Here is an 82,200-nt window from a genome sequence, read left to right as displayed (position 1 = left end):
CCACCCGCCCCCCGGGGGTGGGCGGGGGGTCGGGTGGTCTTGGGGGGGTGGTGTCCCGGCCCGCTTTTTTCCGCCAAACCCCTCCGCCGGGGGCCGCCCGGGGCTCCCCCCGCGCCCGGCGGGAAAGTACGAATTCGAAGCGGTCCAGGTCGGCGGGCGTGGTGACCTTGAAGTTGTCCTCGCTGCCTTCAACCAGCAGCGGGCGCTGGCCCTGGCGTTCCATGGCCATGGCTTCGTCGGTGACGTCCACGCCGGACGCAGCGGCGTCGGTCAGCGCACGGATCAACTGATGGCGGCGGAACAGCTGCGGGGTCAGCGCGCGCCACAGGCGCTCGCGGGGCTCGGTGCCGTCGATGCCACCATCGTCACCGGCCCGCTTCAGGGTGTCGCGTACCGGCGCGGCAAGAATGGCCCCGACCGGATCGGTACGGCCAACCTCCAGCAGGCGACCCAGGTCGGCCAGCGACAGATTGGGCCGCGCGGCATCGTGCACCAGCACGAACTCATCGGCGCGGACGCTCTCCGGCAGCGCAAGCAGGCCGGCCAGCACGGAGGCGGCGCGGGTCGCCCCCCCCGTGCAGGTCAGCACCGGCTTGCCGGCCCATTCGCTCCAGCCCGGCCAATCCGCGTCATCCTCGCCGATCACCACCATCGCGCCGGCAACGGCCGGGTGGGCCAGCAGTGCCTGCAGGGTGTGGGCCAGCAGCATCTGCCCGCCCGCCTGCAGATACTGCTTGGGCAGTGGCGCACCGAAGCGGGCGCCACGACCGGCAGCGGGAACGACCACCCAGATCGCCGCGCTCATGGCACGTCCGCCGGGTGGTCGCCCGCCTGTTCGGGCATCGGCACCGGCGGCTGCGCCGGACGAACCGGCGCGTCGTCGACCACCCGGTAGAACTTCTCGCCGGGCTTGATCATGCCCAGCTCACTGCGTGCGCGCTCTTCGATGGCGGACTGGCCTTCCTTGAGGTCCTTCACTTCCGCAGCCAGCGCATCATTACGCTGCTGCAGACCTTCGTTGTCCCGTTCCTGGCCGGCAACCTGGGCTTCGAGCATCATCACTTCCCCCGAATTGCCCGGGCCGAACCAGAAACGGTACTGCAGCCATGCCAGCAGCAGGGCCAGCACCAGCAGCAGCCAGCGCCAATCGCGCATGGCCTCAGCGCTTCAGCGAAACGAACGCGTCACGACCGGCGTAACGCGCGCCGGCACCGAGGGCTTCCTCGATGCGCAGCAGCTGGTTGTACTTGGCCACGCGATCGCTGCGGCACAGCGAGCCGGTCTTGATCTGGGTGGCAGTGGTCGCCACGGCGATGTCGGCGATGGTGGTGTCTTCGGTTTCACCCGAACGGTGCGAGACGACAGCGGCATAACCGGCACGGTCAGCCATGGCAATCGCTTCCAGGGTTTCACTCAGGGTGCCGATCTGGTTGACCTTGATCAGGATGGCATTGGCAGTACCGGAGTCGATGCCCTCCTGGAAGATCTTCGGATTGGTCACGAACAGGTCATCGCCCACCAGCTGCACCTTCTTGCCGATGCGATCGGTCAGCAGCTTCCAGCCCGCCCAGTCGTTCTCGGCCAGGCCGTCCTCGATGGTGATGATCGGGTACTGCGCGGCCCAGTCGGCAAGGAAGTCGACGAACTGCTCGGAGGTCAGGCGCTTGTTCTCGCCGACCAGGTTGTACTTGCCGTTCTCGAAGAACTCGCTGGAGGCCACGTCCAGACCCAGCAGCACGTCCTCGCCCGCGGTGTAGCCGGCCTTGCCGATCGCTTCGAGAATGGTGTCCAGCGCCTCGACGTTGCTGCGGAAGTCAGGCGCGAAGCCGCCTTCGTCACCGACCGCGGTGCTCAGGCCATGCCCCTTCAGCACCGACTTCAGCGAGTGGAAGATCTCGGTGCCGGCGCGCAGCGCTTCGGAGAACGAGGTGAAGCCGACCGGCAGCACCATGAACTCCTGGAAATCGACGTTGTTGTCGGCATGCGCGCCGCCGTTGATGATGTTCATCATCGGCACCGGCAGCGACGGGGTCACGCCGGTCCTGCCGGCCAGGTACTGCCACAGCGCCTGCTTGCTGGATGCTGCGGCGGCGTGCGCGGCCGCCATCGAGACACCGAGCAGCGCGTTGGCGCCCAGACGGCCCTTGTTCTCGGTGCCATCAAGGTCGATCAGGCGGCGGTCCAGGCCGGACTGGTCGGTGGCCTCGAAGCCCTTCAGCGCGGCAGCGATGGTCGTGTTGACGTTGTCGACAGCCTTGCGCACGCCCTTGCCCAGGTAGCGGGTCTTGTCGCCGTCACGCAGCTCGACCGCTTCCTTTGTGCCGGTCGAGGCGCCGGAGGGAACCGCGGCACGACCGAACGAACCGTCCTCCAGGGTGACTTCGGCTTCCAGCGTGGGGTTGCCACGGCTGTCGAGGATTTCACGGGCGTGGATGCTGCGGATCGTACTCATGGTCGGGCCGGTTACCTGTATGGAGAGGGGGCGACAAAACGAATGCCGCGTGATTATCCCCGGCTGCCCGCCCGTTGCCAAATGGCGCGAACGGCGTCAGCCCCGGCTGGCCCCCGCCCCGGCAGCAGCAGCGATACCAGGAGCACCCGCAAAGCAGCGGCCATGGCCGGACAGACGGTGCCATGCCTGCGCCGCCAGCCTGAGCGCGATCAGGCCCCAGGGCCAATCGCGTGCAGACGTGCTCACATTCATCAGAGCACCCCGTAGGACAGCGCACCGAGCCACAGCGAAAGCAGGACAACCGCCAGCCCGGCGGCCACCTTGCCGCGATTCAGGCGCCAAGCCAGCACGGCGGCAGCGATGCAGCCGCCGGCAGTCAACAGTTCGCCAGCCAGCAGCGCCATGAAGTACGCCCGCAGATTGAGCACGCTGCTGCCATCACCCGGGGACCGCACGGACGCTGCGCCGATCAGCACCAGACCGAACACGCCCGCCGTGAACAACCCCGCCAGGCCCAGTGCGATCAGGCCCCACGGCCACTGTTTCCAGTGCCGGCGGCGACGCTGGGTTTCCAGCGCCGTCCATGGGTCAGACTTCACGCGAAGCGTGAGAAACCGTGCTTCTTGGTCACCGCATCGAGCTCCATCAGCGTTTCGAGCAGTGCTTCCATCTGGTCCAGCGGCCATGCGTTGGGACCGTCGGAGAGGGCCTTGGACGGGTCAGGATGGGTCTCGGCGAACAGACCGGAGATACCCACCGCCACCGCGGCCCGGGCCAATACCGGCACATGTTCGCGCTGGCCGCCGGAGCTGGTGCCCTGCCCACCCGGCAGCTGCACCGAATGGGTGGCGTCGAACACCACCGGGCACCCGGTCTCGCGCATCACCGCCAGCGAACGCATGTCGCTCACCAGATTGTTGTAGCCGAAGCTGGCACCGCGTTCGCAGACCATGATCTGATCGTTACCGGTCGCCTTGGCCTTCTCCACGACCGGCTTCATGTCCCAGGGCGCCAGGAACTGGCCCTTCTTGATGTTGACCGGCTTCCCGGCCGAGCACACCTTGCGGATGAAGTCGGTCTGGCGAACAAGGAATGCCGGGGTCTGCAGCACATCCACGACCGAAGCCACTTCGTCCATCGGGGTGTACTCATGGACGTCGGTCAGCACCGGCACGCCGATCTGCTTCTTGACCTCGGCCAGGACTTTCAGCCCCTCCTCCATGCCCGGGCCGCGGAAAGCGGTACCAGACGTGCGGTTGGCCTTGTCGAAGCTGGACTTGAAGATGAAGTTCACACCGAGCTTGCCGGTGATCTCCTTCAGCTTGCCAGCGGTATCGAGCTGCAACTGCATCGACTCGATCACGCAGGGGCCGGCGATCAGGAACAGGGGCTGGTCCAGCCCCACTTCGAATCCACACAGTTTCATGGCGTTTCCTTAGAGTTGTCCGCTACATCGAACGGGCCGATGCACTTGGTTCAAGCGAGCAAGATGGGGCCTGGCGGGCCCCATCGCAAGTCAGGCGCGCGCTTCCTGCAACAACTGGCCACCGGCCTTGCGCTCGCGTGCCGCGCGGATGAAGCCGATGAACAGCGGGTGGCCGTCACGCGGCGTGGACAGGAACTCCGGATGCGCCTGGCAGGCCAGGAACCAGGGATGCGCATCGCGCGGCAGCTCGACCACTTCCACCAGGGTGTCGTCCATCGACTTGCCGGCGATCACCAGGCCGGCGTCTTCCAGCTGGGTGCGGTAACGGTTGTTGAACTCATACCGGTGGCGGTGGCGCTCGGCCACCACGTCCTTGCCGTACAGCTCACGCGCCAGCGTGCCCGGCTTCAGGCGCTGCTCCTGCAGGCCCAGACGCATGGTGCCGCCCAGGTCACTCTTGTCGTCGCGCTTCTCGACGTCACCGGCAGCGGTGCGCCACTCGGTGATCAGGCCGATCACCGGATTTGGCGACTGGCGATCATTCTCGGTGCTGTTGGCACCTTCGAGGCCGACCACGTTGCGCGCGTAATCGACCACGGCCGCCTGCATGCCGTAGCAGATGCCGAAGTACGGCACCTGGTTCTCGCGGGCGAACTTCGAGGTCAGCACCTTGCCTTCGAAACCACGGTCGCCGAATCCGCCCGGCACCAGGATGCCATCGACATCGGCCAGCGCGGCCATGTCCGTGCCTTCCAGGTCCTGCGCTTCCAGCCACTTCAGATTGACCCGGGTGCGCTGGCGCAGGCCACCATGCTTGAGTGCTTCGCCGACCGACTTGTATGCATCCTGGTGGTCGACGTACTTGCCGACCACGGCGATGGTCACCTCGTCGAGCGGATGCAGCGTGGCGTCGACCGCGTCCTCCCACACCGACAGATCGACAGGACCGGCCTTGTCGGCGAGCTTCAGCTGGTTGACGACAATCTCATCCAGGCCCTGCGCATGCAGTCCCGAAGGGATGCGATACAGCACATCCACGTCCGGCACGCTGATCACGGCGCGTTCGGAAACATTGGTGAACTGGGCGATCTTGCGACGCTCCGAATCGGGCACGGCCTGCTCCGAACGGCACAACAGCACATCCGGCTGGATGCCGATCGAACGCAGCTCCTTCACCGAGTGCTGGGTCGGCTTGGTCTTCAGTTCGCCGGCCGCGCCGATGTACGGCACCAGGGTGAGGTGCATGAACAGCGCCTTCTCCGGACCACGCTCGGTACGCACCTGGCGGATCGCCTCCAGGAACGGCAGCGATTCGATGTCGCCGACGGTGCCGCCGATCTCGACCAGGGCGACGTCATAGCCTTCGGTGGCTTCGTCGATGCAACGACGGATCTCGTCGGTAATGTGCGGAATGACCTGCACGGTCGCGCCAAGGTAATCGCCGCGACGCTCCTTGCGGATCACGTTCTCGTAGATGCGACCGGTGGTGACCGAATTCTTGCGGCTCAGGCGCGTCCGCACGAACCGCTCGTAGTGGCCCAGATCGAGATCGGTCTCGGCACCGTCATCGGTGACATAGACCTCGCCGTGCTGGAACGGGCTCATGGTGCCCGGATCAACGTTGATGTAGGGGTCGAGCTTCATCATCGTGACCTTCAGGCCACGGGCTTCGAGAATGGCGGCCAGCGACGCAGCGGCAATGCCTTTGCCGAGCGAGGACACCACGCCGCCGGTTACGAAAATCAAGGGAGTCATGGCTGCAAGCATCCTGTCTGGAAATGGAAAACGACAGCGCCACGCACGCCCTGGGGGCGGACATGGCGCTTGAAGGGGGTTTTCCGGTTCGCTGGGGCAGCGAGGGAGGTGCCGATCCGTGCGGCGGCTGGCGCCAGACGGTAACCATCGCGCGAGGTCGGGGCAACCGCGCCGGTCACATCGACCGTCACCTGCGACCCGCATTGCTGGAGGCCACGCATGGCCGTGCCAGCCCATTCGCAAATGGTGGACACGCACTACTCCCGGAAAGCCATAGTTTACAGATAGATGGCCGCCAACCCAAGAGGCTTGTGCAGGCCGACCGAACGAAAAACGCCCCCTTGCGGGGGCGTGGCGTCTCCAGAAGCCCGCTTCTACAGGGCTTCCGTGGGAAAGAGAGGGTGCGCGTGCGCTCAGCGCTTCTTGCGCGCCTCTTCCTCTTCTTCCTGCTGCGGAACCGGCTGGCCCTTGGCCTTCAGCTCCGCATTGGCCTGCGCGCGGCGCTTGGCCTTGGCGTCGGCTTCGGCCTGTGCCTTGTCGGCCTGGTCACCCTGCTGCGGGGCCGGCTGGCCGGCGTTCTGCGCCATCACCAGCGGCACCGCAACGGCGGCAGCGGCCAGGATCGCAACGGTCAGCAACTTCTTCATGGAGTCCTCCTCGCGGTATGGCTGGGACATGGGGACGCTGGCGTCCGGATTCCAGCGGCTGCCATTTTACCCCCTCCCCGGTGGCGAGGCTGAACCGCAGGCGTGCAAATTCGCCGCCCAGACCGCACACTTGCGCGTCGCTCCGCGCTTTAGAACATAGATGAACGCCCGCTATAACGCCGCCGATATTGAAGTCCTGTCCGGCCTTGACCCGGTCAAGCGCCGTCCCGGCATGTATACCGACACCGCGCGCCCCAACCACCTGGCGCAGGAAGTGATCGACAACTCGGTGGACGAGGCCCTCGCCGGCCACGCCCGCTCGATCGAGATCACCCTGTACAAGGACGGCAGCGTGGAGGTCAGCGATGACGGCCGTGGCATGCCGGTGGACATCCATCCGGAAGAGAAGATCCCGGGTGTCGAGCTGATCCTGACCCGCCTGCACGCGGGCGGCAAGTTCAGCAACAACAACTACACCTTCTCCGGCGGCCTGCACGGCGTCGGCGTCAGCGTGGTCAACGCGCTGTCGACCCTGGTGGAGGTGCACATCAAGCGCGAAGGTGCCGAACACCGCATCACCTTCCGTAACGGTGACCGCGCCACGCCGCTGGAAGTGGTGGGCACGGTCGGCAAGAAGAACACGGGTACCCGCGTGCGCTTCTGGCCCGACCCGAAGTACTTCGATACGCCGAAGTTCGCGGTGCGCGCGCTCAAGCATCTGCTCCGCGCCAAAGCGGTGTTGTGCCCGGGCCTGACCGTGAAGCTGACCGACGAAGCCACCGGCGAAGTCGACACCTGGTACTACGAGGACGGCCTGCGCGACTACCTGAAGCTGGAGCTGGGCGAGCGCGAAATGCTGCCGGCCGACCTGTTCGTCGGCAACCTGAAGAAGGACACCGAAGTGGTGGACTGGGCCGTGGCCTGGCTGCCGGAAGGAGAGCTGGTCCAGGAAAGCTACGTCAACCTGATCCCGACTGCCCAGCACGGTACCCACGTCAACGGCCTGCGCACCGGCTTGACCGAGGCGCTCCGCGAGTTCTGCGACTTCCGCAACCTGCTGCCGCGTGGCGTGAAGCTGGCGCCGGAAGACGTGTGGGACCGCGTGTCGTTCGTGCTGTCGCTGAAAATGACCGATCCGCAGTTCAGCGGGCAGACCAAGGAACGCCTGTCCTCGCGGCAGGCCGCCGGTTTCGTGGAAGGTGCCGCGCACGATGCATTCAGCCTGCTGCTGAACCAGAACGTGGAACTGGGCGAGAAGATCGCGCAGATCGCCATCGAGCGCGCCAGCGCACGCCTGAAGACCGAAAAGCTGGTGGTCCGCAAGAAGGTCACCCAGGGCCCTGCCCTGCCGGGCAAGCTGGCCGACTGCATCAGCCAGGACCTGTCGCGTACCGAACTGTTCCTGGTGGAAGGTGATTCGGCAGGCGGCAGCGCCAAGCAGGCACGCGACAAGGATTTCCAGGCGATCATGCCGCTGCGCGGCAAGATCCTGAACACCTGGGAAGTCTCCTCCAACAGCGTGCTGGCCTCGGAAGAAGTGCACAACCTGGCCATCGCCATCGGCTGCGATCCGGGCAAGGATGACATCAGCGGCCTGCGCTACGGCAAGGTGGTGATCCTGGCCGACGCCGACTCGGACGGCCTGCACATCGCCACCCTGTTGACGGCGCTGTTCCTGAAGCACTTCCCGGCGCTGGTCGACGCCGGCCACGTGTTCGTGGCAATGCCGCCGCTGTTCCGCATCGACGTGGGCAAGCAGGTCTTCTACGCGCTGGACGAGGAAGAAAAGCGCTCCATGCTGGACAAGATCGAGCGCGAGAAGATCAAGGGCGCGGTCAATGTGACCCGGTTCAAGGGCCTGGGCGAGATGAACCCGTCGCAGCTGCGTGAGTCCACCATCCACCCGGACACCCGTCGCCTGGTGCAGCTGACCGTGGACGATCGCGAGCAGACCCGTTCGCTGATGGACATGCTGCTGGCCAAGAAGCGGGCGTCTGACCGCAAGGGCTGGCTGGAGACCAAGGGCGATCTGGCGTCGCTGGAAGTCTGACCCCAGCGCGGGCCGGGGCCGTTTCCTGTCGGGAAACGGCTCTGGCTGCATGGCCTGGCAGTACCGGTTCAGGCCGCCCACCGGGGCATTACACCCCCATCGGCAAACCCTGCGGGTCCATAATGCGCGCTCATCCGCGTGGACCACCGCATTGCCCAGCCACTCGCTGCTGTTCCCCGGCCTGCCGCTGCACAGCACGCGGCTGGTCCTGAGCCCGATCCGTCGTGATGACGCTGCTGCGTTGTTCACGCTGCAATCCAACCCGGCGGTGATGCGCTGGTGGAACCATCCTGCCTGGACACGGCCGGGCGAAGCCCGCGAACAGATCGACGACGACCTCGCCGCACACGCCATCGGCACCCAGCTCAAGCTGGCCGTGCGCGAATCGCTGGAAGGGCCGTTGCTGGGCATCTGCGTGGTGTTTGCCGTCGATCGCGATGCTGCGCGTGCCGAGATCGGCTATCTGCTGGCACCTGAGGTCCAGGGCCGGGGCTACATGCATGAGGCGTTGCGGCAGGTGCTGGCCTACCTGTCCCGGACGCTGCGCCTGCATCGCGTCGAAGCCGAGATCGATCCGCGCAATGCGGCCTCCGCGCACGTGCTTGAACGCCTCGGCTTCCATCGTGAGGGCCTCCTGCGCCAACGCTGGCGCATCCAGGGCGAGTTGGCGGACTCGGCTGTGTACGGGCTGCTGGCCGATGACGAAGCCGCGAGCGCCCTGCCCACTTGACCCAATCTGGCCGCAACCGACGACAACGCCCGGCCATGGCTTTGGACACATACGGCGCGGCACCCTGGAGGCCTAGCATCGAAACCCCCTTCCGCTGCCGATCCGGTGCCATGAAGTCCCTGCTGCACACTGCCGCGCTCTGCGTCGGCCTGCTCATTGCTCCTGCCAGCGTGCTGGCCGCGCCCGCCGCCGAATCCAAGCCCGACGCCAGGGACGACAAGACCGAAGCACCTGCGCTGCCGGCCGACGCCTCCACCCGCCAGAGCATCCGCCTGGCGGGCCGCACGCTCGACTACACCGCCACCGTGGGGACCCTGCCGGTACGTGACGAGAAGGGCAAGGTGATCGCCGATGTGGTGTTCACCGCCTACACGATGCCCGGCAAGGACCGGCCGGTGACCTTCGCGCTCAACGGCGGGCCCGGCGCGTCCTCGGTGTATCTCAATCTGGGCGCCATCGGCCCGAAGGTCGTGACCTTCGGCTCGGAGGGCGACAGCGCGTCGGCGCCGGCCACGCTGCACGACAATCCGGGAACGTGGCTGGACTTCACCGACCTGGTCTTCATCGACCCGGTCGGCACCGGCTTCAGCCGTGCCCGCATCGGCGATGACGAAGCCAAGAAGGCGCTGTACAACCCCAGTGCCGACATCGAGTACCTGTCGCGATCGATCTACGACTGGTTGCTGCGCAACCAGCGCATGGCGTCGCGCAAGTATCTCACCGGTGAGAGCTACGGTGGCTACCGCGGCCCACGCATCACCCACTACCTGCAGACGCGGCTGGGCGTTGCGATGAACGGCCTGGTGCTGGTCTCGCCGTACCTGAGCCCGACCCTGGAAGACAACGCCGACGTCTCGCCGATGGCGTGGATGCAGACGCTGCCGTCGATCGCAGCGGCGCACCTGGAGCGCCAGGGCCGCCTGACCGACGCGGCGATGCGTGAGGTGATCGAGTACACCCGCGGCGATTACGCCACCGCCCTGATGAAGGGCCGCAGCGATCCGCAGGCCACCGAAGCGATGCTGCGCCGGGTCACCGAGCTGACCGGGCTGGACCCGCAGTTCGTGCGTCGTGCCGGCGGCCGCCTGGAAACCCAGGCCTATCTGCGCGAAGTGTTCCGCGACAAGGGCACGCTGGGCAGCCGCTACGACTCGAACGTGACGGCGTTTGATCCGTTCCCGAACGATCCGGAACAGCGCGCCAACGATCCCCTGCTCGACAGCATCATCGCGCCGACCACCACCGCGATGGTCGACTTCGTCACCCGCGTGGTGGGCTGGAAGGTCGATGCGCGCTACCAGGCATTGAACTACGAGGTGAACCGGCTGTGGGACCGCAACGGCGACCTGCGCCAGGGTGCGGTGACCCAGCTGCGCCAGGCGGTGGCGATCGATCCGAATCTGCAGGTGCTGATCGCGCACGGCTGGAATGACCTGTCATGCCCGTTCATGGGCTCGATCCTGACCGTGGACCAGATGCCGGCGATGGGCAGCAACCCGGACCGCGTGCAGGTGCGCAGCTACCCGGGCGGGCACATGTTCTACAGCCGTGCCGACAGCCAGGCGGCATTCCGCAAGGATGTGCAGGCACTGTTCCAGCGCAACTGAGGGGTTCGGCCGCGCCTGCGGCCCGGCGCCCGCTGACGGCAACGGCAACGGCAAAAGCCGGGTTTCCGTGGGCTGGCGAGGTTCCTGCTGCTGTTGGTGGGTGTCGACCTTGGTCGACACGCTGGATACGGAAAAACGATCTGACCATGAAAAAAGCCCGCCGGAATCCGGCGGGCTTCTTCATTTCCGGGGTCAGATCCCTATCTGCAGGGAAAGGGCTCTGACCCCAGGGTTGCTGGCATCAGGTCCAGCCGAACAGCTCGAACAGCTTCAGGATCAGGTACGCACAGCCGCCTGCCGCCGGGATGGTCAGGATCCAGGCCCAGACGATGCGCTCGATCACGCCGAACTTCAGCGAACGCGGATTCTTGGCAAAGCCCACGCCCATGATCGCGGTGGAGATGCTGTGCGTGGTCGAGACCGGCATGCCGAAATGGGCGGCCAGGGTCAGGATGGTGGCCGAGCTGGTCTCCGCCGCGAAGCCGTGGATCGGATGCAGTTTGACCATCTTGTGGCCCAGCGTCTTGATGATCTTCCAGCCACCCGAAGCGGTACCGGCGGCCATCACCACCGCACAGGTCAGCACGATCCACATCGCGATGCCGTCACCGGCCTGCGCATCCGGGTGCATGAAGGCCAGCCAGGACGGCAGGTTATCCAGTGCACCGGTGGCTTCGGCACCGATCAGGGTCATGGCGATGATGCCCATGGTCTTCTGTGCGTCGTTGTGCCCGTGTGCGAAGCCCATGTAGGCGGCCGAGACGATCTGCGCCTTGCCGAAGAAGGCATTGACCCAGCGCGGACGGGCCAGGCGGCCAATCGCACCACCGATCCTGGCCAGACCGGCAATCAGGCCCCACAGCAGCACCATCACCACGATGCCCAGCAGGAAGCCGGCAATCGGCGAGGTGATCATCGGCACGAACACCTTCCACAGCAGGCCCTTGTTCTGCGCCCAGCTGCCGAGCCGTTCGGACCAGATCAGCGCATCCCAGTTGTTGTGGGCGGCCGCCAGGCCGGCGCCGCACAGGCCGCCGATCAGCGCGTGCGAGGACGAGGACGGCAGCCCCTTCCACCAGGTGATCAGGTTCCAGATGATGCCGCCCAGCAGGGCGCACAGGATCACCTGCGGGGTGACATCGACCACGTTGGTGTTGAGCAGGCCCGACGCAATGGTCAGCGCGACCGCGGTACCGGTCAGGGCACCGATCAGGTTCATGAAGGCGGCGAGCATCACCGCCCAGCCGGGCGAGAGCACCTTGGTCGCCACCACGGTGGCGATGGAGTTGGCGGTGTCGTGGAAGCCGTTGATGAACTCGAAGACGAGCGCAGCCAGGATCACCACCAGGACGAGGGTCAACATGCGGCGGCGTCCGTCAGCTGTTCTTCAGCACGATCTGGTACGCCACCACGCCGGCCTCGCGGCAGCGGTCGATGGCTTTTTCCAGGATCTCGAAGAATTCCTTGAGCAGGAACATCTGCAGGTTGTCCAGGCGCCCGGAATAGATGTCACGGTACAGCTCCAGCATCAGCCGGTCGGCCTCGTTCTCCAGCGAGCGCAGCTTCTCGTTGAGCGCGGTCATCCGGTCCAGGTTCATGTGGCGCAGGTCGGCCACCATCTCCACCACCACGCCGGCGGCCTGCTCCAGCATCGCCGCGCGCGGCGCGAAGTCGATGTGCTCCAGGTGGGTCGTGGCCAGCGAATAGCGATCGGCGAACTTCTCGATCTGCTTGGGGATCTTGTACAGCGCCGACCCCAGCGCTTCGATGTCTTCACGCTCGATCGGCGTCATGAAGCTGTCCACCAGCGCCTGGCTGATCTTGTCCGACGCCGCACGCTCGCGCAGGCGGGCCAGCTTGAAGGCGTCCAGCGCGGGCTGGCGGTCGGCCTCGCGCAGCATGGAATGCAGCGCCTTGGCGGCGTCGGAGGCCGCGACGGCAGCCTCATCGAGCAGGGTGTAGAACTGTTTGCCGGAACCGAAAATGGTCTGCAGAGAGAACATTGAGAAACCTGTCAGCCGTCGCGGGAAGGACGGCACCGGACGGAATTATGACGGCTAGATGACCATCTCGGGTATCCCCGCCCCCTTTCCGGGGGTGGAACCCGCCAACCTGAACAGGCAGTTGCCACCTTGCCACGGCCCTTTGCTAAGATGCCAGCGCGCCCTCGGGCGCACCTTATGGACGACGACCCTTATCCCCCAGCGCCGCGCCAGACTCTGCTCCTGAGCGCCTGCCGCCATCGCAAGCACCCGCCCTCCCTGCCACCAACCGGGGACGACGCCCGTGTTTGAAATGATCCTGATTGTCTTCGCGCTGGTTCTGTTGAACGGCTTCTTCGCCATGTCCGAGATGTCGGTCATGACCTCGCGCAAGAGCCGTCTCAAGCAGATGGCCGGCAGCTCCAAGCGCGCCGCCAAGGCCCTGGAGCTGTCCGAAAAGCCCGAGAGCTTCCTGTCCACGGTCCAGATCGGCATCACCGTCATCGGCGTGCTGACCGGCTACCTGGGCGGCGATGCCATCGGCGACGCCATTGCCGGCTGGCTGCAGGGCCTGATGCCCGGCTTCACCTACGCCTCCCAGGTCGGCACCACGCTGGCCGTGACCCTCATCACCTTCGTGACCCTGATCTTTGGTGAGCTGGTGCCCAAGCGGCTGGCCCTGACCCGCTCCGAGGCCATTGCCAGCCTGGTGGCCATGCCGATGAGCTGGCTGGCCAAACTGGCCCTGCCCTTCGTCTGGCTGCTGTCCAGGACGACCCAGCTGGTGCTGAAGGCACTTGGCCTGGGCAAGGACGAAGCCGCCTCGGTGACCGAAGAGGAGATCCGCATGCTGGTGGCCGAAAGCCACGAGGCAGGTGTGATCGACACCCATGAGCGCGACATGATGAACCGCGTGATGCGGCTGGGCGATCGCACCGCCGACAGCCTGATGACGCCGCGCAACCGGATCGCCTGGCTGGACACGCAGGCCGGCCTGGACCGCAACCTGGAAATCATGGCCGAGCATGAGTTCTCGCGCTATCCGGTCTATCGCGACAACGACATGGATGTGGTTGGTGTGCTTGAACTGAAATCGCTGGCGACCCGCATGGCACGCGGCGACAACGCGCTGTTCCAGACCCTGCGCGAGCCGTTGTACGTTTCCGAGTCCACCCATGCGATGAAGCTGCTGGAGATCTTCCGGGAAGAACAGCAGTCGATGGCGCTGGTCGTCGACGAATACGGCGAGATCCAGGGACTGGTCACCATCAGCGACCTGATGGGCGCAGTGGTGGGCCGCCTGCAGGCGGTGGAGAATGCCGACGAGGACGCACTGGTGGTGACCCGTGAGGACGGCTCGCTGCTGGTGGACGGCTCGCTGCCGGTGGACGACCTCCGCGAGCTGATCGGCAGCAACGAGCTTCCCGACGCCGAAGAGGGCGACTACTACACCCTGGCCGGCATGTGCATCCACTACTTCGGCCGCATCCCGCACGCGGGCGAGTACTTCGACTGGGCCGGCTGGCGCTTCGAGATCGTCGACCTGGACGGTGCACGTGTGGACAAGCTGCTGCTGCGCACGCTGTCGGACGAGCAGGCCGATGAGCTCACCGCCTGAGTCCGGCCCGCGCGACGCAGCACCTGCCTATCGCAACGAAGGCATCCGCACGCTGCTGGAAATGTTCGCCTGGGGTGATCCGGCCCAGCACATGAAGCTGGGCCAGATCCTGCAGGATCTGCAGCAGAGCGCCTTCGGCGTTTTCCTGTTCGTGGCGATCCTGCCGTCGTTCATCCCGATTCCGGGGCTGGGCGGTGCGGTCAGTGGCCCCCTGGTGATCCTGATCGGCCTGCAGATGCTGTGCTGCATGCGGCGCCCCTGGCTGCCGGGCTTCATTGCCCGCCGCGGGCCGAAGCGCGGCACCATGCACCGGTTCCTGGACCGCATCGACCGCCCGCTGCGGCGCTTGGACCGCATGCTCAGGCCACGCCTGCCGCAGCTGCTCAAGCCGCTGCCGGCCCACGCGTTCACCGGCGCACTGCTGGTCCTGCTGGGCATCCTGCTGTCGCTGCCGATCCCGTTCACCAACTATCTGTTCGGCTTCCAGCTGCTGCTGTTCTCCCTGGCCCTGCTCGAGCGCGACGGCGCGCTGATGCTGGTCAACTGGATCGGAGCATTGGCGGCAATCGCGTTCTTTGGTTTCAGTTCCGGCCAACTGGTGAGCTACACCGTCGAACTGTTCCAGCGCTGGTTCTGAACCGGGCCCATCAACGCAGGTCGACGAAACCGTTGTCGGCAAGCTGGCCTGGCTCATCCTGTACCGCAGACAGCACGAACGTCAGCGCCCTGCCCAGCAGCGTGCCCGGTCCATCCCAGTACTCGGCCGATTCAGCCTGCACGTGGATGAGCCGAAGGTTCGGATCGTCCTTGCCGCCGGGGAAGAACAGCTTCATCGCTGGCGACCACAGCGCTTCCACCTTGGCTCGATCGTCGACGATGCGCGCATTGCCCGCCACCGACACATAGGTGTTCTTCGACGTCGAGGCGTAGGCCACGTTGACCCGCGGATTGAGTGCGATCTCCGCCACCTTCGGGCTGTCGGCTGCGGTAGCGAACCAGAGGTCACCATCGAAGGCGACCTGCTGGGTACCAAGCGGACGGCTGTACAGGCGACCATCGACACCGACCGTGGTGAACATCGCCACCTCCACGTCCTTGATCAGTTCGGCCAGTTGGGCGATGTGTTCTGCGCGGGAATCCGACATGGGGAGCTCCAGGGGTAGGGAGCCCCCATCAGACGCGGAAGGTCTGCAATGCGCCGTGATGCAATCGTTCAGCCCGCGTGGCGATCGTGCCACGCCCGCATGGTCAGCTCGAACGAGCGCAGCCTCGCGCGATGGTCATACAGATTGGCGGTGAGCATCAGTTCGTCAGGTCGATGGCGTTCGACGAACGCGGCGATACCCTCGGCCACCTGCTGCGGATCACCCAGCACCGTGCACGCCAATGCCCGCTCGACACCCAGTTTCTCGTGCGGCTCCCAGAACGATTCGATGTCGTCGATCGGTGCCGGGATCTTGCCGGGACGCCCCCGGCGCAGATTGACGAAGCTCTGCTGCTGGCTGGTGAACAGGCGGCGCGATTCGGCTTCGCTGTCGCTGGCCACCACGTTCAATGCCAGCATCGCGTGCGGTTGCTTCAACGTGGCCGAAGGACGGAATTCGCGGCGGTAGACTGCCAGCGCCTCATCCATCGCGTCCGGGGCGAAGTGCGAGGCGAAGGCGTACGGCAGCCCCATCGATGCCGCCATGCGCGCACCGAACAGGCTGGAACCCAGGATCCACGTCGGCACCCGCAGGCCGCCGCCAGGCACGGCCTGCACCGCCTGACCGGGCTGGACCGGCTCGAAGTAATGCAGCAGCTCACGCACATCCTGCGGGAACTGGTCAGCGCTGTCGAAATAGCGCCGCAGCGCGCGGGCGGTCGGCTGGTCGGTGCCGGGCGCCCGCCCCAGCCCCAGATCGATGCGGTCCGGATAGAGCGAGGCCAGCGTGCCGAACTGCTCGGCCACCTGCAGCGGCGCATGGTTGGGCAGCATGATGCCGCCTGCACCGACACGGATGCGCTGCGTGCCACCGGCAACGTGCCCGATCAGCACGGCGGTGGCCGCGCTGGCGATACCGGGCATGTTGTGGTGTTCGGCCAGCCAGTAGCGGCGGTAGCCCAGCGCATCGGCATGCTGGGCCAGTTCCAGCATGTTGGAGAAGGCGGCGGTGGTATCGCTGCCCTCGCAGACCGGGGCCAGGTCGAGGATCGACAACGGGATCATCAGGCGGTTTCCGTCAAAAGATCCCCTCTGCATGGGGTCGGCCCGGCACGGCGGCCAGTGCCGGTGGCGGGACGCTGATTCCTGCCGGGCGGGTCAGCTCCCCAGGTGGACCGGACAGCCGTGCACGACCGGCGCCCGGGACAGCCGCTCAGAAGGCGCTGGGGCGTGGTTCCGGCAGCGGCTCATCCACCAGCGGCCTGAGCTCCGCATCCAGCGCCACCCGTTCATCGAACACGAAACAGCGCCCGTCGTAGCCCTCGCCGCCCACCTCTTCGAAGTAGCCGAGAATGCCGCCATCGAGCTGCAGCACGTTGTCCATGCCGTCATTGAGCATCCACAGTGCGGCCTTCTCGCAGCGGATGCCACCCGTGCAGAAGCTGACCACGGTGCTGTCCTTCAATGCGTCGCGGTGCGGCGCCAGGGCCTCCGGCAGATCGGTGAACTTGTGGATCGGCAGCACCAGCGCGTCCTTGAACGTGCCGTACTCCACCTCCTGCAGATTGCGGGTATCGAGCATCACCACCGGCTTTCCCGCATCGTCGTGGCCCTGCCGCAGCCAACGTTGCACGGTGGCCGGATCGACCGCCGGCGCGCGTGGATAGGCCAGCGGCTGGCCGTCATCGCGGCGGAAACTGATGATCTCCGGCTTCACTCTGGCCTTGAGCCGCGCGAAGGGCTGATGCTCGCTGAAGCTGGTCTTGACCCGCATTCCGGCCAGACGCGGATCCTCACGCAGTGCCGCGTAGAAGCCCTCGATGGCGGCCGGGGCGCCCGCCAGGAACAGATTCAGGCCCTCGCCCGCCACCAGGATCGTGCCGCGCAGCCCAGCCGCTTCGGCACGCGCCAGCAGCTGGTCGCACAGAACCTCGGGGGCGTCGATGGCGGTGAAATGATAGGCGGCGGTATTGGCGATCATCCGCGCATTTTAGCGCCTGGCCGCCATCGGGTCAGGCCCCCGGGGTCAATGATCGGCGGCTGGAGCGCCCTACCCCCGCAGCAGCATGAACGGCAGCAGCACCAGGGCAGCAGCGCCCAGCATCGCCAGCAGTACCAGCACGACATACAGCGGCCGGCGCCGCAGCAGGCTGCCGAAGGTCTCGGCCGTGCCATCACGCAGGGCCTGCTCACGCTCGGCCCGGATGCGTGGCGCGCGCTCGGCCTGGTACTCGGCCATCAATGCCTTGGCGCGCGCATGATCACCGTCCTCGCGCAGCCACAGCCCGCCATTGGAAATGCCCCAGGGGCTGGGCTCGGTGCGGTACCAGGCGATGCCGTGGCGATCCAGGAGGGTGCAGACGTCGGCATATTCGTCATCGCCGACATTGCGCAGATTGAGCAGGAGTTTGGCCATGGCGCCATGATACCCGGCGCCGATGCGCTACCCTTGCCGCCCTCGCCCTGCGCCCGACGGAGATGCCCGATGCGCCGACTGCTGCTTCCCCTGTTGCTGTCCCTTGCTGCTGCCGGCTGCTCGATGGAGCCGTCCGGCCCACCACCGGGAGGCACGCTGACCACCTTCGAGCGCATCGACACCCAGCCCGGTACCGGGGCCGAAGCGGTGGCGGGCCGGAAGGTCACCGTGCACTACACCGGCTGGATCTACGACAACCGCACCGAGAGCAAGCATGGCAAGACATTCGACAGCTCGGTCGGACGCGGCCAGCCGTTCACCTTCGTGCTCGGTGCCGGCCAGGTCATCCGCGGCTGGGATGAAGGCGTGGCCGGCATGAAGGTCGGCGGCAAGCGCACCCTGATGATCCCCCCGGACCTGGGCTACGGCAGCCGTCGCGCCGGCCCGATCCCGCCGGGCTCCTCGCTGGTGTTCGATGTCGAGCTGCTCGATGTCCAACCCTGATCCGCATGCACCGCGCCGCGTGGCTGTCGTCGGTGGCGGCCCGGCGGGGCTGTTCGCCGCGGAGCGCCTGCGCGCTGCCGGCCTGGACGTGGATCTCTATGAAGCCAAGGGTTCCCCCGGTCGCAAGTTCCTGATCGCCGGCAAGGGCGGGCTCAACCTGACCCACTCCGATGCGCGCCCGCTGTTCGACAGCCGCTACCGCGAGCAGGCCGGTGAAGTCGGCCGCTGGCTGGACGGGTTCGACGCGCAGGCACTGCGCGACTGGGCCGCCGATCTCGGCGTGGAGACCTATGTCGGCAGTTCCGGCCGCGTGTTCCCGGTCGATCGCAAGGCTGCGCCCCTGCTGCGCGGCTGGGTGCGCCGCTTGAAGGAGCAGGGCGTACGCCTGCACGTGAATCACCGCTGGTGCGGATGGGCCAGCGACGGCGCGCTGCGCTTCAACACCGAAGACGGCCACCTCGACGTGCACGCTGATGCCACCGTGCTGGCGCTGGGCGGCGGCAGTTGGCCGCACCTCGGCAGCGACGGTGCCTGGGTGGCACCGCTGCAGGCACGCGGCGTGGACATCGCACCGTTGCAGGCCGCCAACTGCGGATTCGACGTTGACTGGACGCCCCTGTTCGCCCAGCGCAATGCCGGTGCCCCCTTGAAGCCAGTGGTGGCGCACTGGATCGACCTGACAGGCCAACCACGGTCACTGCAGGGCGAATGCGTCGCCAGCGACTATGGCATCGAAGGCAGCCTGATCTACGCGCTGTCGGCCGACCTGCGCGAAACCATCAACCGCGAGGGGTGTGCGCCATTGTGGCTGGACCTGGCACCGGGCCGCGATGAAGCACGCCTGCTGGCCGATCTGTCGCGTCCACGCAAGGGCCGCAGCTTCGGTGAACACCTGCGCCGCCAGGCCGGGGTGGACGCAGTGAAAGCGGCACTCGTGTTCGAGCACCTCGGCAAGGACGCGGGCAACGATCTTGCTGCAGTCGCAGCGACGCTCAAGCGCCTGCCGCTGAAACTGCTGCGCCCGCGGCCGATGGCCGAGGTGATCAGCACAGCCGGAGGGGTAAGGCTGGACGCGCTCGATGCAGGGCTGATGCTGCGTGCCCTGCCCGGCGTGTTCTGCGCCGGTGAAATGCTGGACTGGGAAGCGCCGACCGGCGGCTACCTGCTGACGGCCTGCTATGCCAGTGGCCTGCGCGCCGCCGAAGGCGTGATCCAGTGGTTGGCCACACGCTGAATCGCCTGCGGTAGCAGCGGGCGTGGCCCGGCGCTACCGGAAGCAGCGCCTCACCACGGCCTTCGCATGCGTACAGAGGCGAGTGGTACCCCGCTGGGATGGGGATAGCTTTCCTCGCGTTCGCGGATGAAACCCTGCCGCTGATAGAAGGACACGGCATTGAGCGAGGCCGACAGCACCGCCTCGCGCCCCGGATCGGCCAGCGCCAGCAGACGCTGCATCAGCGCCTGGCCGATACCCTGTCCGCCACGATCCGGATCGACGAACAGCGCATCCACCTCATTTCCATCGATATCAAGTACGCCAAAACCGAGCAGCTCGCCCTGCCCGCCTTCGGCCACCACGCATCCGCCCTGCGACAACAGCCGCGGATACTGCGCCGGCGGCGGCGACGCCGCCCAGGGTGCGATCACCTCCGGCGGATAGTGACTGCTGCAGGTCTCGCGCACGCACCTCGTGCGCAGGGCCCACAGCGGCGAGACATCGTCGATCGTCCCGGTCCTGAACTGCATGCAACCTCCGTGTGGAACCCCATCACCGCGACTTGCTGGCTCTCAGCGCCTGGATCCGCGCCGGCGGCTGGAATGAATCACTGCGCGCATCTGCCCAGAACGCATGGAATACCGCGTGATCCGGCACCCGCCGCAGCAGTTCTCCCGGCTCCAGATAGCGATACAGCGTCGCCAGCGAGCGGATCTCCACCGGCGACACGCGGCGCAGGATGTGCTCCGGCCCCAGTTCGGCCGGATCATTCAGGCCGGCCGCGCACAACAGCTCCTTCAGGGCATGCAGCGTGTGCTCGTGGTAGCTGTGCACGCGCGTGGCCTTGTCAGGCGCGTCGAGGTGCTTCCAGCGCGCCGGGTCCTGCGTGGCGATGCCGGTCGGGCACTTGTCGGTGTGGCAGCTCAACGACTGGATGCACCCCAGTGCGAACATGAAGCCACGACCGGCATTGCACCAGTCCGCGCCGAGCGCGATGGTCCGGGCAATGTCGAATGCGCTGGTGATCTTGCCGGCCGCACCGATGCGGATGCGCTCGCGCAGGTCCAGCCCGACCAGGGTGTTGTGGACCAGCAGCAGCGCCTCGTGCATCGGCACGCCCACATGATCAACGAACTCGGCCGGTGCCGCGCCCGTGCCGCCCTCGGCGCCATCGACAACGATGAAGTCCGGCAACAGGCCGGTCTCCTGCATCGCCTTGGCGATGCCGAACCACTCCCAGGGATGGCCGATGGCCAGCTTGAAGCCGACCGGTTTGCCACCGGACAGTTCGCGCAGGCGGGCGACGAACTGCAGCAGTTCGACCGGCGTGGAAAACGCCGAGTGCCGCGACGGAGATACACAGTCCACCCCCATCGGCACGCCACGGGTCACGGAGATCTCGGCCGTCACCTTCGGCGCGGGCAATACGCCGCCATGACCGGGCTTGGCCCCCTGGGACAGCTTGATCTCGATCATCTTCACCTGGTCATGGGTGGCGTTGGCGACGAACCGCTCTTCGCTGAAACCGCCCTTCTCGTCGCGGCAACCGAAGTAGCCCGAGCCGATCTCCCAGACCAGATCGCCGCCCATCTCACGGTGGTACGGCGAGATCGAGCCTTCGCCCGTATCGTGATAGAAGCCGCCACGGCGTGCGCCTTCGTTGAGCGCGCGGATCGCGTTGGCCGACAGCGAGCCGAAGCTCATCGCCGAGATGTTGAACACACTGGCCGAATAGGGCTTGGCGCAGCCTGCGCCGATCAGCACACGGAAATCGTGCCGGGCGATGGTGGTCGGTGCCAGCGAATGGTTGATCCATTCGTAGTCCACCGCATATGCACTACGCAGCGTGCCGAACGGCACCGTATCCATCTCGTTCTTGGCACGCTGGTAGATCAGTGCACGCTGCTGGCGCGAGAAGGGCACGTCTTCCAGATCACTCTGCACGAAATACTGGCGGATCTCCGGGCCGATCGATTCCAGCCCGTATCTGAAGTGCGCCATCACCGGATAGTTGCGGCGCAGGGTGCTGCGCTTCTGCAGCAGATCCCAGGTCCCCAGCGCCACCATCGCGGCGGTCAGACCGACGCCCCAGTACCAGGCAGGCCATATCGCGGCCAGCCACAGGCAGACGGGGAACATCAGGATGGCGAGCAGGTAGACGATATACCGGTGCATGGCGTTCCTTGGTTGCAACTGCAGCCGAGTCTACCGCGCCCGCCATCATCAACGCCTACAGGCGATCGTCGACCACGCTGCGCGGCCAGGCCGATTTCACGTCATACACCAGGCCGCCGGGCGCCAGCAGGCCGCGGATGCGGGCTTCATCCATCGCCTTGAAACTGGCATGCGCCACTGCCAATACGACCGCGTCGTAACAGCCGGCCTTCGGCTCGGCCAGCCACCGCACACCGGCATCGGCCAAGGCCGCCGGGCCCACCCATGGATCGCTGACATCGACCTGGGCGCCTGCGTGTGCCAGGCGCTGCGCCAGCTCCAGCGCACGACTGTTGCGCAGATCGGGGCAGTCTTCCTTGAAGGTGACGCCCAGCACCAGCACGCGCGCCTGGGCCGCGGTCCGCCCGCGCTCGGCCAACATGGCCAGGACGCGCATGGCCACGTGCTCGCCGACACGGTTGTTGACCTGCCGCGCGGTGTGGATGAGGTCCGGGTGGTAACCCACACTTTCCGACTTGTGCAGCAGGTAGTAGGGATCCACGCCGATGCAGTGGCCACCGACCAGACCGGGACGGAACGGCAGGAAATTCCACTTGCTGCCCGCGGCGTCCAGCACGTCCTGGGTATCGATGCCGAGACGGTCGAAAATCAGCGCCAGCTCGTTGACCAGGGCGATGTTGACGTCGCGCTGGATGTTCTCGACCACCTTGGCCGCTTCGGCCACGCGCATCGATGGCGCCGGGAAGGTGCCTGCGTCGATGATGCGGCGGTACAGCCCATCGACCACCGACGCCACCTCCGGTGTCGAACCCGAGGTGATCTTGCGGATGTCCGCCAGACGGCGCTGGCGGTCCCCCGGGCTGACCCGCTCCGGACTGTAGCCGCAGTAGAAATCTTCGTTGAATCGCAGGCCCGAACCCTGCTCCAGCAAGGGCACGCAGACTTCCTCGGTCGTGCCGGGATAGACCGTGGACTCGTAGATCACCAGATCGCCGGCGCGCAGATGGCTGGCGATCAACCGCGTCGCCGAGCGCAGGGGTTCCAGATCGGGCTGCTCGTAGGCATCGATGGGCGTCGGCACGGTGACGATGTACACGTTGCACTCGTCCAGCCGCGCAGGGTCGCTGCTGTACTCCAGCTGGCGTGCAGCGGCGAGTTCCCCGGCCTCCACCTCCAGCGTGTGGTCCTGGCCCGCGCGCAGCTCGGCGATGCGTTCGGGGTCGATGTCGAAGCCGAGCGTCGGCTGTTCCCGGCCGAATGCCACCGCCAGTGGCAGGCCCACGTAACCCAGGCCGATCACCGCGAACCGGGGCGCTTCCGCCGCCGACACCGCCACGCTCATCAATGTACCCGCCATGCAGGCAGCGGCGGATCGCCCACTGCCGCCGCTTCGGCCATCACGCTCATTCGCTGCCCACTCCGGGAAGTCTTCGCAAGAGGGCTACAGCGTAACGGTGTCAGGACCTTGTCGCCAAGGTCAGGAGCCCAGTGCGACCGCGGCAGGCTCCAGCTCGCCATCGGCCCCGGTCCAGGCCTGCAGCAGGTGCTCGAACCCCACGCTGCCCAGCGTCAACCCCGGCCACGCCTCACCGACGATCTGTGCCAGCAGCTCCGCCTCGATGCGTCGCGTCCCCATGTTCCAGCGGGGGAACGCCCGCTGCGGCACGGGCGCCCGGCACAGCACCTTCAGCTGGGTATGGCTGCGGGCATTGAGGATGCGCGGGAACACCGAATCGATACCATCCTGCGGACCTTCGAGATACTGCAGGAAGCGTGTACCGTCGAACATCAGCACCCCGGTGACGCCAGCCACGCGATTGAACGCCGTGGCATCGGCCAGCAGGCGGTCAAGATCGGATGTCCGCAGATCGGCGCGGGCATCGCTGACGTAGGCGATCGCGTAGAGCGACATCAGGTGGCTCCCCCCCTGGGAACGATGGTCGGGACTATGGCATGAATGGGCGCTACAGTTAAGCGCGCCGTGCGATGCCCGGCCGCCGGTGCTGGAGCCCCCGCTGGGCTACAATCGGCGCCGCACTGCAGGCCCGGATGGCGAAACTGGTAGACGCATCGGACTTAAAATCCGCCGACCGCAAGGTCATGCCGGTTCGATTCCGGCTCCGGGCACCAGGGCTTTCGGGCTGTTTGCGACACGCAGTGGCGTGAACCTCCCAACCACTTCAGATCGCGCGCGAATAGCGCGGCTGCTCGTGCTCTGCACGCAGATGGGGATCGAAGCACATCGCCAGCAGGCGCAGAAGCGGCCGGCCGCGTTCGCTGGCACGGACCACGCCATCGCGATACTCGACCAGGCCATCGTCCTGAAGCCGTTGCACGGCGCACAGGTCCTCGGCGAAGTAGTCGTCGAACACGATGCCGTGGCGATCGCCGAGCGCGCGTCCGTCGACCTCTCCCTGGCACATCAGCTGCTGGATCAGGTCTGCGCGCAGCTGATCGTCGGCGCTGAGCGCCACGCCACGCCAGACCGGCAGCTGGCCCTGATCGACCGCACTCTCCCAGGACGGCAGGTCGCGTGGGTTCTGGCTGTAGGTCGCACCGATATGACTGATCGCGCTGACGCCGAGGCCCAGCAGGTCGGTATCGGCATGGGTGGTGTAGCCCATGAAGTTGCGATGCAGCTGGCCAGCGCGCTGGGCGCGCGAAAGATCCTCTTCCGGCAGCGCGAAATGATCCATGCCGATGTACTGGTAGCCCGCTGCGGACAGCTGCTGCACGGCAAGTCCCAGCAGCGCAAGCTTGTCCTCCGGCGAGGGCAGCGCGCGCTCGTCTATCTGCCGCTGCGCGCGGAACAGATGCGGAAGGTGCGCGTAGCCATACACCGCCAGTCGGTCCGGTCGCAGTGCAAGCACCTGCTCGAGAGTGCGGCCGAATCCTTCCTGGCTTTGTCCCGGCAGCCCGTAGATGAGATCCACGTTGACCGATCGCATGCCGCTGTCACGACAGGCATGCAGGATGTCCAAGGTCTGCTGCACACCCTGCACACGGTTGATCGACGCCTGGACCGAGGGATCGAAGTCCTGCACGCCCAGGCTGGCGCGATTGAAGCCCAGCCGTGCCAGCATCGCCACGTCACGCGTTTCGATGAAGCGTGGATCAAGCTCGATCGAGAAATCGCGCTCGGCCGAGCAGCTGAAGTCAAAACGCCGGCGAAGGCCGTCGATCAGCGTGGTCATTGCCTCGGCATCCAGGAAATTCGGCGTTCCGCCCCCCAGGTGCAGCTGGATCACCTCACGGCCCTTCTGGAACTGCGGCGCCAGCAGATCGGCCTCGGCCAGGACCCGTGAGACGTAGCTGTGGCCACGGCTTCGATCACGGGTGATCACCCGGTTGCAGCCGCAGTAGAAGCACGGGCTGGAGCAGAACGGGACATGCACGTACAGCGACAGCGCGCGCGCCAGCAGGTCGCTGTCCGCGATCGCCTGGCGCAGTGCGGGCGCGCCGAAACCATCGTGGAAGTGCGGAGCGGTCGGATACGAGGTGTATCGCGGTCCGGGCCGGTCATGCCGGCGCAGCAGATCGGGGTCGAAGGTCCAGGCCAGGCCGCCGGCAGCGGGAGAGAACGTGTCCATGCCGCCAGCATCGCGCCGGACAGTCAGTGCCGCCTTGACCCAGATCAATCCCGCGCAGGAACGCCCAGCACCGGCAGCGCCACCTGCGGCCAGCGCAGCATCTGGTACCGGCGCCAGAACGTTTCCGCAATGCGCGCGGCCACATCATCGGCCAACGCCTGCATCGGTGGATTGCCGCATTCGGCGGTGGTGCGCCGGAACAGCGCGAGCCAGCGGTCGAACAGGTCCTTGTCCAGGGCGATGGCCATGTGCTTGGACATGGGCGATCCCTTGAAGCGACGCGTTCCCCTGAGCATTGCGGACCAGAAATCCACCAGTTGCGCCAGATGCCCGGGCCAATCGTGCACATGCGCGTCGAACACGGGGCCCAGACGCTCCTCCTCACGCACGCGTGCATAGAAGTCGTGGACCAGACGGGTCACGTCCTCTTCGGTACACAGCGCGGGCGAGGCGACAGGCGGGACGAGCGATGGCGTTGCGTTCATCTGAGGCACCAGGCGATTGCCGGCAGGGTGCGCCAACCGGCCGGCACCGCCGTTGATCCAGATCAATGTCGGCGCGCGTGGGCGCGCCTAGGCTGACATGCCTGCAGGAAACATGCCCTGCGGATGCTGCGCCAGCCATGGCGGAGTATACGCGCCGCCCCCTTCCCGACCCGCGACCGCATGAATACACCCACTTCGTCCCCGCGTCAGCGCCTGATCCAGCATTGGGGCGCCATCCTCTGGCCCAGTTTCATCGCCGCCGGGCTGGCCAGCGTGGTGTTCTTCGCTTTCGTCGACCCGTTGCGCCTTCAGGCCATCAGTTTTCCGGGCACGGCGATCAGTCGCGAACTCGGCTACACGGTCGGCTTCTTCATGTTCTGGGCGGTGACGGCGCTGTCCAGCGCGATCACCGGATATCTGCTGCGGCCGATGCCGGCAGACGCAGATGATGAGCTGCCTCTGGGATGAACGCACCAAGGCCCCCTTCCCCACCGTGGCGATGGCGTGGCGCACTGCGGCTCGGTGTGCTGGTTGGCTTCCTTGGGCTGCCCTGGTTGCGCTGGGACGGCCGCCAGGCGCTGCTGCTGGACCTGGACGCACGTCGCTTCGACCTGTTCGGCTGGACCCTGTGGCCCGACGACGTTGGCCTGCTGCTGGGCCTGCTGCTGGCGCTGGCGATGGCACTGGCGCTGTTGACCCACCTCGCCGGCCGCATCTGGTGTGGCCATGCCTGCCCGCAGACGGTGTGGAGCTACGCCTTCAGCCTGATCGACAGCTTTCTTGCCCAACGCCTGCCACGCGCCCAGGCGCGTCCTGCCACGCAGGCCGCATGGTTACTGCTGTCGCTATGGACCGGCATCACCTTCGTGGGATTGTTCAGCCCGATCACCGGCCTCGTCACCGCCAGTGTCCAGGGCGGCTGGAGTGGCTGGGAAACCTTCTGGGTGCTGTTCTACACGGCAGCCACATGGGGCAACGCCGGCTTCCTGCGGGAGCAGGTCTGCCGTTCGCTGTGCCCCTTCGCGCGCGCACAGCCGTTGCTGGTCGACCCGCAGACCCCCCGGATGCTGTATGACGCGCGCCGCGGCGAACCCCGCGGGCCCCGGCCTGCTGGCCTTGGCGGCGTGATCGGCCGCGGTCGCGGGCTGCTCGATCCGACCTCCGCGCAGGACTACGTGTTCCGCGCCGCGCACCCATGGCTGGCCGGCCCCATGCCCACCTTCAGCGCCGACCGCCTCGGCGACTGCACCGATTGCGCGGCCTGTCTCCACGCCTGCCCGATGCAGCTCGACATCCGCCAGGGCCCGCAGGCCGACTGCCTGGCCTGCGGCGCCTGCCTGGATGCCTGCGAGCAGCAACAGTCCCGGGCCGGTTTCGGTCCGGGACTGATCCGCTACTGCAGCCCGCAGACGATGGCAGGGCAGCCGCGGCGCGGGTGGCGACCGCGGACCGTGGTCCTGGCATCGTTGCTGCTGGTGCTGCTGAGCGCTGGCGCCTGGCACCTGCTCTGAATCAGCGCGACCCGTTGGCGTGCGGAGGCACCAGCTGGGCACGCCGTACGATTCCGAGCTGCTCGATGATCAGCGCCATTTCATTGGTCACTTCCGTGCGCTCGGTCCCCTGCGGGACAAGCCGGTCCAGCACCTGCTGGTACGTGTCCCAGAAGGCAGGGCCGCATCCGTGTTTGTGATAGCTGGCTTCCAGTTCGCGGCGTACCCGTTCAGCCAAGCCATGCATGCCGTATTCCATACGACCTCCGTTGGACTTGTCCTGCATCGTTGACGGTCTACCGACTCACTTGCGTGCTGAAAGACTCCCGGGCTTCACGACCGGTTGACCTCAATTAGTCACAGATTTCACGACAGGTCAATTACATGCGGCGACTTTTTCGATTGAAATTATTAATCGTTCACATAACGGTCTGTGATCGGCACAGGCAAAAGAAGGGGCCGATCCCGACGCCGTGGTGCCTCCGTCGCCAAGGCAGCTTCGTGGCGCGATCAATCGCAACGCGGGTTTCGATCAATTTTCCCTATATTGATAAGCATGCTTAACACATACCGCAAAGCGTGCTAAATACGACATTTGCAGACGCAACCTAGCTTGATTCGTCTTCAGAGGCCTCAGCCCAAGGGAACAGGTCGGGATGGCGCTGGTGGAGGATGAACTGTCGCAATGGAGGAATGGGCGCTTCCTGGGGCCATTGCGACACAGCGGATCGCGTTATGCCAAAGAACTGCGCCAGCTCGGCGTCGGTCTGGAATCCCAGGCGCGTGCGCACCTGCCGTTTGCTCCAGAAATCGGTCATGGTCGGTCCTGTCGTTAACCAGACTTATTCTTGCGGCAAGGATTCTTTCGCTTCCACGCGTTAAGCTGGCTTGCATAGATGAATACTCTCGGCCAACGACTCGCCATTGCCATGAAGAAAGCCGGGCACCCACGCCCGGCCGATCTGGCCCGCGCCGCCGCTTCAACGACGGCGACCATCAGCAACTGGCTCAACGACCACGTCAGCCCCTCACATGTGAAGGCCGAACAGCTGTTCCGGATCGCCGACGCAGCCAAGCTGGATGCACGCGAACTGCTGTACGGCATCCATGGGCGGGGCGTCGGCGAACGCACCAGCTATTACATGCCCAGCGAAGCGCACCTGGATGTCTGGCAGGATGCCTATGAACTGGTGAGCGTGCTGGTCGCCGAGAAGGGCCTGGAGATCGACCACCGGCGCCACGCGGCACTGGATCTGCTGGCATTCGAACTGTTGATGGATGGCGTCAGCCGCAGCAGGGTGGCCCGCGTGGTGATGACCTCCCTGCCCTGACCGGGTCGGCGCTGGTAGCATGGTCACCGATGGGGATGGGGCTCCCCCGATAACCGCCAGGCATGGCTGATGGCTCCTGCTGTGACGAACCGGGCGTTCGTCGATGGCAGGCCGTGCCCGCCATCGCGTTCGCCTCCGCATCTGCGAACACGTACTCGAGGCCCGCCATGCAAGCACTGAACAATTACGTCCTGGTCTTCCTGGGAGGCGGCGCCGGCGCCTGCCTGCGCCATGCCTGCAACCTGATCGGCACGCGGGTCGCCGTCGGCAGTCCATGGCCCTGGTCCACCTTCCTGGTCAACATCAGCGGCGCCCTGCTGATGGGGGCGGTCGTCGAGGCCTTCGCCCTGCGCAACGGCGCATCGCCGCAGCTGCGGCTGCTGCTGACCACGGGCATCCTCGGCGGCTACACCACCTTCTCCACCTATTCGCTGGAGATCGGCCTGCTGCTGCAACGGGGGCAGCACGGACTGGCCGCGCTGTATGCAGGGGGATCGATCGCGCTGGGACTGGCCGGCCTGTTCGTGGGCATGAAGCTGGCCCGCCTCGCGCTGGGCTGAACGCTCAGGCCGCGGAGGTCCGCACCTGCCCCCGCCACTGCCGGGGCGATTGCCCGGTGTGCGCCTTGAACGCACGCGAAAGCGCCGCTTCACTGCCGTAGCCCACCTCGTCGGCAATCCGCTTCAGCGGTCGGCCCTGGCGCAGGGCCTGCTGCGCCAGGCCTACGCGCCAGCCCTGCAGGTACTGGCCGGGGGTGGTGCCCATCGCCTCACGGAAGCTCGCCGCGAATACGCTGCGCGACATTCCTGCGACGTCGGCAAGGTCTTCCAGCGTCCATGCCTGCGACGGCGCCTCGTGCATCGCGACCAATGCCAGACGCAGGCGCGGATGACCGAGGCCAGCAAACAGACCGCCGCGCATCTCACCGCCTTCCATCAGCTGCCGCAGCACCTGGATCATCACCACCTCGAACAGACGATTGACCATTGCCGCACGGCCACAACGCTGCTCGAACGCCTCCTCGAACAGCAATTCCAGCACCGCATCGCTGCCGTGCAGGTCCGCCAGTGGCAGGCAGATGAAATCAGGCAATGCGGCACTGATCGGATTGAGCCGGCCGCCTTCGAAATGCAGGTTGGCGCAGGCCATGTCGGCACCGAGGTGCGGGTCGGTCTGGAAACGGTGGGGCATCGGCCTCGGGTACAGCAGCAGGCTGGGCACCTCGACCTGCACGGTCTGTTGTCCATGGCTGACCTGCACCGGTCCACGCCGTACCAGATGCAGCTGGCCGGCTTCGTCCTCCCCCTCCAGGCTGTTGATGCCGCACAGTGCACCGGCGTGGAAGACCGACGCAGTGACCGCGAAACGCTCAAGCAGGACGGCGAGGCGATCCACCATGTCGGACTCCAGGGCAAGCAGAAGGGGGAGGAACCCGCAGATCGTATCGAATTCGGCGTCATTGTGTGCGGCGCTGGCCGCCGGCGCTGCGCGGCGCTATACAGGGGCCACCGTCCCGCGCATGGAGCCCACGATGTCGAACCGGATCGCCCGCGCCGTGTTGCCTCTGCTGCTTTTCGCCACCCATGCGCAGGCCGCTGCAACCGCAGACATTGAACAGCTCGGCTGGCTCTCCGGCTGCTGGCAGCTGGACGGGCAGCCACCTGGAGCCGGTGAGCAGTGGTCCACCGTGGCCGGCGGAACGATGTTCGGCAGCAGCCGCAGCCTGCGCGACGGGCGCACCGTGGGTTTCGAGTTCATGCAGCTGCGCCAGCACGACGATGGGCGGCTGGTGTTCACCGCGCTGCCCTCCGGCCGCAACGCTACTGATTTCAGTGCCGTCCGGGTGGAGGCCGACGAGGTCGTCTTCGAGAATCCGGCCAATGATTTCCCGCAACGGATCACCTATCGCCGCATCGCTGGGCAGCGCCTGCACGCACGTATCGAGATCGCACAGGACGATCCGGCAAAGGCCATGGATTTTCCGATGCACCGCGTCGCCTGCGGCGGGCCGGTGATGGCCCCCTGACCTGACGCATTGCAGCGGGCACGGCACCGCGGCCGGTTCTATGCTCGGCGTATCACCTGCCCGGATGAACACGATGCGTGCCCTTCTCCGACTGACCCTGGCACTGGCCCTGGCGTTGCCTTCCATGCCGCTGCTCGCGGCGCCGCCCGCCCCGCCACGCATGCTCAGTGGCGAGCTGCAGGGTGCGCCGTGGCGCCTGGACATCCCTGCGGACTGGAACGGCGATCTGGTGATGCTGGCGCACGGTTACGAGCCGGTGGGCACGCCACGCGAATCGCCGATGGCCGCCAACGAGGCGACCGCACCTCTGCTGGCGGCCGGCTACGCGGTCGCACAGAGCGCCTACGCGAGCCAGGGGTGGGCGGTGGCCGATGCCATCAACGATGTGGAACGCCTGCGTCAGCACACGCTGGCCGGTTTGAAGGGCGTGCGCAATACCTGGCTGCTCGGTTTTTCGATGGGCGGTGCGGTGACCGTGGCGAGTCTCGAACGGCATCCGGCCCACTACGCCGGTGGTGTTTCGCTATGCGGCGCCAACCTGTCAGGCGAGCAGCTGGCCGGCGACCTGCTCACCACCGTGGTCGCGTTCGACTACTTCTTCCCGCATGCCGAAGGACTGCCTGCTGCTGGCCTGGCATCCAGCGAAGCCGCTTCGGTACCACAGGGCGAGCTGTACCAAGGCATCGTCAACGCCCTGCAACGCGCGCCGCACTCCGCTGCACTGCTGGCCGCACAACTGCAGGTCGCATCCGATGCGCTGCCCGGAACGATCAGCCTGCACGCGCTGGTCCTGCACGAACTGGCCAAGCGCAGTGGAGGCATGCCAGTCGGCAACATCGGCGTCGTCTATCGTGGATTCGGCGATGACGTCGCGTTCAATGCAGGGGTGCAGCGCATCGCTGCCGTTCCCGCAGCACAGGCGCGTGTGCGCGAAACACTCGGATTGACCGGGGCGCTGAAGCGGCCGCTGGTGATCCAGTTCAACAACGACGATCCCACCATCGCACCGCGCATGCAGGAGCGCTACCCGCAACTGGCCGCGCACGCGGGTGCGACGCCGTTGCCGCGCGTACTGCCCGCAGCAGGCACGGGCCACTGTGGCTTCTCCGGAGAACAGGTGGTCGCGGCCCTGAAGGCCGCCGCGATGCGCTAGCCGCCCAGCGTGCCCATGGTGAAGGTGTAGCCGCTGCTCATCAGGAACTCACGCATGCGCATCTCGGCACGACGCGGCGATGCCAGGTTGGCAGGCCCGTACAGCGCGTAGACCACACCTGCCCCCTCGATGGCCTCGCGCCGGACCCCGCAGTGGCGGGTTTCCGAAGCGGTGCTCCAGCCATCGCGCAGGCGCTCCGGTCCGATCGATTGTCCGTTCATCAGCCGGAATGTCAGCCAGCGTACTTCCGTTGTGGGTTTGCTCATTGCCGATCCACCGCCTGTCCGCCACGCGCCATAGTCTCCCTGCCTGCCATTGCCGCGCCCGAAGGCCTCTGCACTGACCATACCCCCTTCCCATGTCGTAGGCGGCTGAGACTGGGACGTCAGGCACGTTTGGCAGCGCAGGATGACGGCGCAAAAAAAAAGCCCTGACCGAAGTCAGGGCTTTTCAATTGGAGGCCTCAAGCGGAATCGAACCGCTGTAAACGGATTTGCAATCCGGTGCATAGCCACTCTGCCATGAGGCCAACGTACTGCGCGCCAGGAATGGAGCCCCTGACATGACAAAACCCCGCGATGGGGCCTGTCGGAACATGGAGCGGGAAACGAGACTCGAACTCGCGACCTCAACCTTGGCAAGGTTGCGCTCTACCAACTGAGCTATTCCCGCATAGGCTGTCATGATACCGGAAGCCCGGAACTCACACCAGCGATTTCACACCTGATTTCACTTTTCTGACTGCGCGAAAAGCCTTGTGGCTCAACGGGCCCCGCCTTGCCAAGTGCGGGAGAAAAACAAGGCCCCAACCGGGGCCCTGTAGAATCTGGAGCGGGAAACGAGACTCGAACTCGCGACCTCAACCTTGGCAAGGTTGCGCTCTACCAACTGAGCTATTCCCGCAGATTCTTCGACCTGCGTCGAAGGAGCGCCATTGTGTCGAAGTTCCTTCACGCCGTCAACAGTCTTTGGAACAGTCTCACGCTTCCGCGCTGGGTACGCCGCCCGCCCAGCCCCGCTCGCACGCGACGGGCCCTGTCGATCCTCCGCTGCACCTGCTGGTCGCGCGGCTGCACTGTCCGCTGACGACGCTGGGGATGGAAGGGTATGGACGGGTACCGCGCCTACTCCTGCGCAGACGATGCATCCATCGTGATCGCTGCTGGCGCTGTGCGCCGTCTCGACGATGAACGGTGAACGCTGGACCCACGCCTGTTGCTGCCACTTTTCGGAGTAGTTGCATAGCTCCTGATCAGTCCCATACAGGACAGTAGCTGCCCCGAGCTCTCGAGTGCCGGCAGTGTTCTGATCGACCGCGCCACGCAGCGACCTCTTGTCGAGTCAGGACCACCCATGCAGCAATCGAACCTTCTGGATTCTCATCGCCTCAGCAACGCAGACGCAGAGGCTCTCGAGAACCTGATGCCCGCCGGAATTCGCAATCAGTTGATCAAGCGTGGGCGATCAGTCTTCAGAAATGGACGGATCCAGCTGTGCCATCCGCAGGATCTGGCAATGGTGATGGAGCTGGCGCTGCGGCAGGTTCCGGATCTCGCTCCATCGGACACACTCGCCTACGCCTACTCCGCGTTCGGCACCATCTACTTCGTCCATACGAAATACGGCCCGGGCCAGATCGATCTCTTGAGGGGTTCAATCCTCTGCAGGCGACTGACGGACAACAAACTGTCACCGGCTTGTATCAGCGGAACTGCAACTTCTGTCTTCCGGCTGCCTGACGAGAAGCTGGATCTGGTAGGCCATGACGGCCTTCCACTGTTCGAGGCAGCAGTGCTGAAGCATGGCCCCCTGGGTGTAGGCCAATGCTTCGGATTTTTCCCCGCACTCGGCCTTGGAGGCGCCGCACAACGTGACTCATTGCAGGTAGTCGATGCAGCGGTGCACTTCTCTATGCTGGCCCAGCTCGTTGAGTTTCGGCTCTTCCAGGAACTGTGGAATGGCGAACTCATCGCGATCACGCGAGTACCGCCCGCACCGACGCTTGAAAAGATCGTTGCCCGGCTTTCTCCGGAGTGCCCCTTCCAGGTGGTCCGCTACGAGGACGTCAAGGACGAGGTCCCAGAGGACTCGCTCTATCGTGAGGAGGGATACGCCACCGAGAACTCAAGCACCCTGGTTCTCCTCGCACCCGGGAACCTGATGCTCGACACGCTGGATCTGGACAACCCGCTGGCCCCATGGCAGGAAGAAGAGGAAGCACTGAGTGAGCACATACGGTTCATCCTGGTCCGCGGCAATCTGGAAATCGCTCGCCACATTCACAGCCTGGAGACCGACGGCGCGTGTGGACTTGTTGTCTCGGGCGATCTGACGACATCCAATGCGGTCGTCGGTGGGCAGGAGATCAGAGTGGGCGGCAGTCTCCGTGTCAAAGAGCTGTACTGGGGCGACTACAACCACGGCTATCTGCACGTTGTCGGCTCTGCCGAGGTGTCTCTGCTCATCCAGACGGACTACTCCGTAGAGATCGAGGGTTCGATCCAGTGCCTGCGCAGAATTGACGATGTCGACGCCATGGATGGAGATGAGCTGGCACAGCTCATCGATCCCGACTGCCTTTTCAGAGAAGACCCTCATCCGGATAGCAGCTGGTCACTGGACGCGGCAGCGATTGTTGAACGGTGGGCCGCTGGCGGAAGCGTCATTCGCAAGGACGGCCTGACAGCGGCAGATCCCCTGCTGTGCACGCTCAGCCTGTTCAGCGATGCCAATATCAGCCCAGAGAACTTCCTGCGGATCTGTGGCGAGGACATGGTGCCGAAGGACACGTGCAGCTATCAGTTCAACCGGGGCGGAATCTCACTTTGCGTACACGTGGACATCGCGCATCCGGAAGCTCCCGTGTACATCGTCCAGATGGAGGCTGCGTCAGAAGGGATTGGCGCTCGCCTGGTAATGGAGCGTACGGAGACAAGCGTCGGTCTGATTGATCGGCTTCTGGGACGCCAACCTGAAAAGGGCTGGGGTCTCTGGAAGTACATCTGCAACGATACGGCCCAAGATGAAGCCGAATGGACCCAGGTTGAGGCGGAGGAAATCCACCCTCCCTTCGTGGAGTTGATCCTCACGGGTTGGCGCTTCCTTCAAGAAGGAGTGTGCAGTCGCCATTGGGCCACGCAGATCATTTCTCCCACAGACATCTGCACCCTTCTGGGGCTGGAGATCTGCCAACCTTACGATGACTACGAGGATGAGGATCGGTGCGGCCTCTGGGTCGGCCATTGCCATGCGGCTTTTCGCCAGCAGACAAGTGGGCCAATCCCTGAAGAGCCCCTCCTTCGCCTATCCAGGGAACTGCGTCAACCCGACGGGACCAGCACTATCGAGAGCTACTACTACGACGTTGAAATCTGTATGGACGGCGAGAAGCGCGTCCGTATCCGCCACAAGGATGACCAGGATAGAGATGAGCCCGCGGTCCAGATTGATCCGGTCGGAGGGCCTGAGCTCGCGGATGCGTTGCGACTATTCAAGATCGGCGCTCGGGAAATGCGTCGTGCCAACGCCGACCTGCTGGACGGCCAGGCGCCCTACTTCGCAAAAGACGATGGCTTCGCGATGCGGTATTGGAGAGAGCGGGGTTACCTGACCCGGTAGACGAAGGCGACTGCCGCCCTGCAGGGTCAGAACGATCTGCGCAACTCGCGTTGGTCGTTTGGCTGCTCCCCAGAAGTTTCCGGGGAACGACGGCATCAAGGAGGCCCTTCGAAAGCCGCAGCAAACCAGGCACCTATCCGCTGAAAGTCCGGACTTCCTCGATCTTATTCCCGCCTGCAATGGAAGGTCGCCGGGCCTACCCGCAAGAAGGGTAGAGCCAAGGAATACGACCCACCTATTGATGACCTAAGCGATGGCTGCGCAGAACGCTTTAGCCGCCTCCAAGCCTACGCTGGAGAGAAAATGAACGCTACAAAACAGATGGACAAGCTAGACAAAAGAGTTCGCAACTGGATAAAGCAATGGCTCCAGTCCCCCATAAACAAAGAGCTCTTCCTGACAGAGCCATCGAACACCATCTCCGAGTACATCGAGAGCAAGGCCGAGCACGTGCCATGCGACGCTCGCCCCTACAGGATCAATGCAATTATTACACGCAGCGACATCATCCAAGACCTCGGCACCACATTCCCTCATCGAAAGGTATGTTATGAACTCAAGGATGTCCCTCGAGACGTAGCCCTTCCCAGAGGGTGGGATAGATTCGGGCTGAGCTTTGATATCGCGCCAGCGTATCCCGATGGTTGGACCTCATTTTCAGATGAATTCCCATCAACGATTGCACTGCTCAACGACTGCCTGCTGGGCACCGTAGTGCTACTGAGCGCCAAAGTCGAAATGGCATATGTTTTTCATGACGGCGATAGCTTCTTCTATTACGTAGGTGGGACACCTGTAGAACGGAATGCAGCCAAGAAGATCAGAAAGTTCAGGAACCTTCCCGCCAGGCTTCAAGATTTCTATCGCGAAGTGCACGACGGGTATGCCTTTTTTCCCGCCCACTCAATGGGTCCGCAATGTCTTGCCGACCAGTCACGGATTTCCGATTTGATTGAGGAGGAAGACGATTCTTCTGCTGAGAATTGGACCACGGTGTTCTCAAACGGCGGCGGAGACTATGTCGCGGTGGACTCAAGTAGACATACCGATACCGAAGGCTTGATATGGTGGCATGAAGACCCTGCCAATCCAGAGTTTGGAATTGATATTTTTGAAGTCATGGATGCATGGATGATGGTCTTCCTGGAGAACACCAAGCGTCGCGAATATTTCTTTTCCGACCTCAATAATTATTGACTACCAATTCAGCATCCTCCTGTAGGGTTGACCAGAGTACCTAAGCAGGCTACTGACCTGACAGGCATCAAGCAGGCAGATCATCCTGACATCCTTTCTCAACGAGGGAGACCCTATGCGCACATCTGACTTTACCGAGGCGCAGTCCATTGCAACGCCTAAGCAGACCGACGCAAGCGCCTTGGTCAAACCCGCCTGTCGCCAAGCGGGCACATGCTTTGGGCTATCGCAGGCACTATGGTGCGCACCGCCTGTAGGTTGGACAGTCCGCGATGCAGAACTGATCACCGAGATCGCCAGGTTCGCTGGATGATCCAGAAGCCAATCAAGAAACCGGGTATGGAGACGGAGGCAACCATGGCAGTTGGCATCAGACTTGGTCAAATAACAGACGAGATTGGAAGCGTCGGGTTCTTATACTGCTTCTTCTCAACGATAGCCGTAAATCTTGAACCTTCGGGCTGGGGCTCCCCGATTTCCATTAATAATGGGAAATCTATACAAGGGAGAACTGCCATCAACAGAAGCGAACGCCGCACTCATTGAGCTTAGAACCATTGAGCTCGAGCTTTCGCAGATCAACCCGGGAAACGTGGTATGGAGCTACGAGGAGCCCAACATCCTTCCTCCGCGGGGCAGAGAAATATCAGGAGGCATTACCTCCCTCGGCAATTACTTCATGACGTCTTCGGGCCGGGAACTGATTCCTATGCTCGAAGAGATCCTGATAGAGGCAGCCGAGCATAACGATGACAGCTACCCTGTAGACATCGTCAAGTACTGAGCCGCCCCCAGCTCGGCGCTTGGCCAATTGCCCGCCTAGATCTCGAATCCTTGCCGATTCCCAGACCTCCAGTTGATATGCAGTAGCCATCAACAACCCAAGTCAGGAGAATCAACGCCATGGGGAGTAACCCAGACGCCGCAGTCTATTTTTCCAATGATGTTCCCCGTGCAGACACGCGCAACTCTCTACAGTTCGCCATGAGTGGCACCACGTCATATCAATCGCCCGTTCGATCCTTCCCTGCGTGCGCCACCCTTCCCTTCCTGAGTACACGGCCGCAGTGCCCGAAACGCACGACGCTCCGCCTTCAGCAACAAACCGCCGGGGTGAGAGTCTGGGTTGCATGGACTAATGTCTGGACTGAAAAGGTCCGTGTGCCGACAGATCGCAGTGAGCCAGGCTGAAACGAAAAAAGACGCCGAAGCGCCTTTTTTCAATGAACTACAGTCTTCCTTGGAAATCTGCAGATCCATAATTGGAGCGGGAAACGAGACTCGAACTCGCGACCTCAACCTTGGCAAGGTTGCGCTCTACCAACTGAGCTATTCCCGCAGATTCCGTTCGACCTGCGTCGAAGGAGCGCTATTGTGTCGAGATTGCAGCAATGCGTCAACAGAAATCTCCTCGGCGATTCCCGTTTTCCGTTCAGGTTCGGATGAGCGGAAAGCCCGGCAATCCAGGGCCGGCACGACATAAAAAAAGAGAGGCCAGAGGCCTCTCTTTCAGAATCTGGAGCGGGAAACGAGACTCGAACTCGCGACCTCAACCTTGGCAAGGTTGCGCTCTACCAACTGAGCTATTCCCGCTTGGGAGGCGAAATTCTACCCATTCTGGAAGGGGCGTCAAGGCCTTTTTTCAACCGCGCGCGTCCAGCACCAGCGCCCTTCGCACCCGGATGGGCATCCGGTCTGCCGCGGATCAACCGTTGCCCAGCTTCTTCTGTCGTGAGCGCTCGCGTGCGGCACGCTCGTCCTCGCGCAGGCTCGGCCAGGCCGCGTGCAGATACTGCAGGCCGGACCACAGCGTCAGCACTGCCGCGATGGCCAGCGTCCAGTCACCGATGTGGAAGATCGGCCAGCCCATCCAGATGTCCTCGACCGCCACGCTGGGCGCGACCGAGTACAGCAGGCACAGCAGCGCAACCATCTGCGCGGTTGTCTTCACCTTGCCGATCATCGCCACCCGCACCTTGGCACGCTGGCCAAGCTCGGCCATCCATTCGCGCAATGCCGAGACCGCGATTTCGCGGCCAACGATGACGGCGGCCCAGAACGCCATCCACGGCGTCGGATGCCCCTGCACGATAAGGAACAGCGCCACCGCCACCATCAACTTGTCCGCCACCGGGTCGAGAAAGGCGCCGAACGCCGATTCCAGCTGATAGCGGCGGGCGATCCAGCCATCGAGCCAATCGGTGATCGCGGCCAAGCCGAAGATCGCCGCCGAAGCGAAGTTGGTCCAGGTGTAGGGCAGGTAGAACACCAGCACCAGCACCGGGATCATCACGATCCGCAACAGCGTCAGCCAGGTGGGCAGGGTCAACTTCATGCTTGCGCGCTTCTCTCTCTAATCGGCCGCATCGGGCGTGGCCAACCCGTGCAGGTTAGCGTAGATACGGGCCGCGAGGGCATCATTGATGCCTTCCACCTTGGCGATCTCCGCTTCACCGGCCGCCTTCAGGCCGACCAGCCCACCGAAATGCTTCAGCAGGCTGGCACGACGACGCGGGCCGATGCCCGGGATGTCTTCCAGCCTGCTGGTCATGCGCGCCTTCTGCCGGCGGCCGCGGTGACCGGTGATGGCGAAGCGGTGCGCCTCATCGCGCACCTGCTGGATGAACTGCAGGGCGGGATTGGCGGCACCGGGGCGCAGCTCGCGGCCGTCGGGCATGACCAGCGCCTCATGACCGGCGCGGCGCTCCACGCCCTTCGCCACGCCCACCAGCAATACGCCCTCCACGCCCAGGTCGGCCAGCGCTGCCTGCGCCTGCGCCAGCTGGCCGGCGCCACCGTCGATCAGCAGCACGTCGGGCAGTACGCCCTGCTCTTCCACGGCACGGCGGAAGCGGCGGTCGATGGCCTGACGCATGGCGGCATAGTCGTCGCCCGGCTCGATGCCGCTGATGTTGTAGCGGCGATATTGGGCACGCACCGGACCGGCCGCATCGAAAACCACGCAGGACGCCACGGTCGCCTCACCCAGCGTGTGGCTGATGTCGAAGCACTCCACGCGCTTGACCGGCTCGGCCAGGCCCAGCATCTCGCGCAGGGCTTCGCTGCGCACGTGCTGCGCGTTGCGGCTGTTGAGCTCGGTGGCCAGCGTCAGCTGCGCGTTGCGGCTGGCCAGCTCCACATAACCGGCGCGCTCGCCGCGCACGTTCCACTTCAGCTGCACCTTGCGCTCGGCCGAAGCAGACAGCGCGGCCATCAGCAGATCGGCATCCGGAATCTCGCGATCCAGCAGGATCTCGCGCGGTGGCTCGAACTCGATGTAGTACTGGGAGACGAACGCCGCCAGCACTTCCTGCGGGCTGTCCTCGCCATTGGTGCGGGGGAAGAACGGGCGGGTGCCCAGGTTGCGCCCATCGCGGAATGCCAGCAGCAGCACGCAGGCCTGCGATCCCTGCATGGCCACGGCCAGCACGTCCAGGTCGGCGGCGCGGCCATCGACGTACTGGCGGGTCTGCATGCTGCGCAGCGACGAAATCAGATCACGCAGGCGCGCGGCCTGCTCGAACTCCAGCGCTTCACTGGCAGCCTGCATCTGCTCACCCAGTTCCCGGGTCAGCTCATCGCTCTTGCCTTCCAGGAACAGCGCCGCGCGGCGCACCGACTCGGCATACTCGCCTGCCGGTACCAGCTCGACGCAGGGGGCACTGCAGCGGCCGATCTGGTACTGCAGGCACGGCCGTGAGCGGTTGCGGAACACGCTGTCCTCGCAGCTGCGCAGCTTGAACAGCTTGTGCATCAGGTTCAGCGTCTCGCGCACCGCGGTGACACCCGGATACGGCCCGAAATAGCGGCCGGGGATCGCACGCGGCCCCCGGTGCAGGGCGATGCGCGGCCATTCCTCGCGGGTCAGCAGCACGTGCGGGTAGGTCTTGTCGTCGCGCAGGGAGACGTTGTAGCGCGGTGCCAGCGACTTGATCAGCTGGTTTTCCAGCAGCAGCGCCTCGGCCTCCGAGCGCGTGACAGTCACATCCATCCGCGTGATCTGCGAGATCATCGACATGATCCGCGCGTTCTTCGGGCTGCCATTGAAATAGCTGCCCACGCGGTTGCGAAGCGCGCGTGCCTTGCCGACGTACAGCAGGGTGTCGTCGGCGGCGTACATGCGGTACACCCCGGGGGCGGTACTGAGTTGGGCCGCGAAGGCCTTGCCGTCGAAGGCCGGGACGGGGACGTCGGTCATTCGCTGATCGGTACTTCGCTGAGTACGCCACTGTCAGGGTCGAAACGCAGCACGGCGTGCGCGTCGGTCTCGGCGATCCACACCGCGCCCGCGCCCACGGCCAGGCCGGCCGGGCCATGCAGGCGCCGTGGCAACGGTTGCGTGGTCAGTTCGCCGCCGCCCAGGCGCAGCGTGCGCAGGCGTCCGTTGCCGGTATCGGCAATCCACAGCAGCGGTGCGCCCGGACTCAGCGCAATCGCCTGCGGGAACTGCAGGCTGGCCTGGGCACGCGGGCCGTCGGCTTCGCCGAAACGCCACGTGCCCTGCCCGAGCAGCGTCTGCACCAGATCCCCACGCAGCTGCAGCGCGCGGATCGAAGACCCCAGCGCATCGGCTACGTACAGAACCTGTTGTACTACGGCAAGCGCGGTGGGTTGCGCGAAGGCAGCCAGATGCCCACTGCCGTCACGCTCGTCGATCGCGCCACTGCCTGCGCGCCATTGCAGGCTGCGCTGGCCGAGGTGGTAGCTCCAGATCCGGTTATCACCCGCCATGGCGATATGCAGCTGGTTGTCGGCGATGGCGAGGCCGACCGGATGATCCAGCGGCACCTGCCGCGGCTGGGCGACAGGCCCTTCCACCGGCGCGCCCGGGCGCCCATTGCCGCACAGGGTGTCGACCAGACCGGTCAACAGGTTGATCCTGCGGATGGCGTGGTTGCCGGTGTCGGCGACGTACAGGGCGTCGCGCTCGAGCACCAGTGCCTGCGGCCTGTGGAAGGCGGCCTCGGCCAGATTGCCATCCATGAAATCCGCGGTCCCCAGCCCGAACTGGCGGAGCACGCGGCCGCCATGGCTGCATTCGAGAATGCGGTGATGGCCGCTGTCAGCGATGTACAGGCGCTCGGTGCTGACCGCCAGGCCCAGCGGAAAGCGCAACGCATGCCGCGGCTCGGGGTGCAGCTCGTTGCCACCGCGCGGCGGGGCCGAGGGTGCACCCTCGCACAGTGCGTTCAGCGCGCGCTCGAGCTCGCCCGCAGCGCCCTGCCCGACCAGCCGCTGCCGCTCGCGTCCCTGCGCATCGAGAAGGATCAGGGTCGGCCACGCGGTGACGCCGAAACGGCGCCAGCCGTCCCAATCCGCATCCAGCAGTACCGGGGCGGTCAGGCCCTGGCGGCGCAGCAGTTTCAACGCGGCATCGGCGTCGCGCTCGAAGTCGAAGCGCGGCACCTGCAGCACCAGCGGCTGCAGCTTGCCCGGATGGCGCGACAGCCATTGGCCGAACTCGGCCAGGCGTTGTGCGCTCCAGGCAGAGGCAGCGTTGACGAACAGCAGCGCGACCGGCCGGCCGCGCAGTTCCGCCAGGGTGCAGGGGGTGGCGTTGAGCCAGGTGGCGAACTCGGGCAGGTCCGGGACAGGCTGGGCGTTCATGCCCTGATTATGCCGGAGTCGACGTCATGCAACAGTCGTGCCACCGCACGTTCTGCCGCTTGGTCAACCAGGGCCCAGACCTGCTCGAAATGATCGCTGCCACCGGTATACGGATCCGGAATGGCGGCCGCGCCCTGCCCGCCTGACCATGGCAGGTACAGGGCCAGGCGCTGGCGCTCCTGCGCGGTGGCCAACCGTCCGGCATCGCGCAGGTTGGCCTCATCGGCGCAGAGAATCCAGTCGAAGCGCTGGAAGTCATCGGCGCGCAGCTGGCGGGCACGCAGCCCGCTGATGTCAACGCCATGGCCGGCTGCGCAGGCGATCGCCCGCCGGTCCGGCGGCTCGCCCACGTGCCAGTCGCCCGTGCCGGCCGAATCGACCTGCACACGGCCGGCCAATGGGGATGCCTCCAGGCGCGCGCGCAATGCCCCCTCGGCCATCGGCGAGCGGCAGATGTTGCCCAGGCAGACGACCAGCAGCTTCATTGCGGGGTCATGGCCCGCAGCACCGCCTCGGCCCGCTCCAGGTCCTCCGGGGTGTCGATGCCAGGCGGAAACGCTTCAGGCGAGATGGCGACGCTGATCGGGAAGCCGGCTTCCAGCACGCGCAGCTGCTCCAGCGCTTCGATCTGCTCCAGCCGGCCCGGCGGCATCGCCGCGACCTGCTGCAGGAAGCCGGCGCGATAACCGTAGATGCCGATGTGACGAAGCCACTGGTGGCCTTCAGGCAGGGCCTCGCGGCTGCGTGCGAAACCGTCCCGGTGCCAGGCGATCGGGGCGCGGCTGAAGTACAGCGCCTCGTTGCGCACATTGCGCACCAGCTTGACCACGTTCGGATCGAACAAGGTCTCGGCGTCCTCGACCGTCGTAGCCAGGGTCGACATCGGCGCCGCGCCATCGACCAGCGCCTCGGCCACGGCGCGGATGCCGGCCGCCGGCGCGAACGGCTCATCGCCCTGCAGGTTCACCACCACGGTGTCGTCGTCCCAGCCGGCGATGCGCGCGCACTCGGCCAGGCGATCCGTGCCGGATGCATGCGATGCGGCGGTCATCGCCACCTTCACTTCGCCCAGGCCCGCCAGTGCGTCGGCGATCCGCTGATCGTCGGTGGCCACCCATACCTCGCGCGCGCCAGCCAGCAGCGCACGGCGCGCCACATGCAGCACCAGCGGATCGCCGCCGAGCAAGCGCAGCGGCTTGCCCGGCAGCCGCGAGGCGGCATAGCGGGCGGGGATGGCAACGACGAATTCAGTCATGCGGGCGGTACTCGGCAGGCTCGTTACAACGGGAATGTGGCCAGCGGCGCCTGATTGCAAGCGTCGCCCGGCCGCTCAGTTCGGTCGCAGCTTGTCCAGGCGATCGGTCAGCGCCACCCAGAACGCGGCAGGCAGTTCAGCGCGCAACGGCACGGCGTAATACCAGTCATTGCCGAACGCGCGGCACTTCACCGCGTCCTTCTCGGTCATCAACACCGGCAGCTGGCTGCCAAAGGACAGATCCTGCCGCTGGTAGGCATGGTGATCGGCGAAGGCATGCGGCACCACGCCGATGCCGCGCGCACGCAGCATGTCGAAGAAGCGCTGTGGATGGGCGATGCCCGCCACGGCATGCACGCGCTGGCCCTTGAAATAGCCCAGCGGGCGCGCACGCCCCCCCGCGAGAGGCTGTGCGGTGTCGATATGCAGGGCCATCGGCCATTGACCGAATCCGCAGGCCTGCGCCGCGCCGTCCTCATCCGTCTGGCCCAGGTTGACCACGCGGAAATCGCACTCGGCAGCGCGGCTGACCGGCTCGCGCAACGGGCCGGCCGGGATCATCCGGCCGTTGCCGTAGCGGCGCTGCGCATCCACCACTTCGATTTCGATGTCACGCGCCAGCCGGTAGTGCTGCAGGCCGTCGTCGCAGACGATCACATCGCAACCGGCCTCGATCAGCGCACGGCCCGCCGCCACCCGATCGCGATCGACGCGCACCGGCACGCCGGTCTTCCAGGCAATCAGCACCGGCTCATCGCCGCCGGTCGCAACCGGCGTATCGGCCTTTACCCACTGCGCCTTGTCGGCGTTCTCGCGGCCATAGCCACGGCTCGCCACGCCTGGCGTCCAGCCGGCCGCGCGCAGACGCTCGACCAGGGCGATGGTCAACGGCGTCTTGCCGGTGCCGCCAGCGGTGATGTTGCCGACCACGATGACCGGCACCGGCAACGTGTGGCGCTTGCGCCAACCACGCTGGTACAGGCGTCGCCGCAGCGCGGTGACGCCGGCATACAACGGAGCCAGCAGGCGCATGGGCCATGGAACCGAACTGCCGTCATACCAGTACGGCGGGGTCTGGGTACCCTTGCCTGCCATCAGTCCTGCCTTTCGCGGAACTGCATGCTGTGCAGGTGCTGGTACAGGCCACCCATGGCAAGCAGCTCATGATGGGTGCCACGTTCGACGATGCGGCCGTGATCCATCACCAGCACCTGGTCGGCGTGCTCGATGGTGGACAGGCGGTGGGCGATCACCAGCGTGGTGCGCTCCGGCATCAGTCGCTGCAGCGCGTCCTGCACCAGCCGTTCGGATTCATTGTCCAGCGCCGCGGTGGCTTCATCCAGGATCAGGATCGGTGCATCACGCAGGATCGCGCGGGCGATCGCCAGGCGCTGGCGCTGGCCACCGGACAGCAGCGCACCGTTCTCGCCCACCGGCGTCTGCAGCTGCTGTGGCATGCGTGCGATGAATTCCCAGGCATTGGCCGCTTCGGCCGCGGCACGGATCTGCTCGTCGGTCGCATCCATGCCATAGGCGATGTTGGCAGCGATGGTGTCGTCGAACAGCATGACCTTCTGCCCGACTATCGCCACCTGCCGGCGCAGGTCAGCCAGCGGATAGTCGTCCAGGGGTACGCCGTCCAGCCGGATGACGCCGCCATTGGGCTCGTAGAACCGTGGCACCAGCCGGATCAGGCTGGTCTTGCCGCTGCCGGAACGACCAACGATGGCGGTGACCGTTCCGGGCCTGGCAACGAAACTGATGTCATCCAGGGCGATGCCGCTGTCTTCGCGATAACGCAGCATCACGTGCTCGAACGACAGTTCACCGCGTACGCGCTGCACGACATGCGTGCCGTCGTCGCGCTCGACCGGCATGTCGATGATGCCGAACAGGCGCTCGGCCGCCGCGACGCCACGCGAGATCGAGGTCTGCACGCTGGTCAGGCGCCGCAGCGAAGGGATGATCGCCATCATCGAGGTCATCAGGCCCATGAACTGGCCCGCATTGAGCTTGCCGGCCAGTGCTTCGCGGGTGGACACCCAGACGATCACCGCCAGGGCCAGCGCAGCGAGGAACTGGACCACGCTGGACGCGGCGGCACGCGTCACTTCGACTTTCATGTTCAGCGCGAGCATGCGGTTGGCCAGGCGCGAGTAACGGGCGATCTCATGCGCCTGCGTGCCATGCACCTTCACTTCCTGCTGCGCGGCGAGCGACTGTTCCGCCGTCTGCGCCATCGTGCCCATGCCGTCCTGGATGCCGCGGCTGATGCGGCGGTAGCGCTTGCCGACATAGGACACGATGCCGCCGATCAGCGGCACCACCAGCAGCATCGCCAGGGTCACCTTCACGCTCATCTGCAGCATCACCACCAGCATGGCGATGATGGTCAGGGTGTCGGCGACCACGGTCTTCAGTGCGTCGGCGCTGGCCTGGGTGACCTGCTCGGTGTCGAAGTTGAGGCGGCTGACCATCACCGGCGTCGCCTCGTTGTCGAAGTGCGAAGACGGCAGGTGCAGGTACTTCTGCAGAACCTGCTCGCGCAGGTCGCGGACCACGCTGCGCCCGGTCTTGGCCAGCGTGTAGTCGCTGACCCAGGTGGCCAGGCTGCGCATCAGGAACAGGCCCAGGATGGTCAGCGGAAGGATCACCGCCATGCGCGGCTCCGGGTTGACGAAGCCCCGGTTGACCAGCGGCTCCATCAGCTTGGTGAAGTGATAGCCGGCCAGTGCTTCGACCACCATCGCGATGACCGCGGCCACCATGAACACCCAATAGGCCCGGGTATAGCCCAGCAGGCGTTTGTAGATCGGCCACACCGGCGCGTGTTTGGAACTCATGGACGCACCTCTGGCGCAGTGGCGATTGCAATACGGCGGAAACCGAGCTGACCGAGCGCATCCTGCGCGGTCACGACGGCCTGGTAGGGAGTGCGCGCGTCGGCACGCAGCAGCACGGTCTGTTCGCGATCACTGCCCGCCACAGCGGCAATGGTCTGCTTGACCGACTCGACGTCGCTGCGCAGCACTTCCTGGTCATTGATGAAATAGCGGCCATCGGCATTGATCAGCACGCTCAACGAACGCGGCGGTTCATCGGTGTGCTGCTGGCTGGCGGTGGGCAGCTGCACCTGCAGCGTCGAACGCGCATCGAAGGTGGTGGTGACCACGAAGAAGATGATCAGCACCAGGATGACGTCGATCAACGGTACCAGATCGATATGCGGCTCATCCTGGGATCGGTCGTTGCCGATACGCATCGATCAGGCCTTCGCCGGGGCGGGCGCAGCGGCACGTGCAGCCGATGCCGGTGCGGGCGCCATCACGCCGGGACGACCATCGAGCGTATCCAGCAACGCGCTGGCTTGCTGTTCCATCTCCACCACGTAGCCGTGGATCCGGCCCTTGAAATAGCGATGGAACATCAGCGCAGGAATCGCCACGATCATGCCGGTAGCCGTGCAGACCAGGGCCTTGCCGATGCCACCGGCCAACTGGTTCACATCGCCCACGCCGTGGTCGAGGATGCCCAGGAACATCTGGATCATGCCGATCACCGTGCCGAGCAGGCCCAGCAGCGGGCCGGCCGAGGCAATGGTGCCGAGCGCGTTGAGGAACCGCTCCATGCGGTGTACCAGGTGGCGGCCGGTGTCCTCGATGCGCTCGCGGATCTGGTCGCGCGGACGATTGCGTGCTTCCAGCGCGGCGGCCAGCAGCGCTCCCAGTGGCGAGTTGGCACGCAGCGTCTGCAGATGGGCAGGGTCGAGCTTGCCGCGCGCAGCCCAGTTGCGCACTTCCTGGCCCAGCCCCGGTGGCAGCACTTCAGCGCGCCGCAGGGACCAGAAGCGCTCCAGGACGATTGCCAAAGCCAGTACGCCCAACAGCAGCAGCGGCACCATCGGCCAGCCACCGGCCTTGACCAGTTCCCACACGTTTCAACCCTCCGGCCCAGCGGCCGCCTGTTCGATCGGCGATAGGATAACAGCCGACCGCGCCCGCCCAGCGGCATCCCACCACCGGGCCGCGTGGATGCGCTGTTCACGCAGCTGCAGGCCTTGTGCGCCAAGCCATATGCGGATCGCGCCGGATTCGGCCGTAGCCAGCACTTCGGCGCCCACGGCGCGCCAGCGCTGCACCACGTCACGTTTCGGGTGGCCAAAACGGTTCTGGTGCCCGGCCGAGACCACGGCCAGCCGGGGGGCCACCGCTGCCACCCAGGCCGGATCCGAACTGCCCCCGCTGCCATGATGCGGAACCAGGACCACGTCCGCGCGCAGCTCGCCGGGCGCCCGCTCCACCAGGCGCCGTTCGGTCGCCGCGCCGATGTCGCCGGCCAGCAGGATCACGCCATGTGCGCTGGCGATGCGCAGCACGCAGCTGTCCTCGTTGCCGGCCGTCGGCACGTCGGGCCCGGGATGCAGCACCTCGAAGTCCACCCCGTCCCACCGCCAGCGAACGCCGCGATGGCAGCTGCCGGCACCGTCGAGGCTGCTGCCTGGGGGTGCCAGCAGCTCCAGGTGCGGCAGCTGCCGGCGCAGCCGCGGCAGTGCGCCGGTGTGATCCAGATGGTCATGACTGAGCACCACGCGACCGGGCGGCACCTGACCCAGCGCACGTACGGCCGGCAGCAGGACCCGTTCGTCGCCATCGCCACCGATCGCAGGGCCGACGTCGTACCACAATGCATGCCGTGCCGTGCGCACCAGCACCGCCGTGCCCTGCCCGACATCATGCGCCAGCAGCTGCACCTCCCCGGCAGCCGGTATGTCACGTGACGGCCATGACAGCGGCAGGCACAGCAGCGCGCCGGCCAGCACGCCGCCGGCCCCGCGCGGCAGCAACCACCAGAACAGGCCCGCCAAGGCCGCTGGCACGGTCCACGCCGGAGCCTCGGCCAGCCACCACATCGCCTGCGGGTGGTCTGCCAGCGGCTGCAGGGCCTGCCAGCTGAGGTCGAACAGCCAGGACGCTGCGCGCCAGGGCCATCGTCCCGCCCCGCTGTACAGGGCATCCAGAGCGGTGCCAAGCAGTGCCAGTGGCACCACCAGCAGGCTCCACCACGGGATGACCGGCAGATTGACCAGAGGCCCCAGGCGCGCGGCGCCTCCGAACAGGGCCACGCAAAGCGGCAGGAGGCCGAGACTGGCCACCCCCTGGGCCGCGAAGAAGGCCTGCAGGCGGCTCCCCACACTGTCGGCGCTTGCCGTCGGCAGGCACCACAGCAGCCAAAGCACGCCACCGAAGCTGAGCCAGAAGCCGGCCGACAGCACGGACAGTGGTGCTGGCAACAGCAGCACCAGGGCCGCCAGTGACACGGCCTGGACCACGTCGGGAGGTCGCCGCCCCCCACGTGCCAAGGCGATCAGCCCGATCATCAACGCCGTGCGTACGGTCGGCAGTTCCGCGCCGGCCACCAGGGCATAGCCGGCCGCTGCCAGCGCGGCGGAACACGCAGCGGCCTGCGGACGCGGCCAATGACGGGCCAGCGACGGCAACAGCCACCACACTGCGGTGCACAGCAGTGCCGCGCAGCCACCCACCAGGCCCACGTGGAAGCCCGAGATGGCGATCAGGTGGGTCAGCCCCAGCGCACGCAACTGATTCCAATCGGTGTCGGACAGCCATCGGGTATCGCCCAGCGCGAGCGCGCGGATGAAGCGCGATGCGGGGCTGGGAACCTGCATTGCAATCGCATCGCTGCTGCCCTCGCGCCAGGCCAGCAGCCCGTCCGGCGCCTGCAGTTCACGCGCACTGCCCGCTGCACGCACCGTGCCGTGACCGGCAATGCCCGCCAGCACGGCATGACGTTCGGCGTCGAAGCCGCCAGGATTGATCCGCGAGCGTGGCGCCCGCAGCCGCAACGGCAACCGCCACTGCGCCCCCGCACGGACCTGATGACGGCCCCCACCCTCAACGCGCGTGCGGATTCCGGGCCATGGATCGCTCCAGGTGATCTGCAGGCGCTTGCCCGCCAGTGCGGGATGCCCCGGTGCATCGCCGACCTGCAGGACGAAACGGGTATGGCCGCCCGCCCTTACCGGCAGATCGACGACGCGCCCGCTGACCACGGCATCGCGGACCGGCATGGCCGGCGGCAGTTGCTGCTGCAGCGTCCATTGACCATGCAGGGCCGCCCACGCTGCGCCGAACAGCAGCGCGGCAACCGCGCGGCCGCGCCACGGCAGCGCCCACCCCAGGCCGGCCACGGTGCTCGCCAGCGCGCAGCTCCAGAGCGGTGGCAACGCGGGCAGCAGCACGCACGCCAGGGCGCCGCTGACGAACGCGGCAGTGCAGACCCCGCCAATGGGAGCGGGCAACGGAGTATCGGCGGCCATCGCATCAGCCTGCCGCGTGCTGCCCCTGTCCTCCTATCAGGCAACGACCCGCGCAGCGGTCAGCGCCGCACGCTGCCGCGATGGAAATTGACCCGGAAGCTGGCGCCGCCGCCGACGGCTTCACCCACACTGACCGAGCCACCGTGATGCTGGACGATCTCCTTGACCAGGTGCAGGCCCAACCCGCTGCCACTGCCCGCCGCACGCAGTCGATGGAAGGGCTCGAAGATCGCCTCGCGGTCGCCGACCGGCACGCCCGCGCCCTGGTCGCTGACTTCCAGCAGACCGGTCCGGTCAAGACGTACGCAGATCGTGCCACGCCCGCCGCCATGGACGATGGCGTTGTGCACCAGATTGGCGATGACCCGCCCCAGCGCCAGGCTGTCGCCGTGGATCCACACCGGCGTCTCTGGTGCGTCCACCTCGAAACCGTAGCCGGCGCCCACCACCAGCGGAGCCAGTTCGGCCGCCGCTTCGCGCACCACCAGGGCCAGATCCAACCGTTGCATCGCACTGGTGTTGCGATCCAGCCGCTGCAGATCCAGCAGGTGCTCGGCCACGTTGCCCAGGCGAGCAATGTCGGTCAGCAACTGCGATTTCAACTCGCCCTGCGGCAGCTGCGACAGGCGCGCCTGCACCACGGCAATCGGCACGCGCAGCTCATGCGCGGCATCAGCAAGAAACTTGTCACGCGCCGCATAGCCCTGCTGCACCTTGTCGATGGCATCGTTGAACGCCTCCACCAGCGGTGCGACCTCGGTCGAGACCAGCTGCGCGTCCAGCCGCGCGCCCGGCTGGCCGATGTCCAGTTCCTTGGCCTGCTGCGCGGAGCGTCGGACACCGCGCATCGCGCGGTGGATCACGGTCGGCATCACCAGCAGGGTGACCACGATCAGCGGCAGGAAGAACCACAGGCCAATCAGGCGCAGCACCATCAGCGCGCCATCCAGCAGGCCGCCCTTCGGTGCGCCCCCCACCATCACCGTGATGCGACGCCCGTCCTCGTTGCGGATCATCACCCGCGCCACGTCCAGATAGGGCGGCACCAGTGAACCCAGTTCGGTGGCACCCAGCGTCGGCAGCCGCGCCAGCAGCGGCGCATGGATCGCCGGTACCTTGCCACGCTCGAGCCAGGCTCCCCGGTCATCGACGGCGGCGAACCAGAGGTTGCCACCGGCGCGCGCATCCAGCTTCTGCCAGCGTGCCTCGTCCAGCGCCAGGCCCCCATCCTGGCTGTGCACGGCCTTGGCCACCGCCTCGGCGGTGAACATGTCCATGCCCCAGGAATCCTTGTCACCCCAGGTGAGGATCAGTGCGACCACGGCGAACAGCACGGTGAACGCCTGCGCCAGGAACAACCGCCAGGCCAGGCCGAGGGTGATCGATCGGATCGGTCGCGCCATGTCAGGCCTCCGCCAGCAGGTAGCCGACGCCGCGGATGACATGGATCTCCACGCCAGCGCCCGCCTGTTGCAGCGCCTTGCGCAGTTTGGAGATGTGCGCATCCAGCGCGTTGGACTGGATCTCGTCATCGAAACCGTAGACCGCCGCCTCCAACGCGCTGCGCGTGACCGTGCGCCCCTGCCTCATCGCCAGCGCCTGCAGCACCAGCACCTGGCGGCGCGGCAATGCCAGTGTCTGGCCCTGCACCTGCGCCTGCAGCGATTCGAAGTCGAATTCCAGCTGCCCAAGCCGCAGGCTGGGGGTGACCATCGCCGATGGCCGACGCGATACCGCGCGGATGCGTGCCATCAGTTCTTCGATCGCCACCGGCTTGACCAGATAGTCATCGGCACCGACATCCAGGCCCTCGACCTTGTCCGACAGCGTGCCCTTGGCGGTCAGCATGATCACCGCCAGATTCGGTCGCAACGTGCGTGCGGTAGCGACGAAGGTGGCACCATCGCCGTCCGGCAGCTGGCGGTCGAGCAGCATCAGCTGGTGCACCGGTTCGCGCAACGCGATGGCGGCTTCGGCGAGGCTGCCGACCACGTCGGCGACCACGCCCTGCCGCTCCAGCCCGGACTGCAGGGCCCGCGAGAGGTCGGGATCATCTTCGACCAGAAGAATGCGCATGGAGGTCTCTGCTGCGGGAAACGGTTCGGATCATTGTGCCAGCCAGGGCCCCGTCGCGCTCCGTATGCATCGACGCAATGTTGCGACAATGTTGACACCGCAGCATGCAGCCTCATCCCCTGCAAAGCTGTCGATCGATGCCCTTGTCGCCCTCTGCCCTGCTGCGCCCGATGCTGTTCTCCGCCGTGCTGTCGATGCCGCTGCTGGCCCAGGCGGCGGAACAGACACCCGGCGTGAAGGCCGGGATCACGGTCGGCGCGACATCGGGCGCCTACGCGCACTACGACGTCAAGCCATTGGTCGTGCCCGCCCTCTCCTGGCAGGGCGAGCGCTTCTTCGCCAGCCCCGGCTCGCTGGGCATGTACCTGTACAAGGGCGAGGGCCTGCGCCTGTCGGCGGCGCTCACGCCCTACACGCTGCGCTTCAAGACCGATGACGTGAACGATCCACAGCTGCGCCGCCTGCACAGCCGGCAGATGTCGGCGATGGGAGGCATCAATGCCGAATACAGCGCCGACTGGGGCATCGTCGAAGCCAGTGTGATGCGCGAGATCAGCGGCCATGGTGGCGGCCTGGAATCAAGCCTGTACTACAGCTATCCGCTGCAGGCCGGTCGTTTCACCTGGGTGCCGAGGGCCGGAGTGGTGCATTCCAGTGCGCGCCTGCTCGATTACTACTACGGCATCAGCGACGAGGAAGCACTGCGTTCGGGCCTGGCCGCCTACAGCCCCGTCAGCGCCACCTCGCCGAGCGTGCAGATCGCGGTCAGCACGCCACTGGGCAGCAGATGGCGCGCCACCGGCGTAGTGGCCAACCAATGGTTCGGCGATGCGGTCAAGGACAGCCCGATGGCGCGCCGTGGCAGCCAGACATCCGCCTTCATTTCCCTGATGCGTTCGTTCTGACCGAGCGCTCCCCGGACGAGGAATCCCCATGGCCTCCCCCAGCCCCGCAGCCGATGCGCACGCGATCCTGCGCGCCCCCGATCTGGACAGCGCCGAACGCGCGTATCTCGGCCTTCTGCCGGACCTGGACCACGTCGATGCACTGACCCGTCGTGCAGTGGGCCTGTCGAAGGTAGCCGACGCGGCACGCGGCTACGCCCTGTCGATGACCCTGATCGGCCTTCGCCTGCAGGAACTGGAGATGGGTGAGCCCTGCACGACGGAGCACCGCCAGGCGACACTGCGCAGCCTGCGCCAGGCCTTCAGCGCCTGACCGCCCCCCAGAACGGCACCCGTCCGCAGCCGATGCGGGCCACGCGTGTCCGAGTGTGCGGCACGCCGGCACGCAGGCGCGCCATCAGCGGCAGGTCGTCCAGGCCAGCACGGCACACAGGATGGCCACCCAGACCACGGCCTTGAACGTGCCTGCCAGCATGTTGCCGCCGAACAACAGGTCGAGCAGCGGGTTGGGCCTGGAAACGGGAACGTGATCGCTCATTGCAGCTGCTCCTTGTGATGGCCGCGATTGCGCGGGCGCCGCAAGTCTACGCCTGCCCGGTGCGGATTCATCGGCGCCTGGCTGCGTTTGGCGGCTCAATCCGGGTGTTCGTCGCAGGCTGGCTGTGGGCCCGGCGGCGAAGTGCCAGTCTGCCTGCACTTTCCCGCTGGAGCACCGTGCCATGCCGATGCTTGCCCTGTTGCTGCTGTGCGCTGGCGCGTTCGGTCACGCCACCAGTGCCGACGAGCCCGTGCTGGTCGATCTGCCCCTACAGTCCGAATCATCGACGAGGGTGGCGCAGCCCGCCATGCAGCGCGAACTGGAACCTGCCAGCCTGCGGCTCTTCCACCTGCGCCAGGATCGACTGCTGCGGGTGGGACAGCAGTGCCTGTCGCAGGAACAGGCCGATGGCCATCGCGAAATCGTCGGCGAGGCACGCATGATCCAGCTGTGGGAGCGTATCGATGGGCACTGGCGGATACGGCGGACGCTCGTCATTGACCACCGGGCCACGCGGACGTGACATCACGCGGCCATTGCATGCGCCCATGAAAAAAGCCGGCGATGGCCGGCCTTTCGTATTACCACCGCTGCACCGGCAGGGCCGGGAGCCAGGTGGTGGGCGGTACAGGGTTCGAACCTGTGACCCCTACCATGTCAAGGTAGTGCTCTACCGCTGAGCTAACCGCCCATCGTGTTACTGCGGCCCGCCAGCGGGCCTCTTTACGTAAAAACCCGGCGCCAGGGCCGGGCTTTCAATTCACGACCGCCCTCTTTCGAGAACGTCGTGGTGGGCGGTACAGGGTTCGAACCTGTGACCCCTACCATGTCAAGGTAGTGCTCTACCGCTGAGCTAACCGCCCGTTTTGGGGTCTGAACGTCCGCGAATGCGTCGGTGCAGGCCGCGTATATTACGGATGCCGGCCCGGAAGCGCAACACTTTTGTGAAGAAGCGCGGCACTGTCGCGTTCAGCCCAGGCTGGCCTCCTTCAGCTGTCGGATCTGGTCGCGGACGCGGGCCGCGTCCTCGAATTCCAGGTCCTTGGCGTGCTGGTACATCTGCTGTTCCAGAGCCTTGAGACGCGCCGCCAGCTGCGCCGGCCCGAGCGCGCGGTAGTCGGCCACATCCTCGGCCACTCCAGGCCTGCCCTTGCCTTTTCCCTTGCGCGATTCCTTCTCGGCCGCTTCGGATCGGGCACCTTCCAGTACGTCGGTGATCGGACGCGCCACCGAGCGGGGAATGATCCCGTGCTCTTCGTTGTACTCGACCTGCTTGGCGCGTCGGCGGTCGGTCTCGTCGATCGCGGCCTGCATCGAACGGGTCACCTTGTCGGCGTACAGGATGGCCTTGCCGCGCACATTGCGGGCCGCACGGCCGATGGTCTGGATCAGCGAACCGGTGGAGCGCAGGAAACCCTCCTTGTCCGCGTCCAGGATCGCTACCAGCGACACCTCGGGCATGTCCAAGCCCTCGCGCAGCAGGTTGATGCCGACCAGCACGTCGAACTTGCCCAGGCGCAGATCACGGATGATCTCCACGCGCTCGACGGTGTCCACGTCCGAATGCAGGTAGCGCACGCGGATGCCATGCTCGGTGAGGTACTCGGTCAGGTTCTCGGCCATGCGCTTGGTCAGCGTGGTAACCAGCACGCGGTCGCCAGCCTTGATGCGCTCGTTGGCCTCGCTCATCAGATCGTCGACCTGGGTAGCGACCGGGCGGATCTCCACCATCGGGTCGATCAGGCCGGTCGGCCGCACCACCAGCTCGGTCACTTCGTCGCCCGACTCGCGCATTTCGTACGGGCCCGGCGTGGCCGACACGTAGATGCTGCGCGGCGAGCGCGCTTCCCACTCTTCGAAACGCAGCGGGCGGTTGTCCAGCGCCGAGGGCAGGCGGAAGCCGAATTCGACCAGGGTTTCCTTGCGCGACCGGTCGCCCTTGAACATTGCGCCGATCTGCGGAATGGTCACGTGCGATTCGTCGATCACCAGCAACGCGTCGGCCGGCAGATAATCGAACAGGGTCGGCGGTGGCTCGCCAGGGCCCTTGCCGGTGAGATGCCGCGAGTAGTTCTCGATGCCGTTGCAGTAGCCGACCTCGGCCATCATCTCCAGGTCGAACTGGGTGCGCTGGGCAAGGCGCTGCGCCTCGACCAGCTTGTTCTGTGCGTAGAGCTGCTCAAGCCGCTCCTTCAGTTCCACCTTGATGGTCTCGATCGCCGCGAGCACGCGTTCGCGGGTCGTCGCATAGTGGGTCTTCGGGTAGACGGTGAAGCGCATCAGGTTGCGCAGGGTTTCTCCGGTGAGCGGATCGAACATCGTGATCTTCTCGACCTCGCCATCGAACAGCTCGATGCGCAGCGCCTCGCTGTCCGACTCCGCCGGGAACACATCGATCACTTCGCCGCGCACGCGGAAGGTGCCGCGCTGCAGTTCGTATTCGTTGCGGGTGTACTGCAGCTGCGTCAGATGATTGATCAGGTCGCGCTGGTCGATGCGTTCACCCTTGGACAGGATCAGGCGCAGCGACAGGTAATCCTCGGGCGCACCCAGGCCGTAGATCGCCGACACGGTGGCCACCACGATCGCGTCGGGCCGCGACAGCAGGGTTTTGGTCGCCGCCAGCCGCATCTGCTCGATGTGCTCGTTGATCGAACTGTCCTTCTCGATGAAGGTGTCCGACGACGGCACATAGGCCTCCGGCTGGTAGTAGTCGTAGTAGCTGACGAAATACTCCACCGCGTTGTGCGGGAAGAACGCCTTGAATTCACCGTACAGCTGTGCGGCCAGCGTCTTGTTCGGCGCCATGATCAGCGTCGGCTTCTGGATCTGCTGGATGACATTGGCGATGGTGTAGGTCTTGCCCGAGCCGGTCACACCCAGCAGCGTCTGCTTGGCGATGCCGGACTCGAAATTGCTGGTCAGCTTCGCGATGGCGTTCGGCTGGTCGCCCGCCGGTGAATACGGCGAGACGAGTTCAAAACTGTCGCTCATGATGTTGCCAGATCCCGGGAACGGCCAGTATACGGGGCATCCGGTGACGGCCGGCTGAGGGGAAGCCGGACACCCCGACGCGCCAACCTCCAATGGAGACCGGCCGGCGGGGCCGGCAGGCTGTGGGCATGCTCCAGACCCTCTGCAAACACCCCGCGCGCAAGGCCCGGGGGCTCCACCTGCCTGAAATGCTGGTGGTCCTGATGATCCTGTGCGTACTGCTGGCTGTGGCCTGGCGCCCCTGGCAGCGCGCGATGCGCCAGCTGCAGGCCGAATCCCTGCGTGCCCAGCTGGTCGGCAGCCTGTCGCTGGCGCGCAGCACCGCCATCACCGAGGGACGCCCGGTCACCGTGTGCGGCTCCGGCGACGGCAGCCGCTGCGACAACCGCTGGAGCCAGGGCTGGCGCGTTCAGGTTGAGCCGCGGGTGGCCAGCGGGGGAATTACCACCCTGCTGCACACCCAGGAGAACCGCCATCGCCATGTGGAACTGCGGGCGAGCGACCATCGCGCCCACATCCGATTCCGCGCTGACGGGCGCAACGCCGGCACCAACCAGTCCATCGTGCTGTGCGTGCAGGGCCTGGAACACAGCCGCGTGATCATCAACATCCCCGGACGGATCCGGAGCCTGCGCCCACGCGTGCCTACGCCCTGCTGATCCGGCGCGGCCTGCCCCAACGAAAAAAGCCGCGATTGCTCGCGGCTTTCTCGAAACTGGCGCCCGAAGTTGGACTCGAACCAACGACCCCCTGATTAACAGTCAAGTGCTCTAACCGGCTGAGCTATTCGGGCGGGGTGCGCATTCTAGCCAATTCCAGAAGTGGGGTGCAAGCCCCTTCCACACTCGCCGCTGCCGTCTTACCAGCACTCCGGGTTGGTCTTGCTGTCCGGCGTCTTGCGGCCCGCCTGATCGAGTGTCAGCGTGCCGCACGCGTCCTTGTCCTGGCCGGTTTCCGGAACCGCCTGCAGGGTATAGGTCCCGGCGGTCGCCTTGCCGTCGAACGATATGGCATAGCGGGCCGAGCCCTGCCGCGGCGACTGGCTGAACGGCAGCGAGAATCCGTCGTAGCTGTTCTGCACGGTGTGATGCCGCTCGAGCAGCTGCGCGATCTCGACCAGGTCAGCCTTGGCCATCGCGCGGTGTGTCTTCAGCACATGTCGCTGGTAGGAAGGCAACGCCACAGCCGCAAGCACCGCGATGACGGCAACGGTGATCATCAGTTCGATCAGGGTGAAGCCCGTTACCTGCTGTTGTCTGCTGGATGTGCGCATGGCAGCTCCCGTATTCCTGGTAGTCATCGGATCTGGCGCCACGACTGGCGACCACAGGCACGCTGGCCATACGCAGTATCCGCGCCCGGCGTGTTCAGAGCCACGATGCAGCGGTCCAGCGATCCATCGACCGTGCACTTCGGATCGCTGGGATCGCAGCCCTTCAAGGTGGTGCTGTTGACATTGGTGGACAGCACGGGGGCACCGGTTGCGATGTCTCCGCCGCGGGTCAGCGCACCGGCACCGCAGTTGGCGCCGCACAGCGCGTTTCCGCCAACCTCGTCGGTCAAGCCGCTCATCGCCGGCTGGCCGGTCAGCATGTTCAGGCGATAGCGCCAGTTGGTGCCGCCGCCGGTGCCGCAGACCGCCTGCCCGGGCACATAGGTGGTGAACATCACCGCGCCGCCCTGCAGCGTCGGATAGCCGAAGAAGCGCTCACCCTCCACATCGGAACCCACGATCAGGTCGACGTACCAGCCGCGCTTGCTCGCGTAGTCCACGCCGTTGCCCGACACGTCACGGAAGCCGGCACCATTGGCACTGACGGTCTGCCCCACCAGCGAATCACGGCTGGAAATGGCAGTGGAGAGGTTGTCCCAGAGCCCATACAGCGTCTGCACCGGCGAATTACGGGTCACTGCATTGTCGTCAGCGGTGAAGTAGCGACCGGTACCGAAGAACAGGCTGACGCCACCGCCCGGCCCTGCCGAGACTTCGATCGCACCGGTGATCGGCTGGGCGACAGCGCTGCGCACGGCGGTGAACAGCGGCGTGCCGTTGAGGGCCACATTCCAGGCGCTGGGATCACCGCCACGCAGGTCAAAGCGCCACATGTTGCCCTGCATGTCGCCGCCATAGACGGTATCGGCCAGGCCACTGCTGTTGTGCAGTGCTACCGCGGTGACATGGTTGAGGCCATTGGCGACTGCGTACTTGCCCGCCGTGGGGTACACGCGCTTGAGGATCTCGCCGGTGCGGATGTCGACCACATAGAGCACCGGTCGGCCGGTGCTGGAATTGACACCGTTGCCGAACAGGGCGACGAACCGGGGCGGACTGTCCGCATTGGGGCCGGCAACGGGCACCACGACCGGCTTGCCCATGACGAAGCCCAGGTCCGATTCGGTCTTGCCGGAAATCTCCCACAGCACGTTGCTGGCGGTGAACCCGGTCGGATTGCTGATATCCAGGGCGAACACCGAACCGTTGCCCACTGCCGTGGCCGACGGCCCGCGCGACGCGCCGCCGCCGCCGGTCGAACCGACCAGTACCGTGCGCCAGGCATCGCCGTAGTAGACGTCCGACGAGGTCAGTCCGCCGTCCACGTAGTAGCGATGTCCATAGGTGGGGTTGGCCAGCTCCGCCATGTGCTGCAGCGAAGCCGATGGAATGAAGGCGAACTGCTCGCTGCCCGCCGAGGTGCCGGTGCTGGCATTGAAGCCATGCAGCATGCCGTCGTTCGCACCGACGTAGACCATCGAAGGTGGGCCACCGTTTGCCACCTTGGTCGCCAGGTAGGCCCGATAGCTCAAACCCAGCGAGGTCTTCCAGCTCACTCCGCCCTGCGCCTGCCAGGAGGTGAAGCCGTAGTCGTCCTTGTTGGACACGATCTCCACGCTGGAATTGACGATATCGCCAAGCAGTGAACTGCGCGGGCGGAAACCGCTCACCGGTGAGCCGCGCAGGTAACTGACCAGATCCGCCACGGTGTGCGAACCGAACCAGTTCGGCACCGTGTTGAGCCCCATGTTGCCGAGCTTCTCGGCGCGATCACGCCCGGGAACGTTGTCGGCGGTGAAATCGGCCGCTGCCACCGGCACCAGTTGGTTGGACGTGTTCACATAGGTGGGTGCGGTCGACATCACGATGGTCCGCCCGGAGGCGCTCATCTTGGTCGACGCACGCCACAGTTCAGCGCCGGCGCCTCCGGTGCTCGTGGTCTGGCTGGCGATGACATCACCGGTCCAGTCGTTCGAGCCCGACGGCACCGTGTAGTGCGCGGACACGGTGAAGGAGCCGGCGTTGACACGGGCGCCGGTGCCGCTGCCACCCACCGGAGCCTCGCCAGCCGCAGCGCTGTCGAAGATCGATTCCAGCGCGGACTTCAGCTTGGCCGGATTGCGCGCCAGGAAGTAGTTGTCCGGTACACCCGGCACCTTGCTGTCCCACTTCCTGCCTTCCGGCACGCCGTACTTGGCGGCGTACCACAGCGGGCTTTCCAGCTGCCCGGCCTGGCCGGTACCCAGTTTGTAGCGCATCACGACCGCGCCGGTCCAGGTAGCCGGCGGATCGGCGCTGGTGCTCAGCACCGAACCGTTGCGGTTGCCGGGGCGCAGCACCAGCCGCTGCACGTTGTCAGCCGCATTGGAGCCCACGATCGTGTAGCCGGTCAGCATCGCGTTGCCTGCATAGGCGGACAGGTTCTCGATGCGGACCAGCACTTCGTCTTCGCCGACCTTGTTGCGAACGGCGTTGTTGCTGCATTCACCACTGTTGGAGCGCCAGCAGATGTTGCGGAATGGCGTCGTGCCACCGTCGCTGCAGGTGCTGCCTACGCAGTAGCTGAGCATGGAGACCACATCGTTGTCGTGGTCATTGCCCCACAGCGAATCCTCCCAGACCAGCGAGAAGCTGCCGGCCTTGCCATCGGCACGATAGTCACGGCCATAGACATAGTTCGGCGATACCGCTGACCGCTTGGTGCCGACGCCGACCGAGCCGAGGAAACAGCTGCGCCAGCCGCTGCTGTTGATGCCCGCTCCTTCGGTGTTGTTGGCCTGGCACAGGGGGGCCAGGGTGATCTTGCCATTGCCCACCGGAATCTCGAACTTCGGCAGGCTCTCAGCCATGGCCACGGTGTAGGTGGTGGCGGTCAGCTTGTAGGTGTTGGGTTTGTCCTGCACGCCCGGACGCAGATCGGTCTCGGCAGCGGCCTTGGCCAGCCCCGAGATCAGGTAACTGCCTTCCGTGGACGGCACGTCCGGGCAGATGCCGCGCACGAGCGAAAGGCCTGTCACCTTGACCGCACGGCAGATGTCCTCATGGGTGTTGATCGAGGCATAGCGATTGGTCAGGCCGACACGGCCTGCCATGTAGCTGCCACCGGTGATGTTCTCCTGGTTGCCGATCGCATCGGTGGCCGCCGCTGCCGTGGTCAGGCCAGTGACCGTACCGATGTTGTCGCTGTCGAAGGACGGCAGGCCCGAGGACATCACCAGGATGTTGCAGGTAGCGCAGTAGGAGTTGCCGCCGTCGTTCGGCGACCGGTACGGATCCTTCCAGGCCACCGAATTGGGCAGGCCGCTGAGATCACCGCTGGCGCTGTAGATTCCCTTCGTTTCCCCCTTGATGTAGCGCAGCGCTTCGGCATACATCTCCGCCAACGGATTGCCCCAGGCGCTGCACTTCTTGGATGCGTTGCCCGGGTCGGTCAGGTTGCCCCGGCCGTCGAAGCCCTGGCGATTCAGGATGCTGTAGTCGTCACAGTCAGTCCATTTGTCCTTCCAGTTCCACTGGTCGATGCGGAAGTTGGAGATCGTATTGATGATGCCCTCGGCCCCGCCCGTCAGCGTGTTGCAGAACTGGCCATTGGACAGGTTGATCTCGTCGCCGGCTGCGCAGAAGGTCGTGCCGTTGCCGGCGATCTTGCCGATGTTGCGACGGACCACGCCGCCATCGCGCGGATTGACATAGGTGCCGGTGACCAGACCAAACCGCAGACGGCCACTTTCACCATAGGACTGCAGCAGTCCCGCCGGTTTCAGGTAGTCCCGGGTGCCGTCGTTGTACTTGCGGCAGAACGCTTCCTGGAAGGTTCCAGAACCGGTGGCGCAGACTTCAACCCGGACATTCAGGTCGGCCGCGACCGATCGGGGGGAGTCATCCTTGCCCTCGTCGCTGCGCCCCACGATGCACTGATAGCCGGCAGTCGAGGCCCATTCACCCCAGCTGCCACTGGCAACGCGCATCAGCGGTGCGCCGGTGGCACTGATGCTGGCATTGCAGAACGACATGGTCGTCTTGTACGGGGTGAAGTTGTTGATGTCGGCGCCGCTGTACACCTTGACCCAGGCGTGCAGGTCGTTGGGAATCTGCGCCCGCTCCAGCACCGTCTTGCTGGCGGTATCGGTGATGCGATGGCCGCCGTACAGCACGTAGCGCATCACATCCAGGCGGCTCATGGTCGCCCAGTTGAGGAAGTTGCCGGACCAGGTACCCGAACAGGTGTGTCTCTGCGTGCCGGTCGCCTTGGCCGTGGCCTTGAACTGGCTGCTGCTGTACGTGTAGCAGAGATTGGAGTCGAAGTACCCGGAGTAGTCGAATTTGTCCTGGTAGGTGGTGTCGAGCGTGCCGTCCTCGTCCAGATCGCTGTAGTCGCTGTAGGCCTTGTTGAACAGCTGCTCGTCGCGCGACATCACCATCATCATCAGCGGCGGCTGTGTCTTCTTGCTGTAGAGCGGCTCCTGCGCGATGTCATAGTCGCCAAGCGCAGCGAACAGCGGATAGACCAGTGCGCCCACGCCCACCAGCACGGCAGCGGCGGTGCCTGCACGCAGCCACGGGGAGGAGACAAGGCGGGAGAATCGGCGCGGAGTATTCATGGAATGAAGATCGTGTCGATGACGGCGCTGGAAGAAGGATTGGCCGGATCGTCACTGGCCAACACGGTGATCTGGTAGATGTTCTCGGTCTCTTCGTTCTTGCGCCGCCCCAGGCCCAGCGGCCCGACCGGCACGCATTTGTCCAGGCGGCGGGTATTGATCGCCGTTGCCGTGGTCTTGCCATCGGCCCAGGTCGCCGGGTCGAACACCGGGCTGCACTCTTCCTGGTTGGCCTCGAAGATCTTGCCGCTGTCGATGACCGCCTGGATCGCCGCTTCCTGCGAACGTACATCGGCCTCGGCGTTCTGGAACGCCTGGTTCGAGCGCAGGTAGTTGGCGGCCATGCGTTCCTGCATGCCGGTCACCTGCATGCCGGCGATGCCGATCAGGGCCAGCAGGATCAACATGATCAGGGCGACATACAGCACCGCGCCGCGCTGTTGGCGGTGCGATGCGAAGGAGGGGGTGCGCGGGCGCGGATGCATGGTGGCCTCAGTTGCCGAAGAGGCGATTGCGGAGGGCGATGGTGGTCTGGTAAACGGCGCGCATGCGGCCGTCCTCGGGCGCGGTGAACGTGACGCCCATCGAGGTCAGCACCGCATTCTGGTCGGCCTGAGGGGCGGCCGAGGGATCGGGACTGGCCATCACCAGGCCCATCTGCACGGCACCCACGCGCCGCCAGGCGTTGATGTTGGGATTGGCCGATGCCTGCACGGTGGCCGCGGTGCCCTGGCGATCAATGAAGCCGGTCGGGTAGGCACTGGTCAGGCGACGATCCTGGCCGTACAGCAGCTGCATGTTCTCCACACCCTCCACCAGGGCCTCCGGCGCGCCGGCGACCAGCGCACCATTGGGCGTGGCGTTGAAACGCACGCGGTACAGCGAGGAACGTGCACTGGCAGCGTCGTAGCCCACGTAGTACACAGCGCTTTCCGCACGGTGCAGCATCGCCTGGCCTGCGGTCACCGGACGGATGAAGTTGCTCGCATTGTTCGGTGCATCGCCGAAGGTGATCGTGCCCCCTGCCTTGTCGATGCTGCGCGCCTGGAAAACGGTGGCGCTGGCGCAGTCGGCAGCGCCGTACAGCCCGGAATCGGCAACGCCACTCTGCAGCACGGCGAGTCGCGCCTTGTCGAAACTGAAAACCGGCTGCGCGACGGTACCGCCGGAAGCCGTGACCGGCACGCCGTCCGGCATCAGGTATCGCAGGGCGACGATGTCGCTGCCGTTGACCCGGTTGGGCAGCGCCGCAGCGAATTCATCGGGCAATGCGGGCGTGTACGCGGTGCCGCCCGTCGCCGGAGTGGCCGGCAGCGTCACCGCATCGCCGGGTGCCGTATCGGTCGCCTCGTAGCCCTGGATGGATCGCTGGAAGTCCAGCGCCGGATGAGGCGTGGCCGCGAACGTCGTAAACAGCGAGACGCCATCCGGCGACTGCCGGGCCTGATCGTTGACGCAGCCGAAATGACCTGCCATGCGCAGTTCGCGCTGCAGGGTATCCATGGCGAAGCGACTGTTCTCCTGCACGCGCGCCAGGCCATCGGACAGCTGATAGGCAGCACGCGAGGCCGCGAACACCTGGACGACACCGAGCATGACGATCACGCCGATGGTCAGCGCGATCATCAGTTCGACCATGGACAGGCCGGCCATGCGCCGGGCCGGGGAATGCGCGCGCATCACAGGCGGCTCCCGGCACTGAAGGTGGTATCGCTGGCGTCAGCGTTCCAGCGCTCGTCACCCCACGTCACGCTGACCGTGTACTGGGTGCCGGCACGTGCGACCTTGGCCGTGGCCCCATCCCCCAGCGCCTTGCCGAGACGGCAGGTCCAGTCCAGGGTGAACGCGTCCTTGCCGATGTCGTTGCCGACCGGTGGCAGGCAGTTCTTGGCCGCGGTGGTCGCCGTGTAGTCGCCCACGTAGGACGGTGCCATCGAGCGGTTCATCCGCAGCTGATCAAGCATTTCGTAGGTCAGGTTGGTCGCCTGGGTGCGATAGTTGGCGCTCTGCACGAAGCGTACGTTCATCGTCTGCAGCAGTGCGAAACCCAGCAAACCGACCCCCAGCACCAGGATCGCGATCAATACCTCGATCAGGCTGAAGCCGCCCTGTGCGTTGCGCGGGGAACGGAAACGGGGCGTTCTCACTTGCAGTCCTCCTTCAACAGACGCACCTGCCCGGTCGGGGACAGGCGAAGCGTGCGCTGCAGCGGCTGCTTGCCGCAGTTTTCCGGGCGCAGCGTCAGGTCGAGCGTGGCATTGGCGCGATTGCGGCCCCGCGGGTCGAAACTCACCGACAGGTCGGGCGTACCGACGGCGACCAGCGCCGAACGTCCGGGGCTGTAGCGCAGGACGGTTTCGCCGGCACTGAGCGCACCGTCGCCGTTGCTGTCGGCCCAGACCAGCCAGCCATCGGTCCAGCTGTCGCCATCACAGGACGTGCCTCCGGCAGAGGCACACACGCCGCCACCCCTGCGGTTCTTGACCGCTTCACTGCGGGCCAGCGCCATCGACGCGATGAGGTCATTGCTGGTGGTGGCTATGCGGTTGGAGCGGATGGTGCTCTGGAAGCTCGGAAACGCGATCGTCGCCAGCACGCCCAGCACGACCACCGTGATCATCAACTCAACCAGCGTGAAGCCGTTCTGCCGGCGCAAAGACATGTGGACGCTCCCCAGCGTATTGATCGCCACCATGGGCCATCGCCCTGCCGCCAGCAAGCGGCGGCAGGATGAACGGTCAATCCGGGGCGACGGGCGTCAAAGGCTTGACGAACCGCCCTTCCCCACCGCTGCCGGCGCGATCCCCATCGCGCCGGCATGGTCTCAGGCCAGCACCTGGTAACAGGGCTGGTACTCGCCGGAGATCTTCATCCGGCGCTGCTCGACGAAGGCGCGCAGCAGCGCGTCCAGGGCGTGCATCATGTCCGGGTCACCGTGGATCTGGAACGGCCCGAACTGCTCGATGCGGCGCATGCCATCCTCCTTCACATTGCCGGCAACGATGCCGGAGAAGGCACGACGCAGGTCCGCCGCAAGGGCATGCGGCGCACGCCCATGGTGCAGATCCAGTGCAGCCATGGCCTCATGCGTCGGCACGAAGGGCTGCTGGTACTCCCACGGAATCTCGATGGACCAGTTGAAGAAGAACGAATCCTTCTGCGCCAGGCGATGCTCGCGCACGCGCTTGATGCCGGCGGACATCTTCCTGGCCACGGCAACCGGGTCGCCGATGATGATCTCGTAACGCTCGGCGGCAGCATCGCCCAGGGTCAGCCGGATGAAGCGGTCGATCTGCTCGAAATACGGCGCAGCCACGGTCGGGCCGGTCAGGATCAGCGGGAACGGCAGGTCCTTGTTCTCGTCGCGCAGCAGGATACCGAGCAGGTACAGGATCTCCTCGGCGGTGCCGACACCACCGGCAAACACGATGATGCCGTGACCGATGCGGACGAACGCCTCCAGGCGCTTCTCGATGTCCGGCATGATCACCAGATGGTTGACGATCGGGTTGGGCGATTCCGCGGCGATGATGCCCGGCTCGGTCAGGCCGATGTAGCGCGTCACCGTCTTGCGCTGCTTGGCGTGGGCGATCGTGGCCCCCTTCATCGGGCCCTTCATCGCACCCGGTCCGCAACCGGTGCAGATGTCCAGGCCGCGCAGGCCCAGCTCGTAGCCTACCTGCTTGGTGTACAGGTATTCATCGCGCGAGATCGAGTGACCGCCCCAGCAGACCACCAGGTTCGGGTCACCGGGGTTGAGGATGCGGGCGTTGCGCAGCAGGCCGAACACCGCGTTGGTGATGCCTTCGGAGGACTCCAGTTCGGCCGCGTAGGCCGGGCCCATTTCGATGGCCATGTAGGCGAGGTCGCGGACCACGGCAAACAGCAGCTCGGCCACGCCGCGGATGATTTCGCCATCGACGAAGGCCATCGCCGGCGCATTGACCAGGTCGATGCGCACACCGCGATCCTGCTGCGCGACCTGGATGTCGAAGTCGGGATAGAGATCGCGCGCCGCGCGCGGATCATCCGATGCACTGCCGCTGGTCAGCACGGCCAGCGCGCAGCGGCGCAGCAGCTCGTGCATGCCGCCGCCGGAGGCGTCGCGCAGGCGCGCCACTTCTGCCCGCGACAGCACATCCAGCCCACCGCGCGGGTAGATCCGCGCGTCCTGTACCGGCAGCGCACGGGCTGCCTTTTCGTTCGTGGTCATATCCAACGTTTCGCTTCCTTCAAGGTTTCCGACTGTACTGCCGCCCCCTTAAAAAGCAAAACGGCCGGGAATCCCGACCGTTGGATATGTGCTGACCGCGTTCGCCATTCCGGGACCGCATCTGCGGCATCGGCGCCGCGCACGAACCCGGATGCTACGCCGATGTCGTGGCCACTGCAAGAACTTTCACCCGAACGGGAAACGGCCGGGTTACCCCGGCCGTTTCCGTCTACTGCGTGATGTTCCGACGGATCAGAACTTGTACTTCAGGGTCAGCTGCATCGACCAGCGCGACACGGCAGTGTTGCCCTTGTCGTTGTTGTTTTCCTGGATCGCGGGGTTGTCGGTGGAACCGGTGAACGAGTACACGTACTTGCCGGTCGCCGGGTCGATACCCGCGTAGTTGGCGACGCGACGGGTGGCGTAGAAGCCGTAGTCGTCGATCAGGCCCCACTTCTTGTTCAGCAGGTTGCCGACATTCATGATGTCCAGCGCGATCTCACCCTTGTGGCTCTTCACGAAGCCCGGGAACTCCTGGCTGATGCGGACGTCGAAGGTGTTGATCCACTTGGCACGGTGCGAGTTGGCCGGGACCACGCTGCCACGGTAGGCATCGAGCTCCGGATTCTGCGCCAGCCAGTTGAAGAAGTCCTGCTCCATCTGCGCGCTCTGCACGAAGCGACCACCGACCACCGAACCGAACAGCACGTCACCCGGGCCGCTCGGCACATAGAACAGATCGTTGGTGGTAGCACCGTCGCCGTTGGCATCGTTGTAGAAGATGTAGCTGTACGGACGGCCCGAACGACCTTCGTAGAACAGGCCGACGCGGGTGGCGTTGTCACCGAAGAAGTTGTGCTTCCACTCCAGGGTGCCGGTGATGCGGTCCTTGATCGCGTAACGCGAGTCGTAGGCCACGTCTTCGTTGGCGTTGAAGATCAGCGTGTTGTTCCAGTTCGAGGTGTTCTGCGAGCTGGTCAGCGGGCTGACTTCCTTGGACTTGGTATAGGTGTAACCCAGCGACCAGCCCCAGTTCTCGGTCAGCGGCTTGGCCAGCGAGAAGGTAGCCTGCGTACCACGACCCTTGTCGGTGTTGCGCATGACCAGCACGTCGCCGATGTCGCTCGGACGGTTGGCACGGTCGGTGGCACGGTTGGTGCCGGTGGTCATGCCGAAGTTGGTGCCACCCGACATGCGGCTGTTTGCCGGATTACGGCCATTCGCATCCCAGTAGATCGCACGACCGTCCTGGCCGTAAGCGGTCGGCGCCGAAACGTCGAGACGGTCGAAGTAGATGCCGTCCTTGACCTTGGTCATCAGGACTTCGGCCGACGCCACGATGCCGTACCACGGCAGCTCATGGTCGAACGCCAGGTTGGCCTTCCACACCGACGGCAGGCGGGTGCCCGGGGCGATGATGTCGACGTTCTGGCGCGCAGCTGCGGGGCCACCAGCCGGAATGTACGGATTGTTGCCGTCCGGGGTAAAGCCGCTGGTCAGGTTGCGCTCGTCGTACTCGATGTAGTTCAGGCCGGTGTTCTGGTAGGCACCCGCCAGCCACACGTTCGGGGCAGCGCCACCGAACAGGCCCACGCCACCACGCAGCTGGGTCGGGCGCTCGCTGTCGAAGGTGTAGTTGAAGCCGACGCGCGGCTGCACCAGGTTCTTGTCGACCAGCTGGGTGTTGTTGAAGCCGTACAGCTGCTCGATGCGCGGGTTGTACAGGCGCTGGCTGCTGAAGTCAGGCATGTCGACGCGGACACCGAACATCAGGCTCAGGTTGTAGTTGATCGCCCAGGTATCCTGGACGAACACACCGGTGTTCTTCAGGGTGAAGTCTGCCGGGATATCACTGCGGCTGCCGCCGGCGCGCGGGGCACGCAGCTGGTAGCGCGCGATGCGACCGTTCAGGAAGTCCTCGACGCTGTTGAACTCGTAGACGCCGTTGAGGTTGCGGCCGTAGAAGTTCATCAGGTCGTTCTTCGAGTAATCGAAGCCGAACTTGACGGTGTGATCGCCGATGTACCAGGTACCGGCACCGAAGGCGCTCAGTTCCTTCGATTCCACGATGTTGACGTGCGTGTTCTGCTCGGTACCGACGTACAGCGAGTCGTTACCCGAACGGATGCGGATCTGCGGCATGTCGACCAGCGGAACGCGGTTGGCCGAGTAATCCTTGTGCGAGACCTTGAACTCGGTCGAGAAGTTCTCGGACCAGTCGCTGAACAGTTCGCCCATCCAGGTTTCGTATTCGGTCGGCTGCTGGTACCAGAAGTTGCTCAGCGAGATCGCACTGGTGCTGACCTGCGGGAAGCGGACGACATTCTGCTCCATCTTGTTGTAGCGCAGGGCCGCACGGTGGTTCTCATTGATGTTCCAGTCCAGCTTGACCGCGTACTCTTCGATTTCGGTCTTGCTGTTCGGTGCCGTCAGGCTGCCCGGGTCATAACCGAGTCCACCCAGGAAATTCTGGACGTCGGTGATCTGCTGCTGGGTGATGGTGCCCTTGCCGATCGGGGTGTCGCTCAGGCTGATGCCAGCGGCCGAACGCTCGTACTTCTCGTAGTTGCTGAAGAAGAACAGCTTGTCCTTGACGATCGGGCCGCCGAAGGTCATGCCGTAGGTCTTCTCGTCCTCGAAGCCGTTGAACTTCTCGCCACGCAGTTCCTCGCGGACCATGTCCTTGTCGCGGTAGGAACCGTAGACAGTGCCATGGAACTCGTTGGTACCCGACTTGGTCACGGCATTGATCACCGCACCGGTACCACCGGCGATGGTGGTGTCGTAGTTCGCGAGATCGATGTTGATTTCCTGGATGGCATCCATCGACACCGGCTGACGCTCGGTCGGCAGGTTGTTGGAGCCCAGGCCGAACGGATCGGAGGCACTGATGCCGTCGATACGGATCGCGTTGTAACGGGTGTTCTGACCGCCAGCCGAGATCGCGCCGTCAGCCTTGCTGACCTGCGAGATGCGCGGGTCCAGGCGGATGTAGTCCTGGATGTTGCGGTTGGCCGACGGCAGCGCGTCCATCGTTTCGCGGGTCACGTTCGAGCCGGTACCCATCTTGGTGGCGCTGAAGATGTCCAGGCCGCCCGCGGTGGCGACAACATTCACGGCGTCCAGGTTGGTGGCCGCCACGTCGCCGGTCAGGTTGGCGTTGACGGTGTTGACCTGGTTCAGGTTCAGGTAGACACCCTCTTCGGTCTTGGTGCCTTCACCCGGCTTGGTGATGGTGATGGTGTACGGACCACCCACGCGCAGGCCGCGCGCGTTGTAACGACCCGACGCATCGGTCGTGGCGCGCGAAACGGTGCCCGACTCGGTGTGGGTGATGGTGACTTCAGCACCGGCGACAGGCTGGCCTGCGGCGGACACGACCTGGCCGCCGACACCTGCAGAGGTGCTCTGGGCAAAGGCGGGAGCGGCAGCAAGTGCGGCCACGAGACCAAGGGTGAGCTTGGACATCCGGAGTGGGTGGGTCATCTAGGGTAGCCTCGATACGAGTTGGCGATGGCGGAAAAAAGACGCATCCAAGCGGCCTTGCGGGTGGCCGACTGGACAGTGATCTGGGGTTCCCGACCGTGTTGGCTGAAGGCAGCCATAACGGTTAACACTAGATTAACACGCTACGCCATCAATGTGACGGTTGTGCGACAAACGGCACCGGATCGCAACGCAATCATGACGGGATCTTCATCCCGCCTTACGTCGCCCTTCACTCTGCCGGGCGAGCGCTGCCTGCATCCAGGATCTGCCCCCGCCAGGCCGAGCCGGCACTGGACAGCAGGGTCACTGCCGCGGCCGCGGCGGCCTCGGGCCCCTGCGCAGCCGGGTCCTGGTCGATCGAGTAGGCGCGGGCGCGCAGGGCCGTGCGCAGGGGACCCGGGTACAGGCCGCTGACCCGGACCGGACTGCGGCCCAGCTCATCATGCAGGCTGGCGATCAGGCCGCGCAGGCCATGCTGGGCGGCGCCATAGCCTCCCCAGTAGGCCTGCCCCACCCGTTCCGGGGCATCGACCGTGAACACCAGCGCCGCATCCTCGCGCTGGCGCAGCAGCGGCAGGCAGGCCTGCGCCAGCCAGGCGGGTGCGGTCAGGGTGACGTGGACGGCGCGGGCGAAACTTGCCGGGTCGGCCAGTTCGAACGGGGTCAAGCCCGGAAAGTGGGCGGCGCAGACAAGTAGCCCGTCCAGTCGCCCCAGCTCCGTCTGCAGCGCCTGGGCGAGGTCGGCGTAGTCATCGGGACCGGCCCCTTCCAGATCCAGCGGATACAGCAGGGGCTCGGGACCGGCTGCCTGCACCTGGGCGTAGACCCGGTCCAGCCGGCGCGGCTTGCGCCCCAGCAGGACCACGGTCGCGCCTGCGCTGGCGGCGGCCACTGCGGCGGCACTTCCGAGGCCACCACCGGCACCGGCCACAAGCACCACGCGGTCCTGCAACGGGCGGCCATCGAGCGCCCCGTTGGTCGGTGACGTCGATGGCGGCGCACTCATCCCAAGGTCGCCTCTTCGACGATGCGCTTGAGCTCGCCGGATTCGAACAGCTCCATGATGATGTCGCAGCCGCCGATCAACTCCCCGTTGATGAACAGCTGCGGAAACGTCGGCAGGTTGGAGAAACGCGGCAGGTTCGCGCGGATTTCCGGCTCCTCCAGCACATTGACGGTGCGCAGGGAGACGGCGCCGGCAGCCATCAGCGCCTGTACGGCGCGGCTGGAGAAGCCGCACGTCGGGTATTGCGGGGTGCCCTTCATGAACAGCACGAGCGGGTAACGATCGACCTCGGCCTGGATTTGCTGCATTACCGCCACAACCACACTCCTTGCTTCGCCGGACAAACCGACCGCGATGGTCGGCTAGACTGCCCAAGGTAGCCGCCATTGTAAGCGGATGGAACCGGCTGCCGCCGCCCCTCTGTCCACGAACCTGTCCATGCCCGTCGAACTGCCTGCCCTGCCCTACCTGTCCGGCTCCCTGCAGCCCCATCTTTCCGCGCAGACCGTGGAACTGCATCACGGCGCGCACCATCGTGCCTACGTCGATGCGGTCAATGCCGGCATCCGCGGCACCGAATGGGAAGAGGCCTCGCTGGAGGAGATCGTCCGCCATGCCCAGGGCGCGCTGTTCGACGCCGCGGCCCAGGCCTGGAACCACGGCTTCTATTGGCAGTGCCTGCGCCCGCGAGGCGGCGGTGAGCCGCAGGGACGGCTGGGCGATCTGGTCAAGCGCCAGTTCGGCGACGTGCAGCGCCTGCGCGAGGAGTTCAACCGCACCGCGCTGGGCCTGTTCGGCTCCGGCTGGGTGTGGCTGGTGCAGCATCCCGGCGGCCAGCTTGGCATCCAGGTCACCCGCAACGCCGGCACCCCGCTGACCGGCGACAGCACGCCGCTGCTGTGCTGCGACGTGTGGGAACACGCGTACTACACCGACTACCAGAACGACCGTACGCGCTACCTGGAGGCATTCTGGCAGCTGGTCAACTGGGAATTCGCCGAGAGCCGGCTGCGCTGAGAGCATCCGCCGGGCGTGGCCCGGCAGCACCTGGCCATGCCTGGCGACACGGCGGGCATCAGGCGCTCTCGTGCGCCGCCACCGCATCCATGACCCGGGCCGAGTACACCAGTGCCGCGCCCGCGTTGAGCGAAACCGCCACCCCGAGCGCCTCGGCGATCTCCTCGCGGCTGGCGCCCTGCTTGAGCGCGGCATCGACGTGCACCGTGATGCAGCCGTCGCAACGGGTGGTCACGGCGACCGCCAGCGCGATCAGTTCGCGGGTTTTTGCATCGAGATGGTGGGTCTGGGCACCGGCATTGGCCAGAGTGGCGTAACCCTTGATGGTATCCGGCGAGAGCTTGCCGATCTCGCCGATACGGCTCTTCAGTTCCTTGCGGTATTCGTTCCAGTCGAGCATGACGATGACTCCGGGGAAAGGAGCCTTACGCTATCACCCTGGTTGATGCGCCGATGCGTGCATCGGCGCGTCACAGCGTTGCGCTTCCGCGTCGCGGTCAACCGCGCAGCGCCCGCACCGCCGGTGCGACCTGCAGCTGGCGCCCCAGTGCCTCGCCCACCTGTTCCAGCGCCGTGGCCAGTGCGCCGGCCTGGTCGTCGCGCAGCGTGGCGTGCCCCACCTTGCGGCCTTCACGGGGCTGCTTTCCATAATCGTGCCAGTGGCCGCCAGCCTGGGCCAGCACCGGCGCCGGGTCCGGCATCTCGCCCAGCCAGTTGAGCATGCAGGCGTGGCCGAGCATGCGGGTACTGCCCAGCGGCAGGCCCAGCACGGCGCGAAGATGATTCTCGAACTGCGAGGTCTCGCTGCCTTCGATGGTCCAATGGCCGGAATTGTGCACGCGCGGCGCCATCTCGTTGGCCAGCAGTTCGCCGTCGCGGCAGAACAGCTCCAGGGCGAACACGCCCACGTACTGCAGATGCTCGGCCAGCCGTCGGGCATAGCCGATGGCGGCATCCTGTTCGGCGGCCGACAGCACGGCAGGCGCCACACTGGCCGAAAGCACGCCATCCACATGCCAGTTGCCGGTCACCGGCCAGGCCTGGAAACCGCCGTCACGGCCGCGCACGGCCACCACGCTGACCTCGCGCTGGAAAGCCACGAAGCCCTCCAGGATCAGGCCGGTGTGCTCGACCTGGGCGCCCAGGGCCTGCCAGGCAGCGTCGATGTCGGCTTCGCTGCGCAACCGGAACTGGCCCTTGCCGTCATAGCCGAGGCGACGGGTCTTGAGGATGCACGGCAGGCCGAACGCGGCCGCCTTCGCGGCGAGCTCCTCGCGGCTGCGGATATCGGCGAACGGCGGCAGCGGAATGCCCAACTGCTGGAACAGCGTCTTCTCGCTCAGGCGGTCCTGCGCTACAGCCAGCGCTGCGGGCGGCGGATACACCGGCACCCGCTCGGCCAGCCACTGGGCACTGTCCGCGGGCACATTCTCGAAGTCGAACGTCACTACATCGACTTTGGCGGCGAAGTCCGCCAGCGCCTGGCGGTCATCGAAGGCACCGACGGTGAGCGGTGCCAGCGGCCCGCTGCAGGCGTCCGCCGCCGGATCGTACAGTTCGAAGCGCAGTCCCAGCGGCGCACCGGCCAGGACCATCATGCGGGCCAGCTGGCCGCCGCCGAGGATGCCGACAGTCAGGTTCATTGGCGCGGGTCGTCGTGGGCCATCACATCTTCGGTCTGGCGCGTGCGGAAGGCATCCAGCGCCTGGCCGATGGCCGGCTGGTCGCTGGCCAGCATCGCGGCGGCGAACAGCGCGGCGTTGGAGGCACCCGCATTGCCGATGGCGAAGGTAGCCACCGGAATGCCGGCCGGCATCTGCACGATCGACAGCAGCGAGTCCATGCCATTGAGCGCCTTGGACTGCACCGGCACACCCAGCACCGGAACCGCGGTCTTGGCCGCGATCATGCCCGGCAGATGCGCGGCACCGCCGGCGCCGGCGATGATCGCGCGCAGGCCACGTCCGCCCGCCTGTTCGGCATAGCTGAACAACACATCCGGCGTCCGATGGGCGGACACCACCTTCACTTCAAACGGAACACCCAGGGCCTCAAGCTTCTGGGCGGCGTGCTGCATGGTTTCCCAGTCGGAGCGGGAACCCATGACGATGCCGACGAGCGGCGCGTTCGGATTGGGGGTCATTGGCCGTCACCTGCCTTAAAGACGTATTCTAGCCGTCTTCCACGCAAGACGAAGAACCATGGATCGCAAGCTGCTCGACCTGCTGGTGTCGCCGGACACCCGCCAGCCCTTGTCCCTGCTGGATGGCAAGGGCCTGGAAGCCCTCAACAAGGCGATTTCCGCCGGCGCGGTGAACAAGGCCGACGGCAACCCGCTGGCACAGCCGCTGCGCGAGGCCCTGGTCACCCGTGACCGCAAGCAGGTGTTCCGGGTCGACGACGGCATCCCGGTGCTGCTGGCCGAGGAGGCCATTCCAACCGCGCAGATCGCTGACTTCCCGGCCGCATGAGCATGCTGCCGACGCCGGATGCGGCCGTCGTCGCCGCCGATGTCGCCCGCGCGCTGGCGGAGGATCTGGGCAGCGGCGACGTCACCGCCGCCCTGCTGCCCGACCAGACTGACAGCGCCTACCTGCTGTGCAAACAGGATGCGGTGATTGCCGGCCGGCCGTGGTTCGATGCCACCCACCGCGCGCTCGACCCGGACGTGCGCATTGAATGGCGCATCGCCGAAGGCGAGTCCGTCACTGCCGGTGCGGTACTTGCACTGCTGCACGGCCGCAGCCGCAGCCTGGTCAGCGCCGAACGCACGTCGCTGAACTTCCTGCAGACCCTGTCCGGCACCGCTACCACCACGGCGCGCTACGTGGCCGCCGTGGCCGGCACCGGCACGCGCATTCTCGACACCCGCAAGACCCTGCCCGGCCTGCGCCTTGCACAGAAATACGCAGTGCGCTGCGGAGGCGGGGAAAACCATCGTTTCGGCCTGTACGACACGGTGATGCTGAAAGAAAACCATATCCGTGCCGCCGGTTCGCTGGCCGCTGCGGTGGCGTCCGCGCGTCGGCAATGGCCACGGTTGCCACTGGTGGTCGAGGTCGAAGACCTGACCCAGCTGCGCCAGGCGCTGGAGTCCGGCTGCGAGCGCATCCTGCTGGATGATTTCAGCCCCGACCTGCGCCGTGAAGCCGTACGCATCACCGCCGGCCGCATTCCGCTGGAGGTGTCCGGCAGCGTCGGCCTTGGCGGCCTGCGCTCGATCGCGGAGGACGGCGTGGACTGCATCTCCATCGGCGGCCTGACCAAGCATGTACAGGCCATCGATCTGTCACTGAAGCTGGGCCCACCGCCGGGTTGAGAGCCGGTAACGCCTGACGCAACCGCGTTGCCCGCCGGGCGTGGCCCGGCGCTACCGGAGGCGTCATGCACTGGGGAGCGCCGGGCCGTGACCGGCCGCCATTGACGGATCCACCCGGCGTTCACGACGGCGCTGCGACGCTGCGCGCATCCCCCACTGGAGCCGCGCATGCGCCGGATGCTGTTGCCTGCCTGTCTGCTGCTCGCGTCAATGCCCTTGTCCGCCGCAGCGGCCGAGGCCTGTGATGTCCCGCCGCGCTTCGGCCTGAGCCCCTTGGCCATCGCAATCCGCAACGCGGCATGCAACGAGCATCGGCTGTGGTTCCGCCCCTTCATCGACCGCGATGGCCGCGCCGCCAGCCTCAGCGTCACGGAAGCCGAGAACGAGCATCTGGCCGACAACGGCCTGATTGCCTGGCAGCGCGTCTCCCACTACTGGCGTGACAGCGGGACGCTCAACGCCATGGGCAGCATCGCCGGTGCCAGCAGTTGTGCCGCGCCACTGGGCTCGCGCTATACCGACAGCGACTGCCGTGCCTTCCTGATCGACAATCCCTGGTCAGCTGCCTTCATTTCCTGGGTGATGGTGCGTGCCGGTGTCCCCGGCTTCAACACCTCGCCGCGCCACATCGACTACATCCGTGCTGCCTACCAGGGTGGCCCTTCCGGCGTGCCTTACCGGCTGGCCGATCCAGCCACGGCAAAGCCGGCCCCCGGCGATCTTCTGTGCTTCCTGCGCGACCGCAGCACCACGCTCAGCTACAGCGGACTGGTACAGGCGCTTGGCAATGGCTCGGTCGGCCATTGGAAGTCGCACTGCGAAGTGGTGGTCGCGGCCAATCTCGGCGGTGACCAGACCTTGTACCTGGTAGGCGGCAACGTCATGAACACCGTGGCGATGCGGCTGCTGCCGCTGGATCGGACCGGACTGATCCAGTTGCCTGCGGCCCGCGAACGCGACAGCACCGGCATCGAGCCCAGCTGCACGCCGGGGCGCGAGGACGAATGCAGTTTCAACCGCCAGGACTGGGCCGCACTGCTGCAGCTGACTGCGACCGCGCCGTTGATCGCACCGGCACCGGCAGCGGCAACGCCACCGATGACCACAGCGCCCGCAGTGCAGCCGGCTTCCGGTGATCCGCAGCGGATGAACTGAATCTTCTGCTTGATCCAGCAGGCATTCGCCGCCATCTTTGCCGCATCGACACCTGACGCCCTGGAACCATGCCCACCCTGCTGCTGTTGCTGATTGCCGGCGCCATCGTCTACTTCTTCTGGAACGCTGCCCGCTCCGCCGCCGAGCGCGCGGTCGAGCTGGGACGCAATGCCTGCCGCGCCGCCAATGTGCAGTGGCTGGACCAGGCGGTGCATGCCACCGGCCTGCGCCTGTCGCGCGGCGAGGATGGCCGGCTCGGTTTCGAGCGCACCTTCAAGTTCGAATATTCCTACGATGGCATCGATCGCCATGTGGGCCGGATGGTGCTGCGCGGCGATCAGCTGGTGTCGTTCACCGGCCCGGGCGCGGCGCGGATCAGCCAGATCCGGCCGGATGTGGACGATGCCGAGGATGTCTGATCCCGGACATCCACGCGTGGCGTGGATCTTCCTGATCCGGGATCGGTAGCGCCGGGCCATGCCCGGCGACCAGGTCTGTAGCACGGCAAGGCGCAAAGTTGCGCTGGACGCTCCTGTTACTTGACCACGCGCAGGTTCGGCCGGCCCTTCGGCGGCGGTCCTGCCGGCGGCGTATCCTCCGGCGGCGTGTCGTCGTCATGCAGCACTTCGTCGCCGGTCGACGCCGGTTCGCTGCCCGGAATGTCATCCGGCAGTGCCATGCCCTGCCCGGTCTCGCGGGCGTAGACGGCCAGCACGGCGCTGATCGGCACCTGCACCGGGTAGCTGGTACCGGAGAAGCGCGCCGAGAAGCTCACCATCTCGTTGTCGATCATCAGGCGCACTACCGCGCGTTCGGCGATGTTGAGCACCACTCTGCCATCCTTGACCGCCGAAGGCGGCACCTGCACGCCGGGGACGCCGGCGTCGACCAGGATGTGCGGGGTCAGCTGGTTGTCATTGATCCATTCCACCAGTGCCCGCAGCAGGTACGGGCGGTGGCTGGTCATGTGGAAGAAGTCTTCGGTCATGCGTGAAGTGTACGCGCCCGACGCCCCGACCGGGGCGGATCGCCTGCACGCCGGTCGGCGTGCAGACGGGAAAGCAGCGGCCGGCTCAGACGGGCAGGTCGCGCAGCTTCTTTTCCTGCTCGGTCAGGCTGCGCACGAACCCCGGGTGGCGGAAGATGCGGTTGCCGTAATCCTCGATGGCCTTGCCGTCCTTCGGCAACGGCACATCCAGTGACTGCAGGCGCCAGATGATCGGCGCCATCGCGCAGTCGGCCAGGCTCATTTCCGGGTTCAGGAAGAACTTGCTGGCCTTGAACAGCGGCAGCGACGCGGTCAGCAACTCCTTCAAGCGCTTGCGCCCGGCCTCGGCCTGGGTCTTGTTGCCCAGCTGGATGGCCTGCACCTGCGGCACCCAGTCGTGCTCGATGCGCAGCATCGCCAGGCGGATGCGTGCACGTGACAGCGGATCGACCGGCATCAGCGGCGGATGCGGATAGCGCTCGTCAAGGTATTCGCTCACCACCGAAGCGGCGTACAGCACCAGTTCGCGCTCGACCAGGGTCGGCACCGAATGGTACGGATTGAGGTCGATCAGGTCTTCGGGCGGATTCTGCGGATCGACCGCAACGAAATCGAACGTCACACCCTTGGCCGCAAGGACCAGGCGCACACGGTGGCACAGTACATCGTCGTTCGAGGAAAACAGCGTCAGTGTATTGCGCATGCGTACGCTCGCCGCCATCAAAGGCTCTCCTACGACAGGAGACCGCCTGCCGCATCGGCGCCGCCAGCACCGTGCCGGCGGTCGACTTCTCCCCGAGTGTGCAACCGACCATCACAAAAGCCAATAGGCCCAGCCAACGGCCGGCGGCAGAATCAGTGAACGTCCTTCCAGTATTCCTTCTTCAGCAGGTACACCAGGAAGGTCAACAGGGCCAGGAACAGGATCACCCACACGCCCAGCTGCTGCCGCTTGAGCGCAGCCGGTTCGCCGGCGTATTCGAGGAAGTTGGTGATGTCCCGCACGGCCTGGTCGTACTGGCCGGCATCAACCGAGCCGGGGCTGTCGATGCGCAGCCCGGTCACCGGCGGGTCCATGCCTGGCCCTTCGGCCTTGCCGTGCACGGCATGCTGCAGGCCCTGCATTTCCCAGAGCGGGTTGGGCATGGAGGCGTTGGCGAACAACGCGTTGTTCCAGCCCAGCGGGCGGCTGCTGTCGAGATAGAACGACTTGAGGTAGGTGTAGACCCAGTCGCTGCCCCGCACACGCGAGATCAGGCTCAGGTCCGGCGGCATCTTGCCGAACCACTTCTCGGCCTGCTCCTTGGGCATCGCCACCGGCACCGGATCGCCGATTGCCGCACCGGTGAAGTTGAGGTTGTTCATCACCTCTTCCTCGGTCAGCCCCAGGTCCTGCGCCATCCGCGAGTAGCGCAGGTACTTCAGCGCGTGGCAGCTGGAGCAGTAGTTCATGTACAGCTGCGCGCCGCGCTGCAGCGATGCGCGGTCACCGAGGTCGTTGCCGGCCTGCAGCAGCTTGGTGCCGCCTTCGGCAGCGGTGGCCAGGAAACTGCCCAGCATCAGGGCGGCCGCGAGGGCCAGCCGGACCATCCAGCGCTCAGTCATGCGTGGTCACCCTCTCCGGTACCGGCTTGGTCTTGTCCAGCCTTGTCCATAGCGGCATGGTGATGAAGAACGCGAAGTACAGGAAGGTCAGCACCCGCCCGATGTAGGTCTCGTGCACGTCCGTACCCGGACCGGAGCCGATCACGCCCAGCCACACGAAGCACACGGCCAGCATGCCCAGCATCACCTTCGAGATCCAGCCGCGGTAACGCACCGACTTCACCCGCGCCTTGTCCAGCCAGGGCACCAGGAACAGGATGGCGATCGCCGAGAACATCACCAGCACGCCACCGAGCTTGTTCGGCACCACGCGCAGCATCGCGTAGTACGGGGTGTAGTACCACACCGGTTTGATGTGTTCCGGGGTCACCAGCCGGTTGGCCTCGGTGAAGTTGTCGTGCTCCAGGAACAGGCCACCAAAGCCGGGGGCGAAGAAGATGATGAAGGCGGCGATGATCAGCAGGAAGCCGGCGCCGACGCCATCCTTGAGCGTGTAGTAAGGATGGAAGGGAATGCCATCGGCCGGTGCATTGGGCGACCAGCGGTTGCCCTTGGGCCCCTTCTTGATCTCCACGCCATCCGGGTTGTTGGACCCCACTTCATGCAGCGCGCCCAGGTGCAGCACCACCAGCAGCAGCAGCACCAGAGGCAGTGCGATCACGTGCAGCGCGAAGAAGCGGTTGAGCGTGGCATCGCTGGGCAGGTAATCGCCCATGATCCACTCGGTCAGGCCATTGCCGATCACCGGAATCGCACCGAACAGCGAGATGATCACCTTGGCGCCCCAGAACGACATCTGGCCCCACGGCAGCACGTAGCCCATGAAGGCCTCGGCCATCAGCACCAGGTAGATCAGCATGCCCAGGATCCACACCAGCTCGCGCGGTTTCTGGTAACTGCCATACAGCAGCCCGCGGAACATGTGCAGGTAGACCACGATGAAGAACAGCGATGCACCGGTGGAGTGCATGTAACGGATCAGCCAGCCCCACTCGACATCACGCATGATGTATTCGATGGAGCCGAAGGCCTCCGCCGCGCTGGTCTTGTAGTGCATCGTCAGGAAGATGCCGGTGACGATCTGGTTGACCAGCACCAGCAGCGCCAGTGAACCGAAGTAGTACCAGATGTTGAAGTTCTTCGGCGCGTAGTACTCGCTGACGTGCTTGCGGTAGATCGGCATCAGCCCCGGCGCGCGGGCGTTGACCCAGTCGGCGACGCCTGTCGCGGTACGGCTCAGGATATTGGCCATCAGGCTGCCCCCTCCGGATCGACACCGATGATGAGCGTGTTGTCGTCCTGGTAGTGGTGCGGTGGCACCAGCAGGTTGATCGGCGCCGGCACGTCCTTGAAGACGCGGCCGGACATGTCGAAGCGCGACTTGTGGCAGGGGCAGAAGTAGCCGCCCTTCCACTGCGGGTCATACGGTTCGGGGCGGATCTCGGCCACCATCTCCGGCGAGCAGCCCAGATGCGTGCACAGGCCGACCAGCACCGACACATCGGGCTTGATCGAGCGCAGCTCGGGATTCTGCTTGAGCACGTAGGCGGGCTGCTGGTCCTTCTCGCCGGACTCCGGGTCCTTGAGGCGGTCGTCGAGCCCATGCAGCGCGTCGAGGATCGCCTTGGACCGTTTGACGATCCAGATGGGCTGGCCGCGCCATTCCACGATCAGGCGCTGGCCTTCCTGCAGGGCACTGATATCGGCCACCACCGGTGCTCCCGCGAGCTTCGCGCGGGCACTGGGGTTCCACGATTTGATGAAAGGAACTGCGGTGAATCCGACGCCGACGGCGCCAACCACGGCTGTGGTGGCAGTAAGAAAACGCCGACGTCCGGTATTGACTGGATCGTGTACCCCATCGTTGGCCATCCGGCACTCCGATATTGATTAGGTAGCTTTAAGGCTGCCAGCGGTCTGGTGGGGGCCAGAGCCGCATTGAATCATGGGCGAGTGTAGCGGAACCGTTACGCGCCACACAACGCATTGCAACAACTCTTTGTACCGTGTGCCGACCGGCAGCCGGCGATGGACCGTCAGTCGGCACCGGCACCGGCCGGACTACTGGTGACTCAAGGCACTGCGGTAACGCTCGGCCAGCTGGCCCACCCGACGCACGTAGTACTGGGTTTCGCTGTAAGGGGGCACGCCACCGTGGCGGTCGACCGCACCTTCCCCGGCGTTGTAACCGGCGGCGGCCAGGGTGAGGTTGCCGTTGAATCGCTTCAGCAGCCACGACAGGTACTGCACGCCGCCACGGATGTTCTGGCCCGCATCGTAGGAATCACTGACCCCGAAGCGCGCGGCAGTCGGCGGCATCAGCTGCATCAGGCCCTGCGCACCGGCGCGGCTGAGTGCGGTCGGATTGTAGGCCGACTCGGCATGGATGATCGCCCGGACCACCGCCTCCTCCACGCCGAACTCGCGCGCGGCCGAAGCGATCTCGGTCTGGAAGGCTGTCGTGTTCAGACGCACGGTGCCGAAGTCCACGCGCGGGTTGGCCCCACAGGCGTAGCAGCGCTCCATGAAGCTGTAGCGGATGGTGCGCACCGGCCCCAGGTGGGCAACCTGGCTGGGCCGCGCACTGGTGTAGTGGCGCACCCCATCCTTCATATAGGAATAGACCTGGCCACTGACCATGCGCCCGGTGCGGGGCGTGCCGGCAGCAACGGCCGGAGTCGAAGCAGGCACCGGTGCAGCCGGCACGGGCACGGCTGCACTGGCGGCCACCGCCACCGGATTGCGCTCGATGCTGGCCACAGTGGCCGGCACAGGCCTGGCAACAGTCGCTGCCGGGCGGGCCGGGCGGGCGGCCTCCCGGTTGTAGCTGATGGTGCTGCATTGGGCACCGGCCACACGCTTGCTCACATAGCTGGTGACCCCGTCTGCCCCCTGGCACTTGTACAGGGTGCCGGCGCTGGCCGGCGCAGCGGTCAGCGCAGCGATGATGATCGCCGTTGTCCCCAGTCTCCCCTTCATGGCCGCGAGTGTCCCAGCTTCGCCCCGCGTTGCCAAGCCGTGCGGCTCAGCCTGTGACGTCAGGCACAGCCAGCAGCTGCGCCAGCCCGCCTAGGCGCGGGGGCCCGGGACAGGGCCCCCCCCCGGCGCGGGGGGCCCCCCCCCCCCCCCGCCGCCCCCCCCCCCCCGCCCCCCCCCACGCCGCACTTTTCGGACCGATGTTGCGCAGCTTCGGCGCACTCATCCCAGCGC

Annotated in this window: 81 protein-coding genes, 9 tRNA genes and 1 riboswitch; of the genes, 26 read left to right on the top strand and 64 right to left on the bottom strand. The window is 65.8% G+C overall.

What is annotated here, in order from left to right:
- From ispD to ACVOME_RS10465, 7 genes are all read right to left on the bottom strand, one after another.
- On the bottom strand, positions 1 to 805 hold an 805-nt coding region (ispD, locus tag ACVOME_RS10495), incomplete at its 3' end, for a 2-C-methyl-D-erythritol 4-phosphate cytidylyltransferase (protein WP_481505067.1).
- Positions 802 to 1,155: a cell division protein FtsB gene (ftsB, locus tag ACVOME_RS10490; RefSeq protein ID WP_053519725.1), complete on the bottom strand. Its 354-nt coding sequence runs from the start codon at positions 1,153 to 1,155 to the stop codon at positions 802 to 804. The genes ispD and ftsB, both read right to left, overlap by 4 nt.
- A 4-nt stretch (positions 1,156 to 1,159) precedes the next feature.
- Positions 1,160 to 2,452, bottom strand: a complete 1,293-nt coding sequence (gene eno / locus ACVOME_RS10485) for a phosphopyruvate hydratase (protein ID WP_053519724.1) — start codon at positions 2,450 to 2,452, stop codon at positions 1,160 to 1,162.
- Between the two features lie 251 nt (positions 2,453 to 2,703).
- The gene (locus ACVOME_RS10480; protein ID WP_481505066.1) at positions 2,704 to 3,051 is read right to left on the bottom strand and encodes a hypothetical protein; all 348 of its coding nucleotides are present in this window, start codon (positions 3,049 to 3,051) and stop codon (positions 2,704 to 2,706) included.
- Positions 3,048 to 3,878, bottom strand: coding sequence for a 3-deoxy-8-phosphooctulonate synthase (kdsA, locus tag ACVOME_RS10475; RefSeq protein WP_053519722.1), 831 nt, complete (start codon positions 3,876 to 3,878; stop codon positions 3,048 to 3,050). Before kdsA ends, ACVOME_RS10480 begins: the two co-directional genes overlap by 4 nt.
- A 90-nt stretch (positions 3,879 to 3,968) precedes the next feature.
- On the bottom strand, positions 3,969 to 5,633 hold the full coding sequence (locus ACVOME_RS10470) for a CTP synthase (protein ID WP_065174923.1): 1,665 nt from the start codon (positions 5,631 to 5,633) through the stop codon (positions 3,969 to 3,971).
- Positions 5,634 to 6,046: 413 nt separating this feature from the next.
- On the bottom strand, positions 6,047 to 6,280 hold the full coding sequence (locus ACVOME_RS10465) for a hypothetical protein (protein ID WP_481505065.1): 234 nt from the start codon (positions 6,278 to 6,280) through the stop codon (positions 6,047 to 6,049).
- A gap of 160 nt (positions 6,281 to 6,440) precedes the next feature.
- On the opposite strand from ACVOME_RS10465, the gene parE reads away from it, so the two are divergent.
- The 3 genes from parE to ACVOME_RS10450 all read left to right on the top strand — a co-directional run bounded on the left by parE (position 6,441) and on the right by ACVOME_RS10450 (position 10,667).
- Positions 6,441 to 8,330: a DNA topoisomerase IV subunit B gene (parE, locus tag ACVOME_RS10460; RefSeq protein WP_053519719.1), complete on the top strand. Its 1,890-nt coding sequence runs from the start codon at positions 6,441 to 6,443 to the stop codon at positions 8,328 to 8,330.
- Positions 8,331 to 8,481: 151 nt separating this feature from the next.
- The gene (locus ACVOME_RS10455) at positions 8,482 to 9,060 is read left to right on the top strand and encodes a GNAT family N-acetyltransferase (protein WP_481505064.1); all 579 of its coding nucleotides are present in this window, start codon (positions 8,482 to 8,484) and stop codon (positions 9,058 to 9,060) included.
- Positions 9,061 to 9,170: 110 nt separating this feature from the next.
- Positions 9,171 to 10,667, top strand: coding sequence for a S10 family peptidase (locus tag ACVOME_RS10450; protein WP_111186062.1), 1,497 nt, complete (start codon positions 9,171 to 9,173; stop codon positions 10,665 to 10,667).
- A gap of 241 nt (positions 10,668 to 10,908) precedes the next feature.
- On the opposite strand, the gene ACVOME_RS10445 is transcribed toward ACVOME_RS10450, so the two are convergent.
- On the bottom strand, positions 10,909 to 12,030 hold the full coding sequence (locus ACVOME_RS10445; protein ID WP_053519810.1) for an inorganic phosphate transporter: 1,122 nt from the start codon (positions 12,028 to 12,030) through the stop codon (positions 10,909 to 10,911).
- 13 nt (positions 12,031 to 12,043) lie between these two features.
- A complete protein-coding gene (locus ACVOME_RS10440) occupies positions 12,044 to 12,670 on the bottom strand; it encodes a DUF47 domain-containing protein (RefSeq protein WP_004152833.1) in 627 nt (208 codons plus the stop codon).
- Between the two features lie 292 nt (positions 12,671 to 12,962).
- Here ACVOME_RS10440 and ACVOME_RS10435 point away from each other — a divergent pair, with 292 nt between their 5' ends.
- Positions 12,963 to 14,267 carry a hemolysin family protein gene (locus ACVOME_RS10435; protein ID WP_065174920.1) on the top strand — a complete coding sequence of 435 codons (1,305 nt, stop codon included), beginning with the start codon at positions 12,963 to 12,965 and terminating at the stop codon, positions 14,265 to 14,267.
- The gene (locus ACVOME_RS10430; protein WP_322523500.1) at positions 14,251 to 14,904 is read left to right on the top strand and encodes an exopolysaccharide biosynthesis protein; all 654 of its coding nucleotides are present in this window, start codon (positions 14,251 to 14,253) and stop codon (positions 14,902 to 14,904) included. The genes ACVOME_RS10435 and ACVOME_RS10430 overlap by 17 nt, the downstream gene beginning before the upstream one ends.
- A 10-nt stretch (positions 14,905 to 14,914) precedes the next feature.
- On the opposite strand, the gene ACVOME_RS10425 is transcribed toward ACVOME_RS10430, so the two are convergent.
- From ACVOME_RS10425 to ACVOME_RS10410, 4 genes are all read right to left on the bottom strand, one after another.
- A complete protein-coding gene (locus ACVOME_RS10425) occupies positions 14,915 to 15,412 on the bottom strand; it encodes a pyridoxamine 5'-phosphate oxidase family protein (protein WP_053519807.1) in 498 nt (165 codons plus the stop codon).
- Positions 15,413 to 15,480: 68 nt separating this feature from the next.
- The gene (locus ACVOME_RS10420; protein ID WP_053519806.1) at positions 15,481 to 16,476 is read right to left on the bottom strand and encodes an LLM class flavin-dependent oxidoreductase; all 996 of its coding nucleotides are present in this window, start codon (positions 16,474 to 16,476) and stop codon (positions 15,481 to 15,483) included.
- Positions 16,477 to 16,624: 148 nt separating this feature from the next.
- Complete coding sequence (locus ACVOME_RS10415; RefSeq protein ID WP_053519805.1) at positions 16,625 to 17,392, bottom strand: sulfurtransferase; 768 nt, start codon at positions 17,390 to 17,392, stop codon at positions 16,625 to 16,627.
- Between the two features lie 69 nt (positions 17,393 to 17,461).
- A complete protein-coding gene (locus ACVOME_RS10410; protein ID WP_053519804.1) occupies positions 17,462 to 17,827 on the bottom strand; it encodes a DUF6164 family protein in 366 nt (121 codons plus the stop codon).
- A 69-nt stretch (positions 17,828 to 17,896) separates the two neighbouring features.
- On the opposite strand from ACVOME_RS10410, the gene ACVOME_RS10405 reads away from it, so the two are divergent.
- On the top strand, positions 17,897 to 18,331 hold the full coding sequence (locus tag ACVOME_RS10405; protein ID WP_053519803.1) for an FKBP-type peptidyl-prolyl cis-trans isomerase: 435 nt from the start codon (positions 17,897 to 17,899) through the stop codon (positions 18,329 to 18,331).
- A complete protein-coding gene (locus ACVOME_RS10400) occupies positions 18,318 to 19,565 on the top strand; it encodes a TIGR03862 family flavoprotein (protein WP_481505063.1) in 1,248 nt (415 codons plus the stop codon). The genes ACVOME_RS10405 and ACVOME_RS10400 overlap by 14 nt, the downstream gene beginning before the upstream one ends.
- 50 nt (positions 19,566 to 19,615) lie before the next feature.
- On the opposite strand, the gene ACVOME_RS10395 is transcribed toward ACVOME_RS10400, so the two are convergent.
- The 4 genes from ACVOME_RS10395 to ACVOME_RS10380 all read right to left on the bottom strand — a co-directional run bounded on the left by ACVOME_RS10395 (position 19,616) and on the right by ACVOME_RS10380 (position 23,634).
- Positions 19,616 to 20,077 carry a GNAT family N-acetyltransferase gene (locus ACVOME_RS10395; RefSeq protein WP_481505062.1) on the bottom strand — a complete coding sequence of 154 codons (462 nt, stop codon included), beginning with the start codon at positions 20,075 to 20,077 and terminating at the stop codon, positions 19,616 to 19,618.
- Positions 20,078 to 20,099: 22 nt separating this feature from the next.
- Positions 20,100 to 21,722 (bottom strand): FMN-binding glutamate synthase family protein, encoded by a 1,623-nt coding sequence (locus ACVOME_RS10390; RefSeq protein ID WP_459040570.1) that lies wholly within the window; start codon positions 21,720 to 21,722, stop codon positions 20,100 to 20,102.
- A 55-nt stretch (positions 21,723 to 21,777) separates the two neighbouring features.
- The gene (locus ACVOME_RS10385; RefSeq protein ID WP_368865218.1) at positions 21,778 to 23,064 is read right to left on the bottom strand and encodes a nucleotide sugar dehydrogenase; all 1,287 of its coding nucleotides are present in this window, start codon (positions 23,062 to 23,064) and stop codon (positions 21,778 to 21,780) included.
- Between the two features lie 135 nt (positions 23,065 to 23,199).
- Positions 23,200 to 23,634: a BLUF domain-containing protein gene (locus ACVOME_RS10380; protein ID WP_065174913.1), complete on the bottom strand. Its 435-nt coding sequence runs from the start codon at positions 23,632 to 23,634 to the stop codon at positions 23,200 to 23,202.
- Positions 23,635 to 23,765: 131 nt separating this feature from the next.
- Between ACVOME_RS10380 and ACVOME_RS10375 the strand changes: the two genes are divergently transcribed.
- Positions 23,766 to 23,852 (top strand) — tRNA-Leu (locus ACVOME_RS10375).
- A 50-nt stretch (positions 23,853 to 23,902) separates the two neighbouring features.
- On the opposite strand, the gene hemN is transcribed toward ACVOME_RS10375, so the two are convergent.
- Together hemN and ACVOME_RS10365 are read right to left on the bottom strand one after the other, a co-directional pair.
- Complete coding sequence (hemN, locus tag ACVOME_RS10370; protein ID WP_481505061.1) at positions 23,903 to 25,312, bottom strand: oxygen-independent coproporphyrinogen III oxidase; 1,410 nt, start codon at positions 25,310 to 25,312, stop codon at positions 23,903 to 23,905.
- A 44-nt stretch (positions 25,313 to 25,356) separates the two neighbouring features.
- Positions 25,357 to 25,797, bottom strand: coding sequence for a group III truncated hemoglobin (locus tag ACVOME_RS10365; RefSeq protein WP_065175929.1), 441 nt, complete (start codon positions 25,795 to 25,797; stop codon positions 25,357 to 25,359).
- Between the two features lie 180 nt (positions 25,798 to 25,977).
- Here ACVOME_RS10365 and ACVOME_RS10360 point away from each other — a divergent pair, with 180 nt between their 5' ends.
- Both ACVOME_RS10360 and ACVOME_RS10355 read left to right on the top strand, forming a co-directional pair.
- Entirely contained in the window at positions 25,978 to 26,265 is a 288-nt protein-coding gene (locus tag ACVOME_RS10360; protein ID WP_053520310.1) for a hypothetical protein, read from the top strand.
- A complete protein-coding gene (locus tag ACVOME_RS10355; protein WP_481505060.1) occupies positions 26,262 to 27,308 on the top strand; it encodes a 4Fe-4S dicluster domain-containing protein in 1,047 nt (348 codons plus the stop codon). Before ACVOME_RS10360 ends, ACVOME_RS10355 begins: the two co-directional genes overlap by 4 nt.
- A 1-nt stretch (position 27,309) precedes the next feature.
- On the opposite strand, the gene ACVOME_RS10350 is transcribed toward ACVOME_RS10355, so the two are convergent.
- On the bottom strand, positions 27,310 to 27,546 hold the full coding sequence (locus ACVOME_RS10350) for a hypothetical protein (protein WP_019337197.1): 237 nt from the start codon (positions 27,544 to 27,546) through the stop codon (positions 27,310 to 27,312).
- A gap of 349 nt (positions 27,547 to 27,895) precedes the next feature.
- Positions 27,896 to 28,105 carry a helix-turn-helix domain-containing protein gene (locus ACVOME_RS10345; RefSeq protein ID WP_053520301.1) on the bottom strand — a complete coding sequence of 70 codons (210 nt, stop codon included), beginning with the start codon at positions 28,103 to 28,105 and terminating at the stop codon, positions 27,896 to 27,898.
- Between the two features lie 111 nt (positions 28,106 to 28,216).
- On the opposite strand from ACVOME_RS10345, the gene ACVOME_RS10340 reads away from it, so the two are divergent.
- Positions 28,217 to 28,618 carry a hypothetical protein gene (locus ACVOME_RS10340; RefSeq protein WP_053520302.1) on the top strand — a complete coding sequence of 134 codons (402 nt, stop codon included), beginning with the start codon at positions 28,217 to 28,219 and terminating at the stop codon, positions 28,616 to 28,618.
- 22 nt (positions 28,619 to 28,640) lie between these two features.
- A riboswitch (Fluoride riboswitch) is annotated at positions 28,641 to 28,704 on the top strand.
- A gap of 81 nt (positions 28,705 to 28,785) precedes the next feature.
- The gene (crcB, locus tag ACVOME_RS10335; protein WP_322523493.1) at positions 28,786 to 29,178 is read left to right on the top strand and encodes a fluoride efflux transporter CrcB; all 393 of its coding nucleotides are present in this window, start codon (positions 28,786 to 28,788) and stop codon (positions 29,176 to 29,178) included.
- Positions 29,179 to 29,182: 4 nt separating this feature from the next.
- On the opposite strand, the gene ACVOME_RS10330 is transcribed toward crcB, so the two are convergent.
- Positions 29,183 to 30,016: an AraC family transcriptional regulator gene (locus ACVOME_RS10330; protein ID WP_128989011.1), complete on the bottom strand. Its 834-nt coding sequence runs from the start codon at positions 30,014 to 30,016 to the stop codon at positions 29,183 to 29,185.
- Positions 30,017 to 30,149: 133 nt separating this feature from the next.
- On the opposite strand from ACVOME_RS10330, the gene ACVOME_RS10325 reads away from it, so the two are divergent.
- The gene (locus ACVOME_RS10325; RefSeq protein WP_053520305.1) at positions 30,150 to 30,644 is read left to right on the top strand and encodes a DUF6265 family protein; all 495 of its coding nucleotides are present in this window, start codon (positions 30,150 to 30,152) and stop codon (positions 30,642 to 30,644) included.
- Between the two features lie 73 nt (positions 30,645 to 30,717).
- On the top strand, positions 30,718 to 31,797 hold the full coding sequence (locus ACVOME_RS10320) for an alpha/beta hydrolase (protein ID WP_346480007.1): 1,080 nt from the start codon (positions 30,718 to 30,720) through the stop codon (positions 31,795 to 31,797).
- Here ACVOME_RS10320 and ACVOME_RS10315 read toward each other — a convergent pair.
- The 4 genes from ACVOME_RS10315 to ACVOME_RS10300 all read right to left on the bottom strand — a co-directional run bounded on the left by ACVOME_RS10315 (position 31,794) and on the right by ACVOME_RS10300 (position 32,700).
- The gene (locus ACVOME_RS10315) at positions 31,794 to 32,063 is read right to left on the bottom strand and encodes a hypothetical protein (protein WP_053520307.1); all 270 of its coding nucleotides are present in this window, start codon (positions 32,061 to 32,063) and stop codon (positions 31,794 to 31,796) included. The two genes, ACVOME_RS10320 and ACVOME_RS10315, sit on opposite strands and share 4 nt — an antisense overlap.
- A gap of 189 nt (positions 32,064 to 32,252) precedes the next feature.
- Positions 32,253 to 32,326 (bottom strand) — tRNA-Cys (locus ACVOME_RS10310).
- Between the two features lie 67 nt (positions 32,327 to 32,393).
- Positions 32,394 to 32,469, bottom strand: a tRNA-Gly gene (locus ACVOME_RS10305).
- Between the two features lie 155 nt (positions 32,470 to 32,624).
- Positions 32,625 to 32,700 (bottom strand) — tRNA-Gly (locus ACVOME_RS10300).
- 450 nt (positions 32,701 to 33,150) lie between these two features.
- Here ACVOME_RS10300 and ACVOME_RS10295 point away from each other — a divergent pair.
- The 3 genes from ACVOME_RS10295 (at position 33,151) to ACVOME_RS10285 (ending at position 37,396) form a co-directional block, all read left to right on the top strand.
- Positions 33,151 to 35,415 carry a T6SS immunity protein Tdi1 domain-containing protein gene (locus ACVOME_RS10295; protein ID WP_481505059.1) on the top strand — a complete coding sequence of 755 codons (2,265 nt, stop codon included), beginning with the start codon at positions 33,151 to 33,153 and terminating at the stop codon, positions 35,413 to 35,415.
- Positions 35,416 to 35,718: 303 nt separating this feature from the next.
- Entirely contained in the window at positions 35,719 to 36,612 is an 894-nt protein-coding gene (locus ACVOME_RS10290; protein WP_481505058.1) for a hypothetical protein, read from the top strand.
- A 487-nt stretch (positions 36,613 to 37,099) separates the two neighbouring features.
- Positions 37,100 to 37,396, top strand: a complete 297-nt coding sequence (locus tag ACVOME_RS10285) for an Imm70 family immunity protein (protein WP_481505057.1) — start codon at positions 37,100 to 37,102, stop codon at positions 37,394 to 37,396.
- Positions 37,397 to 37,875: 479 nt separating this feature from the next.
- On the opposite strand, the gene ACVOME_RS10280 is transcribed toward ACVOME_RS10285, so the two are convergent.
- From ACVOME_RS10280 to ACVOME_RS10215, 14 genes are all read right to left on the bottom strand, one after another.
- Positions 37,876 to 37,951 (bottom strand) — tRNA-Gly (locus ACVOME_RS10280).
- A 178-nt stretch (positions 37,952 to 38,129) separates the two neighbouring features.
- Positions 38,130 to 38,205 (bottom strand) — tRNA-Gly (locus tag ACVOME_RS10275).
- A 112-nt stretch (positions 38,206 to 38,317) separates the two neighbouring features.
- Positions 38,318 to 38,947, bottom strand: a complete 630-nt coding sequence (gene pgsA, locus ACVOME_RS10270) for a CDP-diacylglycerol--glycerol-3-phosphate 3-phosphatidyltransferase (protein WP_053519958.1) — start codon at positions 38,945 to 38,947, stop codon at positions 38,318 to 38,320.
- 18 nt (positions 38,948 to 38,965) lie between these two features.
- On the bottom strand, positions 38,966 to 40,810 hold the full coding sequence (uvrC, locus tag ACVOME_RS10265; protein WP_053519959.1) for an excinuclease ABC subunit UvrC: 1,845 nt from the start codon (positions 40,808 to 40,810) through the stop codon (positions 38,966 to 38,968).
- Positions 40,807 to 42,219, bottom strand: a complete 1,413-nt coding sequence (locus ACVOME_RS10260) for a hypothetical protein (protein WP_279941777.1) — start codon at positions 42,217 to 42,219, stop codon at positions 40,807 to 40,809. The genes uvrC and ACVOME_RS10260 overlap by 4 nt, the downstream gene beginning before the upstream one ends.
- The gene (locus ACVOME_RS10255) at positions 42,216 to 42,704 is read right to left on the bottom strand and encodes a low molecular weight protein-tyrosine-phosphatase (RefSeq protein ID WP_111186051.1); all 489 of its coding nucleotides are present in this window, start codon (positions 42,702 to 42,704) and stop codon (positions 42,216 to 42,218) included. The genes ACVOME_RS10260 and ACVOME_RS10255 overlap by 4 nt, the downstream gene beginning before the upstream one ends.
- A complete protein-coding gene (gene kdsB, locus ACVOME_RS10250; RefSeq protein ID WP_111186050.1) occupies positions 42,701 to 43,474 on the bottom strand; it encodes a 3-deoxy-manno-octulosonate cytidylyltransferase in 774 nt (257 codons plus the stop codon). Before kdsB ends, ACVOME_RS10255 begins: the two co-directional genes overlap by 4 nt.
- 75 nt (positions 43,475 to 43,549) lie before the next feature.
- Positions 43,550 to 44,569, bottom strand: a complete 1,020-nt coding sequence (lpxK, locus tag ACVOME_RS10245) for a tetraacyldisaccharide 4'-kinase (RefSeq protein WP_065175869.1) — start codon at positions 44,567 to 44,569, stop codon at positions 43,550 to 43,552.
- On the bottom strand, positions 44,569 to 46,317 hold the full coding sequence (gene msbA / locus ACVOME_RS10240) for a lipid A export permease/ATP-binding protein MsbA (protein WP_053519964.1): 1,749 nt from the start codon (positions 46,315 to 46,317) through the stop codon (positions 44,569 to 44,571). The genes lpxK and msbA overlap by 1 nt, the downstream gene beginning before the upstream one ends.
- Positions 46,314 to 46,736, bottom strand: coding sequence for an ExbD/TolR family protein (locus ACVOME_RS10235; protein ID WP_065181236.1), 423 nt, complete (start codon positions 46,734 to 46,736; stop codon positions 46,314 to 46,316). Before ACVOME_RS10235 ends, msbA begins: the two co-directional genes overlap by 4 nt.
- A 3-nt stretch (positions 46,737 to 46,739) precedes the next feature.
- On the bottom strand, positions 46,740 to 47,408 hold the full coding sequence (locus tag ACVOME_RS10230) for a MotA/TolQ/ExbB proton channel family protein (protein WP_481505056.1): 669 nt from the start codon (positions 47,406 to 47,408) through the stop codon (positions 46,740 to 46,742).
- A gap of 3 nt (positions 47,409 to 47,411) precedes the next feature.
- Positions 47,412 to 49,811, bottom strand: coding sequence for a DNA internalization-related competence protein ComEC/Rec2 (locus ACVOME_RS10225; RefSeq protein ID WP_481505055.1), 2,400 nt, complete (start codon positions 49,809 to 49,811; stop codon positions 47,412 to 47,414).
- 59 nt (positions 49,812 to 49,870) lie between these two features.
- Entirely contained in the window at positions 49,871 to 51,214 is a 1,344-nt protein-coding gene (locus ACVOME_RS10220; protein ID WP_053519968.1) for a sensor histidine kinase, read from the bottom strand.
- A 1-nt stretch (position 51,215) separates the two neighbouring features.
- Positions 51,216 to 51,887 carry a response regulator transcription factor gene (locus ACVOME_RS10215; RefSeq protein WP_065175867.1) on the bottom strand — a complete coding sequence of 224 codons (672 nt, stop codon included), beginning with the start codon at positions 51,885 to 51,887 and terminating at the stop codon, positions 51,216 to 51,218.
- A gap of 137 nt (positions 51,888 to 52,024) precedes the next feature.
- Here ACVOME_RS10215 and ACVOME_RS10210 point away from each other — a divergent pair, with 137 nt between their 5' ends.
- Together ACVOME_RS10210 and ACVOME_RS10205 are read left to right on the top strand one after the other, a co-directional pair.
- Positions 52,025 to 52,792, top strand: a complete 768-nt coding sequence (locus tag ACVOME_RS10210) for a MipA/OmpV family protein (protein WP_065175866.1) — start codon at positions 52,025 to 52,027, stop codon at positions 52,790 to 52,792.
- A gap of 28 nt (positions 52,793 to 52,820) precedes the next feature.
- Positions 52,821 to 53,105: a hypothetical protein gene (locus tag ACVOME_RS10205; RefSeq protein WP_065175865.1), complete on the top strand. Its 285-nt coding sequence runs from the start codon at positions 52,821 to 52,823 to the stop codon at positions 53,103 to 53,105.
- Positions 53,106 to 53,189: 84 nt separating this feature from the next.
- Here ACVOME_RS10205 and ACVOME_RS10200 read toward each other — a convergent pair whose 3' ends face one another.
- Positions 53,190 to 53,330, bottom strand: coding sequence for a hypothetical protein (locus ACVOME_RS10200; RefSeq protein ID WP_164972405.1), 141 nt, complete (start codon positions 53,328 to 53,330; stop codon positions 53,190 to 53,192).
- A 181-nt stretch (positions 53,331 to 53,511) separates the two neighbouring features.
- Here ACVOME_RS10200 and ACVOME_RS10195 point away from each other — a divergent pair, with 181 nt between their 5' ends.
- Entirely contained in the window at positions 53,512 to 53,853 is a 342-nt protein-coding gene (locus ACVOME_RS10195) for a hypothetical protein (protein WP_253119589.1), read from the top strand.
- A gap of 93 nt (positions 53,854 to 53,946) precedes the next feature.
- Here the strand turns inward: ACVOME_RS10195 and ACVOME_RS10190 are convergent.
- From ACVOME_RS10190 to uvrB, 3 genes are all read right to left on the bottom strand, one after another.
- A tRNA-Val gene (locus ACVOME_RS10190) sits at positions 53,947 to 54,021 on the bottom strand.
- 97 nt (positions 54,022 to 54,118) lie between these two features.
- A tRNA-Val gene (locus tag ACVOME_RS10185) sits at positions 54,119 to 54,193 on the bottom strand.
- A gap of 106 nt (positions 54,194 to 54,299) precedes the next feature.
- Entirely contained in the window at positions 54,300 to 56,324 is a 2,025-nt protein-coding gene (uvrB, locus tag ACVOME_RS10180) for an excinuclease ABC subunit UvrB (RefSeq protein WP_053520440.1), read from the bottom strand.
- Between the two features lie 128 nt (positions 56,325 to 56,452).
- On the opposite strand from uvrB, the gene ACVOME_RS10175 reads away from it, so the two are divergent.
- Complete coding sequence (locus ACVOME_RS10175; protein WP_481505054.1) at positions 56,453 to 56,983, top strand: GspH/FimT family pseudopilin; 531 nt, start codon at positions 56,453 to 56,455, stop codon at positions 56,981 to 56,983.
- A gap of 57 nt (positions 56,984 to 57,040) precedes the next feature.
- Here ACVOME_RS10175 and ACVOME_RS10170 read toward each other — a convergent pair.
- From ACVOME_RS10170 to grxD, 11 genes are all read right to left on the bottom strand, one after another.
- Positions 57,041 to 57,117, bottom strand: a tRNA-Asn gene (locus ACVOME_RS10170).
- Between the two features lie 66 nt (positions 57,118 to 57,183).
- Positions 57,184 to 57,597, bottom strand: coding sequence for a type IV pilin protein (locus tag ACVOME_RS10165; RefSeq protein WP_053516619.1), 414 nt, complete (start codon positions 57,595 to 57,597; stop codon positions 57,184 to 57,186).
- A 23-nt stretch (positions 57,598 to 57,620) separates the two neighbouring features.
- Positions 57,621 to 62,198 carry a pilus assembly protein gene (locus ACVOME_RS10160; RefSeq protein ID WP_481505053.1) on the bottom strand — a complete coding sequence of 1,526 codons (4,578 nt, stop codon included), beginning with the start codon at positions 62,196 to 62,198 and terminating at the stop codon, positions 57,621 to 57,623.
- Positions 62,195 to 62,683, bottom strand: a complete 489-nt coding sequence (locus tag ACVOME_RS10155; protein WP_053516616.1) for a pilus assembly PilX family protein — start codon at positions 62,681 to 62,683, stop codon at positions 62,195 to 62,197. The genes ACVOME_RS10160 and ACVOME_RS10155 overlap by 4 nt, the downstream gene beginning before the upstream one ends.
- Before the next feature lie 7 nt (positions 62,684 to 62,690).
- On the bottom strand, positions 62,691 to 63,878 hold the full coding sequence (locus tag ACVOME_RS10150; protein ID WP_461290243.1) for a PilW family protein: 1,188 nt from the start codon (positions 63,876 to 63,878) through the stop codon (positions 62,691 to 62,693).
- Positions 63,878 to 64,345, bottom strand: coding sequence for a type IV pilus modification protein PilV (pilV, locus tag ACVOME_RS10145; RefSeq protein ID WP_053516615.1), 468 nt, complete (start codon positions 64,343 to 64,345; stop codon positions 63,878 to 63,880). The genes ACVOME_RS10150 and pilV overlap by 1 nt, the downstream gene beginning before the upstream one ends.
- The gene (locus ACVOME_RS10140) at positions 64,342 to 64,860 is read right to left on the bottom strand and encodes a GspH/FimT family pseudopilin (protein WP_111186083.1); all 519 of its coding nucleotides are present in this window, start codon (positions 64,858 to 64,860) and stop codon (positions 64,342 to 64,344) included. Before ACVOME_RS10140 ends, pilV begins: the two co-directional genes overlap by 4 nt.
- A 162-nt stretch (positions 64,861 to 65,022) precedes the next feature.
- Positions 65,023 to 66,411, bottom strand: coding sequence for a nucleotide 5'-monophosphate nucleosidase PpnN (gene ppnN / locus ACVOME_RS10135; RefSeq protein WP_481505052.1), 1,389 nt, complete (start codon positions 66,409 to 66,411; stop codon positions 65,023 to 65,025).
- A gap of 252 nt (positions 66,412 to 66,663) precedes the next feature.
- Positions 66,664 to 69,897, bottom strand: coding sequence for a TonB-dependent receptor (locus ACVOME_RS10130; RefSeq protein WP_074901106.1), 3,234 nt, complete (start codon positions 69,895 to 69,897; stop codon positions 66,664 to 66,666).
- Between the two features lie 232 nt (positions 69,898 to 70,129).
- Positions 70,130 to 70,906 carry an SDR family NAD(P)-dependent oxidoreductase gene (locus ACVOME_RS10125; RefSeq protein ID WP_053516611.1) on the bottom strand — a complete coding sequence of 259 codons (777 nt, stop codon included), beginning with the start codon at positions 70,904 to 70,906 and terminating at the stop codon, positions 70,130 to 70,132.
- The gene (gene grxD, locus ACVOME_RS10120) at positions 70,903 to 71,223 is read right to left on the bottom strand and encodes a Grx4 family monothiol glutaredoxin (protein WP_053516610.1); all 321 of its coding nucleotides are present in this window, start codon (positions 71,221 to 71,223) and stop codon (positions 70,903 to 70,905) included. Before grxD ends, ACVOME_RS10125 begins: the two co-directional genes overlap by 4 nt.
- A gap of 121 nt (positions 71,224 to 71,344) precedes the next feature.
- On the opposite strand from grxD, the gene ACVOME_RS10115 reads away from it, so the two are divergent.
- Positions 71,345 to 71,923 carry a superoxide dismutase gene (locus ACVOME_RS10115; RefSeq protein ID WP_481505051.1) on the top strand — a complete coding sequence of 193 codons (579 nt, stop codon included), beginning with the start codon at positions 71,345 to 71,347 and terminating at the stop codon, positions 71,921 to 71,923.
- A 58-nt stretch (positions 71,924 to 71,981) separates the two neighbouring features.
- Here the strand turns inward: ACVOME_RS10115 and ACVOME_RS10110 are convergent, their stop codons facing one another.
- From ACVOME_RS10110 to purE, 3 genes are all read right to left on the bottom strand, one after another.
- On the bottom strand, positions 71,982 to 72,323 hold the full coding sequence (locus tag ACVOME_RS10110; protein WP_481505050.1) for a carboxymuconolactone decarboxylase family protein: 342 nt from the start codon (positions 72,321 to 72,323) through the stop codon (positions 71,982 to 71,984).
- A gap of 97 nt (positions 72,324 to 72,420) precedes the next feature.
- Positions 72,421 to 73,566: a 5-(carboxyamino)imidazole ribonucleotide synthase gene (locus ACVOME_RS10105; RefSeq protein ID WP_193395560.1), complete on the bottom strand. Its 1,146-nt coding sequence runs from the start codon at positions 73,564 to 73,566 to the stop codon at positions 72,421 to 72,423.
- Entirely contained in the window at positions 73,563 to 74,066 is a 504-nt protein-coding gene (gene purE, locus ACVOME_RS10100; RefSeq protein ID WP_053516607.1) for a 5-(carboxyamino)imidazole ribonucleotide mutase, read from the bottom strand. The genes ACVOME_RS10105 and purE overlap by 4 nt, the downstream gene beginning before the upstream one ends.
- 58 nt (positions 74,067 to 74,124) lie before the next feature.
- Between purE and ACVOME_RS10095 the strand changes: the two genes are divergently transcribed.
- The 4 genes from ACVOME_RS10095 to ACVOME_RS10080 all read left to right on the top strand — a co-directional run bounded on the left by ACVOME_RS10095 (position 74,125) and on the right by ACVOME_RS10080 (position 76,816).
- Positions 74,125 to 74,394 (top strand): Trm112 family protein, encoded by a 270-nt coding sequence (locus tag ACVOME_RS10095; protein WP_005408847.1) that lies wholly within the window; start codon positions 74,125 to 74,127, stop codon positions 74,392 to 74,394.
- Positions 74,391 to 75,242 carry a carboxylating nicotinate-nucleotide diphosphorylase gene (gene nadC, locus ACVOME_RS10090; RefSeq protein ID WP_481505049.1) on the top strand — a complete coding sequence of 284 codons (852 nt, stop codon included), beginning with the start codon at positions 74,391 to 74,393 and terminating at the stop codon, positions 75,240 to 75,242. Before ACVOME_RS10095 ends, nadC begins: the two co-directional genes overlap by 4 nt.
- Before the next feature lie 168 nt (positions 75,243 to 75,410).
- On the top strand, positions 75,411 to 76,397 hold the full coding sequence (locus ACVOME_RS10085) for a DUF2272 domain-containing protein (RefSeq protein WP_053516604.1): 987 nt from the start codon (positions 75,411 to 75,413) through the stop codon (positions 76,395 to 76,397).
- A gap of 68 nt (positions 76,398 to 76,465) precedes the next feature.
- Entirely contained in the window at positions 76,466 to 76,816 is a 351-nt protein-coding gene (locus tag ACVOME_RS10080; protein ID WP_053516603.1) for a DUF3301 domain-containing protein, read from the top strand.
- 116 nt (positions 76,817 to 76,932) lie between these two features.
- On the opposite strand, the gene ACVOME_RS10075 is transcribed toward ACVOME_RS10080, so the two are convergent.
- The 6 genes from ACVOME_RS10075 to ACVOME_RS10050 all read right to left on the bottom strand — a co-directional run bounded on the left by ACVOME_RS10075 (position 76,933) and on the right by ACVOME_RS10050 (position 81,969).
- Positions 76,933 to 77,385, bottom strand: a complete 453-nt coding sequence (locus ACVOME_RS10075) for a ClpXP protease specificity-enhancing factor (protein ID WP_053516602.1) — start codon at positions 77,383 to 77,385, stop codon at positions 76,933 to 76,935.
- Positions 77,386 to 77,470: 85 nt separating this feature from the next.
- Positions 77,471 to 78,106 carry a glutathione S-transferase N-terminal domain-containing protein gene (locus ACVOME_RS10070; protein WP_053516601.1) on the bottom strand — a complete coding sequence of 212 codons (636 nt, stop codon included), beginning with the start codon at positions 78,104 to 78,106 and terminating at the stop codon, positions 77,471 to 77,473.
- A 134-nt stretch (positions 78,107 to 78,240) separates the two neighbouring features.
- The gene (locus ACVOME_RS10065; protein ID WP_053516600.1) at positions 78,241 to 78,990 is read right to left on the bottom strand and encodes a cytochrome c1; all 750 of its coding nucleotides are present in this window, start codon (positions 78,988 to 78,990) and stop codon (positions 78,241 to 78,243) included.
- Entirely contained in the window at positions 78,983 to 80,242 is a 1,260-nt protein-coding gene (locus tag ACVOME_RS10060; protein ID WP_053516598.1) for a cytochrome b, read from the bottom strand. The genes ACVOME_RS10065 and ACVOME_RS10060 overlap by 8 nt, the downstream gene beginning before the upstream one ends.
- The gene (petA, locus tag ACVOME_RS10055) at positions 80,242 to 80,862 is read right to left on the bottom strand and encodes a ubiquinol-cytochrome c reductase iron-sulfur subunit (RefSeq protein WP_053516597.1); all 621 of its coding nucleotides are present in this window, start codon (positions 80,860 to 80,862) and stop codon (positions 80,242 to 80,244) included. Before petA ends, ACVOME_RS10060 begins: the two co-directional genes overlap by 1 nt.
- Positions 80,863 to 81,051: 189 nt before the next feature.
- The gene (locus tag ACVOME_RS10050) at positions 81,052 to 81,969 is read right to left on the bottom strand and encodes a lytic transglycosylase domain-containing protein (protein ID WP_481505048.1); all 918 of its coding nucleotides are present in this window, start codon (positions 81,967 to 81,969) and stop codon (positions 81,052 to 81,054) included.
- Positions 81,970 to 82,200: the final 231 nt, after the last annotated feature.

It is taken from the genome of Stenotrophomonas sp. STEN008, from assembly GCF_056760435.1.
This window is presented reverse-complemented; position numbering and strand designations above follow the sequence as displayed.

What these genes read in the sequence shown, in the direction of transcription:
- ftsB (WP_053519725.1), bottom strand. Translation starts at nt 1,155, where the DNA reads ATGCGCGATTGGCGCTGGCTGCTGCTGGTGCTGGCCCTGCTGCTGGCA.
- eno (WP_053519724.1), bottom strand. Translation starts at nt 2,452, where the DNA reads ATGAGTACGATCCGCAGCATCCACGCCCGTGAAATCCTCGACAGCCGT.
- kdsA (WP_053519722.1), bottom strand. Translation starts at nt 3,878, where the DNA reads ATGAAACTGTGTGGATTCGAAGTGGGGCTGGACCAGCCCCTGTTCCTG.
- ACVOME_RS10470 (WP_065174923.1), bottom strand. Translation starts at nt 5,633, where the DNA reads ATGACTCCCTTGATTTTCGTAACCGGCGGCGTGGTGTCCTCGCTCGGC.
- ACVOME_RS10465 (WP_481505065.1), bottom strand. Translation starts at nt 6,280, where the DNA reads ATGAAGAAGTTGCTGACCGTTGCGATCCTGGCCGCTGCCGCCGTTGCG.
- parE (WP_053519719.1), top strand. Translation starts at nt 6,441, where the DNA reads ATGAACGCCCGCTATAACGCCGCCGATATTGAAGTCCTGTCCGGCCTT.
- ACVOME_RS10450 (WP_111186062.1), top strand. Translation starts at nt 9,171, where the DNA reads ATGAAGTCCCTGCTGCACACTGCCGCGCTCTGCGTCGGCCTGCTCATT.
- ACVOME_RS10445 (WP_053519810.1), bottom strand. Translation starts at nt 12,030, where the DNA reads ATGTTGACCCTCGTCCTGGTGGTGATCCTGGCTGCGCTCGTCTTCGAG.
- ACVOME_RS10440 (WP_004152833.1), bottom strand. Translation starts at nt 12,670, where the DNA reads ATGTTCTCTCTGCAGACCATTTTCGGTTCCGGCAAACAGTTCTACACC.
- ACVOME_RS10435 (WP_065174920.1), top strand. Translation starts at nt 12,963, where the DNA reads ATGATCCTGATTGTCTTCGCGCTGGTTCTGTTGAACGGCTTCTTCGCC.
- ACVOME_RS10430 (WP_322523500.1), top strand. Translation starts at nt 14,251, where the DNA reads ATGAGCTCACCGCCTGAGTCCGGCCCGCGCGACGCAGCACCTGCCTAT.
- ACVOME_RS10425 (WP_053519807.1), bottom strand. Translation starts at nt 15,412, where the DNA reads ATGTCGGATTCCCGCGCAGAACACATCGCCCAACTGGCCGAACTGATC.
- ACVOME_RS10420 (WP_053519806.1), bottom strand. Translation starts at nt 16,476, where the DNA reads ATGATCCCGTTGTCGATCCTCGACCTGGCCCCGGTCTGCGAGGGCAGC.
- ACVOME_RS10415 (WP_053519805.1), bottom strand. Translation starts at nt 17,392, where the DNA reads ATGATCGCCAATACCGCCGCCTATCATTTCACCGCCATCGACGCCCCC.
- ACVOME_RS10410 (WP_053519804.1), bottom strand. Translation starts at nt 17,827, where the DNA reads ATGGCCAAACTCCTGCTCAATCTGCGCAATGTCGGCGATGACGAATAT.
- ACVOME_RS10405 (WP_053519803.1), top strand. Translation starts at nt 17,897, where the DNA reads ATGCGCCGACTGCTGCTTCCCCTGTTGCTGTCCCTTGCTGCTGCCGGC.
- ACVOME_RS10400 (WP_481505063.1), top strand. Translation starts at nt 18,318, where the DNA reads ATGTCCAACCCTGATCCGCATGCACCGCGCCGCGTGGCTGTCGTCGGT.
- ACVOME_RS10395 (WP_481505062.1), bottom strand. Translation starts at nt 20,077, where the DNA reads ATGCAGTTCAGGACCGGGACGATCGACGATGTCTCGCCGCTGTGGGCC.
- ACVOME_RS10390 (WP_459040570.1), bottom strand. Translation starts at nt 21,722, where the DNA reads ATGCACCGGTATATCGTCTACCTGCTCGCCATCCTGATGTTCCCCGTC.
- ACVOME_RS10385 (WP_368865218.1), bottom strand. Translation starts at nt 23,064, where the DNA reads ATGAGCGTGGCGGTGTCGGCGGCGGAAGCGCCCCGGTTCGCGGTGATC.
- ACVOME_RS10380 (WP_065174913.1), bottom strand. Translation starts at nt 23,634, where the DNA reads ATGTCGCTCTACGCGATCGCCTACGTCAGCGATGCCCGCGCCGATCTG.
- hemN (WP_481505061.1), bottom strand. Translation starts at nt 25,312, where the DNA reads ATGGACACGTTCTCTCCCGCTGCCGGCGGCCTGGCCTGGACCTTCGAC.
- ACVOME_RS10365 (WP_065175929.1), bottom strand. Translation starts at nt 25,797, where the DNA reads ATGAACGCAACGCCATCGCTCGTCCCGCCTGTCGCCTCGCCCGCGCTG.
- ACVOME_RS10360 (WP_053520310.1), top strand. Translation starts at nt 25,978, where the DNA reads ATGAATACACCCACTTCGTCCCCGCGTCAGCGCCTGATCCAGCATTGG.
- ACVOME_RS10355 (WP_481505060.1), top strand. Translation starts at nt 26,262, where the DNA reads ATGAACGCACCAAGGCCCCCTTCCCCACCGTGGCGATGGCGTGGCGCA.
- ACVOME_RS10350 (WP_019337197.1), bottom strand. Translation starts at nt 27,546, where the DNA reads ATGGAATACGGCATGCATGGCTTGGCTGAACGGGTACGCCGCGAACTG.
- ACVOME_RS10345 (WP_053520301.1), bottom strand. Translation starts at nt 28,105, where the DNA reads ATGACCGATTTCTGGAGCAAACGGCAGGTGCGCACGCGCCTGGGATTC.
- ACVOME_RS10340 (WP_053520302.1), top strand. Translation starts at nt 28,217, where the DNA reads ATGAAGAAAGCCGGGCACCCACGCCCGGCCGATCTGGCCCGCGCCGCC.
- crcB (WP_322523493.1), top strand. Translation starts at nt 28,786, where the DNA reads ATGCAAGCACTGAACAATTACGTCCTGGTCTTCCTGGGAGGCGGCGCC.
- ACVOME_RS10330 (WP_128989011.1), bottom strand. Translation starts at nt 30,016, where the DNA reads ATGGTGGATCGCCTCGCCGTCCTGCTTGAGCGTTTCGCGGTCACTGCG.
- ACVOME_RS10325 (WP_053520305.1), top strand. Translation starts at nt 30,150, where the DNA reads ATGTCGAACCGGATCGCCCGCGCCGTGTTGCCTCTGCTGCTTTTCGCC.
- ACVOME_RS10320 (WP_346480007.1), top strand. Translation starts at nt 30,718, where the DNA reads ATGCGTGCCCTTCTCCGACTGACCCTGGCACTGGCCCTGGCGTTGCCT.
- ACVOME_RS10315 (WP_053520307.1), bottom strand. Translation starts at nt 32,063, where the DNA reads ATGAGCAAACCCACAACGGAAGTACGCTGGCTGACATTCCGGCTGATG.
- ACVOME_RS10295 (WP_481505059.1), top strand. Translation starts at nt 33,151, where the DNA reads ATGCAGCAATCGAACCTTCTGGATTCTCATCGCCTCAGCAACGCAGAC.
- ACVOME_RS10290 (WP_481505058.1), top strand. Translation starts at nt 35,719, where the DNA reads ATGAACGCTACAAAACAGATGGACAAGCTAGACAAAAGAGTTCGCAAC.
- ACVOME_RS10285 (WP_481505057.1), top strand. Translation starts at nt 37,100, where the DNA reads ATGGGAAATCTATACAAGGGAGAACTGCCATCAACAGAAGCGAACGCC.
- pgsA (WP_053519958.1), bottom strand. Translation starts at nt 38,947, where the DNA reads ATGAAGTTGACCCTGCCCACCTGGCTGACGCTGTTGCGGATCGTGATG.
- uvrC (WP_053519959.1), bottom strand. Translation starts at nt 40,810, where the DNA reads ATGACCGACGTCCCCGTCCCGGCCTTCGACGGCAAGGCCTTCGCGGCC.
- ACVOME_RS10260 (WP_279941777.1), bottom strand. Translation starts at nt 42,219, where the DNA reads ATGAACGCCCAGCCTGTCCCGGACCTGCCCGAGTTCGCCACCTGGCTC.
- ACVOME_RS10255 (WP_111186051.1), bottom strand. Translation starts at nt 42,704, where the DNA reads ATGAAGCTGCTGGTCGTCTGCCTGGGCAACATCTGCCGCTCGCCGATG.
- kdsB (WP_111186050.1), bottom strand. Translation starts at nt 43,474, where the DNA reads ATGACTGAATTCGTCGTTGCCATCCCCGCCCGCTATGCCGCCTCGCGG.
- lpxK (WP_065175869.1), bottom strand. Translation starts at nt 44,569, where the DNA reads ATGGCAGGCAAGGGTACCCAGACCCCGCCGTACTGGTATGACGGCAGT.
- msbA (WP_053519964.1), bottom strand. Translation starts at nt 46,317, where the DNA reads ATGAGTTCCAAACACGCGCCGGTGTGGCCGATCTACAAACGCCTGCTG.
- ACVOME_RS10235 (WP_065181236.1), bottom strand. Translation starts at nt 46,736, where the DNA reads ATGCGTATCGGCAACGACCGATCCCAGGATGAGCCGCATATCGATCTG.
- ACVOME_RS10225 (WP_481505055.1), bottom strand. Translation starts at nt 49,811, where the DNA reads ATGGCCGCCGATACTCCGTTGCCCGCTCCCATTGGCGGGGTCTGCACT.
- ACVOME_RS10220 (WP_053519968.1), bottom strand. Translation starts at nt 51,214, where the DNA reads ATGGCGCGACCGATCCGATCGATCACCCTCGGCCTGGCCTGGCGGTTG.
- ACVOME_RS10215 (WP_065175867.1), bottom strand. Translation starts at nt 51,887, where the DNA reads ATGCGCATTCTTCTGGTCGAAGATGATCCCGACCTCTCGCGGGCCCTG.
- ACVOME_RS10210 (WP_065175866.1), top strand. Translation starts at nt 52,025, where the DNA reads ATGCCCTTGTCGCCCTCTGCCCTGCTGCGCCCGATGCTGTTCTCCGCC.
- ACVOME_RS10205 (WP_065175865.1), top strand. Translation starts at nt 52,821, where the DNA reads ATGGCCTCCCCCAGCCCCGCAGCCGATGCGCACGCGATCCTGCGCGCC.
- ACVOME_RS10200 (WP_164972405.1), bottom strand. Translation starts at nt 53,330, where the DNA reads ATGAGCGATCACGTTCCCGTTTCCAGGCCCAACCCGCTGCTCGACCTG.
- ACVOME_RS10195 (WP_253119589.1), top strand. Translation starts at nt 53,512, where the DNA reads ATGCCGATGCTTGCCCTGTTGCTGCTGTGCGCTGGCGCGTTCGGTCAC.
- uvrB (WP_053520440.1), bottom strand. Translation starts at nt 56,324, where the DNA reads ATGAGCGACAGTTTTGAACTCGTCTCGCCGTATTCACCGGCGGGCGAC.
- ACVOME_RS10175 (WP_481505054.1), top strand. Translation starts at nt 56,453, where the DNA reads ATGCTCCAGACCCTCTGCAAACACCCCGCGCGCAAGGCCCGGGGGCTC.
- ACVOME_RS10165 (WP_053516619.1), bottom strand. Translation starts at nt 57,597, where the DNA reads ATGCGCACATCCAGCAGACAACAGCAGGTAACGGGCTTCACCCTGATC.
- ACVOME_RS10160 (WP_481505053.1), bottom strand. Translation starts at nt 62,198, where the DNA reads ATGAATACTCCGCGCCGATTCTCCCGCCTTGTCTCCTCCCCGTGGCTG.
- ACVOME_RS10155 (WP_053516616.1), bottom strand. Translation starts at nt 62,683, where the DNA reads ATGCATCCGCGCCCGCGCACCCCCTCCTTCGCATCGCACCGCCAACAG.
- ACVOME_RS10150 (WP_461290243.1), bottom strand. Translation starts at nt 63,878, where the DNA reads ATGCGCGCGCATTCCCCGGCCCGGCGCATGGCCGGCCTGTCCATGGTC.
- ACVOME_RS10140 (WP_111186083.1), bottom strand. Translation starts at nt 64,860, where the DNA reads ATGTCTTTGCGCCGGCAGAACGGCTTCACGCTGGTTGAGTTGATGATC.
- ppnN (WP_481505052.1), bottom strand. Translation starts at nt 66,411, where the DNA reads ATGACCACGAACGAAAAGGCAGCCCGTGCGCTGCCGGTACAGGACGCG.
- ACVOME_RS10130 (WP_074901106.1), bottom strand. Translation starts at nt 69,897, where the DNA reads ATGACCCACCCACTCCGGATGTCCAAGCTCACCCTTGGTCTCGTGGCC.
- ACVOME_RS10125 (WP_053516611.1), bottom strand. Translation starts at nt 70,906, where the DNA reads ATGAGTGCGCCGCCATCGACGTCACCGACCAACGGGGCGCTCGATGGC.
- ACVOME_RS10115 (WP_481505051.1), top strand. Translation starts at nt 71,345, where the DNA reads ATGCCCGTCGAACTGCCTGCCCTGCCCTACCTGTCCGGCTCCCTGCAG.
- ACVOME_RS10110 (WP_481505050.1), bottom strand. Translation starts at nt 72,323, where the DNA reads ATGCTCGACTGGAACGAATACCGCAAGGAACTGAAGAGCCGTATCGGC.
- ACVOME_RS10105 (WP_193395560.1), bottom strand. Translation starts at nt 73,566, where the DNA reads ATGAACCTGACTGTCGGCATCCTCGGCGGCGGCCAGCTGGCCCGCATG.
- purE (WP_053516607.1), bottom strand. Translation starts at nt 74,066, where the DNA reads ATGACCCCCAATCCGAACGCGCCGCTCGTCGGCATCGTCATGGGTTCC.
- ACVOME_RS10095 (WP_005408847.1), top strand. Translation starts at nt 74,125, where the DNA reads ATGGATCGCAAGCTGCTCGACCTGCTGGTGTCGCCGGACACCCGCCAG.
- nadC (WP_481505049.1), top strand. Translation starts at nt 74,391, where the DNA reads ATGAGCATGCTGCCGACGCCGGATGCGGCCGTCGTCGCCGCCGATGTC.
- ACVOME_RS10085 (WP_053516604.1), top strand. Translation starts at nt 75,411, where the DNA reads ATGCGCCGGATGCTGTTGCCTGCCTGTCTGCTGCTCGCGTCAATGCCC.
- ACVOME_RS10080 (WP_053516603.1), top strand. Translation starts at nt 76,466, where the DNA reads ATGCCCACCCTGCTGCTGTTGCTGATTGCCGGCGCCATCGTCTACTTC.
- ACVOME_RS10075 (WP_053516602.1), bottom strand. Translation starts at nt 77,385, where the DNA reads ATGACCGAAGACTTCTTCCACATGACCAGCCACCGCCCGTACCTGCTG.
- ACVOME_RS10070 (WP_053516601.1), bottom strand. Translation starts at nt 78,106, where the DNA reads ATGGCGGCGAGCGTACGCATGCGCAATACACTGACGCTGTTTTCCTCG.
- ACVOME_RS10065 (WP_053516600.1), bottom strand. Translation starts at nt 78,990, where the DNA reads ATGACTGAGCGCTGGATGGTCCGGCTGGCCCTCGCGGCCGCCCTGATG.
- ACVOME_RS10060 (WP_053516598.1), bottom strand. Translation starts at nt 80,242, where the DNA reads ATGGCCAATATCCTGAGCCGTACCGCGACAGGCGTCGCCGACTGGGTC.
- petA (WP_053516597.1), bottom strand. Translation starts at nt 80,862, where the DNA reads ATGGCCAACGATGGGGTACACGATCCAGTCAATACCGGACGTCGGCGT.
- ACVOME_RS10050 (WP_481505048.1), bottom strand. Translation starts at nt 81,969, where the DNA reads ATGAAGGGGAGACTGGGGACAACGGCGATCATCATCGCTGCGCTGACC.